The following is a 113,769-nucleotide window of genomic DNA, read 5'->3' on the forward strand; positions in this document are numbered from 1 at the left end:
AGCTGTCTTGCAGGGTGACGACCTTGAGGTCGCCACCGATGTTGCCGCTCACTTCCTTGGCCTTGAGCTGGGCGCCGGAGAGCGTGGTATCTCCCCCGCTCTTGAGGGTGAGGCGGTTGCTCGCTTCGATCAGGCTGTTGTCATAGGTCGTTTCGCTGCCGCTCGCCATGCCGCGGCTCTGGCTGGCAGAGATCTGGAAGCTGATGCCGTTTTGAGAGCCGAGCCCCACGGTGACGCCCAGGCCGTAGTTGGCACCGCTGTTGGTGTTGTCCAGCGTAGAGGTGTTGCTGGCCGCTTCGAGCAGGATGTTGCGGCTCGCCTCCAGGCTCACGTCCGTGCCCTGGATCTTCACGCCCTTGGCGTGCAGATCGCCATCACTGGCGGTGATGCTGATCTTGTCGCCCTGGATGTTGGTGCCCCGGGCGGTGCTGCTGTTGTTGATGCTGTCGCTCTTGCTGCTGCCCGAGGTGAGGTTCACGCTCACCCCGAAAGCAGAGCCGCTGCTGGAATCGGCCTTGCCATTATTGACGTCGGCCTCTGAGTACTTCCCTCCAGCGCCATCGACCTGGTCACTGTTCACCACGGCAGCCGAACCTAGCTTGCCATCCGCTGCGGATTGGCCGAGCTTGGCGATGTCATAGACGGACTTGAGCACCAGCGCGCCCTTGAGGCGATCGTTATCGGTCTTGCGGGCGGCCTGGGCATTATCGTAGGCGGCGGTGATGATGCTGCCAACGGAGCCGGCCAGTTGTGCGCCGAGCGTCATGCTGCTGCTCTGGGTGTGATAGCTGCTCTGGCTGGTGGTGTTGACCTCTTCCAGGCTGACGCTGCGGCCGGAGATATCGACATTGCCTTGCGCCTGGATGTTGGCGCCCTGGGTGAGCACTCGGCCGGCCTCGGCCGCGGACTGGCCATCGGTCGCGTTCTTGTCGAGCCCTGCGCGAATGCTCAGGTTGCCGGCATTGGCCGAGAGGATGCTGGTGACACCATTGGTGTCGTACTGGGTGCCGTTGTCCGCCGCGCGGTTGGTGCCGATGAAGGTCTGGCGAGGTGCCATGCCGGCATAGACGTTGAGCCCGAAACCGGAGCTTTGGGTGGCCGTCTGGGTGCGGGAGGTTTCAACGGCGGCGAGGATGTCGACATTGCGCCCGGCCTCGACGGCCAGATCACGGTCGGCCAGCACGTTGCTGGCGGTGATGGTGGCATCCCGCCCGGCACTCAGGCTGACATTGTCACCACTGACCGAGCTGCCGGTCTGACGTGTGGTGAGGTTACTGAAATTTTCGGAGAGTTTGCGGGTGTTGTAGTTGGCGCCGGTGGCGACGTCGTAGTCGACACCCCGCTTGCTGGAATGGCTCGTTTGCGCGCTGCTCTGGTTGTAGGCCTGGGCACCGAGGCTGAGATCGCGGCCGGCGTACAGCGTTGCATCGCCCTGGGCGGCGAGGTTGCTGGCGGTGATGTTGAGGTCACGCCCAGCGCTAAGCGCCAGTGCACCGCCGGCCTGGAAATCGCTCCCCAGGGCGGTGCTCTCCAGCGTCTGACTCTGGCGCGCGAGCGTGCTGGAACTAATGAGGCCTTTTGAAGTGCGCACGGTGGCGTCATCCACTGCGCGCGTGGCTTCGCCGGCCTGGATGCGAATGTCGTTACCGGCAACCACAGTCAGCGCCTCGCCTGCGCTGACCGTTGCAGCACGTGCGGCGAGATCATTGCCGGCCTGCAACTGCACACTGCCCGCACTCTGGATCACCGTGCCTTGCTCGGTGCGGCTGGATTCGTAGTGATGATTGCCGCCACTGCCCAGGCGCTCATCCCGGCTGGTGGTGAGCGTATCGAGGGTGAGGTTGCGGCCGGCCGCGATCAGGGTGCTGCCGCCAGTGCCCAGATTGCTGAGAGTGGCGGCGGTAAGCGCCACATCCTGGCGCCCGGAAATGATCAGCTGGCCGCCCTCCTGCCCTGCCACGCCGACCTGGATGCCCGAGAGACGATTGATGTAGGTGTTGCTGACTTCACCCGAGGCGCTGCTGCGCGAGGTGGAAGCTATCACCACATTGCGGCCGGCATCGAGCACAACCGACTGGGTGCCCGAGATCAAGCCACCGGTCTGCTGGATGTCATTGGCGGCGTGCAGCTCAAGCGTGTTGGCGCTCATGCGGCCGCCTGTCTGGCTGATGCTGTCTGCGGTGATCGCGAGGGATTTGCTGGCGGCCAGGGTGCCGTTGTTTGCCAGCGCGCCACTCAGCTTGATCTGCACATCCCGCGCCGCAATCAGCGCTCCGCTGCCGTCGATATCGCCACTCTGCGCACGGGCATAGACCTGCGGCACCAGCACCCGGGTGGTCGAACCATCCGGCAGCGTGACACTTTGCTCGACCAGCCAGACGATGTCACTGGTCAGGAGCGCCATCTGCTCGGCGCTGAGTGCAACACCGGGAATCAGCTGGTATTGCTTCGCAAAGGAGACGCCTTTGTCCATCAGCGCCTGGTACTGGGCTTCGTCACTGGCGTAGCCCTCGAGAAAGCGCTGCCCCGTAAGCTCGGAGATCTGTTCGCGGACCAGTTTCTGCTCGTAGAAGCCATCGCCCAGGCGTTTCTGGGTGAGTGCCGGATCCAGGCCCAGGGCACTGATCATGGCGTCGGAGCTGAGCCAGGTTTTGTAGCTGGCAAAGCGCGGATCTGTTTCGATCAGGTAATTGGCCTGCGCTGCAGGGATGAGCCTGAAGAGGCTGTTGTCCGGCAAACGGATATTGGGAGCGGTGGTGCGAATGACCGCTCCGTTACCTCCCGTGCTGACTTCATAGATCTGATGCGGCACGGTGCCGCGCCCCGGCGCCTGGGTGGCTCCGCCCACAACACCCGCCCCCTCTACGGTGGAAGCGTCGGCCCCCTGGGCCGAGCCAGAGCCATCACGCCCAAGGGCAAGATCGCCCGGTGCGGCAATGCTACCGGTGAGGGAAATCACTTCCCGCGCGGCAAGGCTGGTGCCGCTGCCGCCCTGGCTGCTGCCTACCTCAACGATCACCGCGCCGAGATCCATGTCTGCGCTGAGGTTTTCGTTGTAGGCGTACTGTGAGGCGCCACCATTGCGGTACTGAACAAATGTGCCGGAGCGGAGGGTGGTGCGCTGCCCGACGCCACCGTCGTTCGTGATCACATCGACGCTGCCGGTGAGCGCGCCTCCAGCCAGCAGCTTGCTCTGGGCATTGGTGATGCTGCCGGACGCCAGGGCAATCGAGCCTCCGGCACGAATCACGGCAGGATCGGTCGAGGTGACGCGGGTTTCGGTCACCGTTTCGGTATACATGCGCCGATCGAATTCGGTGCTCAGACGCTGGCCATTGGCATACAGGTTGTCGCGGCCATTGACGCTCCCGACATAGGCACCGTTATCCTTCGCGGTGTAGGTGGCACCACCCAAGAGAAAGAGATCAAAATAATCGCTGCTGACCTGGACCTGCTCGGTGGCGAAGTGGTCGTTCCTGTTGGTGATCTGCTGCACGGAGAGCGACATGTCGCCCAGCGCTTCGATCGTGGCGCTGTGGTTGTTGAGGTTGCCGGCCTGCCCTACCGCTTGCTGGCTGGCATTCAGATCGCCGCCGATGGCAAGATTGCCCGCGCTGAACAGCAGGGCATGATTTCCGTTGTCCAGGCTCCCGGCGCCGATCTGCAGGGACGAACGCGCAGCAATCACTGCGGCACGGGTCTGTCCGTCACCACCGGTTTCGGCGTCATTGCTCAGGCCTCCGGTTCTGATGGACACCTGATCGCCATAGATCCGGCCGCTGCCCAGATTGTTCAGTTGCACCTGCTCAAGCCAGGTCAGACCACCATCAATCAAGCCCCGATTGTTGAGCGTGCCCGCGCTGTAAAGGTGTGTGGTTGCGCCGTTGAATTCCCCGCTCTGGGTGTTGTCGATTGCGCCGGCGCGAACGCTCAGAGTCTGCCCGGCTTCCAGCAAGGATTGATTGCTGAGCAGGTTCTGCACCGAGATCGTGACGTTCCCCATGCCCTGGATGATGCCGGTATGGGTGTAATCGCCCTGCACCGAGAAGCTCAGGTCGCCATAGCTGGCGAGCGTGCCGCCGCCACTGTAACTGCCACTCTCCAGCGTCAGGCGCTGACTGGCGAGAATGTTGCCGCCAGTGTTGCTGATGGCGAGCGTTCTGCCCGCTTGCGCATCCGTGAGAGTGGCTTGCCCGGAGGACTGGATCACTCCGCCCGCATTCTGTAGCGTGCCGCTGCTGGTGAAGCTCAGTTGCTGCGCGGCCCGGATCGCGCCAGCGCTGTTATCGAGCGAGCCGGTGTTCAGGATGAGCGTTGATCCGGCAAGCCCCCGCTCCTGGGATTGAGTATTACGGTTAGTCAGGACTGTGGTGGTGATGTCCAGGGTGTTGTTCGAGCGCAATAGCCCGTCATCGTTGTTCAGGCTGCTGGCCCGGACGCTGATGTTGCCCAGCGCATTCACCTGCCCACCCGTGGTGTTGGTCAGTACGCCCGTTGAAAGGTCAATGTTGCGCTGGGCATTGATCGTGCCGCGGGTGTTGTCCAGCCCTGTCAGTGTCAGGCTCGCATCGAGATTGCCGCCGATGAAGCCGGAGCGATTATCCAGCGCCCCCACTTTCAAGCTCAAAGCTCCGCCAGAGAGGATGCCGTTTTGGGAGCCCGAATCGCGGTTGATCAGCTCGGCGCCCCGGGTATCAATATCAGTGTTGCCCGCCGCCTGGAGCGTGCCGCGCGTGTTATCAAGCCTGGCAGATACAAGACTGAGCGACGAGCCTGAGACAAGACGGCCGTCGACGTTATCGAACGAGGCGCCTTGGGTATCGAGTGCCACCTCGTGCGCGCTGATCACCCCGGCGTTGTTATTCACGCCGCCGCCCAGGAGTTGCAAGCGGCCGCTGGCTGAGAGGGTTCCGGAGGCATTGGAAAGCGCTGAGGAACGGGCGCTCAGCGCGCCCGTGGCACTGCTGATCTCACCAGACTGGTTGTCGAGCTGCGTCGCTTCGAGTGCGAGATCGGAGCTTGCGAGGATCTTTCCCGAACGGTTCTGCAGAAGATCCGCCTGAACCAGCTGAAGCTTGCCACTTGCGCTGAGCAGGCCGCTGTCATTCACCACCGAGCTGAACTGAAGCGACAGATCGCCTCCCAGCCTGATGGAGCCGCCAGCATTGTTCAGCGTACTGCCGGAGAGGCTGCTCTGCGCTGCATTGCTTGCGAGCGTGCCGCGGGTATTGATGAAACCCTGCGAAGCAGAAACCACCATGAGGCCAAGGCCCGTCTGGGTGATATGTCCATCCGTATTGTTGAGCCCCCCGCTGCTGTTCAATGCCAGCGCGCCCTGGGCGTTGATCCTGCCACGACGGTTATCGAGCCCGGCGACTTCGATATCGGCATCGCCATTGCCCGCGATTTCACCCTCGGTGTTATCCAGTGCGCCCGAGACATGCGTACTCAGGCCGCCGGAGCCCGCGTTGAGGATGCTGCCTCGCTGATTCTGGATCGAAGCGCTTTCCAGGGTAAGCGAGGTGCCCGCCAGCAACTTCCCGCTGTTGTTCAGCAGCGTCGCTTGCGTCTCCACACGCAGGGATTGATCAGACTGGATGCGTCCGCCTGAGTTATCCAGCGTGTGCACGGTGATTGCTGATGCACCACCTGCACTCAGCTCGCCAGATTCGGTATTGGTCAGTTTCAGTGCCTGGATTACCAGCTCGCCATTCGCCGAGACTTGCCCGCCAACGTTCGAGAAATCGCCTGGAGTGTGGAGGGTGAGTGGAGCACTCCCTGCCGAGAGAATGCTGCCCCGGTCATTATTGAGCACCCCGGCACTCGTCACCGTCAGAGAAGCTCCCGCATACAAGGTGCCGGAGGTATTGCTCAGCGCGCCCGTACGCAGATCAAACGCACCGGCCGTGGCGATGACCCCTCGGATGTTATTGAGCGCCCCGGCGAGGTTCAACGAGAAGGCATCATTTCCGTTCTGGATGAGTTGGCCGCCAGTGTTGTCGAGGCTTACTGCCGCCAGCGCGAGGCGCTGAGCCTGGAGATTCGCAGCACGCGTCGTCAGGCTGTCGCGAGCCGTGATACGAACGCTGCCTTGGCTGCTGAGCACAGCCGAGTCAAGATTGGCTGCGTCTGCCGTGAGCGAAAAATCCTTTGTCAGGATCGAGCTGCCCTGCAAGGACAGCACCCGCCCCTGCCAGGACTGTGAAGCCCCGGCAGCAATTTGCCCGGCCATCTGAACGGTGTCCGCGCTGACCACTAGCTCGCCGTTCGAGCCCAGACTCATCTCTGCAGCAAGGCCTGCTGCCAACGTTGCGGTGCTGCTCTGAGTGAAGCTGCCCGCATGCCCGGCCACGTCACTACGCGCCGTGATCGAAACATTGTTGGCCGCGCCTATCAGGCCAGCGTTGTCGTTGCTGCCGGCCAATTGCAGATCCGCGCTGTGGCCGGCGTAGAGGGTGCCGCTATTGCTCAGCCCTCCTGCAGCGACGAGTTCCATGCCCTCGCTCGCCTGAATTGACCCGGAATTGGTCAGACGCCCCTGGCTATCGACAAATACATTGCCAGCCGTTGCGCCGATTTTGCCAGCGTTACGAACCCCCAGACCGGCCTCTGTTCCGACCAGCCGGATCTTTCCCGCATACATCCCGCCCAGCTGGGAAACGTCGATCGAGAACGCAGGCGGCTGATCGGCGCTGGCGGCAAGCGGCGTCACCTCCAAGCTCTGGGCGCCCTCGCCTGCCGGCTCGGCACGCACCTCGTTGGCGCCCGTGACGACTTCAAGCTGCTTGGCCCAGATGCCGGCATTAACTTGAACAGCACGCGCCAGAACACGGGTGTAATCGGTTTGGGAGGCATCCATGCCGGCCCCCGTGAAGCTCACCGTGCCACGCTCAACCCGGAAGCTCTCGAGATTGCCGTTACTGAAAACCGGCGTGCCGGTTGTCAGGGTTGCCCGCTCCGCATTGATGAACCCGCAGCCGTCACAGCTGATCCCGGCCGGATTGGCAACGATGACCTGGGCTCGCGAGCCGGCGACCTCGATGAACCCATGCAGCAAACTGGGATTGCTGCTGTTGACCTCGTTGAGGATGACCCGGGCATTACCGCCGGCCAGCAGGGGGTTCCCCTGAATCCAGCCGCCAAGCTGGCTCTGCACATTGCCGGCCGAGTTGTTCAGCACAACGCCGTTGGCTTTGACATCGAACTGCTGGTAGGTGTTGCGTGAAACGCCGGCTGCACTGGGTGTCTGGATATTGACGACCGGTACGCCATTGGCGGCGTTCGCCACGCCCGGTTGCTGCTGCGCCGGTGCGGCCGCATCGGGGGTGATCTGAGCACTGGCGACCAGACTGGCCATTCCGAAACTCAGCAGCAGGGAGAGCTTCAGGATCGACAGGCTGCCGAAGAAAGTACGGCCTTTCACTTCATGTTGGCGCTCGCCCGAAGCAGAGCTGGATCGGCCTTGTGCCGTGGCGTTTTCTGGAACAACCATCCACTGTTCCCGGACGGTGTTGAAAATGATGCGATGGATGTTCTTGTTCATTTGCCACTCGACTCAAAACGAAAACGCCGCCACAAAAAATCGGGCGGCCAAAAAAATGCAGCGGGTTCAGTAAGACCAGGCGAGATTGAAACCAGCCGTCACACCTGCCGTCTTGAAATGGCTGGGCTTATCGACTGGCGCACCCACAAAAACGTCATACGACACGCCTTTCAAAGCGCCTCGCAAACCGATCGCCGTGCCCAACAAAGAGCGTCCGAGCTGATCTGCAGTAGGAAAGCCCATCACACGCCCATAGTCGAGCGCCCAGTAGCTCTCGCTCGCCAGCGCTCCCAGGCTCAGCGCGAACTCGTTGCGGGAAACGAAACCGCGCTCGCCCATCAGGGTCAGCTCTCCGTCAAACCCACGAACGGTGTAGCGATTGCCGATCGAAAGGCGGTCCTGCGAGGTCAAGGGGGTGCGGTTCCACTGCTGACGCCACGAGCCCATGTAGCGAAGCTTCTGCTCAGCCACAGAAAAAGGAATGTCCAGCTGTGCGTTGAAGCCCATCAGCTCCATGCGACTGGTGCCCTGTCCCAATGACTCTTCTGGCGCTTCAAGGGAGGCCATGGCCCCTGTCCCTCGACGATAGTCAAAAGTCATGTCGAGCGTGCTTTTACCGAGAAAGGCTCGGTGATTGAGCTCCGCCCCCCAGCCCGCAGTACGTCGTTTTTGGACCAGGATTTCCGTGTCATCAACAAAGCTTGATGCCGCCCTGCTCCAGCCGCGCATTGCAGCAGAGGTTTTACTGGTGGCATTCCGAAGCAGGATCCGCCCGAGCTTGATTTCTGCGTTCTGGCTCTTGCCGCTGTAGACATACGCTTGGCTTGCCCCCGCGACCGTCTGCGAATAGTTGCTGTCGCTGAAGTTGCTGCTCAGAGTCCAGAAACCAATCGGCAGCGAGTAGTGAACGCTGTAACCATCCGTGCTGCGTCCGTCCGAATTCAACGGCGCCAATGCGTGGTTATAGGAAACGTAGAAGAGATCGCTAAGGGTGAGCGGATTGTCCAGTGAAAGCGTGGCCGCGCCCTGGTTCTTGCCTGTTGCACGGCTACCTGCATCGTCTGCAGTGAGGCTGAGTCTGAACTTGCGCGCCTGCTTCCAGCTGACCAGCAGGTCGCTCTCTCCTGCAAGCGCCTGGCTGCCCGTGGCTGGGACTATCTGGATATCCGCATCCACGGTGGGCACGCGCTTGAAGTTTTCAAGCCCCTGCTCGATCGCGCGCAGTTGCAGCAGATCTCCCGATGCAAGCGGAATTGCATTCTCGGCAGAAACAGGAAGCTCAGTGCCATCAAAACGGATCTGACTCAGTCGGCCCGGCACAATCGTCAACACAAGTTCGCGACGCTTGAGATCCTGATCGCCAGCCAGAACACGCGTCGTGACGAATCCGCGTTTGACGATCGCATTCTGGATCCGGGACATCACGACATTGATGCCCTGCGCTCCAAGACAACGGCCTGTTGCTAGGTCTCCAGGCTCCGAGGCACTGCTCAACGCCCAGCCGAATCCCTCGGCTCCCTCACCTGACAAGCGGATTCGGTCGATCGGGAAACACGGCACTTCATCTGGTATTACCCCGCCTGCATCAAGCTTGGGCGGATTCAGACGAACATCCGGCCGTTGTTCCTGCTCCTCCCGAAGCGCACGCTCGCGCTCTTGTCGCAGCAACTGCTCTCGTGCATTCCGATCAACATCGACCGGAATCTGCGCGAAGCTTGCAACCGACATCAGGACAGCACATCCCCCCAAACCCCACTTCCATAACCCAGCACGCATCACAAGAGACTTCTTTTGGTTTTTTTTAACAACTTATGATGCTAAAGGTATTTTTTACAAGCTTCCATACGAAACGAAGCCAACAATGGGGTGTTTTTTGTGCAGCACCCAATGGGATGTCGGCCCCTTGTGTAGTGGGGCTTTGCGTGCAAACTAGGCACGTCAAGGAAGTCAGCCTGCCAAACGCGAACCTGGGTTATCCCTTACGCACATCGTAGTAGCAGGACAACACACCGAACAAACCGACAAACGGCATATAAAGCCGACGTTCGTAGATGCGCTGCGCATCACATGAAACGTTCTTGCGGATAGAGCAGCATCGAACTGACGGGCGTTTGGTTAGGATGGATGCCTTACTTGCTGTTCTTGTTGCCCACAGTCTGCAACTACGCCTCAGTCACCGCAGAATTGGATTGTACAAACCAATCTTTCCAAGCCCACGCTCTCTGGCAATCCCCCTCCCTCTCAACATCGAAACAGCAGCGCGAAAAAAGCCACGCCTTTTACATCCCTACACAAGTACTTTTTCACCCCTCCATCCAGGGCTGGCCAATTTCCCCTGGCCAAGGGCGGTCAAAGCGGTACGTAAGCATCTGCGTCCTCCAAGCCTCACCACACATTTCTGCGAGCATGGGGCTCCCCAGCGTCTCTTGTTAAGAGCTGGGCACTCAGGGTTAAGCCACTACAACAGCTTTACGTGCGTCGCCTTGCAAGGAGACCGCGCCGCCCTCGCGCAAGTCGAAATCATCCGGATTGATCTGGCCGCGATTGATGAGAGTGAGCACCAAGCGATCTGCGATGGCGCGAAATTCCTCCTGCAGATCTAGCGCTAGGGCGGCACGGCCGAGGCGTACAGCATGGAGGAAGCCTATCTGCGGATCTAGCCCGGCGGCTTCGATGGCCGAGCGGCAATCGTTCATCCACATGGCGTAGACGAAAGACAGCAGCGCGTTGAAACGGTCACGCGGTGGGCGGCGGGTGCGCCCACTCGTCAGCCAAGGTGCACCGGTCACTGACGGTGAATGCGGATGGCACGATTGCGCTGGAAAACCTGCCGGGTCTGACCCCGGAAGTCATCGAAGGCTTCTGATCCCCCTCAGCGCCGCTTCGCCCAATACCCTGGGCGGCGGCGTTGCGGGGCAACGGCCAGGATGGTGAGAGTTTCCGTGTTGAAGTGGTAGATCAGGGAGTACGGGAATTTCTGCAGCGGCAGTGTGCGCAAGCGCTTGGAGATTGGGGTGCCCACTTCGGGATAGCTGCGCAAGCGTTCGATGCCTGACTCAATCTCGGACATGAATGCGGCCGCAATTCTGGGAGAAGCATGCGTGCGGTAGTAATCCTGCGAATCCTTGAGCTCGGCCAGAGCGGCCGGTTCAATGATGATTTTCATGCGTTCAAACCGGCGCGGAGTTGAACGAGTGCATCTTCGATGGGGATGCCCTGTACCTCGCCGCGCTCCATGGCGTCGAGTCGGCGTTCGGCTTCCGCGATCCACTCGGTGAGGATTTCATCTTCTTCATCAAGGCTAGCAAGCAGCCGTTCGGCAAGATGCACCCGATCCGCTTGCGGTAATTGCATGAGGGTGGCTTCGATGGTTTCAAGACTGGAGGGGGTCATGGAAAACTCCTTGGCTGCTGCGCTTTACCTCGAATCATAGCAGGCACACTCATGCCAGAACTACCCGACCCCATAGTCCTTTCCGCCCTGCAACACTGGCGCTATTGCTCGCGCCAGTGCGCGCTGATCCACCTTGAGCAGGTCTTTTCGGAGAACGTATCTGAGGATCCTTGAAGAACTCAAGCACAGGGACGCGATCACCGCAGCACTCAGTTTTTATTCAGGGATTCGGGCGCACGAAGCGGCGACGCTTCGCCGGGGAAACGAAGAGCAACCTTCTTCTCACAGGAGGTGGTCCCCGGACAGGTTCGCGGGGCTTCCCTACTCATTTGAAACCTACATCGTCACAGGCAAAGGCGGGTTCCCTCAACTCCTTACGAGTTATCTCTACTATCGGCCGGCAGCCTATTTTGGGGAGAACATGTGTCGCAAGCATCTGCGCCCGATGCTTGTACGTACGAGGCGAGATAGTTTTCTCAGTCGCAGACTGCCACTCATCGCAGATAGCCTTAAAGGTGTTCCGCGATTTAGCCTCATCTTCTGCACAGATCCGTTGTATCTCGTTTTCCACATACTGAAGCGGCGGAGTAGAGCGCTCTACCAGCCAACGCGCAGCTCTATGCGCCTGTCGAGCGCTCTCAAGACTGACTTCAGGATATCCACCGATAGTCAGCGTCTGCTCTTTCTCTCCAAGTCGATAGCGATAGCGCCATGTCTTGGAACCTGAGGGGCTGATGAACAGATACATCCCTCCTCCGTCAACCAACTTGATTGGCTTTGCGGAGGCCTTTGCGTTGCGAACCTTCGCTGCGTTGAGCTGACGCGCAGTCGCATCGGCTGACAGAGACTGCGCCGATGCTAGGGACAAAAGGATGGAAAGCGTGTTGTCCATAGGAATGACTGGTGTGGGACACCGCCAAAGTACACCCTCAAGTATACCCTCAACAACCTTGGACGCCCTTAAACGTCGCTAGACGCCAAAAAACTTCATTTCCTATATTTTCAACAACTTACACATACAAAAAGAACTCCATAGGACGTCCTTAAACCTGCATGTTCATGATGTCCTGATAGGCGGAAACGAGTTTGTTCCGTACCTGCACCATTTGCTGGAAGGAAAGGTTGGCTTTCTGCAGATTCACCATCACATCCTGCAGATTTACTTCACTGTTGCCGGCCGAAAAATCCTGCGCCATCTGCTGGGCCGATTGCTGGGCCTGACTGACTTCGGCCATCGCGTTCTGCAGGGCAACGCTGAAGTCCGCACCACCGGCAGCCGTGCTGGCGGATGCCTTGCCGCCAGCAACTTCGCTGGCAGCCTGCATCTGGCCGATCATCTGTTCGATTGCACGAGTGTCCATGTGAAGCTCCGTTCAGTTGAGCTGTTTAAGCAGTTTTTGTGCCCAAATGTTTCGCTGGGTCAAACCAGCCAGCCTCATTGCTCTACCCAGCCTTCATCCCGGTATTGCTGAAGCTTGTAACGCAAGGTCCGTTCCGAAATCCCCAGCTTCTCGACCGCTTTCTTGCGTGAGCCGCCCACCGCCCGCAGCACATCGAGAATATGTTGTTTTTCAAGGTCTTTCATATTGGTCGGGGTCGCCTCGGAAGCGCCTGCCTGCGGCATTGCCGGGGTCTGAAAGTACGGTGCCAGCGCTGCTGCCGGCGACGACGGCAAACCACTGAAGCCTTGCGGAGCATCCAGTGGTGAAGCCTTACCCCAGTCCGGCAGACACAGTTTCACGTCGTCAGCCACGATGGTGTCACCGGAGGCAAGAATCAGGGCTCTTTGAACGGTGTTTTCGAGCTCGCGCACGTTACCGGGCCAGCGCCAGGCGGCAAGAATTTCCGCCGCACTGCCGGCAATTCTTGCCGTTTTGCCGATCCGTTCGCCATGACGGGTGATGAAATGGCGGGCCAGCGGCAGGATGTCGGCCGGGCGATCGCGCAGACTGGGGATCTCCAACGGGAAAACATTCAGGCGGTAGTAGAGATCCTCGCGGAAGCGCCCGGCCTGTACCTCGCGCAGCATGTCACGGTTGCTCGTGGACAACACCCTGATATCCAGCGCCACCGGTTTCTTGCCGCCCACACGCTCTACTTCTCGCTCCTGCAGCACACGCAGCATCTTGGCCTGCAGACCCATAGGCATTTCGGAAATTTCATCAAGCAGGATGGTGCCAGCCTGGGCCTGCTCGAACTTGCCGGCCTGCGAACTCTGGGCGCCTGTGAAACTGCCCTTCTCGTAGCCAAAGAGAGTGGCTTCAAGCAGATTTTCGGGAATCGCTGCGCAGTTGATCGCCACGAAAGGGCCGTTCTTGCGCCGCGAATGCTGGTGCAGGTAACGCGCAAAGACTTCCTTGCCGGTACCGGACTCGCCAGTGAGTAGTACCGAGGCGTCGGTTTCTGCCACGCGGGCTGCCATGGCCAGCACCATCCGGGTCCGCGGATCTTCAGCCACCATATCGTCCTGGCTCGGCGTGACGGTAGCGTAGCGGCGCACGTTCTCCAGCAGCACGCTGGATTCGAACGGCTTCATTAGGAATTCGCAAGCCCCACCGCGCATGGCCGAAACGGCCTTGTCCACATCGCCAAAAGCCGTCATCAGCAGCACCGGCAGTTGCGGATTCACGGCGCGGATGCGGGCCAGCAACTCAAGGCCATCCATCGGATCCATGCGCAAGTCCGAGATAACCAGATTGAAGCGCTCGCGCTCCAGTGCGCCCAGGGCTTCCGGTCCGCTGGCTGCCAGCACCACGCGGTGGCCAGCAGACTCCAGAATCAGGCTGATCGCATCGCGCAGACTGGGATCATCATCCACAACGAGGATGGAGAGGGTTTCAATCATGATGGCTGGGCTCCCGTGAGGGCGGATTCGCTGGATTCGGGGGGATTGGAGGGATTGGCAGGCTGGGCCAGCGGCAGGCGCAGGGTGAATTCACTGCCCGCGCCCAAAGTTGAGCGCAAAGCGATTTCACCGCCATGGGCTCGGGCCACACCCCGCGCGATGGCCAGCCCGAGGCCGGTGCCATCGGCACGGGTGGTGTAGAAAGGCTCGAAGAGGCGCTCCTGCAGATCCGGCGGGATGCCGCGGCCATTGTCTTCCACGCGGAACACCGCTCCGCTCTCTTCGACTTGTGCCGTAAAGCTCACCCTGCCGTCTGCCGTCACGGCTTGCAGGGCGTTTTCGAGCAGATTGATGAGCGCGCCGGAAATTTCCTTGCGGTTGCCAAAGAGCTGTTGCCGTCCGGCCCGGCAATCGGCCTCGAAGGCTATACCGCGGCGTGCGGCAACCGGTTCGATGGTGGCGGCAAGTTCGCCCACCAGCTCGCAGATGGTGAAGGATTCGCGGCCAAGCGCTTCGCCACGCGCGAAGATCAGCATGTCGTGAATCAGTTTTTCGAGATGGCGCAGGCGTTCCAGCGCACGATCAGCCACCTTGGCCCGCGCAGCAGAATCGAGCTCGGTGCTAGCCATATGACCGGTGTAGAGCAAAGCAGCGGCCAGCGGCGTGCGCAGCTGATGGGCCAAACTCGCCACCATCTCGCCCATTGCCGCGAGGCGTTCGCTGCGCGCGCTGTGCATGCGCATCTGCCAGGCTTCGGTCACATCGTGTAGCAGCACGATACGCCCGCCATGCATGTCCAGCGGGCTTTCCGAGAGTGCAATGCGCCGGACTTCGCTGCCATGATTGAGAAAGTATTCGCCGGGCGTATCGGTGGGCTCGAAACGGGCGGCCAGCATGCTCCAGTGGGTGCCGGCGAACACCTGGCCAAGCATGTTCAGAGCCGCACGGTTGACCTGCTCCACTTCCGCCTTGGCATCAAGCAGCACTACGCCGGCCGGCAGGGCAGCCATCAGCTGGGTGAGGCGCTCAGTCAGCGCACTCACTTGCCCCTGCAGACCGTTGTAAGCCTGGGTCAGCTCGCCAGAAGCACGTGCGAAGGCCTGAAAGGCTTCGGCAAGACTGGCAGCGTCCATCGGTGGCGTAGTCGGATTCATGAGCGGTGACGCACTTGGCGGGATGCTCGCCACTGTAGGCCTTGCACAGCCCCGCAGAGCCCCGGATTAACCGGCAAAAACTGCCGTTTATTACCCGCTGCCGCTTGCCGACCCCGGCGCAGAATGCGCTCGTGAAAAAGGCCACTGACAAGTGGTCAATAAGGCTGCTGCAAAGTAGCCGTAACGGAGCGCGATACATGGCCGAAGAAGCATTGCCAAACCCGCCGACTACGCCGCTGCAGGCGATCATGGACAATTTTGCCCGCCTCACGCCGCGCCAGAAAATGGCCGGTGCGGCGGCACTTGCGTTCGCGGTGGCACTGCTGGTGGGGGTCTGGCTGTGGAGCCAGGAGCCGCCCTACTCGGTGCTGTTCTCGGGCGTGGAAGAGAAGGATGGCGGCGCCATCATCACCGCGCTGCAGCAGCAGAACGTGCCCTATCGCGTCGAAAACGGCGGTGCCACGATCATGGTGCCGGGGGCCCGCGCCAACGAGCTGCGCCTCGCGCTCGCCGCCCAGGGTTTGCCACGCGGTGGCTCGGTCGGTTTCGAATTACTGGAAACCCAGAAGCTGGGACTCTCCCAATTTCACGAACAGGTTAACTATCAGCGCGCTCTAGAAGGTGAGCTCGCCCGCACCATCCAGTCAATCGGCGCAGTGGCCGGGGCACGCGTGCATCTGGCAATCCCCAAGCAAACAGCCTTTCTGCGCAACGAACAGAAGCCCACGGCCTCGATCGTGGTGAATTTGCGCCCCGGTCGCCGCCTGGATGCGGCGCAGGTGGCCGGGATCGTGCACCTGGTGTCCTCCAGCGTGCCGGAGCTGGCCGCCAATCAGGTCAGCGTGATCGACCAGAACGGCAACCTGCTGGCCCGCCAACGCAAACAGGATGGCGTAGCGCTCGACGACACCCAGCTCGAATACGTGCGCAACGTTGAAGAGAGCTACATCACGCGCATCCAGAAAATCCTCGATCCGGTACTGGGGGCGGGCAACTTCCGCGCTCAGGTGATGGCCGATGTGGATTTCGACGCCGCCGAGCAGACCTCTGAAACCTACAAGCCCAATCCCAGCCCCGATACGGCGGTACGCAGCCAGCAGACGGCCGAAAATATCTCCAATCAGCCGGGGCCAATCGGCGTGCCGGGCGCGCTCTCTAACCAGCCACCCGTGCCCGCCACCGCACCGATCACCACGCCGGCCGTGCCCGGCCAAGCCGCACAGTCCGGCCCGCAGGCGGTGCCGCTGAACACCAACAAGACCGCCACCATCAATTACGAAGTGGACAAGACCGTCGCCCACGTGCGACGTGCGGTCGGCCAGGTTCGTCGCCTGTCGGTGGCACTGGTGGTCAACAACAAGGCCGAGAAGGACGCCAAGGGCAATGTAAAGACAGCCCCGCTCAGCGAGGCAGAAGTCCGCAAGATCAATGATCTGGTGCGCGAAGCCGTTGGCTACGTCGAAAAACGGGGTGACACGATCAATGTCACCAACACCGCGTTCACTGATCCGGCACGGGAAGAGGTCGCCGCACTGCCGATCTACCAGGATCCGCAGGCCATCAACCTTGCCAAGGAACTGGCGCGCTGGCTGGTACTGCTGCTGGTGATCCTGCTGGTCTATAAAAAGGTCATCCAGCCGCTGATGCGCACCTTTGCGCCGCCCGAACCGGAGCCTGCGATTGGCGCCGAGGCGGAAGGCGCGATTGCAGCCTACAACGCCCAGGCGGAGGGTGGCGAAGAAGGCGCCCTAGGCACGGACGATGACATCCCGCCGGAAGTGCTGGAACTGGAACTCGCCAAGATGAGTTTCGAGAAGAAGCTGGCGCGTGCGCGCGAAGTGGCGGCCAAGGATCCGAAGATGGTCGCCCAGTTGATCAAGGAATGGATGGGAGGAGGCGCAAGTGGCGAAGGACGCTAACGACGGGCTGGAAAAGAGCGCCCTGCTGCTGCTCACCCTGGGGGGCGATGAGGCCGCGGAAATTCTCAAGCATCTGTCGCCGCGCGAGGTGCAGAAGCTCGGCGCCGGCATGGCCAAGATGACGCCGCAGCCGCGCGAACGCGTTGAGAAGCTGATCGAGGAATTGCAACTGCATGCAGCACGCGGCTCGCACATCGAGCCGGACGAGGAAGTGATCCGCGTCATGCTGACCAAGGCGCTTGGTGACGAACGCGCCGCCAATTTGATCTCGCGCGTGCTGCAAGGTTCGGACACTGCGGGCATCGAATCCCTCAAGTGGATGGATGCCGCCACCGCCGCCGATCTGATCAAGAACGAGCACTCGCAGATCATTGCCACCATCCTGGTGCACCTGGAGTACGACCACGCCGGTGAAATCCTGCGCCACTTCACCGAACGCCTGCGCAACGATGTGCTGTTGCGTATCGCCACTTTGGATGGCGTGCAGCCGGCTGCGCTCAAGGAACTCAACGAAGCGCTCACCCGCGTGCTCTCAGGCTCTGGCACCAGCCTCAAGAAAGCCTCTATGGGCGGCACCCGCCATGCGGCAGATATTCTCAACTTCGTGGGTGCAGCGGCTGAAACCGCGATTCTCGACAACGTGCGCGAATACGACCCGGATCTCGCCCAGCGCATCCTCGACGAGATGTTCGTATTCGAAAACCTGATGGATTGCGACGACCGCGGCATCCAGACCATCCTGCGCGAAGTGCAGGGCGACCAACTGGTCATCGCGCTCAAGGGCGCCAACCCCGAAATGCGCGAGAAGATTTTCAAGAACATGTCCAGCCGCGCGGCCGAAATGCTTCGCGAAGATCTGGAATCGCGCGGGCCGGTGCGCCTGTCGGAAGTGGAAACGGCGCAGAAGGAAATCCTCAAGACCGCCAGACGCCTGTCCGAAGAAGGCCAGATCATGCTCGGCGGCAAGGGAGGCGACGATGCCTTCGTCTGAGCCCTCAAGCAAATGGCTCCCACAGGGGGCGCGATAGATGGCCGAAGTCATCCCACGCAGCCAGGCTTCCAGCGCCTATCAGCGCCTGGCCTTCGATCAGTTCGACGCTCCGCCGCCCGCACCAGAGCAGCCCCCCGTCGTGGAAGCAGCCGCGCCCGGCGGCCCCTTGGAAATTGCTCCGGGAGTGCAGCTGCCCACGCTGGAAGACATCGAACGCATCGTGCAGGAAGCCCAGCGCGAGGGCTACGCCGCCGGTTATGAAGAAGGCAGTGCACGCGGGCGCATGGAGGCGGCCGAACTGCATCAACTGGTGCAGTCTTTCGACGAAGCACTGGGCCAGGTGGACCAGGAGGTCGCCGAAGAGCTCCAGGCGCTGGCCATCGAGATCGCCCGCCAGGTGGTGCGTGACAGCATTGCCGCCAAGCCCGAGAGCGTGCTCGAAGTGGTACGCGAAGCAATGCAGAACCTGCCCCAGCAAAGCGCCACGATCCGCGTCAATCCGGAAGACGTGCAACTGATGCGCCGCTACGTCGGCGAGCATTACGAAGACTTGGCCCACCGCGTCGCCGAGGACGATTCGGTCGCACGCGGCGGCTGCATCATCGAATCCTCCGGTGGCCAGATCGATGCCCAGTTGCAGACCCGCTGGCGCCGCATCGTCGAGAACTTCAGCCGCAATGCCGCAGCCTTGGACGAGGAGTAAGGCCGCATGAGCTCGCGCGAGCATTTCGCTCCGGTCTGGAAAGGCTTTCTCGGCGATTGCCGCAAGCTCACCCGCGCCACCCCGCCCTTCCAGGTCCTCGGGCGGCTCACCCGCATCAACGGCATGGTGATGGAAGCCGCTGGCCTCAAACTGCCCCTGGGTTCGGGCTGCCGCGTGATGGTTCCGGGTGGTGGCACGGTAGAGGCCGAGGTCGTCGGCTTCAACGGTGACAAGCTCTACATGATGCCCACCGACGACGTGATCGGCCTCGCGCCTGGCGCACCAGTCATGCCCAACGAGCCCGTGCAGCCCACGCCGACGGCCAGCGAGCGGGTAGAGCCGCGCCGCCGTGCCTCAGACCGCGCCAAACACCTGCCGGTGGGAGACGAGATGCTCGGCCGGGTGGTGGATGGCGCCGGCCGGCCACTCGATTCATTGGGCCCCTTGCTGACCACCCAGACCCGCTCGCTGCAAAGCCGCCCGATCAACCCGCTGGCGCGAGCCTCCATCACCAACAGCCTGGATGTCGGCATTCGCGCCATCAATGCACTCATGACCGTCGGCCGCGGCCAGCGCGTGGGGCTCTTCGCCGGCTCGGGCGTAGGCAAGTCGGTGCTGATCGGGATGATGGCGCGCTACACCTCGGCCGACGTAGTCGTGGTCGGCCTGATCGGCGAGCGCGGCCGCGAGGTAAAAGAGTTCATCGAGCAGAACCTCGGCGCCTACGGCCTGGCGCGTTCGGTGGTCGTAGCGGCCCCCGCCGACACCAGCCCGCTGATGCGCCTGCAGGGCGCCGCCTACGCCACCACCATTGCCGAGCACTTCCGCGATCAGGGTAAGCAAGTGCTGCTGATCATGGATTCACTCACCCGGTATGCCATGGCCCAGCGCGAAATTGCCCTGGCCATCGGCGAACCGCCGGTTACGCGTGGCTATCCACCCTCGGTCTTCGCACGCCTGCCAGCACTGGTGGAGCGTGCCGGCAACGGGCCGGATGGCGGCGGCTCGATCACTGCCTTCTACACCGTGTTGGCCGAAGGCGACGACCAGCAAGATCCGATCGCCGACTCGGCACGCGCGATTCTGGACGGCCACTTTGTGCTCTCGCGCAACCTCGCCGATCAGGGCCACTACCCGGCACTAGATATCGAGCAATCCATCTCACGCGCCATGCACGGCCTGATCCGGCCCAGCCACTTCGATCTCGTGCGGCGTTTCAAGCAGCTATTCTCAAGATACCAGCGCTCGCGCGACCTGATCGCGGTGGGCGCCTACCAGCCCGGCGGCGACCCGCTGCTCGACGAGGCCGTACGCATATATCCGGAACTCGAGCGCTTTCTGCAGCAGGCCATTGAAGAACGTGCCGATTACGAGCAGAGCCTTGAGCAACTGCACAGGCTCTTCGGTTTGACGATGTAAGGCTGTACCCATGACGCACAAAAGTCCGCTCAAGACCTTGCAGGATCTGGCCCACACCCGGGTTGACGAAGCCACCCGCCGGCTCGGCGAGCTGATTTCCAGCGAGCAGGCCTGTGAATCCAAGCTGGGCATGTTGCTGCAGTACCGCAGCGAGTACTACGCAAAGTTCGCCCAGATGTCGCGTAACGGCCTGGACCTCTCCGCCCTGCGCAATTTCAGCGCCTTCCTTGGAAAACTCGACGACGCCATCCGCGCTCAGCAGGCGATGGTCGACAACTCCCGCGATGCCACCGTTAAAGGTCAGGAAAAGTGGGCCTCCGAACACTCCCGCGCGAAAGCTTTCGACACCCTCAGCCAGCGCCAGCACCTGCAGGAAATGCAGCGCCAGAACAAGCAGGAACAACGCCTCAGCGACGAGCATGCGATCAAGCACTACCGCCGCCAACAGGATGAAGGCGGTAGCTGAAGAACCTCATGCCTGCCGCCGGGGTCCTTAATCGACACTTGGCACAGCCCTTGCAGAGATGAGCACACAGCACCGCACATCGAGGTAACAGGCCATGGCCGCCAACACCGTTTCCGCACTTGCCGCAATCGCCCCGGTCGCCCCACGCAATGGCGCCCCACAGGGCAGTTCGGCACAAACCGGGCAGCCGGACCAGCCGAGCTTCTCCCAGGTTCTCAAGTCACGCACCCAGGCCGCCGAGAAGGCCTCAAAGCCCACCGAAAGCAAACCCTCCAGCAAAGCAGAAGGCTTGCCGGACAAGGCTTCCACCCAGGCTTCGGGCAAGCCGGAGGAGACGGCCGAAGACAGCACCAGCCCCCTGCCCGGCGATGCAGCCAAGCTGGCGCTGCTGCTAGGAGACGCTCATGCAACGCAGGCCGAGTCCGACTCGGACGAGATCGGTACGGAGGACGAAACCCTGGCCACCGATCCGTCCCTGGCCCTGCTCAGCGATCAGCCTGCTGCGGCCATCCCCCTGCAGGATCCGGCAAGCGCAGCGGCAGCCCTTGCTGCGGCAGCGGCAAACCTTGCCGGCCAAGGCGCCGCCCAAAGCGGCCCGAATGGCTCGACGCTCGGCTCAGAAGAGAGCAGAAAAGGGCTCGCAGACACTACTGGTGTTACCGACACGCGGCGGGGTGCGGAAGGTAAGGACCTGCCCGCAGGCGCCGGCATCAGCGAACGAGCCACCGCAAATAACGTGGAGTTCAATCCTGCGGCAACAGCTGCCCGCGCTTCCGACCAGGGCAGCGACCGTAGCAACAGCTTCGCCAGCGAGCTGACGCTGGCTCAGAACCAGGCCACTCAAGCCAGCCAGTCAAGCCAGACCCATCCGGGCCTGCAACCAGCACGCTCGAACGAGGTAGTGCCGCGCCACGAAGTCAGCACCCCGGTCGCGACGCGCGGCTGGGCTGATGAAGTGGGCCAGAAGATCAGCTGGGTCGCCACCCAGGACAAGGGCCGCGCTGAGCTCGTGCTGAACCCGCCGCAGATGGGGCGTATCGAGGTTTCGATCAATCTCAATGGCGATCAGGCCAGCGCCAGCTTCGTGGCCGCTAGCCCGATCGCCCGCGAAGCCCTTCAGGACGCCCTGCCCCGCCTGCGCGAAGTGCTCGCCGATGCCGGTATCCAGCTCGGCCAGGCCAACGTGAATGCCGGCAACAGCGGCCAGCAGACTCAGGGCGACACACCCAGCCAGCGCAGCACTGGCGGAAGCTACGGCCAGCGCGATACCACCAGTCTGGAGCCGCTGGTGGCGGCCAGCCACGCGAGCTGGGCCCGCAGTGGTAGCGGAATGATCGACACCTTCGCCTGAGGGAATCATGAGTTTTCTGGCAATACCCTTCATAAAGGGCCGCCAACGTCCGTTATTCAAGGCTTGAGGGCCTGACACCAGGCAGCACAATCTCAGAACTGGACGAGGACAAGCAATCATGGCAACCAGCAAGGAAGCCCCGAAGAAAGACGATGCAACAGACGGTGAGGCTGCGCCCCCCAAGAAGAGCAAGAAACTGCTCATCCTGATCGTGGTGGCCGTACTGGTACTCGGGTTGATTGGTGGTGGCGCATTCATGTTGCTGGGCAAGAAAAAGGCGGCGGCTGACGGCGAGGAAGAAGCCGCCGCAGAGAGCTCTCATGCCGAACACCAGTGGCCCGCTTACGACCCCAAGAAGCCCCCGGTCTTCATGCCGCTGGAGCCCTTTACGGTGAATCTGCAGCCCGAGAACGGCGAGCAGTTCCTGCAGGTCGTTGCCTCTGTGCGAGTCATCGATGCGCATGTGGGTGATACGGTCAAATCCTTCATGCCGCAGATCCGCCACGAAATCCTCTCGCTGCTTTCGGGCAAGAAAGCCTCCGAAATTACCACTCCGGATGGACGCGAAGAGCTGGCACTGGAGATGAAGGACATCATGAACGAAGTGCTCGGCTGGGAGCCGCCGCCGAAAAAGAAGGGCAAAAAGAAGAAGGGGGCCGAGGAGGAAGAGGTCGGCCCGGTCGTATCCGTGTTCTTCACCCAGTTCATCGTGCAGTAAAGATCCCGCAGAAAGCATAGAGGCGCCAGATGGGCCAGGACTTTCTCTCTCAGGAAGAGGTAGACGCGCTACTCAAGGGCGTCACCGGTGAAGTCGACGAGCCGGAGCACGGCGGCGAAGACGGCGCTGGCATACGCTCGTACAACCTCGCCACCCAGGAGCGCATCGTGCGCGGGCGCATGCCCACGCTCGAGCTGATCCATGAACGCTACGCGCGCTACCTGCGCATCGGCATATTCAACTACATGCACCGCAACGCGGAAGTCTCGGTAGGGCCGATCCGGGTGCAGAAGTACAGCGAGTTCGTCCGCAACCTTGTCGTCCCCACCAATCTGAACCTGGTGATGGCCAAGCCGCTACGCGGCACCGGCCTGGTGGTTTTCGATCCGAACCTGGTGTTCCTCGTCGTCGACAACATGTTCGGCGGCGACGGCCGCTTTCACTCCCGGGTCGAAGGGCGTGATTTCACCGCCACAGAACAGCGCATCATCCAGGGATTACTGCGCGTCGTATTTGCCGAGTACGAACGCGCTTGGTCACCGGTATTCCAAATCCAGTTCGAATACATTCGCAGCGAAATGAATTCGCAGTTCGCCAACATCGCCACGCCCAGCGAAATCGTCGTTGCCACCACGTTCACGCTGGAGTTCGGCGGTGCTCAAGCCGACATGCACATCTGCTTCCCGTATTCAATGATCGAGCCGATCCGCGACATCCTCTACAGCTCGATGCAGTCCGATCACATCACCCAGGACAAGCGCTGGGTCAGCCTCATGTCCAAGCAGATCAATGGCGTGGATGTGAAGCTCGTCGCCGATCTGGGCACCACCAAGGTGAGCCTGCGCGATCTCGTCAATTTCAAGGTGGGCGATATCGTTCCGCTGGAGATCCCGGAAAACATCGAGGCCCACGTCGATGGCGTCAAGGTACTCGAATGCAAATACGGCGTGCAGGGTGGCCACTACGCCCTGCGGGTGGAGAAATTCATCCGCCCGGAAGACACCGAAATCAACCTGATCGCCACAAAGCTGGGCGTGCAAGGAGAAGACAGCCATGGCTGAAGAAGACAGCAACACCGCCGAAGAGCAGATCAGTGAAGACGACTGGGCTGCGGCCATGCAGGAGCAGGCCGATGTCGACGCCGTAGCCGCCTCCAAGGAGGCCGCAGCGCTGGCTCAGCCGGTCGCCTTTCAGAACTTCGATGGCGGCGCCAAGCCCGGCAGCATGAACGACTACGAGCTGATCCTGGACATTCCGGTGCAGCTTACCGTCGAACTCGGCCGTACCCGCATCTCGATCCGCAATCTCCTCCAACTGGCCCACGGCTCGGTGGTAGAGCTAGATGCGCTGGCCGGCGAGCCAATGGATGTGCTGGTCAATGGCACCCTCATCGCCCAAGGCGAAGTGGTAGTCGTGAATGACAAGTTCGGCATTCGTCTCACCGACATCATCACACCCTCAGAGCGCGTGCGAAAACTCCGCACCTGATGACCCGCAGTCAGCGCTCCCCATGAAAACGCCCCTATCCGGGGCGTTTTCATTGCTCCACCACACAGTCCAAAACACCACTAACTGCGCGGCGACACGAAGCGCTTCACAACTTCCTGCAGATCGGCCGGCAACACGACCATCTTGGCGTTGTCGGACGCAGCCAGCTTTTCGATAGCGCTGATGTACTTCTCGCCGAGGATAAACATCATCGGTGTGCTGTGCGTGCCAATAGCCTCGGTCACCCGGCGAATGGCCTCGGCCGAGGAGGTCGCCAGCGCCACCTGCGCATTGGCATCGCGCTTGGACGACTCGAGGCGCGCCTCAGCTTCCAGGATCGCGGCCTGCTTGCTCCCCTCGGCACGCGTCACCACCGCCTTGCGCTCACGCTCGGCGGCAGCCTGCAACTCCATCGCACGCTGCATGGACTCAGAGGGTTTGATGTCCTGAATCTCCACCGTCTTGATGCTGATCCCCCAGTCAAGGGCCTCATCCGCGATGCTCTCGCGCAGACGGGCCTTGATCTTGTCGCGGGAGGACAGCGCCTCATCCAGCTCCATCTCGCCGATGATAGAGCGCAGGGTCGTCATCACCAGATTGCGGATCGCTTCCGAAAAGTTCGACACTCCATACACAGCACGCACCGGATCGGTGACCTTGATGAAAGCAATCGCATTGGTAAGGATCACCGCATTGTCACGCGTGATCACCTCCTGCTCCTGCACATCGAGAATGATGTCCTTGGTAGTGACCTTGTAGGCCACCGCATCCAGATAAGGAATCAGGATGCTAAGGCCAGGCTTGATGGTGGTCAGATACTTGCCCAAGCGCTCGACGATCCATTCATCGCCTTGCGGCACGATGCGCACGCCCTTGGCGATCGTCACAATCACGAACACCAGCAGGGCTACAACAACAAACAAGCCTTCCATGCTCAGCTCCTACCCACGATGAAGTGGCCATCATAACGCGCTGCCACAATGACATCGCTACCCGCCCTTGAAGGGGGCGTCCCCCCATCAGGAATTCAAGCTCCTCCCTGCTACGCCGGTAATCCTCCTACAGATGGCCGCATCAACAAGGGCCACAGGAGAAACGCATGAAAATCACACACAGCGACTTTCAGACGGAAGGAACAGCACTCGCCTGGCAGCGCACCCGCCAGGAGAGCAGCTTCACATTCAAGCTCGAGAGCCTCTCTAGCCGCCCGCCTCAGACCCAGGCAGAGCTGTCGTCGCAAGGTCTGGCAGTGCAACAAGCCGAAGCGGCTTCCGAGGAGGGCGAGCCGTCCATGGACAGCCGCCTCAAACTGCTCATCGCGGTCATTGAAGCCATCACCGGACGCAAGATCGAACTCTTCGACCCGGGCAGCCTGGACGCCACAAGCAGCGATACCTCGAGCTCGCCAGGCACGCCAGCCCCCGCTGCAACATCAGCCACAGAACCACAGTGGTCTGTACGCATCGAAGCCCGTCAGGTCCATGAAGAGTTTGAATTCGCGGCCTTCAGCGCCAGCGGAGAAGTGAGCACGGCGGACGGCCGCCGCATCAACTTTTCGCTCGACCTCGCGATGCAGCGCTATGAGCGGCAGGAAAGCTCCCTGCTGATCGAAGCCGGCAACACGCCCAAAGCGACCGATCCGCTGGTCCTGAATCTGGCTACAGACCAGGTACGCCTGCAAGCTGGTGCCTGGTCCTTCGATCTCAATATGGATGGGGAAAAGGAAAAGCTGGCCGGGCTCGGTGCTGGGAGCGCCTGGCTCGCACTGGACCGCAACGGCAACGGGAAGATCGACGACGGCAGCGAGCTCTTCGGCCCAAGTTCAGGCAATGGCTTCAGCGAACTGGCCGAACTGGATGAGGATGGCAATGGCTGGATCGACGAAGCAGACTCAAGCTTCGCAGCCCTCAGCGTGTGGCGCCCCGATACCGGCTCACAAAGCCTGGCAAAAGCTGGCGTCGGCGCTATAGCACTGGAACACCGCCAAACGCCCTTCAGTATCAAGGATCAGGGAGAAACACTGGGAATGGTGCGCAGCAGCGGCATCTTCCTCACCGAAGCAGGTGAAGCGCGCGGGATCCAGCAAGTAGATCTGGTGGTCTGAGAGGGCAATTGGCCCTCGCGAGGCAGCTCAGCAAGCGCTGAACGACTCTCGAGGCAGCTACTGAACCGGATGCAGATCCACTGCGGGATCAGTCATCCACCAGTGTCAGCTCCATGCTGGAACTGGTGACATTAACAGCACGCAGGGCCGGAGCGCCCTGCTCTGCCAAGCGCGCATCGGCCCGTGCCATACGCTGCACAACAGTGGTCATGAGACGCTCACGGAAGTGCTCGAGACACTCTTCAGAGGTCAAGGCCAGTGCGGCCGGAGTGATTTCGAGATAGCGCACGAAATTCTTGCTCACCACGGAGCACACCTGGCGGTGGTTGATACTGTCCAGATACGCCGTTTCACCAAAGCAATCGCCCGGGCCAATAACGGACACCGCCTTGCCATTGATCGAAAGCTCCACCTCACCCTCGAGCAGGATGCCAAAGCGCTGATCCGTAGTGCCTTCGCGCACAATCTGGGTCATCGGCTCCGCCAGACGCCAAGCCGAAAACCGCACGATTTCCCAAATCTCTATGTCGTCAAACTCGGTAAAGAACGCCAGCCGACGAATCTGGGCGAAACGCGAGCCATCCGGAACGACATCGCTTTCATCGTAAATTTTGAACTGAATCCCGGAGAGATCTTTGGCGAACTCCGCACCATTCTTGTAGCGCGAGTACAGATCCTTCTCCAGTGACTTGCGGATCACCGTATCCATGGCTTCCGGCACATCCGGGTTCAGCGCGCTGGCCGAGGGAGGATCAGTATTGATGATCTTGTAGACCAGCTGTGCCGGGTTCTTGGCCCGGAATGGCAAGCGCCCGGTGAGCATGTGGAAGAGCACCACGCCCAGCGAGTAAAGGTCGGTCTTCTGATTGAGGGGGTAGTTCTTGATCTGCTCGGGTGACATGTAGGCCGGCGATCCCACCCCCATGATGAAGGTCGAATCCTCGGCACTCTTCTTGTTCACGTTCATCGCCAGACCGAAGTCGGTGATCTTCACGTTATCCGTGCTGTCGACCAGGATGTTTGCCGGCTTGATGTCGCGGTGCACGATGCCCTGGCGGTAGGCGTAATCGAGCGCCATGGCGACCTTGAAAATGATGCTGGTGGTGCGATGCACCGGCAGCATCTTTTCGTAGCTGCAGAAATCTTCCAGCGAACCGCCGGGAAAATACTCCATCACAACGTAGGCTTCATCCTTCTCGATCACCGCCTCGTAGATCTTGATGATGTTCGGATGATCCAGACGCCGCGCCACCGAGCCCTCGGCACGCAAGAGCTTGAGCAGGCGTCGGTTCCACTTGGCCTCATCCTTGGCCTTGTCGCGGAAGGAGATGTATTTGAGGGCCACGGGCTCCGGGTAATACGGATTTTCGGCGAGATAAACGACGGCCGTCGCCCCCCGCCCGATCTCGCGGATGATCTTGTATTTCCCGACGCGTTCCGGCATATCCGCCATGACTTACCCTGCCCCCTGCCGGTCACACTCCGGCCCAGATGGGAGTGTGACAAAGATCATAAAAAAAAAGAAGGAAAGCGCTTGAAAAACAGCGTCAATACCCCATCTGAGCCTCTGGATTCAATTCAGGAGCACGTTTGATGTCGCAAAATCAGGATAGTCTCGAGCAGGGACTGGAACCGGCAAGCAGCCCGCAAGACCCCCAAAACGCTGACGACGGTCAGGCCCAGGCAAACATTGACACCTTGCCGAGCATCGAAGAGCAGTTGCGCCAGACCGAATTGCTGGCTGCTGAACACCATGATGCCTGGCTGCGCGCCAAGGCCGAAACCGAAAACGTGCGCCGCCGTGCTCAGGAAGACATCAGCAAAGCCGCAAAGTTCGCCATCGAGAAGTTCGCCAATGAACTGCTGGTGGTGAAAGACAGCCTGGAGCAGACCCTTGCTGTCGAGGGTGCCAGTCTGGAGTCTATCCGCGAAGGTGCTGATCTGACCCTCAAGAACCTCGCCAAGGCCTTCGAGAAGAGCGGCCTGCAGGACATCAATCCGCTCGGCGAGAAGTTCGACCCGCACAAGCATCAGGCCATCTCCGCCGTCCCCTCGGATCAGCCGGCGAACACCGTCGTGCAAGTGTTCCAAAAGGGGTACGCACTGGAAGGCCGTGTGCTGCGCCCGGCGCTGGTCGCTGTCGCCCAATCGGCTTGAAATTCAGGGGCATGCCCCCACTTCAGTAACAGGAATGAATGCGAAGCGCGCACCCGCGCTTCCCGGAAAGACATCAAGGAGCTTTGAACATGGCAAAAATCATTGGTATTGACCTCGGCACCACCAACAGCTGCGTGGCCATCATGGAAGGCGGCCAGCCCAAGGTGATCGAAAACTCGGAAGGTGCGCGCACCACGCCGTCCATCGTGGCTTACATGGAAGAAGGCGAAGTTCTGTGCGGCGCACCCGCCAAGCGTCAGGCCGTGACCAACGCCAAGAACACGCTCTATGCCGTCAAGCGCCTGATCGGCCGCCGCTTCGAAGAGAAGGAAGTGCAGAAGGACATCCACATGATGCCCTACGCCATCGTCAAGGCAGACAACGGCGACGCCTGGGTGGAAGTGCGCGGCAAGAAGATGGCCCCGCCGCAAATCTCCGCTGACGTGCTGCGCAAGATGAAGAAGACCGCTGAAGACTACCTCGGCGAAGAAGTCACCGAAGCCGTGATCACCGTGCCGGCCTACTTCAACGACAGCCAGCGCCAAGCCACCAAGGATGCCGGCCGCATCGCCGGTCTGGATGTAAAGCGCATCATCAACGAGCCGACCGCTGCTGCGCTGGCTTTCGGTCTGGACAAGGTAGGCAAGAAAGACCAGAAGATCGCCGTGTTCGATTTGGGCGGCGGCACCTTCGATATCTCGATCATCGAAATCGCCGACGTGGATGGCGACAAGCAATTCGAAGTGCTCGCTACCAATGGCGACACCTTCCTTGGTGGCGAAGACTTCGACCAGCGCCTGATCGATTTCATCGTGGCCGAGTTCAAGACCATCAACGGCATCGACCTCTCGAAGGACGCTATCGCCCTGCAACGCATCAAGGCAGCTGCCGAGCGCGCCAAGATCGAGCTGTCGTCCAGCCAGCAGACCGAAATCAACGAGCCCTACATCACCATGGCCAACGGCGCGCCCGCCCACTTGACCATGAAAATCACCCGCGCCAAGTTCGAGTCGCTGGTCGAAGAGCTGGTGAACAACACCATCGAGCCTTGCCGCAAGGCGCTGAAGGACGCCGGCCTGTCCATCACTGACATCGACGACGTGATCCTCGTCGGCGGCCAAACCCGCATGCCCAAGGTGCAGGAAAAGGTCAAAGAGTTCTTCGGCAAGGAAGCCCGCAAGGACGTGAACCCGGACGAAGCCGTGGCCGTCGGCGCCGCAATTCAGGGTGGCGTGCTCAAGGGTGACGTGAAGGACGTGCTGCTGCTGGACGTCTCCCCGCTGTCCCTGGGTATCGAAACCCTGGGTGGCGTGATGACCGCCATGATCAAGCGCAACACCACCATTCCGACCAAGCACGCACAGGTCTTCTCGACCGCTGACGACAACCAGCCCGCCGTGACCATCAAGGTCTATCAAGGTGAGCGCGAAATGGCCGCCGGCAACAAGCTGCTCGGCGAATTCAATTTGGAAGGAATTGCGCCCGCCCCGCGCGGCATGCCGCAGATCGAAGTGACCTTCGACATCGACGCCAACGGCATCCTGCACGTGAAGGCCGCCGACAAGGCCACCGGTAAGGAAAACAAGATCACCATCAAGGCCAACTCCGGCCTGTCGGAAGACGAAATCCAGAAGATGGTGAACGATGCTGCTGCGCACGCTGAAGAAGACAAGCGTCAGCATGAGCTGGTGGAAGCCCGCAATCAGTGCGATGGCTTGATCCACACCACCAAGAAGGCGCTCAGCGAGCACGGCGACAAGGTTTCTGCTGAAGAGAAGGGCAAGATCGAAGCGGCTCTAAAGGAAGCGGAAGACGCCATCAAGAGCGACGACAAGGCCGAAATCGAAGCCAAGGCACAAGCCCTGGCAACGGTCAGCCAGAAGCTCGGCGAAGCTATGTACGCCCAGCAGCAAGCCGCTGAAGGCGCGGCCGCAGGCGGCGCTCAGGCTGAAGCCAAGCCGGCAGACGACAACGTAGTGGATGCGGAATTCACTGAAGTCAAAGACAAGAAGTAATTCCACTCACCGCAGAGGCGCCTGGAGCGCAAAGAGCCACGCCGCAGTGCAGACGCTCTTTGCGCTCTTGCCTTGAGGAAGACCCATGGCAAAAAGAGATTATTACGAAGTGCTGGGCGTTGCCCGCGACGCTTCGGACGACGACATCAAGAAGGCCTATCGCAAGCTGGCCATGAAACACCATCCAGACCGCAATCCGGATGACAAGGGCGCGGAAGAGAAATTCAAGGAGGCCAAAGAAGCCTACGAGATGCTCTCGGACAGCCAGAAACGCGGCGCTTACGATCGTTACGGCCATGCCGGCGTGGATCAGTCCGCCGGCCATGGCGGCTTCGGCGGCGGCGGGCAGGACTTCGGCGATGCCTTCGGTGGCATCTTCGACGAGATTTTCGGGGGTGGCCGCGGTGGCGGCGGCGGCGCACGCGTCTATCGCGGCGGTGACCTACGCTACAACCTTGAGGTATCGCTCGAAGAAGCTGCACGCGGTGTCGAAAAGACGATCCGCATTCCGGTTCAGGAAGAATGTGGCACCTGCAAGGGCTCCGGCGCTAAGCCCGGCACCCAGCCCAAGACCTGCGGCACCTGTGGCGGCGCAGGCCAGGTCCGCATGCAGCAAGGCTTCTTCTCGATCCAGCAGACCTGTCCGAAGTGTCACGGCTCCGGCCGCGTCATCACCGATCCGTGTGGTGACTGCCACGGCGCGGGTCGCGTGAAGAAACAGAAGACCCTGGAAGTGAAGATCCCGGCCGGCATCGACTCCGGCATGCGTCTGCGCCACGCCGGCTTCGGCGAACCCGGCGTAAATGGGGGGCCTCCGGGCGATCTGTTCGTCGAGATCCATATCAAGCAGCACGCAGTCTTCGAGCGTGACGGGGATGATCTGCATTGCGAGATGCCGATCAGCTTCGTGACCGCTGCGATTGGTGGCGAAATAGAAATCCCGACCCTCGATGGCGCTGCCGCGATCAAGATCCCGGCCGAGACCCAGACCGGAAAAGTCTTTCGCCTGCGCGGCAAGGGCATCAAGAATGTGCGCAGCGGCTACCATGGCGACTTGCACTGCCATGTGGTGATCGAGACGCCGGTCAAACTCAACGAACGTCAAAAAGAACTGCTGCGCGAGTTCGAGTCCATCTGCAAAGATGGCGGAGACAGCCACAATCCGCGTGCCAAATCCTGGATGGACAAGGTCAAGGACTTCTTTGCCGACTGAAGAAGGCTGCAAACTCAGAAAGAACCCGCTCCGGCGGGTTTTTTCTTGTGCAGCGCCGTATCATTACAAGGCTTCGTTTCATTGGCGCACAAATGCCTGCCCTGCCCCCACGCCTCCACCAGTTCTGCCGCACCCTGCTGCAGATCGGCCTGCTGATCCTGATCTGGCTCGCCGCCGTCGAACTCTCAAGCAACTGGCTGCACGGCCTGCCACCTACCGTTACCGGCATCGCACTGGCCCTGGTCCTGCTCGGACTGGGCCTCTTGCGTCGCGAATGGTTGGCAGACGGTGCAGGCTGGCTGCTGCGGGAAATGCTGCTGTTTTTCATCCCGGTGGTAATCGCCGTGCTGCAATACGGCGAAGTGCTACAGGGGCGCTTCGTTGCGATCGGTCTGGTCATCGTCGGCAGCACAGCCTGCGTCATGCTCTCCACGGCATTGGCCGTCGATCTCGTTTGGAAGCTTGAAGCGCGCTGGCGCAAACATGGAGAAGACGCATGACGCTACTGCATGGTCTCTTCTGGCTCGCACTAACCGTTCTGCTATACACCGCAGCGCGCGGCCTGCATCGCCGCATAGCCCACCCGCTGCTCTCACCACTGATTGTGGTACCAGCCATCCTGATCGCCATCCTGCTCCTGGCCCGCGTGCCTTACGCCGCATACAACGCACAGAGCCACTGGCTCTCTGCCATGCTGGGGCCGGCGACAGTCGCCTTTGCAATCCCGATCTTCGAATACCGGTCAGTCATTCGTCGCCACTGGCTTCCCCTGATCGTTGGCGTAGTGGTCGGCATGACGGTCGCGGTACTGAGCACCGCCTGGTTCAGCCATCTGATGGGCCTACCGGATCTTCTGGCCCGCAGCCTCGCTGTGCGCTCGATCAGCACCCCGTTCGCGCTGGCCGCTGCCCCCCAGCTAGGAGGTCAGGCAGAACTCGCGGCAGTATTTGTGGTGATCACCGGGCTGGTCGGCATGGTGCTGGGCGAATGGTTGTTGAGCTGGCTACCGGTACGCTCGGCGCTGGCCAAGGGCGCGCTGTTCGGCGCCGGCGCCCACGCTGTTGGCACAGTCACAGCCCACAAACGAGATACAGAGGAAGGCGTGATTTCGAGCCTGACCATGATCATTGCCGGCATCCTGATGGTATTGCTGGCGCCCTGGCTGGCAACGCTGCTTTAAGCAGAAACAACAAAGGCTCCACGAAGGAGCCTTTGTTGTTAAAGAAGCGAAGGATCAGGCCTGCGGTGCGAGCACTTCCAGCCCACCCATGTACGGCTTGAGCGCCTCCGGAATCACAACCGAGCCATCGGCCTGCTGATAGTTTTCCAGAACAGCCACCAGCGTACGCCCCACTGCCAGGCCGGAACCGTTCAAGGTGTGCACCAGCTCGTTTTTGCCGGTTTCAGCCTTGTAGCGAGCTTGCATGCGGCGGGCCTGGAAGGCTTCGCAGTTGGACACCGAAGAAATCTCGCGATAAGTGCCTTGCGCCGGCAACCACACTTCAAGATCGTAAGTACGCGCAGCCGAGAAGCCCATATCACCGGTACACAAAGCCACCACCCGATACGGCAGCTTCAGCTTCTGCAGCACCGCCTCAGCATTGCCCACCATTTCCTCCAGCGCCGCTGCGCTCTCTTCCGGACGGGTGATGCGAACCATCTCGACCTTGTCGAACTGGTGCTGGCGGATCATGCCCTTGGTGTCACGACCATAGCTGCCAGCCTCCGAACGGAAGCACGGCGTATGCGCGGTGAGCTTGAGTGGCAGATCTTCAGCCTTGAGGATTGTGTCCTTGACGATATTGGTCAGCGAAATTTCGGAAGTCGAGATCAGGTACTGGGTCTGACCATCTTCACCACCACGCTCCACCCGGAACATGTCATCGGCAAACTTGGGCAGCTGACCGGTGCCGAACAGCACGTCCGGATTCACGATGTACGGCGTGTAGCACTCGGTGTAGCCGTGTTCGCCAGTCTGGGTATCCAGCATCAGCTGAGCAATCGCACGGTGTAGGCGCGCCATGCCGCCCTTGAGGAAGGAAAAACGCGCGCCTGAAAGCTTGGCGCCAGTGTCGAAGTCCAGCCCCAGCGGCTCGCCGAGGTCAGCGTGGTCCTTGACCTCGAAATCAAAAGCGCGCGGGCTGCCCCAACGGCGCACCTCTACGTTGCCCGACTCATCCTTGCCGACCGGCACGTCTTCATTCGGCAGGTTCGGGATGCGCGCAAGAAAATCGTTCAGGCGGGTCTGCAAAGCACCCAGCTGCTCTTCGCAGGCTTTCAGCTCATCACCCAGACCACCCACTTCCGCCATCACAGCCGAAGCATCTTCGCCCTTGCCCTTCAACATGCCGATTTGCTTGGAAAGGCTGTTGCGCCTTGACTGCAATTCCTGAGTACGGGTCTGCAGAGTCTTGCGATCGTCTTCCATGGATTGGAAGACGGCTACGTCGAGCACGAAATTGCGCTTGGCCAGGCGCAGGGCAACGGCGTCGAGCTGGGTGCGGAGAAGCTGGATATCAAGCATGGTGATCTGGATGGCGGATTTCTTAGAAGCGCGCAGTTTACACGAGGCACCCGTTCAGCCCTTTGTGCAGCGCAAAGTTTTGTCGCATACCCGCCCGTATTGCGCCCTTCCAGCAAGGCTTTCGGGCTGACATTAGAAAATGCAATTGCACACAGGGAGCCGCATAGCCAATTGCAACTGGCGATCAAATCACTGTGCTCTAGCTTGGAGTGTGTAGTGAAGTCAAAAAGCCACGCTTTGCGAGGCGAACAAGCTGCAGAGGAGCCCGAGATGTTAACGATGCAAGACTGCCTAGACTACTGTGACCTGACCGATGAAGAAGTTGAACTGTTTGCCGAACACGAACACATCCCGCAGGAAATCGCCGGCCCGATGGCCTGCAGTCTGGTGCAGACCGACGAAGGCGTGGAGATGATCTGCAGTTGCCTTTCAGACCTTGTATCGGACGCCATGACGCAAGGTGCTATCGACAAAGCCGAACACGTGCTTCACGTGTATGCCGAATTCCGTTCGGCACATCCGGTCTAGCGATCTTCACCGTCTCGCGCCGCGCGATCCAGGCCCTTAAGGTAGGCGAGCTTCTGGGCGATCTTGCCCTCCAGGCCGCGATCGGTTGGCTCATACCAGCTGATCGCCGGCATCCCCTCTGGCAGATAATCCTCACCCGCAGCATAAGCGCCAGGTTCATCGTGTGCGTATCGGTATTCCTTGCCGTAGCCCAACTCCTTCATGAGCTTGGTCGGCGCATTACGCAAATGAATCGGTACCGAACGGCTAACGTCCTGTTTCACGAAACGGCGTGCCTCGTTGTAGGCCATGTAGGCCGCATTCGATTTGGCGGCCACCGCCAGATACAGCACTGCCTGAGCCAGTGCCAGTTCGCCCTCGGGTGAGCCGAGGCGCTCGTAAGTCTGGCAGGCCTCAAGCGACATCGTCAGCGCACGTGGATCGGCCAAACCGATATCCTCTACAGCCATACGCACGATGCGCCGCCCCAGATACAGCGGATCCGCACCACCATCAAGCATGCGCACGAACCAGTAGAGTGCTGCATCAGGGTTCGAGCCACGCACCGATTTGTGCAGCGCAGAAATCTGGTCGTAAAAAGCTTCGCCGCCCTTGTCGAAGCGGCGCAGATTCTGGGCCAGCGTCGACTCGGCGAACTCCCCGGTGATCTCCTTCACCCCGGCAGCACTGGATGCAGTTTCCAGGGTTTCCAGCACGTTCAGAAAACGCCGTGCATCCCCATCGGCCCAGCCGATCAGGCGATCGCGCGCTTCGTCGGTAAATCGGAGTGTTGGCAGGGCTTCACGGCTGGCGCGGGCAAAAAGCTGCTGCATTTCCTCTGGTTTGAGGCTATCCAGCACATACACGGCGGCGCGTGAAAGCAGCGCCGAATTGACTTCAAACGACGGGTTTTCAGTGGTCGCGCCAATGAAAGTCAGCAAACCGGATTCAACGTAAGGCAGGAACGCGTCCTGCTGACTCTTGTTGAAGCGGTGCACTTCATCCACGAACAGGATGGTGCGGCGGCCGGTGGTGCCCTGCAGCATTTCGGCCTGAGCCACCGCCTCGCGAATATCCTTGACGCCCGCGAATACCGCTGACAAGGCCATGAACTCGGCATCGAAATGTCGTGCCATCAGGCGTGCCAGCGTCGTCTTGCCCACCCCCGGCGGCCCCCACAGGATCATCGAGTGTGGCTTGCCGGACTCCACCGCCAACCTCAAGGGTTTGCCCGGCCCGAGTAAATGGATCTGGCCAACCACATCGTCAAGCGTTTGCGGCCGAAGACGTTCAGCAAGTGGAACCTTGTCAGGCGATGGCGGGCTTGAGAAAAGATCGGCCATTCAGTCTGGCCTACTCGCCTACCACATCCGCCCCCTTGGGCGGCGTGAAGCGAAAAGCATCGGCCGGCAGCACCGGATTGCGTTCAAAAGCGGAAAACTGCAGCACGGTGAGCTGGCCGAAGTTGTCACGCACTTCCATGGCCTGCGGCAGATTGCCTTTCATGCCGATACGCACCCGTTCGAAGCCGGCTTCGTTGCTGCGCGGCGTGGCTTCCACCCACTCCAGTCCGTCAGCAGCACCATCCTCGCGCAGGGAGAAGTTTTTCTGGAAATCATTGCTTCCGGCCAGCAAGGCTGCCGGAGTGGCGCCGAGCGCCTGGCTCATCGGCTTGATCACGACCTGATTGAGCTCTTTGTCGTAACTCCACAGCTTGCTGCCGTCAGCAACGATCAGCTGGTTGTAAGGCTTGGTGTACTCCCAGCGGAACTTGCCGGGGCGCAGGAAGCTCATCGTGCCGGAGGCGTTCTGCCCGGCTCGGCCAGTTTTTGAGATGACTTTCTGGGTGAAGCTGGCACGCGCCGTCTTGCTACCGTCCAGAAACTGCTGCAACTGCTCGATAGCGGCGGCAAAAGCAAGTGTCGGCGCTGCCAGACACAGCAGCGAAAGAAGCATTTTTTTCATACAGGAAATTCCGGGAAAGAGTTATTGCTCGCGGGCAGGTGCCAACACTTCGCGATTACCCGTGGCATTGGCCGACGACACCAAGCCAGCCTGCTCCATCTGTTCGATGAGGCGTGCCGCGCGGTTGTAGCCAATGCGCAGATGGCGTTGCACCAGCGAAATCGACGGGCGACGGGTCTGCAGCACCACCGCCACGGCCTTGTCGTAAAGCTCATCGGCTTCGCCACCGCCGTTGCCGGATTCGCCGAAGATGTCAGAGCTGAGCTCGCCGCCCTCTTCCGTGGCGCCCGACAGCATGCCTTCGATGTAATTGGGCTGGCCAGTGCTCTTGAGATACTCGACCACCTTGTGGACTTCCTTGTCGTCCACGAAAGCGCCGTGCACCCGCGTCGGAAAACCGGTACCCGGGGCAAGATAGAGCATATCTCCCATGCCCAGCAGGGACTCAGCCCCCATCTGATCGAGGATGGTGCGCGAATCAATCTTGCTGGAGACCTGGAAGGCCATGCGCGTCGGGATATTGGCCTTGATCAGGCCAGTAATCACATCCACTGATGGGCGCTGGGTGGCGAGCACAAGGTGAATACCCGCCGCACGCGCTTTCTGCGCCAGACGCGCAATCAGTTCCTCGATCTTCTTGCCAACCACCATCATCAAGTCAGCCAGCTCGTCGATCACCACCACAATCAACGGCATGTGTTCCAGTGGCTCGGGATTTTCGGGAGTCAGCGAGAAAGGATTCTTGATCGGTGAGCCGGCCTTCACCCCATCAGCGATCTGCTTGTTGAAGCCAGCCAGGTTACGCACGCCCATAGCGGACATCAGTTTGTAGCGGCGCTCCATCTCGCCCACACACCAGTTGAGCGCATGCGCGGCGTGCTTCATGTCGGTCACAACCGGCGCCAGCAGATGCGGAATGCCTTCGTAAACAGACAGTTCGAGCATTTTCGGATCCACCAGGATCAGGCGCACCTTGTCCGCTTCGGCCTTGTAGAGCAGCGACAGGATCATCGCGTTGATGCCCACCGACTTGCCCGAACCGGTCGTGCCCGCCACCAGCAGGTGCGGCATCTTCGCGAGATCCGCCACCACCGGGTTGCCGCCGATATCCTTGCCCAGCGCCACCGTCAGCGGCGAATGCATGTCGTGATAGACCTTGGAGCCGATGATTTCCGAGAGACGCACGGTCTGGCGCTTCACGTTCGGAATTTCGAGGCCCATGCAGGCTTTGCCTGGGATTGTTTCGACCACCCGGATGCTCATCACCGACAGGGCGCGCGCCAGATCCTTGACCAGATTCATGATCTGGGCACCCTTCACACCGATGGCTGGCTCGATTTCGTAGCGCGTGATCACCGGGCCGGGATAAGCCGCCAGCACCTTCACCTCGACACCGAAGTCCGCGAGCTTCCGTTCAATCAGGCGTGAAGTGTATTCAAGGGTTTCGACAGACGGCGGCTCTACGTCGTTGCTCGGCGCATCCAGCAGGGTCAAACCGGGCAGACCGGCGCCCGCAGGCGTTTCGCCAAACAGGCCAACCTGGCGCTCCTTGTCCGCTTTCGGGGCCTCAACGATCTTGAGCGGCTCGGCCTTCATGACCGGTTCGATATGGATCGCCACCGGCGGCGCATCCTCACGCTTCTTGCGCTCGCGCTTGACCTTTTCTTCGCGTTTGACGGCAATTTCCTTGCCTGCCTGACGATCACGCCAGGAATGCAGCTTGCGCAGGATGAAGGCCCACGAGAGCTCCAAGCCCAGCCCGAGCTTCTCCACTGCTTCGACCAGCGAGAAACCGCCAAACAGGCTCAAGCCACCCGCCCACGCTGCCAGCATGAGCAGCGTGCCGCCAGTAAAACCGAGGTAGCGCACTACCAGTCGGCCAAATTCGGTACCGATCACGCCACCGGGCTGGCCCGGCAACAGGGCATGGCTAGTATGAAAGCGCACCGCTTCGATGCCGCAACTGGTCAGCAGCAGGATCACAAAACCTGCCAGTACGATGAACAGCGAGCGGCGGTCGGATTCAAGCTCGTTGCGGAAACGACGCCCGCCGAGGAATAGGCCCCAGAACATCAGCACCACCAGCAACCAGGCCGAGCTACCGAAGAGTTGCAGCAGCATATCGGCAAACCAGGCCCCGAAACGCCCACCAGGATTGGCAATCTGGCCAACCTCAACGGCATGGGACCAGCTCGGGTCGGCCTTGCTGTAGCCCGCGAGGATCATCGTCAGATAAGCGCCCGCAGCCCCCAGCAGCAACCAGCCGGCCTCGCGCAACAGGAGGCCGATTTTTTCTGGCAGGGGCTGACTTGCGGGACGCGAAGAGGCTCTGAACAACATGAGGTTGCCGGGGGCAGACAGGATGCGGCCGATTATACCGCGCGGGCTGGCTGCTCTCGCGGCCGCCCGCATCAGGCGTCGGCCACCTGTTCGATGATCACCAGACCATCCGGCGTTTCTTCGAGCAAGCCGCGTGCTTGCAGATCCTTCATCACGCGCGAAACCATCTCACGCGAAGCGCCAATCATGCGGGCAATGTCCTGCTTGGAAATTTTCTTGCGCACGACGCTGCGACCGTCGACCGTCTCGGCCATATCCAGCAAAAGACGGGCCACGCGCCCATACACATCCATCAAGGCAAGACTTTCGATCTTACGATCAGCTGCACGCAGCCGACGCGCCATGTTGCACATGACGCGCAGACAAACCTCGAAGTTGTGCGCCATGATCTGGCGGAAATCGGCTTGCGGGATCACGATCAGATCAGAAGCCGCTACTGCGGTCACCGTAGCAGAACGGGGCTCCTCATCCAGCACCCCCATTTCGCCAAAAACATCACCCTGACCGATGATCGTCAGGATCACCTCACGGCCATCTTCATCGCTGACAAGTACTTTGAGACTGCCATTCAGTACGAAATAGACGTTATCGGTCAGCTCTCCGGCCTGAACCACCGTAGTACCACGGGCCACCCGGCGCAGGGTGGCGCAGCGGGCTACTTCTTCGAGACGCTCGGCGTCCAGTCCCTGAAAGATCGGCACCGTTCGCAGCGCAGTTGCAGAAATCGTGTGCTTGATTGCCATTAACCCTCCGTGCCGGCCGCAGCCTATGCGCGGGAAATTCTGATTGAAATGCCAACTTGTGCCACGAGTATATGTGACAAGCTTCACGCTTGGAAACATCCCGCATTCACAATCACCGATAGCAGACAAGTAGTACCCGCCAATGCCTCCGATTGGCAGGGACAATCAGGGAGGCAGCCAAGGGCTCGGCTATAATCCGGCACAAGAAATTTTCCTGAAGGAGCCCATCATGAGTGGAACGACCCAGCATCATCCCCTGATCATCCTTGGCTCCGGCCCTGCCGGCTATACCGCGGCCGTTTACGCTGCGCGTGCCAATCTCAAGCCGGTGCTGATCACCGGCATGGCCCAGGGCGGCCAGCTGATGACGACGACCGAAGTCGATAACTGGCCGGCTGACGCCGACGGTGTGCAAGGCCCCGATCTGATGGCCCGCTTCGAAAAACACGCACGCCGCTTCAACACTGAGATCATTTTTGATCACATCCACACGACGAAGCTGACCGAGCGCCCCTTCACGCTGGTGGGGGACGCCGGCACTTACACCTGTGACGCGCTAATCATCGCCACCGGCGCTACGGCTAAGTACCTGGGCCTGCCCTCGGAAGAGAAGTTCTCCGGTCGCGGCGTGTCGGCTTGCGCAACCTGTGACGGTTTTTTCTACAAGAATCAGGAAGTCGCCGTGATCGGCGGCGGCAACACCGCTGTGGAAGAGGCCCTGTATCTGGCCAACATCGCCAGTAAGGTGACGCTGGTGCATCGCCGCGACAAGTTCCGCGCTGAAGCCATCATGGTCGACAAGCTCATGGAGCGTGTTCAAGAAGGCAAGATCGTACTGGAGCTGGATTCAACGCTGGACGAAGTCATCGGCGACGCCAAGGGCGTGAACGGCATGCGCATCAAGAACCTCAAGACCGGTGCCGCCAAGGACATCGCGCTGCAAGGTGTGTTCATTGCCATCGGGCACGCACCAAACACCGATATCTTCAAGGGCCAACTGGACATGAACGAAGCTGGCTACCTGACAGTGCAGACTGGCCAGCACGGCAACGCCACCCAGACCACCATCAAGGGCGTGTTTGCTGCTGGAGATGTGGCCGACCACAACTACCGTCAGGCTATCACCTCGGCAGCCACTGGCTGCATGGCCGCACTGGATGCAGAGCGCTACCTCGGCGGGCTCTAAACTGCATGAGCAAGACCCGCCTGCCTGCGTTAGCTGAACTCAAGCGCAAGCTCAAAGAACAACCCGCCCCACGGCGGGTTGTTGCCGTTAACGCGCCAGATGAAGCCAGCCTGCTGCGCGAGGCCTTGTCCGGTGTAAAGGCCTTGCCGCCCGGTAACCATGCCGAGATCGAGCGCCCCAAGCCAGCGCCCATTCCGCGCACGCGCAGTGCCGAAGAGCTGGCGCCAACTACCGTCGTACAGACGAATCAGGACGAGTGGATTCCCGCTGCCTGGCTGGCCGAAGATGCCAAACCGCTGGCGGGCGAAACCAGCGATCTGGCTGCTGCTCTGCGCGGGGTAAAACCCATCCAGAACACACGCGTGGAGATCGAAGCGCCCAAACCCAAGCCGCTACCGCTCCAACTGGAACGCGATGAGGCGGCAGCACTGGCCGAATCCATCTACGCACCCACCTCGCTGGATCTGCACCTGGAAGGCGGCGACGAGTTGTTTTATCTCGCCAACGGCGTGCCGCGCGCGATCATCCGCGACCTGCGCCGAGGCCGCTGGGTGGTTCACGATCAGGTCGACCTGCATGGCTGCAACCGCGATGAAGCACGCGATCTGCTGGCTGCCTGCATGGGGCGCTGGAAGAAGGAAGGCATCCGCTGCGTGCGCGTGGTGCACGGCAAGGGGCGCGGCTCCCCCGGCCGCGAACCGGTTCTGAAGAAACTCGTGGCGGGCTGGCTAATGAACTACGCAGACGTGATGGCTTACTGCCAGGCACGCCTGCCGGATGGCGGCGCCGGCGCCCTGATCGTGCTGCTCAAGGCTTCGCGGACAAGTTCATTGCTGTAGGAGCTGCAGCTCAACCATAGGATCGACTTCAGTCGCACAGCAGACCTGTTTGGCCGACTGAAGTCGGCCAAACGACTCAATCCTCGAGCTCTTCCTCAGCCGCATCCGGCTTGGCCCGGTCATCTGGCAGCGCCAACGCTTTGAGACGCTGATGCTCGGCGATCATCGCCAACCGGGTTTCCGGCGTTTCCAGCGTGATACGCCCGAGACGCCCGTCGCGGTAATCCTGTAGCAGGGTCAGCGCGGCTTTTTCCAGATCCAGCCCACCGCCCTTGATGCGAAAACCACGCCGCTTGCCGATGGCTTCCACCACCGCCACGCCATCCATGCCCTTCACGTCAAAACCATAGCGCTCGACAAGGTTCTGTGAATAGCGCGCCAGCAGCACGTCCGCCAGGAACCCCGCCACCTCCTCATCGATCACCGCATTGCGGCCAATCGCGTGGCTGGCAGCAAGCATGTAGCCGTCGCTGTCGAACTCAATCTTGGGCCACATCATGCCGGGCGTATCAACCAGGGTGTGACGGATATCGATATCGGCACGTACCTGATTCTTGGTCACCGCCGGCTCGTCGCCCACGGCCGAAAGCTTGCGCCCGAGCAGCGCATTCATCAGGGTGGATTTGCCGACGTTCGGAATCCCCATGATCATCATGCGCAGCGGCTTTACGTTGTCGTTGCGGTGTGGTGCCAGCGGCCGGCACAGGCCGGGCACACGCGCCACGTCGGAGGCCTTCTTGCAGGACAAAGCGACCGCCTTGACGCCCGCTTGCTGGTTGAAATACTCCAGCCAGGCCGCCGTCACAACAGGGTCCGCCAGATCGGCCTTATTCAGGATCTTCAGGCAGGGGCGCTGACGATGCTGGCGCAACTGCGTGATCATGGGGTTGCAACTGGCCTGCGGCAGGCGTGCGTCGAGCACCTCGATGATCACATCGATGTTCTCCATGGCGTCGGCCGCCTTCTTACGCGCCGAGGTCATGTGTCCGGGAAACCACTGGATAGCCATATGCCGCTTATTTGATGCAAAGGGTGGAATTGTCCCACGCCTGCCCTTAGGCTGTCGCGTAGAAACAGGAAGCCACCTTTTTTGCTGCCCTCCATGCAAACCTCATTTTTCGAACTCTGGCGCCAGTTCTGGGCGCATGACAAGACCAGCGACAGCGTAAAGGTGGCGCTCGCCCTGGGCGGCGTGGTCTGGCTATGCCTGGCACTCGACCGGCCGGAATGGCTGATCGGCCCCATCCTCGGAGTGATCGCCGCCGCCTTGGCCGAAACCGAAGATCGCCCGCTGGGCCGCCTGCTGGCGGTACTCGTCACCCTCTCCTGCTTTGCCGCCACAGCCTTTTCGGTTCGCCTGCTGTTTGCCTGGCCCTGGCTTTTCGTATGCGGGTTGCTGCTCTCTACATTCGGCTTTGTGATGCTGGGCGCGATCAGCGAACGCTACGCGCGGGTCGCCAGCGCTTCACTGATTCTGGGCATTTACGCCATGCTCAGCGCCAGCCGGCCCGGACAGGAGCTGGCGCCGATCTGGCATGAGCCGCTGCAACTGCTTGCCGGCGCAGCCTGGTACGAAGGGATTTCTCTGGTATGGGTGCTGGCTTTCGCGGCGCGCCCAGCCCGCCAGATCCTCGCCTCAGTCTATCTAGGGCTGGCCAGTTACCTGGCCTTGAAAGCCAAACTGCTGGAGCCGATTCCCGGCCGTCACCCGGACGCCCTGCGCCTGGCACTGGCCGAACACAACAGCCTGCTGGTGCAGCGCATGAACCGGGCCCGTCAGGTGCTACTGGGCTGGATGAAGGATGGCCAGCCGCGTCCGCGCAGTGCGCGCTTTCTGAAATGGTATTTCCTGGCGCAAGACATCCACGAGCGCGCCAGTTCCTCTCACCAGAGCTACACCGAGCTTTCCCGGGTATTTGCACGCAGCGACATCCTCTTCCGCTGTGCCCACCTGATGAGCCTGCAGGGCGAGGCCTGCGCCAAGCTGGCCCGCGCCATCGCGCTGGACAAGTACTTCAACTACGGCCGCGACAGCCTGCCAGCCCTCGATGAGCTCGGCGCCGCCCTGCGCCATGTACAAGCCAGCACCGAGACCGACTGGCGCCGCAACGCCGATCCGGTGGCCGATCTCACCCGAAATCTGACCACCATCGACCGCCAGCTCTCCAACGCCGGCAATCCCGACGCTTTGCTGCAGACGGACGACACCACCCTGCGCGACAGCAATCCGGCCAGCCTGCGCGAAGCGCTACAGCGCATCCGCATGCAGTTCACCCCGAAGTCCGGCCGTTTCCGCCATGGCTTGCGCCTGAGCCTGGCGCTGGCCGCCGGTTACGGCCTGCTGCATCTCTTGAACCTGCCGCAGGGTTACTGGGTGATGCTGACGACCGTATTCGTGCTGCAACCCACTTACAGCGACACCTGGAAGCGCCTCGGCCAGCGTGTGAGCGGCACCATGCTGGGGCTGGTCGGCGGCTGGGCCTTTCTGCACATTTTCCCGCAGGACGAGGCCCAGCTCGGGCTGGCCGTCGTCTCCGGCGTGGCCTTCTTCTTCTGGCGTGCAGACCGCTACATGCTGGCCACCGCCAGCATCACGGTACTGGTGCTACTGTGCTTTAACCAGCTCGGCAGCAGCTATGCGCTGATCTGGCCGCGCCTGCTCGACACCGTGCTCGGCGCGCTACTGGCCGGTGGTGCAGTCGCCCTGATCCTGCCGGACTGGCAAGGCCGGCGCCTGCATCTGGCGATGAGCAAGACCCTCGCACGCTCCAGTACTTATCTGAATGAAGTCCTCGCCCAGTACAACAGCGGCAAGGACGATCACCTCGGCTACCGCATCGCCCGGCGCGATGCCCACAACGCCGACGCCGAACTCTCGCTGACCCTCTCAGCGATGCTCGGCGAGCCCGACCAGCACCGCCTCACGCCGGAGCAGGCTTTCCATTTCCTCACCTCCAGCCACACCCTGCTCGCTTACATATCGGCGCTTGGGGCTCACCGCGAGAAGATCAGCCAATGGCAGCACGGCCAACTGGTGGCCGAAGCGGGTCGTCAGGCTTGCGATTGCTTAGCGCGCCTGGCGACAGCCTTTGAGCAACGCCAGGTCGTGACGGCAGAAGCGCTGCCACTCCCGTCCCTGACGGAACTGGACGAAATCCCGTCAGACACCCCGCCACAGGAGCGTCGCATCATCCGCCAGCTGGCTCTGGTCAGCCATCTGCTGCCGGAACTGGCCGCCGTGTCGGCAAACATGTGGGGAGAGAGCGGCGCGAGCAGGTAAAATGGCGCTCTCCGTTTTGCCCTCCTGAATAGTCATCAGGCCCCTGCCATGCTCCGTCTGCACGAAATCAGGCTGCCCCTCGATCACACTGAGGCCGCCCTGCCCGCCGCCATCCTTGAGCGTCTGGATATCCCCGCCAGCGATCTCCTCTCCTTCAAGGTCTACAAACGCAGCCCGGATGCGCGCAAGAAGAGCGCCATCCTGCTGAGCTACTCGGTGGACGTCGAGCTTGCCGACGAAGCAGCAATCCTCACGCGTTTCGCGGGCAAATCCCACATCGGGCCGACGCCCGACATGGCCTACAAGTTCGTCGGGCAGGCACCCGCGAATCTCGGCGAACGCCCGGTGATCATCGGTTTCGGCCCCTGCGGCATCCTCGCCGCGCTGGTCCTCGCGCAAATGGGTTTTCGCCCCATCGTGCTGGAGCGTGGCAAGGCGGTGCGCGAGCGCACGCAAGACACCTGGGGCCTGTGGCGCAAGCAGAAGCTGAATCCTGAATCGAATGTGCAGTTCGGCGAAGGCGGCGCCGGCACCTTCTCGGATGGCAAGCTCTACAGCCAGATCAAGGACCCACGTTTCCTCACCCGCAAGGTGCTGGATGAATTCGTGAAAGCCGGTGCACCCGAAGAAATTCAGTGGATCAACCGCCCGCATATCGGCACCTTCCGCCTCGTCGGTATGGTCGAGAAGATGCGCGCCGAGATCATCGCGCTGGGCGGCGAGATCCGTTTCGAAGCCAAGGTGGAAGACATCGCCGTCGAAAATGGACAGGTCACAGGCGTGACCGTGAATGGCAAGTTCATCCCCTCGCGTCATGTGGTGCTGGCTGTCGGCCACAGCGCCCGTGACACCTTCCAGATGGTGCATCAGCGTGGCATCTACGTTGAAGCCAAGCCCTTCGCCATCGGTTTTCGTATCGAACATCCGCAGAGCCTGATCGACGAATGCCGCTTCGGCAGTTTTGCCGGTCACGAACTGCTTGGCGCGGCAGACTACAAACTGGTGCATCACGCCAAGAACGGCCGCGCCGTGTATTCCTTCTGCATGTGCCCGGGCGGCACGGTTGTGGCCGCCACTTCCGAAGAAGGCCGCGTAGTCACCAACGGCATGAGCCAATACTCACGCAACGAGCGCAATGCCAATGCCGGCCTCGTCGTGAATGTGAATCCGGAAGACTTTGGTGCCACACCTGAGAACCCGCTGGCCGGCATGGACTTCCAGCGCCACTGGGAATCGCGCGCCTTCGAGCTGGGCGGGCGCAACTACTTCGCGCCAGCGCAATTGGTCGGTGATTTTCTGGCCCGCCGCCCATCCACACAACTTGGCAGCGTCGAGCCCTCCTACAAACCCGGGGTTATGCCGACTGATCTTGCCACCGCCCTGCCGGACTACGTGATCGAAGCCATGCGCGAAGCCATCCCGGCCATGGCCCGCCAGATCCGTGGCTACGACCTGCCCGATGCTGTGCTCACCGGCGTGGAAACGCGCACCTCCTCGCCAATCCGCATCAAGCGCGGAGCGGATTATCAGAGCATCAATACGCGCGGACTCTATCCGGGCGGCGAAGGTGCCGGCTACGCTGGCGGCATCATGTCGGCCGCCGTGGATGGCATCGAGCTGGCCGAAGCTGTGGCGCTGGATATTCTGGCGCAGCAGGCATGAACGCCAACCTGACATGGCAAGAAGCGGACAGCGAACGCACGGCGCGCTGGCAATCCGAAGCCGCAGCCACGCTTCCCACCGAACTGCGCCTGATTGACGACACCCTGCCCGCCGCCGAAGCCTGGCGCCTCGTGCAGGCCGGTATTAGCCTGTTGTGGCGTGGCGACTGGCAGAACGCCCGCCACTTGCTGCAAGCCATGAGCCGCCGTGCGGACAAGCAGCAAAGCCGCCCCGGCAAAGCCCCCGCCACCGCGCTCGAAGCCTTCCGCCAGCACCGTGCTGCGCAAGCGGCGCGTGCTCAAGCCTTGGCGCGCCTCTTGATCGAAGTCGACGCCACTCACGCTATTCAGGCCCGCCGTGCGCAAGATGTGGCACAAGCCTGCCTGGAAGCCTACGGCCCGGTCGACACCAGCTACGTGGTATCGCTGCGCGAATTGCTGGGCGTGGTCAGCGCGCACGAATGGCGCAAGAAGGGTGTGCAGGTGCCAGAACTGGGGGAGAACATCCACGCTCACTACGGCGTGTTCTCTCCGCTGCGCGGCGAGTATCTGGATCTGATCGCCAAAGCACCCCTGCCGGGCAAAAGCACCGCCTTCGATATCGGCACCGGCTCTGGTGTGATCGCCGCCCTGCTCGCCAAACGCGGTGTAGCCCAGATCATCGCTACCGACATGGCGCCGCGCGCGCTGGCCTGCGCGGCCGACAATCTGCAGCGCCTCGGCCTCACGAATCAGGTGGAGCTGCTGCAGGCCGACCTGTTCCCACCCGGCCAGGCCAAGCTGATCGTATGCAACCCGCCCTGGCTGCCGGAAACGCCGACCTCGCCGGTTGAAGCTGCCGTGTACGACCCCGATAGCCGCATGCTGCGCGGTTTTCTCGCCGGCCTGCCCGCGCATCTCGCACCCGGCGGCGAAGCCTGGCTGATCATTTCGGACATTGCCGAGTTGCTCGGCCTGCGGACTCGCGACGAACTGCTCGGCTGGATACAGGACGCCGGCCTGCGCGTGGTCAATCGCCTCGACACCCGCCCGCAGCACCCCAAGGCGATGGACGCGAACGACCCGTTGCATGCAGCCCGCTCACGTGAAGTCACCTCTCTCTGGCGTCTCGCCAATGCATCATGAATTCGCCTGAAATTCTCGATCCCGCGCTCCACACCCTGCGCCACACCTTCGGCTACCCGGCTTTCCGCGGCGAGCAGGCGGCCATCGTCGGGCATGTGCAAGGCGGTGGCGACGCACTGGTGTTGATGCCCACCGGCGGCGGCAAGTCGCTGTGCTACCAGATTCCCTCGCTGCTGCGTGAGGGCTGCGGCATCGTCGTCTCGCCCCTGATCGCCCTGATGCAAGATCAGGTTCAGGCCTTGTGCCAGCTGGGTGTGCGCGCCGCCTTCCTGAACTCCACGCTGGAAGCTTCCGAGGCCAGCGCCATCGAGCGTCAGCTGCTGGCCGGCGAACTGGATCTGCTCTACGTTGCCCCTGAACGCCTGCTCAATCCGCGCTGCCAGGGACTCATCGAGTCCTCGCGCATCGCCTTGTTTGCGATTGACGAGGCGCACTGCGTCTCGCAATGGGGCCACGACTTCCGCCCCGAGTATCGCCAGCTCACCATCCTGCACGAGCGCTTCCCAGACATCCCGCGCATTGCGCTGACCGCCACGGCAGACGCGGCCACCCGCGCCGAGATCATCGAACGCCTGGCGCTGGAAGAAGCGCGCGTCTTCGTCTCCAGCTTCGACCGCCCCAACATCCGCTACACCGTGGTGGAGAAGGACAATCCGCGCAAACAGCTGCTGAAATTCATCCGCACCCACCACGAGGGGGATGCCGGCATCGTGTATTGCCTGTCGCGCAAGAAGGTCGAGGAAACAGCCGCCTGGCTGCGCACCGAGGGCATCTCTGCCCTGCCCTATCACGCCGGCCTAGACGCGGCCGTGCGTGCCGATCACCAGACCCGCTTCGTGCGCGGCGATGGCATCGTGATGTGCGCCACCGTGGCCTTCGGCATGGGTATCGACAAGCCGGATGTGCGCTTCGTGGCCCACCTCGACCTGCCCAAGTCACTCGAAGCCTACTATCAGGAAACCGGCCGTGCGGGCCGTGATGGCCTGCCGTCGAACGCCTGGATGGCCTACGGCCTGCAGGACATGGTGCTGCAGCGCGAAATGATCGAGCAGTCGCAAGCGCCGGATGAAGTCAAACGCGTCGAGCGGAGAAAACTCGAAGCGCTACTGGGCTACTCGGAAGCCCCGGCCTGCCGCCGCGAAGTGCTGCTGCGTTACTTCGGCGAAGAATCCACGCCCTGCGGCAACTGCGACATGTGCATCACGCCGCCGGAGACCTTTGATGCCTCGTTGCCGGCGCAGCAAGCCCTGTCCACCATCTACCGCAGCGGCCAGCGCTACGGGGCGGCGCACATCATCGACATCCTGATGGGCAAGTCCGTCGCCAAGATCACCGAGCGTGGTCACGACAAGCTCAGCACCTTCGGCATCGGCAAGGCACTGCCCGAAGCGCAGTGGAACTCGCTGCTGCGCCAGTTTGTCGCTCAGGGTCTGCTCGGCGTGAATGAGTTCGGCGGCCTGATGCTGCTGGACGCCTGCCGGCCCGTGTTGCGCGGCGAAGCAAGCTTCATGGCCAAACGCGTGCGTGCCGCTGCCCCCAAGGCCGCCACCAGCGTACGCCGCGAGATGGAGTTCGAATCGGACGAAGCACGCACCCTGTGGGCCGCATTGAGACAGTGCCGACGCGATCTGGCCGAAGAGCAGAACGTACCGGCCTACATGATCTTCGGCGATGCCACACTCAAGCAGATGCTCGACAAGCGCCCGATGAGCCTCGACGAAATGTACGAGCTTTCGGGCGTGGGCGACCGCAAGCTGGATGCCTACGGCATGCAGTTTCTGGAAGTGGTTCAGAACCACCAGCGCAAGCACGCTTGAAGGGGGCTGTAAAAGCGGCTTCTGGCCGAAAGCTCGATGTAGCCAGGATGCAGCGCAGCGAAATCCGGGAGCCCGTCCCGGATTCCATTTCATTCCATCCAGGCTACGCAAACTTGGCCAGCAAGCGATCCAGCTGATTGGCAAAGGCCTGCCGATCGGCCTGGCTGAAGGCGGCCGGGCCGCCAGTCTGCACGCCACTGCTGCGCAGGCTTTCCATGAAATCGCGCATCGACAGGCTCTCGCGAATATTGGCGGCGGTGTATAGCTCGCCACGCGGGTTGATGGCACTCGCGCCACGCTCGATCACCTGCGCCGCCAGCGGGATATCCGCCGTCACCACCAGATCGCCCGGCAGCACCTGGGCGGCGATGTAGTTGTCGGCCACATCAAAGCCTGAAGGCACCTGCACGGCACGGATATGCAGTGAGGGCGGCGTGCGCAACATCTGGTTGGCGACCAGAATGGTTTCGAGCTGTTTGCGGGTGGCGGCGCGGAAGATGATTTCCTTGATCACCACCGGGCAGGCATCGGCATCCACCCACAGGCGCGGCCGGGTCTTGCCGGTTTCGCTTATGCCCGCACTCATGGCAAATCCCAGATCGTCTTGAGCGAATCACGCAAGCCCATCAGCAGTGGATCCCCCTCGCGCTCGGAGGGGTAGATGAACTGCAAAGGCGCGCGGCTGACGACTTCACCGCCACGCCACAATACAAACGCACCATCCGCCGCAAAGCGCCTGGCAGTGCGCTCGGCCAGCAATGCGAGGCCCAGCCCGTTCTTGATGAGTTCGGCGAGCGTCGCCTCATCATCGAATTCCCCCACCACCCTTGGATGGATGTTGTGCTGACGCCAGAGTTCGGCGGTCATGGTGGCGATCGTCGAGCGCGGCGACACGCCCAACCAGGGCGTATTGTTCATTTGCTGCCAGTCAGCATGAGCCAGGGCATCGGCCAACTCAGAGGGAATCGCCACGCAGAAGCCCAGTTCGGCCAGGGTGATCGCAGACATGCCGGAAAAACTGTCCCGGCCCAGAAAGAATCCGCAATCAAGGTTATTGCGGCGGATCTCGCCCAGCAGATCGCGCGACAGCCCAAGGCGCGTATGCACTTCCAGCAAAGGATGGCGCCGCTGTACATCTCGTAGCCACTGGCCAAGACGCAGGCGCGCCGGCACGATCAGGGTACCGATTCGGACCCTTCCGCGCAGCTCGCCTTCCATGCTTTTCGCGTGGTCAATCAGGGCGCGCGCATCGCTCAACACACGCTCGGCATCGACCAGCAAGCGGCTGCCGGCATCGGTGAGCTGCACGCCGCTGGCTACCCGATCGAACAGACTTACCCCAAGCTCTTCCTCCAGGGCCTTGATCTGTGCGGTAACGGCTGGCTGCGAGAGATGCAGCAGTTCGGCAGCCTGGGTCAGATGCCCCTGACGGGCAACGACCTGGAAGCTGCGCAGCTGATAAAGTTCCATGACATTCCGATAATGGTTAACACCTAGCCGGGACTTTTGCCCGAATGGTCGGAGCACCCTGAAAACCCTTGCTCTGCAAGCTTTTCAGATTGTGCATCGCTGTGAATGATATCGCCTATCAGGAATAGTCATTAGCCACAAAGACCATGACTTGAATAGAGTCTGCGCAACCCGACTGTTAGCCGGGCCCATCATCGGAGGAGAGACATGACTTCACCCACGATCGAACGGATACAAAATAATCCGAAGTTCATTGCCATGGTTCACACCAAACGTGTGTTCTCGTGGTCCCTGTCCATCATCATGCTGGCCATCTACTGCGCCTTCATCCTGATCATCGGTTTCAAAAAGGAGCTCTTCGGCACGCCGCTCGGCCCGGACACTGTCATCACCTGGGGCATCCCGGTCGGCGTCGGCGTGATCCTGTCGGCCTTCGTACTGACCGGCATCTACGTGCGCCGAGCCAATACCGAGTTTGACCAGCTGACCCGCGAAGTGGTCGAGGAGGCACAGCAATGAAGCGTCTTTCCATTTTCCTCATGAGCCTGCTGGCAAGCCTGCCAGTGTGGGCTGCAGATGCCATTGGTGGCGCGGTTGAGCAGCGCTCCCTGAACATACACGCCATCGTGATGTTCTTCATCTTCGTTGGCGCCACGCTCTACATCACATACTGGGCCGCCAAGCGCACCCGCTCAGCGAAAGATTTCTATGCTGCCGGCGGTGGCATCACCGGCTTTCAGAACGGGCTGGCCATTGCGGGCGACTACATGTCCGCCGCATCCTTCCTTGGCATCTCGGCGCTGGTGTACGGCTCCGGCTATGACGGCCTGATCTACTCGATCGGCTTTCTGGTGGGCTGGCCACTGATCACCTTTCTGGTGGCCGAGCGCCTGCGCAACCTGGGCAAATACACCTTTGCCGACGTAGCCTCCTATCGCCTGCAGCAAGGCCCTGTGCGCTCCTTCTCGGCAGTGGGCACCCTGGTTACGGTGGCGCTCTACCTGATCGCCCAGATGGTCGGTGCCGGCAAGCTGATCCAGCTGCTCTTCGGCATGGATTACGCCTCGGCCGTGGTCATGGTCGGCATCCTGATGGTGCTCTACGTGATGTTCGGCGGCATGCTGGCCACCACCTGGGTGCAGATCATCAAGGCGGTGTTGCTGCTCTCCGGCGCCACCTTCATGGCCTTCATGGTGCTCAAGCTCTCAGGCTTCAGCCTTGAAACCATGTTCAAGACAGCGATCGACGCGCATCCCAAGCACACGGCCATCATGTCGCCGGGCGGGCTGGTCTCCAACCCGATCGATGCCATCTCGCTGGGCATCGGCCTCATGTTCGGCACCGCCGGCCTGCCACACATCCTGATGCGCTTCTTCACCGTGGCAGACGCCAAGGAAGCCCGCAAATCCGTGTTCTTTGCCACCGGCTTCATCGGCTACTTCTACATCCTGACCTTCATCATCGGCTTCGGCGCCATCATGCTGGTGCTGAACCAGCCGCAATACACCGACGCCAAGGGCCTGATCGGTGGCAACAACATGGCGGCCATCCATCTGGCCAACGCGGTGGGCGGTGACTTGTTCCTGGGCTTCATCTCGGCCGTGGCTTTCGCCACCATCCTCGCGGTGGTATCGGGTCTGACGCTCTCCGGCGCCTCGGCGGTATCGCACGATCTGTATGCCAGCGTGTGGCGCCATGGTCGCAGCACTGAAGCACAGGAAATCCGCGTCTCCAAGATGGCCACCGTCGCATTGGGCATCGTCGCGATCTTCCTGGGCATTGCCTTCGAGAAACAGAACATCGCCTACATGGTCGGTCTGGCTTTCTCGATTGCCGCTTCGGCCAACTTCCCGGTACTGTTCCTGTCCATGTTCTGGAAAGGCCTGACCACCCGCGGAGCAGTGCTTGGCGGCCTGATCGGCCTGATCTCGGCCGTCGCGCTGATCGTGCTGGGGCCGACGGTGTGGGTGGATGTGCTGAAAAACAAGGAAGCCATCTTTGCCTACAAGAACCCCGCCCTGTTCTCGATGACCGCAGCCTTCTTCTTCACCTGGCTGTTCTCGGTGATGGACAACAGCGAATCGGCCAACAAGGAACGCGCAGCCTTCCTGCCCCAGTTCATCCGTTCAATGACCGGCGTGGGTGCCGAAGGCGCGACCAGCAAGCACTGATTTCCTCCCGCAGCAACTTGCCCCGGGCCTCGGCCCGGGGTTTTTCATTGTGCCGGACAACATCCGAAGGCGAACCTGAGTGACCACCCCATTCGACTTCAACCACGCTCCGTTTGACTGCCTCAGCCCCGCTGAGCGCCAGCGCCTCGCCGAGTGTGTCGATGTCGCCTATTTCCCGAAAAATGCCTGTCTGCACGAAGCCAACAGCCTAGTCGACACACTCTATGTGGTAATCAAGGGCCTGATTTCCGAACACGGCGAGGGTGAGATCCTCGGCTACTACGGTCCGCAGGACATCTTCGATGCCCGCGCCATGCTCAGCGGCCGCGCCCAGCACCGCTTGCTGGCGGTGGAAGACACCTTGGTGTTCTGCTTGCCACGCGAGCAGGTGCTCGATCTCACTCAGCGCAACCCGGTTTTTGGAGCCTTCTTCTACCAGGACGTGGCGGCACGCTTCGCAGTATTGGCCAATCGCCCGCTACAGGGACAACTACAGTCCATGCTGATGAGCAAGGTGGACGCAGCCTACCTCTCCAAAGCCCTGTGGGTAGAGGCTCAAGAGCCGGTGCTGGCCGCAGCCAAACTAATGCAGAAGCACCACGCCACCTGCGTACTGGTTCAGGGCGAAAAAGAGGCGGGCATCTTCACACGCTCGGATCTGCGTGATTTCGTGATCAGCGAAGCCCCTGCTGCCAGTACCCCGGTCGGCCCGCTGGCGCGCAGCCCGCTGCTCACCATCGAAGCTGAGGCCTATCTGTATCACGCTCAGTTGCTGATGGCTACGCACACCATCCAGCGCCTGGTCGTCACCCGCAAGGGCGAGATCATCGGCATCCTTGAGCAGGTCGAGTTGCTTTCCTTCCTCTCCAACCAGTCCCACATCGTGCTGGCCCAGATCGAGCGCGCCGAATCCATCGTCGAGCTGATGGCGGCTAATCGCGGCATGGAAGAGCTGGTTGCGCTGCTTCATCGCAACGGCGTGAAAGTCAGCCAGATCGCCGATCTTCTGAGCGAGTTGCGCCGCCACCTGCTCGGCCGTGTATTCACGCTGCTGGCGCCGCCTGAAATGCTGGCACACACCTGTCTGCTGGTACTGGGCTCGGAAGGGCGCGGCGAGCAGATACTCAAGACCGATCAGGACAACGCACTGCTCATCGAGGACGGCTTCGAGCACCCCGATCTTGCCGCCATCTGCGAGCGCTTCACCCAGACCCTGCTGGCCTTCGGCTACCCACCTTGCCCTGGCGGCATCATGCTGAACCAGCCGGACTGGTGCTGCGGGGTCAGCGAGATGCGCAGCCGCCTGCTCGGCTGGATTCGCAGCGCCAGCGCCGAGAACGTGATGCGTCTGGCCATCTGGGCCGATGCCCGTCCGATCGCCGGCAAGGCCAGCCTGCTGGGGCCGGTACGCCTACAGGCGCTGCCGGAGCTTGACGCCCCTTTCCTCGCCCGCTTCGCCCTGCCGGTGTTGCAGTTCAACGTACCGCTGTCCCTCTTCTCACGCCTAGTACTCGATGCTGGCAGTGAACGCGACCGTCTGGACATCAAGAAGGGCGGCATTTTTCCTCTGGTGCACGGCCTGCGCAGCCTCGCCCTCGAAGCCAGCATCGAAGCATCCAACAGCCATCTGCGCATCGATGCCTTGCTGGCCTGCGGTCAGTTGCCCACCGAGCTGGCGCAGGATCTGCGCGAAACGCTCAGCTTTCTGCATGGACTACGCTTGCAGCACGGTCTCAACTCCATCGCCCAGGGCCGCGCGCCGGACAATCTGATCGAGCCCGCAGCGCTCTCCACCCTGGAACGCGATCTGCTCAAGGACGCGCTGGGGGTAGTCAAGCGTTTCCGCCAGCTTATCGAGCATCACTTCCAGTTGGCCCGCCTCGGATGAACCTGCTCAATCGCCTCAGCCGCTGGCGCGCCCGCCGCGCTCTGCGCGATCCGGCTTACGCCTTCCTCTTCACCAGGCCGCCAGCCAATGAATGGATCAGCATCGACTGCGAGACCAGCAGCCTCGATCCGCAGCAGGCCGAGATCCTGAGCATTGCCGCGGTGCCGGTGCGTGCCAACCGCATCTACCGCTCTGAAGCGCTGCGTCTGATGCTCAAACCGGAGGGCAGCATCGCGCCAGGCAGCATTCCGATCCACCAGTTGCGCGCGCAGGATCTGGCAGATGGCCTCAGCGTGGACCAGGCATTACCCCTACTACTCGAATTCATCGGTGCCCGCCCCCTGCTGGGGTATTACCTTGAATTCGATCTGGCCGTGCTCAACCGTCAGATCCAGCCGCGCCTGGGCATCCACTTGCCCAACCCGGCCATCGAAGTCTCCGGCCTTTATTACGACCGCAAGGTCACCGCTTACCGCCCTGAAGTGGACCTGCGTCTCTCCAGCATCCTGCAGGATCTGGATCTGCCGGATCTGCCACGCCACGATCCACTCAACGATGCGGTGCTCGCTGCGATGATTTTTCTCAAGCTCAGCCGCATGACTCCAGATCAAGATTCAGAATTCTGATCAAGCTCATCAGAAAATCCAATTCAGGATGGATATCTGCAGTATTCCAGTCAACCAGTTGACTGCAAGATAACCCGGCAGCGCCTCGACCAGCCCGCCCGTGCCGGCGTAAAGTAACCACCCGCGCAGCACAGTCCGCCTCCATGCTTACCGAAGTCCTTTCCCCCGCCCAGCTAGTCGGCTATGTGGCTTTCATCCTCGGCGTTGCATCCTTCCTGCAGAAGAGTGATCGCCACTTCAAGCTCTACATGTTCGGTGAGTGCATCGCCTACGTGATCCACTTCTGGCTGCTCGGCAATCCCACCGCCATGGCCAGCTCAAGCATCTCGGCGATCCGTTCAGCGCTCTCGCTCTACACCCGTTCGATCTGGGTAGCGATCACAGTGGTAATCGTGAATCTGGCACTGGGCATCACCCTGGTCCAGCACTGGTGGAATTGGTTTCCGCTGATCGCATCCTGCGTCGGCACACTTGCCCTGTTCCTGCTTCACGGCGTGCGCATGCGCGTAGTGATGCTGCTGGGCACGCTGCTATGGGTGGCCAACAACATCATCTCCGGTTCGATTGGCGGCACTGCGCTGGAAATAGTGATCCTGGCGGTGAACAGCCACACGATCTGGCGCATGCGACGCGATGCACGCCTTGCGCAGGCCTCCGAAGCGCACGCACACAAGGAAATCACGCCATGAGCAGCGCGTGGGGCTGCCCGCACGACGTGAACGGCGTCTGTCAGCGCGTTCAGGGCGCCGTCTGTTCGCCAGGCATGCGCGGCTGCGAACTCGAAGGCAAGGTACGCTTCGCCAATCCGGAGCTGAATGCCCCACGCAAGCCACAACGCGCCGAGCTCGGCCCTGCTCCCGATGCCCCCATCTCTCCCGCCAAAGGCCGTCGGCGCCTGCCTTTCTGAGTTTCCCGTATCTGCAAGGCGTTCATAGCGACGATTCGTTCTGGCAAGCGGCGCGAGCCGGCGTATGCTGCTCATCCCTCCTCCGAAGCCGTGAGTGCAAGTCACTCCTGCCATGATCGAAGCCCTCCTGCTCACAACCACCCGCATCGTCACCTACTACGGCGCGCAATCCCTGACCAACGCCAGCGGCTTCTTCTTCGCTCGCGGCGAACGCCTGTTCCTGGTCACCAGCCGCCATGTGATGTTCGACGAACCCAGCAAGCACAACCCGGATCGGCTGGTCATCGAGCTGCATACCGATCCGCACAACATGGCCAGTTCCACAGGTTTCTCGATTCCGCTCTATCGTCACGGGAAGAGTCTGTGGCGCCAGGGCAGCGACGGCTCCGGTGAAATCGATGTCGCCATTATCGAAATCGAACGCACCGCCTTGCCTGCGGGCAGCGTCATTGCCACCTTCGGGCCAGAGAGTCTGGTCACGCCAGTAGACCAGATCGAAGCCGGTGAATCGATTCTGATCCTGGGTTTTCCGCTGGGCTTTCACGACGACTTCCATCACCTGCCGGTCGTGCGCCAGGCGGGCATCGCCTCTTCTTTCGGCATGCGCTTTCAGGGCGAGGGCTACTTTCTCACTGATGCCCGCACCCATCGCGGCGGCAGCGGCGCACCGGTCGTCAAACGCCGGGCCGCAACGCTTTGCACGCAGGGGCAGCTGCCGTGGGTCCTGCTGGGCATCCATTCGGCCCGCCTCGATGTGGGCGGCCGTGATCTGAAGCTGGATGAAGCGCTGGGTCTTAACTGCGCCTGGTACGCCGATATCCTGCTGACCCTCACTGCCGACTGAACCACGCCCCAGCCCTCCGGCGCCCGCGCAAGAAAAAGGGCTGTGGCGTCTGAAGCCACAGCCCCTCAGGTCTGCTGCAGAAACGGCTCAGGCCGAGTGCCTGAGTTGTTCCAGAATGGCGGGGTTTTCCAGGGTCGACACATCCTGGGTAATTTCCTCACCCTTGGCGAGAGCCCTGAGCAGGCGCCGCATGATCTTGCCGGAGCGAGTCTTGGGCAGGTTGTCACCGAAACGGATGTCTTTCGGCTTGGCGATCGGCCCGATTTCCTTGGCCACCCAGTCCTGCAGAGCCTTGGTCATGGCCTTCGCCGCATCGCCACTGGGCCGCGCCTGCTTGAGCACCACGAAAGCACAGATGGCTTCGCCAGTGAGCTCATCCGGCCGCCCGACCACAGCAGCTTCGGCCACCAGCGGGTTGGCCACCAGCGCCGACTCGATTTCCATGGTGCCCATGCGGTGGCCGGACACATTCAGCACATCGTCGATGCGGCCCATGATGGTGAAATTGCCGGTCTTGGCGTCGCGCATCGCACCGTCGCCGGCCAGATACAGGCGCCCGCCCAGGTCATCCGGGTAGTAGCTCTTCTTGAAACGCTCCGGATCGCCGTAAATGTTGCGGATCATCGACGGCCAGGGTTTCTTGACGACCAAGAAGCCGCCCTTGCCCCACTCCACGTCATGCCCGGTCTCATCCACGATGGCAGCCTGGATACCCGGGAACGGCAGGGTGCAGGAGCCCGGCACCAGCGGCGTGACACCCGGCAGCGGCGTGATCATGTGGCCGCCGGTTTCTGTCTGCCAGAAGGTGTCCATGATCGGGCAACGCGAACCGCCGATCTGTTCGTAGTACCACATCCAGGCTTCCGGATTGATCGGCTCGCCGACCGAGCCCAAGAGGCGCAGCGAATCGAGCTTGTAATTGCGCGGCGCGACCTTCGGATCGACTTCGGAGGCCTTGATCAGCGCCCGGATCGCCGTCGGCGCGGTATAGAAAACGCTGACCTTGTGTGCCTCGATGGTCTGCCAGAAGCGCCCGGCATCCGGATAAGTCGGCACGCCTTCGAACACGATCTGCGTCGCACCGCAGGCCAGCGGGCCGTACGCAATATAGGTGTGGCCTGTCACCCAGCCAATATCGGCGGTACACCAGAAGGTATCCTGCGGCTGGATGTCGAAAGTCCACTTCATGGTCAGAATGGCATGCAGCAGATAGCCGCCACTGGAGTGCTGCACGCCTTTCGGCTTGCCGGTGGAGCCGGAGGTGTAGAGCAGGAACAGCGGATGCTCGGCGCCCACCCACTCCGGCTCGCATTCAGCGGGCTGTTTGGCAATCAGTTCGTCCAGATAGATGTCACGCCCCTCCTGCATGGCAATCGCGGCGCCGGTACGGCGATACACAACCATGGTATGGATGCTCTCGCAGCCCCCCATGCCCAGCGCCTCATCCACCACGCTCTTGAGGCCCAGACTCTTGCCGCCACGGCACTGTTCGTCAGCCGTGATCACTGCCACCGCGCCGGCATCCGAGATACGCTCCTGCAGGCTCTTGGCCGAGAAGCCGCCGAACACCACCGAGTGGGTCGCCCCGATGCGCGCGCAGGCCTGCATGGCGGCCACCCCTTCGACCGACATCGGCATGTAGATCACCACCCGGTCACCCTTGCCAATGCCGCGTGCCTTGAGGCCATTTGCAAACTTACAGACCAGGGCATGCAGCTCACGATAGGTGACCTTGCTGGCCTTGCCGTCATCTGCTTCAAAGATGATCGCCACCTTGTCGGCATTGCCGTTCTCGAGGTTACGGTCCAGGCAGTTGTAGGAGACGTTCAGCGTGCCATCCGCAAACCAGTGATAGAACGGCGCTTCAGACTCATCCAGGCTCTGCGTGAAGGGCTTTTTCCAGCTGACGTGCTCGCGCGCCAGACGCGCCCAGTAGCCGCTGTAATCGGCTTCGGCTTCCTTGCACAAAGCCTCGTAGGCGGCCATGCCGGAGATCGTGGCGCGCGCCACTGTCTCGGCAGAAGGCGGAAAAACCCGGGTTTCCTGCATGACTGAATTGATTGTGCTCATTTTTGTCTCTCTCCTGCGGTGGGAGCCAACATGCTATGACCATGTCAAGCAATTGATAATTATCAAAAGCCCTGATGCCCGAAGGTATCCAGTAGGGGCTTTCACGTACGCCGTTCCAGCCACATCCGGAGCCCTTTCTCACCCTCCACCAGCAACAGGAGCATCAAGCCAAGCAGCAGGATGTAGCCCCAACTGGCCACCGGCAGGGCAGCCGTGCCAAACAGCAGCTGCAACATGGGCAGATAGGTGAAAGCCAGTTGCAGGCTCATCACGACCGCAATTGCGAGCCACGCCGGACGATTGCGCAACAGACTGCCCAGCACGCAATGCTCCAGATCGCCACAATTGAGAAGATAGGCCGCCTCACCCACCACGATCATGTTCACGGCCGCCGTGCGTGCCTGGGCAATACTCGCCCCTGAGGCGAGTTCAAGCTGGAACACCAGCAGGCTTGCACCGGCCATCAGAAGGGAGACCAGCAGGAGGCGCCAAAGCAGGAAGCCCGAGATCAGGGACTCGGCCGGATCACGTGGCGGGCGCTGCATGCAGGCCGCAGCGGCGGGCAGAAAGGCCAGTGAGATCGACAGGGTGATCTCGGTGAACATGTTCACCCACAGAATCTGCACCGGCGTGATCGGCATTTGCCAGCCCAGCAGCATCGCCAGCACGATGCCACCGACCTCGCCGCCGTTGGTAGGCAGGATGTAGAGGATAGCCTTGCGGATGTTTTCATAGACCGTGCGGCCCTCCTCCACGGCATGACCGATCGAAGCGAAGTTGTCATCGGTAAGCACCATGCCCGCTGCTTCGCGCGCCACCTCGGTGCCCTTCTGCCCCATCGCCACCCCCACGCTGGCACGCTTGAGGGCCGGCGCATCATTCACGCCATCTCCCGTCATCGCCACCACAGCACCGCCCGCCTGCAAAGCTTCGACCAGGCGCAGCTTGTGCGCGGGGCTGGCACGCGCGAAGACATCCACCTCATGCACCATCGCCCGGAGATCGGCATCGCTCATGGCCTCGATCTGGCTGCCGGTGAGCGTGCGCCCCGCGTCACCGCCAATTCCGAGCTGGCTGGCAATGGCCCGCGCCGTGATGGCGTGATCCCCGGTAATCATCTTCACGCGAATGCCTGCGCCATGGCAGCGTGCCAGCGAGGCACGCACCTCCTCGCGCGGCGGATCGATAATGCCCACCAACCCGAGCAGCACGAACTGACCTCCGAGCGCGTCGAGGCTCAGCTCGGCCTGCCCGGCATCCGGCACCCGCCGCGCGAGAGCCAGCACCCTCAAGCCCTCGGCAGCAAGGGCTGTTTCTTGCGCCAGCCAGTAAGCCTGGTCAAGCGGCATATCACCAGAATCGCCCCGCTGGCGGTCACAGCGCGCCAGCACGGCCTCCGGCGCGCCCTTAAGGTAAATGGCGGCATCATGCAGAGTAGCCATGTAACGATGCTCGGCTGCAAACGGAATCACATCGTGACGCGGCGCCCGTGCGGCCTCCTCAGCACGTTCCAGCCCGAGCTTGAGCGCCAGAGTACACAGTGCGCCTTCAGTCGGATCGCCCTGTAGCTGCCAGCCATCCGCGCCCTGACGAACCTGCGCGTCATTACATAGCAAGCCCGCCAGTGCCAATTCCCCCAGCACGACATAGTCACGTGGCTCGATACGCCGACCACCCACATGGATGCCTCCCTCCGGGCCATAACCGGTGCCGCCCAGTTCAAACACCTGCTCGCCGGTCGCCACGCGCAGCACCGTCATCTCGTTGCGGGTCAGGGTGCCGGTTTTGTCGGTACAGATCACACTGACCGAACCGAGCGTTTCCACTGCAGGCAAGCGCCTCACAATGGCATTACGCTTGGCCATACGCTGCACGCCAATGGCCAGAGTGATCGTCACGATGGCCGGCAGGCCCTCCGGGATCGCCGCCACTGCAATCCCCACAGCCACCATGAACATCTCGCTCCACGCATAGCCCGCGCCCCACACCCCCAGCGCAAACACCATCACCGCCAGCACGCCGATTGCCAGGGTAAGTTGCCGGCTAAAACTCGCCATACGCGTCAGCAAAGGCGTATCGATACGTTCCACGGCTGCCAGCATGGCGCTGATTTGGCCGATCTCGCTTGCCGCGCCCGTCGCCACAACCACCCCACGCCCTTGGCCGTGCACCACCAGCGTACCGGAAAAGGCCATGCATAGCCGGTCACCGGGCACAGCCTCTCGGCCAACCGGTGCCACGCTCTTCTCTACCGGCACCGCCTCCCCTGTCAGCGCAGCCTCCTCGACGCGTAAGGCTTTGACCTCAAAAAGGCGCAGATCCGCCGGCACTTTGTCGCCTTCCGCTAGCAGCACGATATCTCCCGGCACCAGTCGGGCAGCGTCCATGGGGAGTTGCTGGCCGCCTCTCAGCACGCTCGCCGTAGGAGTCAGCATCTTGCCGATTGCGGCCAATGCCGCTTCGGCTCGCCCCTCCTGAACAAAGCCGATCAGGGCATTGACGATCGTCACGCCGATAATCACAGCGGCATCCAGCACATGTCCCAACAACAAAGTGAGCACGCCGGCAGCCAGTAGAACCAGCACCAGAAGGTTATTGAACTGATCCAGAAAACGCAGCCAGGCCGGCCGCACCCGAGCCACAGGCAGAAGATTGGGGCCATAACGCTGCAAACGGAGCTCGGCTTCGCTAGCCGACAAGCCCGCCTCATCGGTATTCAGGACGGCCAGCACCTCGCTTGCCGCTCGGGCATGCCACGCTTCAGCGCGCGGCGCTTGCTGTGTCATCCTGCCTCCCAGACCAAAAACCCTGCTTTCTTTATAGGCTTTTACATTTGTTTGCGTTTTTGGCCCGGCCACTCAAAAAGCTTCCCGAAGCCTGTCCCAGCCCGGTAATCTGCGCGCCCGATAAGGACAAACCCCTAACACTTTTGATCCAGACGAAATGTTTTGACCAGCTTCGCTGGCAAGATGCGCCGTCTTTCATTCCCTGATTACTCCGGAGCCTCCCTCATGGCCGACGCCAAGCTTCACGACACCACCGCCAATCCCGCCCCGCTGGGCCTGCTCGGCTTCGGCATGACGACTGTGCTGCTGAACCTGCACAACGCCGGTCTCTTCGAGATGAACTCAATGATCCTCGCCATGGGTATCTTCTACGGCGGTATCGCCCAGGTCATTGCCGGCCTGATGGAATGGAAGAAGGGCAACACCTTCGGTACCGTGGCCTTCACCTCCTATGGCTTCTTCTGGCTGACCCTGGTCGGTCTGGTCACCTTCCCGAAGACCGGCCTGATGGACGCCACCTCCACCGGCGGTCTGGTGGCCTTCCTCGTGATGTGGGGCATCTTTACCGCGGTCCTGTTCGTCGGCACCCTGAAGCTCTCGCGCATCACCCAGCTGGTGTTCGGCTCGCTGGTTGTGCTCTTCGCTCTGCTCGCCATCGGTGACGCCACCGGCAACGAAGCCATCAAGCATCTGGCCGGCTGGGAAGGCATCCTTTGCGGCGCCTTCGCGATCTACGACGCGGCCGCCCAGATCATTAATGAAATCTACGGCCGCGACGTGCTGCCGATGGGCAAGCCCAAGGCCAAGGCCGTAGCGCTGAAGAAAGCGGCCTGAGCGACTCTGCTCCCGAAAGAAGGCGCCCCTGTCCCGTGCAGCGGCGCCTTTTTTACGCCTGCAACGCACGTCTGTAACATTTGTTTTCACCCTTCTGCGGAAGATCCCGCATTGCGGCATCCGGCGCCTGCAGCTAGCGTCAAGGCATCTACAGCCGGAGATGTGCCATGCCCGCCACCGCCATTTACTGCAAGACCCGCAAGGGCATTGAAGAAATCGCCCACCGCAGCCACCACCTGCCCGCGCGTCTGCGCAGCACCCTGATCCTCATTGATGGCCACACCCCCTGGATTGAGCTGCAGCAGCGCCTGATGCTGGGCAATGAAGCACACGCCGCCATCGAAACCCTCGTCAATGAGGGCTACATCGCCGTACTGACGAACGAACCCGTCACCGAGATGGAGATGTAGCACTCCCGAAAGGGTTATCCCGGGCGTCAGGCGCCCTGTCCATGCGGCATACTCAAGTCACTGCCCGGCCATCGCCGGAGCCTGCACGCAGGAAGCCCCGTGGACGAAAAACACTACCTCTCGCCGCTGTTCGAGCCGCGCAGTGTGGCCATCATCGGCGCCACCGAGCGCGACAACGCACTCGGTGCGATTCTCGTGCGCAACATGCTAGGGGCGGGCTTCAAGGGCGCCCTGCATGCGGTCAACCCGAAATACGACAGCGTTCAGGGCGTGCCCTGCTTCGCGCATATCGGCGACGTACCGGGCAAGGTGGACCTAGCCGTCATCGCGACTCCGGCCGGCAGCGTACCGGGACTAATCGATGAATGCGGGCGTGCCGGCGTCAAGGTCGCCGCGGTACTCTCCGCGGGCTTCGGCGAGAGCGGTACGCTGGGCGCTCAGCTGGAGGAAGACACGGTACACATCGCCCGTCAGTACGGCATGCGCGTACTCGGGCCGAACAGCCTCGGCGTCGCCCGCCCTCTGCTGGGGCTCAACGCCACCTTCGCCGGCAGCCAGCCGATTGCCGGCTCGATCGGCTTCGTTTCTCAATCCGGCGCCCTGTGCGCGGCAGTGCTCGATTACGCCCGGCCGAACCAGGTTGGCTTCTCGAATGTAATTTCACTAGGGGTTTCGGCCGAACTGGATTTCGGCGAGATCCTCGATTATCTGGTGTGGGATTTCCGCACCGAAGCAATCCTTGTCTACATCGAAGGCATTCGCGACGCGCGCCGCTTTCTCAGCGCGATCCGCGCCGCCGCCCGGGCCAAGCCGGTGATGGTGCTCAAAGTGGGTCGCCATCCGGTTGGCTCACGCGCAGCACAGGCCCACACCGGCGCGGTCACGGGTGACGATGCCGTATTCGACGCCGCCCTGCGCCGCTCCGGGGTGATCCGCCTGAACACCCTGACCCAGCTTTTTTCCGGCCTCAAAGGGCTCTTCGTGCACTTCCGGCCGCGCGGCAACCGCCTCGCCATCATTACCAATGGTGGTGGCCCGGGCGTAATGGCCGCCGACCGCGCCGGTGACCTCGGCATCGAACTGGCGCGCCTGGCACCCGATACCATCGCCCATCTGGAAGAGCTGCTACCTTCGCATTCGCGCGTCGACAACCCGATCGACCTAATCGGTGACTCCAGCCCCGAGCGCTATGCCAGCGCACTCCAGACCTTGCTGCAGGATGAGCATGTCGACGGTGTGCTGTGCCTGCTCTCACCACTCGCCATGAGTCAGCCCAGTGAAGTGGCGCGCCGCGTGGTGGAACTCGCCAAGGGCTCGGACAAGCCTATCCTCACTTGCTGGCTTGGAGATGATGCCTGCCTTGAAGCCCGCGAGATCTTTCGTCAGGCACGCATCCCTTCGCTGCGCACACCGGAAAGTGCGGTCGACCTGTTCTCCCACATCAGTTCCTACTACCGCAACCAGCAATTGCTGACCCAGGTGCCGGCCCCCCTCGAATACGAAAAAGCCCCGCTACGCGAACTCGCCCGCAGCATGATCGAGAGCGCACTCAAGGCTCACCGCACCGTACTGCGCCGCCACGAAGCCATCGCCTTGCTGGCCGCCTTCCACATCCCCGTTACCGAGTTACGCGTGGTGCACAGCCCCGCCGAAGGCATCGAAGCGGCCATGCATTTCGGCTTCCCGGTGGATATCAAACCGGATGCAGCGCTCGCGGGCACCCGCCTGCAGCACCTGGCCGGACGCCATAACCTAGCCAGTACCGTCGCCCTGCATTTGGCCTACGAAGAACTCACCAGCCAACTCAAGCAACAACTCCCCGCAGAACTCGCCGCCGGCATGTGCATTGAGCCAAGCTGGCAGAGCCCTTACACCCGCGAACTGATGCTGCGCGTGTGGCGCGATCCGGTCTTCGGGCCCGTCATCGGGATTGGCGAGCGCAGCCTGGATCCGAACTACTGGCCGGACCGTGCGGTTGGCCTGCCGCCGCTGAACGCCTTCCTCGTGCGCGATCTCCTGCACAGTACCCACGCCGAACGCATGCTCGGCGCACTCGACGGCATGCCTGCAGCCGATCTCGATGCGCTCGAACACACCCTGCTGAGAGTCTCCGACATCATCTGCGAAATGCCCTGGATCCGTTCGCTGGAAATCAACCCGCTGTGCGTGGACGATCGTGGCCTGCAGGTTGCCGACGCGCGCATAGAGATCGGCGAGCTCCCGCGCAGCGCCGGCCGTTACGACCACATGGCGATTCACCCCTACCCGAGCAATCTGATCTATCCATGGCAGCTCAAGGACGGCGCACTAATCACCATCCGCCCGATCAAACCGGAAGACGCGGAGATGAACCAGGCCTTCGTGCGCAAGCTCTCGCCAGAGACCAAATATTTCCGCTTCATGAGCGCCCTGCGCGAGCTTTCACCCTCGCTGCTCGCCAAGCTCACCCAGATCGATTACGACCGCGAACTGGCCTTCATCGCCACCCACATCACAGAGGGCAGCGAAATCCAGATCGGCGTATGCCGCTACACCACCAACCCGGATGGCTTCAGCTGCGAATTCGCCATCGTGGTGGACGACACCTACCAGCACAGCGGCCTGGGCCGCAAGCTCATGGAGGTGCTCGTCACCACAGCCTGGCAGCGTGGCCTGCAAACCATGAAGGGCGAATTCCTTGCCAACAATGAACGCATGCTGCGCTTTGTGGAACGCATCGGTTTCGTGCTGCGCAACGACCCTGAAGACAAAACCATCAAGCACGGCACGCTGGACCTTGCCAAAGCCAATCAGGCCGCCTGACAATCACCCCAGTTTTATGGACTAAAGCCTCATGCCTGCCAGCGCCATTCACGTCATCACCCTCGCCGAAGCCCTGCCCGAGCATTTCCCGGAAGTTGCCCGCACCCTCTCGGGAATGGCGGATCTGTGCCGTCAGGAAGAAGGCTGCCTGCGCTTTGACGTATATGCCGACAGCAAGCGTCCGTTTGCCCTCAACACCATCGAAACCTGGGAGAGCCGCGATGCGCACCAGCGCCATCTGGACTCAGCCCATGTCGCGCGTGGCGTCCTGAGCCTGCTTGGCAAGATGCGCGGCCTACCCGACATCCGCGTGCTACGCGCCATCAGCGAGCTGGACGAGTGAGCGCTGCCGACTGGCAGGATGGCCGCGCCCGCTGCGCCTGGCTTGGCACCTGGGCTGGCGCAGCCGATCCGCTCTATCGTGACTACCACGATCAGGAATGGGGCATCCCCTGCCGCGACGAGCGCCATCTCTTCGAAATGCTCTGCCTCGAAGGCGCCCAGGCAGGCCTCGCCTGGATCACCATCCTCAAAAAACGCGAGGGCTACCGCCACGCCTTTCACGGCTTCGACATCGCTCGGATTGCTGCCATGACCGAGGCCGACATCGAAGCCCTGATGCAGGACGCCCGCATCGTCCGCAACCGTGCCAAGATCACCGCCACCATCGGCAATGCGCGCGCCTGGCTGGCGCTGCGCGAGCGCGAAGGCGATGTCGTAGCCTGGCTGTGGCGCTTTGTCGGTAATCAGCCGCGCGTCAATCACTGGTCAGGCATGAGCGAAATTCCAGCGCGCACGCCTGAATCCGATGCTTTGTCAAAAGCGCTGCTCAAAGCTGGTTTCAAATTCGTTGGCAGCACCATCTGCTACGCCTTCATGCAGGCCACCGGCATGGTCAATGACCACACCACGACCTGCTTCTGCCATCCCGACCAGGCTCTTCCTGGCTGACCTGTTTCCCTTACGAAAGACCTGCCCATGCCCGCACCTCTTGCCCAGGACATCGATTACCACGGCCTGCCCGCCATCCACCTGCGCGCGCCCGATGGCGCCGAAGCCATCATCCTGCTGCACGGTGCACATCTCGTATCGTGGAAACCGGCCGGCGGCGAAGAGCGCCTGTACATGTCGGAAAAAGCCCTCTTCGAAGACGGCAAGCCGGTACGCGGTGGCGTGCCAATCTGTTTTCCGCAGTTCGGCAAAACCGGCCCCCTGCCCCAGCACGGCTTCGTGCGTGATCGCTCCTGGGAAAAGGTTTCCGCCCGCGCCGGCGACGACTTCGCCATGGCCGTGCTGCGCCTCACAGATTCGGAAGCTACCCGCGCTCTGTGGCCGCACGCCTTCAAGATCGAATTCAGCGTGGCAATCACGGCCAGCCGGCTCGACATGGAGCTTGAAGTCGAAAATACCGGCGAGGCACCGCTACGCTTTACCACCGCGCTGCACACCTACATCCGCGTGAAAGAAGCCGAAGAGGCTCACCTCGAAGGGCTGCGCGGCCAGCAATACCGTGATCTGCTGACCGGCCAGATGCATTCTGACAGCGGCACCTTCGTGGCCATTGATCGCGAAACCACGCGCCAATACCTCGCCACCGAAAATCCGCTGCTGCTGCGCGACGATCGCCGCGCACTCGGCATCAATGCCGAAAACATGCCCGACACCGTCGTGTGGAACCCCTGGGAAGCCACCTGCGCCACAATCGCAGACCTGCCACCCAGCGCTTTCCGGCGCTTCCTGTGCGTGGAAGCCGGTGCCATCGAAAGCCCGGTCGAACTGCCCGCTGGAGAAGGCTGGTGGGGTCGCCAGAGCCTCGTCGCGATGTAATCGCCCCCTCCTGCAAACGCGGGCTGGCATCCGGCATGGAGCAAGCCCGCGAGTCTGACAGGCGGAATCCGTTCTGGGTATACCCCTAATTTGTCGGATTCCTTCCATGAATCGACTTGACGGCTTAATTCCCGAGGGCTTTGATAGGGTATTTTCACCCTATAAATCAATGAATTGCGAGCTCATAATTATTGTTGCAGCGCACCTTCATAATCCTTTATGCCGGAATCCGAACATTCGATTCGGCTTATGACAGAACACCCACTAGCATTACGGTCAAAGAAGTCAAACAGAACAAAAAGCCCATTCCCGACAGCAAAGAATTGCGGCGAGCGAATCCTCTGAGAGCGGATACGTACGCCAAGCCCTGAAAAGGGCCTCAACAGTTTCAATTCAACTCGGAGGCATCATGTCTGAACGCGACACTATCAATCTCGACTCAGCAGTAGCGCACGCCTGGCGCGGTTTCAAGGGCGGCGAATGGCAAAAACAAATCGAAGTCCGCGACTTCATCCAGAAGAACGTCAGATCCTATGAAGGTGATGACAGCTTCCTGGCCGGCGCCACCCCGCGTACCACCGCGATCTGGGCCAAACTTTCCGAACTCTTCGTGCAGGAACGTGAAAAGGGCGTGCTGGATGTCTCCCAGATCCCGTCCTCGATCACCGCTCACGACGCTGGCTACATCGACAAAGACAACGAAGTCATCGTTGGTCTGCAAACCGAAGCCCCGCTCAAGCGCGCCATTTTCCCGAATGGCGGCTGGCGCATGGTTGAGAACAGCCTGAAGGCCTACAACTTCCCGGTCGACCCGAAAGTTGCCGAGATCTTCACCAAGTACCGCAAGACCCACAACGAAGGCGTGTTCGATGCCTACCCGGCTGACGTGCTGAAGGCCCGTCGCTCGCACATCGTGACCGGTCTGCCTGACGCTTATGGCCGTGGCCGCATCATCGGCGACTATCGCCGCGTGGCCCTGTATGGTGTGGACAAGCTGATCGAAGCCAAGAAGGCCGAAAAGCGTTCCATCGACGGCGCCCACTCCACCGACGCGATCATCCGCGACCGTGAAGAACTCTCCGAACAACTCAAGGCCCTGACCGAACTGAAGGTGATGGCTGCCAAGTACGGTTTCGATCTATCCAAGCCCGCCGCAACCGCCAAGGAAGCCGTTCAGTGGCTGTACTTCGGTTACCTCGCTGCGGTGAAGGAACAGAACGGTGCCGCCATGTCGCTGGGCCGCACCTCCACCTTCCTGGACGCTTACTTCGAGCGTGATCTGGCCGAAGGCACCCTGACCGAATCCCAGTCGCAGGAAATCATCGACGACTTCGTCATCAAGCTGCGTATCGTCCGCTTCCTGCGCACCCCGGAATACGACGCTCTGTTCTCCGGCGACCCGACCTGGGTGACCGAGTCCCTTGGCGGCGTCTCCGAAGATGGCCGTCCGCTGGTCACCAAGACCTCCTTCCGCTACCTGAACACGCTCTACACCCTGGGCCCGGCACCGGAACCCAACATGACCGTGTTCTGGACGCCGAAGCTGCCGGAAGGCTTCAAGAAGTTCTGTGCCAAGGTTTCGATCGACACCTCCTCGATCCAGTACGAATCGGACGAGCTGATGCGTCCGGCCTGGGGTGACGACACCGCCATCGCCTGCTGTGTGTCCGCCATGCGCGTGGGCAAGCAGATGCAACTCTTCGGCGCTCGTGTGAACCTCGCCAAGTGCATGCTCTACGCCATCAACGGTGGCCGTGATGAAATGACCGGTGATCAGGTCATGCCGGCTTTCGAACCGGTCAAGGGCGATGTGCTGGACTTCGACGCCGTGATGAAGAACTACGACATCGCGATGGAATGGCTGGCCAAAACCTATGTGAATGCGATGAACTGCATCCACTACATGCACGACAAGTACGCCTACGAGCGTATCGAGATGGCGCTGCATGATTACAACCCGCTGCGCACCATGGCGTTCGGTATCGCCGGCCTGTCCGTAGTAGCTGACTCGCTGTCGGCCATCAAGAACGCCAAGGTCAAGGTGGTGCGTGATGAAACCGGTCTGGTGACCGACTACATCACCGAAGGCGACTTCCCGAAGTTCGGCAACAACGACGACGCCGTCGACCAGTACGCAACCTGGCTGGCCGAGACCTTCATGAACAAGCTGCGCAAGCACAGCACCTACCGTGATGCGCTGCACACCCAATCGGTCCTGACCATCACCTCCAACGTGGTGTATGGCAAGAGCACGGGCAACACGCCGGACGGCCGCCGTCTGGGCGAACCGTTCGCACCGGGCGCCAACCCGATGCACGGCCGCGACAAGCTGGGCTTCGTAGCCTCGGCCATGTCGGTTGCCAAGATTCCGTACGAACACTGTCAGGACGGCATCTCGATGACCTCCTCGATCGTGCCGAGCGGTCTGGGCTCCACCCGTGCCGATCAGGTTGCCAACCTGGCCCGTTCGCTGGATGGCTTCTTCGGCGTCACCGGTTTCCACGTCAATATCAACGTGCTCAACCGCGACATGCTGGTCGACGCCATGGAGCATCCGGAACAGTATCCGCAGCTGACCATCCGGGTTTCGGGTTACGCGGTGAACTTCATCAAGCTCACCAAGGAACAGCAGCTCGATGTGATCAACCGTACTTTCCACGGCGAAGTTTGATCTGCACATGACAGCGGGGTTTGATCGAACTCCGTAGGCGGAGTATCAAACTTCCGTCACAATCAAGTCTCGGCACTGCGGAAGCGGTGTCGGGACTTTTTTTTCCGGACTCCCGACTGATGAGTACTGAACACAAGATTGAACGCCCGCTCAAAGGCAGCCGTTTCGAGTTGCGCGCCCTCGACAGCAACATGGACGACGCCGATGCCGAGCGCCTTGCCCAGGAGGGGCGCTGGGGCTTCCTGCATTCAGAAGAAACCGGTTCGGCCGTGGACGGCCCTGGCATGCGCGTAGTGTTCTGGACCACTGGCTGCGAATTTCGATGCACCTACTGCCACAACCCGGACACCTGGAAACTGAAGCACGGCCAGGTCGTCTGCGCGGATGACATTCTCGACGAGTTGAAGAAGTACAAGGACTACCTGCGCTTCTCGGGCGGCGGCCTCACCATCTCCGGCGGCGAGCCCCTGGTCCAAGCGCCCTTCGTGATGAACATCATCCGCGGTGCTCGCGAGATGGGCATCCACACCTGTCTCGATACCAACGGCTACCTCGGTGATCGCCTCAGCGATGCCGACCTTTCCCAGATTGATCTGTTCCTGCTGGACCTCAAGAGCTGGGATCCGGAGACCCACCTCAAGGTCACCGCCAAGCAAGTCGAACCGGTGCTGAATTTTGCCCGCCGCCTCGCCGCACGCGGCCGCCCGATGTGGGTGCGCTTCGTCCTCGTGCCGGGCCACACCGATGCTCCGGACAACATCAAGGGCGTGGCCGCATTTGCCGCATCACTGGGCAATGTGGAGCGCGTGGACGTGCTGCCCTTCCATCAGTTGGGCCGCTTCAAGTGGGAACAGCTCGGCATGAAGTACGAGCTGACCGACACGCCGACGCCCAAGCCCGAAGAGACCGAAGCCGTCAAGGCCGTCTTCCGCGCCTACGGACTCAACTGTCCGAGCTGACCGATTTTTCTTTCTGCTTCATCTGCAATGTCTCACACCGCTCAACAACTTCTCGATCTTGCTGCGCCTCATGCAGCCCGCTCGGTTCGCCTTGCCCGCCAGTATCTTGGCAAAGCCGCCAGCATTGATACCCAGGCCCTGCGCTGGCGTCGCATCTCCACCACGCTCGCCGCCATCGCACCGATCCTGCTGCTGGCAGTGATCGCTGGCTCGCTGATCCAGACCAACTCGGCCCTGGTTGAAACCCTCTGGGAATTCACCGCTGGAGCCATGCTGCTGGCTGGGGTCGGCATTGCCATCGCCGATTCACGTGGTTTTTTCCTGCGCAGTATCAACGCTGACACCCCCCTTCTGCTTGAAGAGGTTCATCAAGTCGAAGAGGCTTCAGAACTTGCGCGCGCCTGGCACGCCGTGGTCACGCAGGAGCAACGCCCGCTACGCCAATTTGATCTGGAAATCATGTGGGCGCTTTCTGCCCATGAGCGAGGCGACCAGGCACAGGACGCAGCCGCGCATCACTGAGACGCGGCTCCGGCTGGCGCTATCTCAGCTCCTGCGCATCAAGGTGGATTTGCCGAACAGGCTTTCGATCAGATCCACCGCCAGATCCGCCGTCTTGTTGCGCACATCCAGCGCCGGGTTCAGCTCCACCACGTCCAGTGAAGCGAGCCGCCCGGTATCTGCGATCATTTCCATGCACAACTGAGCTTCGCGGTAAGTCGGCCCGCCCGGCACCAAAGTCCCCACACCCGGCGCAATCTCCGGGTCAAGGAAGTCCACATCGAAACTCACATGCAGATGGGTGTTGTCGTCCAAGCCCAGCAGCGCCTGCTCCATGGTGTGGCGCATGCCGTTCTCGTCAATGAAGCGCATGTCGAACACATCCAGCCCCATCTCGTGCACGAAGCGCTTCTCCCCCTGATCCACCGAACGGATACCGATCTGGTAGATATTCCAGGGCTCGATGGCCGGCACCTGATCCGACATCGAAACCAGTTCAGCCGGGCCGTGGCCGCACAGGCAGGCCACCGGCATGCCGTGCAGATTGCCGCTCGGCGTGATGGTGGAGGTGTTGAAATCAGCATGCGCATCCAGCCACAGCACCCGCAGCTTCTTGCCCACAGCCCGGCAGTGGCGCGCCACGGCGCTAATCGAGCCGACCGCCAGCGAATGGTCACCGCCCAGCAGGATAGGCAATTGCCCAGCCTGCAGCGCAGCCAGCATCGCGTCGTGTACTGCACGATTCCACTCGATCACCTCAGCCAGATGCCGGTAGCCCGCCACCGGCGGTAACCAAGGATTGGTCGGCCCGGCTAGATTGCCGTGATCTTCAACGCTCAATCCATGGCTTTCCAGGATCGGCTTGATGTCCGCCACACGCAGGGCTTCTGGCCCCATCGAGGCACCACGGGCTCCCGCACCGATATCGGTCGGCGCACCGATCAGGACTATGCTCTGCGTCATTTGCGCAAGCCCTCCAGCAAACGGAAACAGTGCGCACCGATCCAGGCTCCCGCCAGCAAGCCCATGCCCATGCCCCCCACCACGAAAGCTGCCTTGAAACCGCTGGCCAGCGTCGTCGATACCAGTGTCACCGGCGCATTCGCACCGGCAAATGAAATATCCATCGCTCCACCGATGGTCTGGAACATCAGCACCCCTGGCATCATCGGCACAGCACCGGCAAAGGCCACAGCCGCAAACGGAATACGCATCGACGAGACCCAGCGGATCGCCATGAAGCCGATGGCGAGACAGGCAAACAGGGTCGCAATCTCGATCTGCATGCCCTGCTTCAGGCACAGGAAGCGCACCCCATGCCCCACCATGCCGCACAGGATGGAAGTCCACAAGACGCGCCAGGGTGCATTGTAGAAAGCACCGAAGCCGCACGCGGCCACACCGGCAAGCAGCACGTCCTGCCACAACGGAATGGGCGCCAGCACGATGCCTTTATAGATTGGCACGGTGGTCATCCCCAGGGTGATCCAGCCGCCGAGGAAAATGCCCATCGCCGCAGCCACCAGAATGCCAGCCGCCAGGCCCAGGCGCGGAATGCCGGTCTGCATATTGTTCTCGATCATGTCGTAGAGACCATTGATCAGATGCGGCCCCGGCACCAGCATCAGCGCCGGCACGATCAGGCAGATGCCGGGGGTTTCGGTCCAGCCGAGCTGGATCACCAGCCCTCCCATCAAGGAGCCGATCAGCGCCGCCACGAACGGCAACGCGAAGAGCACCGGATGGTGTTTATGCATTTCCTGACGCACCAGCATGCCCACCGCAGAAGACAGTGCAATCACCGCCATCCCGCCCCAGTCCGCCGACAGCAACCAGGCCAGCGCACCGGCGGCAAGGCCGAACATCACGGACAGTGTCCAGCGATCATGCCGCCCGGCGGTCTTCTCCACCTCATCAAGAATGCGGATCGCTTCGGGCAGACTCAGCTTGCCGGCACACACTTTATCGATGGTGAGATTCACCTGGGCACTCACCGCTACGTTGATGCGGAACTCCGGTGCCTGAGCATGTACGGTTACCCCATCAGGCGCAAACACCGTTACCGTGCGGTAGCCAATATGCACTTGCAGCGGCAGCCACAGGGCCATGCCGATTTCCTCGATACGCTCACGCAGGGAGGCAGTGCGCATGTTGTATTGCAGCAGCAGACGCGCCACACGCTGGATGAAGCGCAGTTCGTCCGATTCCAGGCCAGGTTTGGCCGCTGCTTCAGAAGCGGGGGTAATGAAAGAGTCGCTCATTGTTTTCGATGTTTTTGGGGGTACTTCACGCAGAAAGAAGCTGGCGGATGGAAATGGGGCGGCCAACGCGGCCCGATGCTAAAATCCGCACTCCTTCAAGCAATCTCCGGGCCGCAAGCCTGATTCCAGATGCGCCACCCAGCCAGTCGCGGCCCGATGCTACCCGTGTTTTATATCAATCGGCACGCGGAGCCACGCTCTTGAAGACCTGGATCAAACGCATACTGGGTCTGACCATTAGCCTCGCCTTGCTGGCCTGGGTGCTGGCGGGTGCGCGCTGGCAGGATCTGGGCACCGCCCTGGCGCAGATCAGGGGGCTGGATATTGCTTTGGCCGTTGCCGCTTTCGCAGCCAGCTATCTATTACGCGCAGCCCGCGTGCATGACGAGTTTGCGGAAGAAACCGGCGCACGTTTCGCAGCAATTCTGCGCCTCACACTCCTGCATAACGCCTCCATCAACATCCTGCCCTTCCGCAGTGGAGAGGCCACCTTCCCGATCCTGCTTTCCCGCTGGTTCGGCGTACCGACCACCCGCGCCGTCGTCGCGCTGCTGTGGCTACGCATCCAGGACGCCTTCGTGGTCCTGGCACTGGCCGCCTTCATCTGGCCAGACCTGCACCCGGCGCTACGCGCCCTGTGGATCGCCGCCGTGGTCTTCGCCGCTTGGCTGATCCCGGCCTGGGCTGCACGCCACCCCGAAATCGAAGCCAAGGCCGGGAAGCTCGCCAGCACCGTGCATCGAGTACGCACAGCACTGGCCGAGTCCACCCGCCATCACGGCCGCGGCTGGCTGTGGACCCTGGCCAACTGGTCCGTAAAGCTGGCCGCGCAAGCCTGGCTGCTCGCCGCGCTGGTACAGACCGGCCTGCTCACCGGGCTGGCCGGCGCGCTGGGCGTGGAGCTCGCCGCCATCTTGCCGATCCAAGGCGTGGCAGGCTTCGGCACCTACGAAGCCGGTGGCGCAGCCCTGCTCGCCCCGCACGGCATTCCCTTCGCCGCCGGCCTGAATGCCGCGCTGGTTCTGCACCTTTTCGTGATCGCCTGCTCGCTGGCAGCCGGCGCCTTGGCCCTGGCCTTCCTGCCCGCTTCAACAGCAGCCGCCGATCCTCAAACCGATTCAAAACCCGAGACCTCCGCACCATGAGCGAAATCCAGATTCCGGCCCACACCCTGTCCATCGTGATCCCGATGTACAACGAGGCCGACAACGTCGAGCCGATGATCACCCGCGTGCATGAAGGCCTCGCCGGCTATGCTCATCCCTGGGAGCTGATCCTGGTGGATGACGGCAGCTCGGACGCCACGCCCGCCGAACTGCGCCGAGTCGGCGCCAAGTTCGGCCCGCATGTACGCACCGTCGAGCTGATGCGCAATTTCCGCCAGACCGCCGCCATGCAGGCCGGCATCGACGCCGCGCGCGGCTCGGTGATTGTGACCCTCGATGGCGACCTGCAGAACGATCCGGCGGATATCCCGCGCATGGTCGGCCGCCTCCTGAACGAAGATCTGGACATGGTTGCCGGCTGGCGCAAGAACCGCAAGGACGGCCTCTTCCTGCGCAAGATCCCCTCGCGCATCGCCAATCGCCTGATCGCCCGCATCACCGGCGTGACGCTGAACGACTACGGCTGCAGCCTCAAGGCCTTCCGCGCCGAGGTGCTCAAGCATGTGCGCCTCTACGGCGAGATGCACCGTTTCATCCCGGCCTGGCTGGCCACCGTCACCACGCCGCGCCGCATCGCCGAGGAAGTCGTCAATCACCACGCCCGCATCCACGGCGAATCCAAGTACGGCATCTCGCGCACCTTCCGCGTGATCCTCGACCTGATCTCGGTCTACTTCTTCATGCGTTTCCGCGCCCGCCCCGGTCACTTCTTCGGCGGCGCCGGCCTGATCCTCGGCGGCATCGGCAGCCTGATCCTTGCCTACATGGCCTTCCTCAAGTTCGTCGGCCATGAAAACATCGGCACCCGCCCGCTGCTGATGGTCGGCTTCTTCTCGATCATCATGGCCGTGCAGTTCATCCTCTCCGGCATCCTCGGTGAAACGCTCGCGCGCATCTACTTCGAGTCCGGCGCCGGCAAGCTCTATCAGGTGCGCAACCCGGACAATCTGACGGCCGACGAAGCCTGGCACAAGGGCTGAACCACGCGATGCAAGTTTCCGGCAATACCCCTTCGGGCTCGGCACGCTGGCTTCTGTTCCTGCTGCCCGCCGTCCTGTTCCTGATGAACCTGGGCGGCGCGCCGCTCTTCGACGTGGACGAAGGCGCCTTCTCGGAAGCCACGCGCGAGATGTTCGTGCGTCACGATTTCCTGTCGACCTGGCTCAATGGCGCGCCACGCTTTGACAAGCCGATCCTGATCTACTGGTGTCAGGCCGTCTTCGTATGGCTGTTCGGCCCGAACGAGTGGAGCTTCCGCCTGCCCTCAGCGCTGGCTGCTTCGGCCTGGTGCTATGCGGTGGGCCTCTTTGCCTGGCAGCGCTTTGGCCGTGCCGCCGGCGTGCTGGCCTGCGGCATCGCCGCGACCAGCCTGGGCGTGCATGTGATCGGCCGTGCCGCCACGGCGGATGCGCTGCTGAACATGCTGCTTGCGCTGGCCTTGCTGGATGGCTGGCGTCACCTCGAATCCGGCCAGCGCACACCGCTCTTGCGCAGCTATCTGTGGATCGGCCTCGGCGTACTCACCAAAGGCCCGATCGCCCTGCTCGTGCCGGGCGCCACCACGTTGATCTACTGCCTCACCGCCGGGCGCTTCCGCGACTGGCTGCGCAGCGTGTTCAATCCGGCCGGCTGGGCAATTCTGCTCGCCGTGACGGTGCCCTGGTATGCCGCCGCGCTCGCCATCCATGGTCAGGATTTCATCAACGGCTTCATCCTCAAGCACAACGTGGAGCGCTTCTCCGGCTCGATGGAAGGGCACTCCGGCAGCCTGTTCTATTACGTGCTAATGATCCCGGTACTGCTGCTGCCTTGGCTCAGCTGGCTGATTGCGTCGGTGCGCCGCATTCCGGGCGACTGGAAAGAGCCGTTGCCACGCTTCCTGTGGATCTGGTTCATCTTCGTCACCGCTTTCTTCTCGCTCTCCGGCACCAAGCTGCCGCACTACGCGCTGTACGGCTGCACGCCGCTCTTCGTGCTGCTGGCCCTGCATCGCGAGCGCGTAAAGTCGGTCTTCCTCGGCGCCCTGCCCTTGTTGCTGCTGATGCTGTTCTTCATTGCCATGCCGAGCCTGCTCGCACTGAGCGCCAATGCCGGCTGGGTCAAGGATAGCTATTACCTCGCACAGGTCTCACGCATCGCCGAGGCGATCCCGGCGGCCTACTACCCGCTCGCCGCACTGGCTCTGCTCGGCAGTGCCGCGGTCTTGCGCCTGCCCTTCGACCCGGCCCGCCACGTACTGGTGATCGCTTGCCTCAACACCCTGCTGCTGGCACTGGCCATCGCGCCCTTCATGGGCGACGTGCTGCAGGGGCCGGTAAAGCGGGCCGGCTTCGTCGCGCGCCAGTACAACGAACCGACCGTGCTGTGGAATTTCCATGCGCCAAGCTTCTCGGTCTACAGCCAGCGCGTAACACCTACGGTACAGGCCCAACCGGGCCAGATTGCACTGACCCGCACGGACCGCCTGCCGGCCGACGCAAAGGTCGAGGAGTTGTATCGCGAAGGCGGCGTAGTGCTGGTGCGGGTGAAGTAATGGAAGACTGGACCCGCATCCGCTTCGCCAGCGAGGAAGCTCGCCCCAGCACACGTCTGGCCCAGGCATGGTTGCTGTTGCTCCTGCTGGCGCTGCTGACCGCCTACCGCTTGTGGATCATCCCGCGCCTGGGCGTGACGCTCTACATCGACGAAGCGCAGTACTGGACCTGGGCCCAACATCTGGACTGGGGCTATTTCTCCAAGCCACCGTTGGTGGCCTGGCTGATCGCGGCCAGCACCGCCGTGTTCGGCGATGGCCTGCTGGCGGTGAAACTGCCCTCGCTACTGCTCTATCCAGCCACTGCTTGGCTGATGTTCCGCCTCGGTGAAAAGCTCTTCGACGCACGCATCGGCTTCCGTACCGGTCTCGCCTTTGCACTGATCCCGATCGTCTCGGCGCTGGGGCTGGCCGTATCCACCGATGCGCCGCTGCTGTTCTGCTGGGCAGCCGCCATGCTGTGCCTGCTGCATGCCATCGAGCGCGACCGCCTGCGCGACTGGCTACTGCTGGGCGCCATAGTCGGCATCGGGATCATGGCCAAATACACCATGGCAGCCTTTGCTGCCTCCGCCACGCTGTATCTGCTGGGCGACGCCAAGCGCCGCCGCGTGTTCGCTCATCCCGGCCTGTGGGCCGCGATCGTACTGGCCAGCCTGATCGTACTGCCAAACATCGTGTGGAACTGGGCCAATGATTTCCCCACCCTGCGCCACACGGCCGACATCACCCACGTCAGCGCAAATGACAAGAGTGGCAACCTGGGGGAGTTCCTGCTCGCCCAGATCGGCTCGCTGGGCCCTGGCTTCGCCTTCGCCTTCATCGGTGGCCTGCTGCTGGCCCTGCGCAAGTGGCGCGATCCACGTTATCAGTTCGTGCTGGCTTTCTCGCTGCCGCTGCTGGGCCTCGTATTCCTGCAGGCACTACGCTCCGAAGCGAATGGCAACTGGGCGGCTCCGGCCCTGCTGACGGCACTTCTGCTCAGCGTGAAGTGGCTCGCGCGCCTCAAGAACCGCTGGTGGGTAGGGGCTATGGCGCTCAACATCATCCTGATGCTGGGCGCTTATCACCTGAGCGATTACTTCGCCCTGCGTGGCCAACCGCAGCCCGCAAAGCTCGATCCGATCAAGCGTGCGAAGGGCTGGGACACGCTGGCACTTGAAGTCCGCCCGCTGCTCGCCGCGCATCCGGGTGCACTGCTGCTGGCTGAAGACCGCACAATGATGGCGCACCTGCTTTATGAGTTGCGCGACCTGAAGCCCGAGCATGCTGCCTGGGCGCCACTGCCGCATCCGGCAGATCACTACCAGCTCAGCGTGCCGCTACGCGACGAGCCGAGCAGCCGCCCGATGCTGCTGGTCACGCGCAACGACAACTCTTCGGTGGCCAGCCGCTTTGCGCGCAGCGAACAGATTGCGCGCATCGTGGTGGAAGTAGAGCCAGGACTCAAACGCGAAGCCAGCGTGCTGCTGCTCGAAGGCTTTCGCGGCTACAAATAGCAGCCGGATAACGGACAAAGAAAAAGGGCCTCACGGCCCTTTTTCTTTGTCCAGACGCTGCTGCCTCACTGACGCACGTAGGTGATTTCCTTCGTGCCGCCCTCGCAAGCGCCTACTACCTTGGCCTCGCCACCCTTGCCCTTTTCCACGATCTCCAGCGTGAAGCTCTTCACGCCGTGGCTCTGAATCCTGGCTTCGATCTCGCCTTTGAGTTCTGCACAATCTTTCGCCGCAAAAGCCGGCAGCGCCAGCATAGTCAGCAGTACGGCAGCCATGACCTGTTTCATGCATTTCCCCTTATTGATATGCACCTTGTGCACGCCGGCTCGAGTCTAAACAGCGACCTGCTCCAACGCAGCCGTACCAAGGGGTATGCCAGATACGCTCAGAACACGCCGGGCAGGATATCCACCGGAATCTTTGTCTGGATATTCACCAGCACCAGATCGATACCGATCACCAGCCATTCATGGCCGGGGTGCGCCGGCAGGCGCGCCAGCATCTGCGGATTGACCTGTTTCTTGGCAATCCCGGGCGGTAAGGGTTTGCCCTTGGCGAGCCGGTTGTGCATGCCCGGGGGCAGCGACTGATAGGTACCCGGTCGGATGCCGACATCGCGGGCGATATCACGTGCTCCGCCCACCGAGATGCCAGCCGAGATGCTGATGGAGACAGCATCACCACCGCCATCCTTGGATTTGCCCGCCTTGGCTGGTTTTCCGCTCTGGCTGTAAGCATCATCCTGCGCATGAGGATTGCCATGACCTTCCTTTTTGGCCGCAGCCGGCAAAGCCACTATCATCATTGAAGTCAGCACAAGGGCCAGCACGGTTTTCATTGCCCTTCTCCTTCACAATAAATTTCAGTTTCACGCCCAAGCACCATGCAGATCCGCAACCTTCACAGCACACCCGCCATCGAAAAGCCCATCCATGACGGCAAGGGCAAGGCGTTCAGCCGCAAGCTCTTCGGGGCAGAGGATCTGGCCTCGGGCCTTCGCTACATCGCATTTACTGAATTGCCGCCCGGCAGTTCCATCGGCGAACACGATCACCATGATGCACGCGAGGAAGTGTATGCAATCCAGTACGGTGAAGGCCTCTTGCGCATCGATGGTGAAACGCGCCGCGTGAAGGCTGGAGACGTAATCCTGACCAAAATCGGCCAGAGCCACGGATTGGAAAACGACAGCCAGGAAACCCTCGGCGTATTCGTGTTCTGGGCCCTGTAGGCCTGCCTCAGACGATGTATCCCTGCAAGCGCGACTCGATCAGACGGGGGTTATCACCGTGGGCAATGCCGATCAGGCCATCGATGATCATCTCGCGCACAGCCACCAGATCGGCCACCGTGGCCTGCAACTTCTTGGCGACCGGCAGGAAAATCAGATTGGCCGAACCCACGCCGTAGATCGTAGCCACAAAAGCCACGGCAATCCCTGCGCCGAGCTTTGAGGGGTCGGAGAGGTTCTCCATCACGTGGATCAGACCCATCACCGCACCGAGGATGCCAATGGTGGGAGCATAGCCACCAGCGGCTTCCCAGATCTTGGTGGCGCGTTTCAGATCCGCTTCCCAGGCAAAAACATCCACTTCCAGCACTGCGCGGATGCGCTCAGGCTCGACGCCATCGACCAGCAACTGCAGGCCTTTGCGCACGAAGGGATCAGGGTGCGGATCAATGCGCGATTCGAGCGCCAGCAGGCCTTCCTTGCGCGCCACCCCACTCCAGGCCACGACCTGGGCGATGATGTCCGGTAAATGCGGCAGCGGGGGCCTGAAAACCCATGTGACCATCTGCAGGCCAGTGCGGAAGGTTTTCCAAGGGCTTTGCAGCATCACGGCACCGAGAGTGCCGCCGATCACGATCAGGAAGGCTGTTGGCTGCACCAGTGAGCCGATATGCCCGCCCTCGAAGATCTGGCCCAGAACGATGGCCAGCACGCCCAGCAGGAGACCGGCAATACTGACCAGATCCATGCTCGCTCAGTCTCCCGCTCAGGCCGCAGCGGCGCGGCGCTGACGCCCACGCCCAGTCTCACGTCCGCCCGAGATGCGCGAACGCAGACGGGCGATGGCCTGGCTGTGAAGCTGACACACACGGGATTCAGAAACGCCCAGCACCTCGCCGATTTCACGCAGGTTCATGTCTTCCTCGTAGTAGAGGCCCATGACCATCTTTTCGCGATCAGGCAGATCCTCGATAGCCTGGATGAGAATCTTGCGCATGTTGGCGTCCTCAAGCAGGTTGAGGGGGTCAGCCCCTTCACCGACGATATGGCGCTCGAGGAAATCATCCTCATCGTCATCGCCGAAGTCCTCGAAATAGACCAGCTGGTAGCCACGCGCTTCCTGCAGCATCTTCTGATACTCGGGCAGCTGCATGTCGAGCAGTGCAGCGAGTTCGCCCTCGGTGGGCTGGCGGCCATGCTGCTGCTCCAGGGTATGCACCGCACCTTCGATGCGCCGCATCTCGCGGCGCAGGCTGCGTGGCAACCAGTCGTTTTCACGCAGGCCATCAAGCATGGCGCCACGGATGCGCTGCACGGCATAAGTCTCAAATTGCGCGCCGAGCCCTTCCTCATAGCGCGTAATGGCATCCAGCAAGCCCATCATGCCGTTCTGGATGATGTCTTCCACCTGCACGCTGGCCGGCAGTTTGGCCATCAGATGGTAGGCAATCCGCTTGACCAGCGGCGCATAGCGCGTAATGAGCTGGTTCTTGTCCAGTGTTCCAGCTGCGTTGTACATGGCGACCTCTTTCCTTCGGTTCGATCCAGGCTCTGTGCCGCTCCCGGAGATTGCGGCGCCTGAAAGCTCTTTGTCACCATTGTGCAGACTTCTGCACGCCGTGACGGCTGGAAAAGCCCAGTGTGTTCCGCCTTATTCCATCTTCGCCGGCGCGGTTTCTACGAATCACACGCGCCCCGGCCCCCTGCCATGCAAGCGGGTGGCACCGCTTGTAGTCTGGACCAGCCGCTCAATGAAAGCATCGGCACTTTCCCCAGTCTCTCGGGCACGCTCGCGCAAAGCCTCACCGAGACTCGAAACTGGCTGCAAAGGCAGCTCCAGCCTGTTCAGCGCCGTCTCGCAGAAGCTCATAAGAAGCCCTTGCTCACGAGGCCCCGGGGGCTGCGTGAAACACACCGACACATGTCGCTCGCCACCTGCCTGACACAGGCGCTTGAGACTGGCATAGGCAGTGGTGATGGACATCGGCTGGGCATCCAGCAGCAAAAGCAGGCGCGGCGCAGCAAAAGCCAGCGCCGAGAGGCTGCGTAACTCAGCCGGCTGGGCCACGATCACCCATTCATCGTGCCCGGCACGCAGACCACGCAACTGTTCGATAGCCCGCTGATTGAAGATGCGCTCGCTCCCCAACTGCTCGACCAATGCCGCCACCTGCGCGATCTCCAGCCCGGGCTGGGCTTCAACCAGGCAGCTGGAAGCCGGCATCAAGCCCTCCACCGCCATGCGCAGATCGAAGCGCGGATTACGCCCCAGGCAGTCGCCCATGTTGCCGGCGGCCAAGCGCTCTTCGAGCACCAGCAGACGTAAGCCGCTCTCAGCCCTCACCCGCAACTGCGCAGCCAGCCAGCGGCTGGCGCCACCACCACAGGGCAGCACCGCCAGCACCTCGGGCGGCGCCGCATGCAGCAGGCGGCGCAGGCCGTCGGCCTGATCGACCTGGCGACTCACCCTGGCAGCACGCTGCATGATGTCATTCATCGAAAGCTTCCTCCTGCGTTGGCTCGCTGCTGGCTGCTGCTTTCCGGCGTGGCCGCCATCAGCATGCAGGCGTCGAGCGACTCGAGCTTGTAAGGCGAATCTGCCTTCAACTCACGCAAGGCGCGGTGCACCAGATAACCCCGGTTGGGCAGATGCAGATCCTCGGGCACCCGCTGACCATTGGCCACGTAATACACCTGCAGTTCGCGGCGCATCGCCACATCCAGCACCGGCGCCAGCGAAGCGGCCTCATCAACCTTGCTCAGGATGCATCCCGCAAGATCCGGGCCATCGTAGGCGGCCACCACGTCATCCAGTGTGTCACCCCGTGAAGTGGCATTCAGCACCAGCAGGCGTCGCACGACACCGGCTGAGGTCAGCATGGAAGCCTGCTCGACGACCATCTTGTCGCGCTGGCTCATGCCCATCGTGTCGATCAGCACCATGTGCTTGTTGCGCAGATCCTGCAGGGTCTGGCGCAGGTCGGCCGCATCGCGCACCACGTGCACGGCCACGCCGAGGATGCGGCCATAGATGCGCAGCTGCTCATGCGCGCCGATCCGGTAGCCATCAGTGGTGATCAGAGCCAGCTTGTCGGCGCCGTGGCGCACCACGCAGCGTGCGGCGAGCTTGGCGGCGGTGGTGGTCTTGCCCACCCCAGTGGGGCCGACCAGGGCGTAAACGCCACCGCGCTCGATCAAGTCGGCATCGCTATCGACCAGCTTGAGACGGCGCGCAAGGCGGTTGCGGATTTCGTTGCGAACCTCGCTCGCGCCGAGCTCGCCATTGACCCCCTCGGTCAGGTTGCGGGCCAGCTTGGCCGAAAAACCGGATTCGAGCAGTTCGCTCATCATCTGGGTGCGTGCCGGCGCCTGACGCGACAGCTCACTCCAGGCAAAGCCCGCCAACTGGCGCTCCAGCATGCCTTTGATCGAGCCAAGCTCCTCGGCCATGCGGGCGTTGGAAGCCTCCAGCGCATCGATATGAGCATCACGCTCGATCTGCCCGATCGGTGCGGCCAGACGGGAGTTGGCAGGCCTGGCGGCAGGCTGGGAACGGGGCTCTTCGCGGGCCGGGGCCACAGCGGCCGGCTCGCTCCAGGGCTCACCATTGGGCTGCACACGCGGCGGCGTGAAGGGACGCACATCAAGCTGACGCCCGACCGGCTCATCGGCACGCCGGGCGCCAAGATCCGCTTCAAAGCTCGCTTGCGGGCGGCTGCGCGGCGGCAGGCTCTGGGCGGCGTTCTCACGCGAGAGACGGGCAATATGCTGACCGAGGGTGACCGTGAAATCGTCCTCTTCTTCGGCTTCAACACGCTGCGTCGCTGCTCTGGCGGGCGATCGCACTGCCGGCGCAGCCACCGGGCGCGAAACCGGAGCCGAGGGCTGTGGAGCACGAGCCTGCTGCACGGTGGCGGAGAGTTCCCCCATCTGCTCGGCCGGCAGGGCAACAATTTCCACCCCGCCCTCCACCGCACGATTGGACAACACCACGGCATCCGGCCCCAGATCCGCCTTCAGTGCCGCCAGCGCCTCACGCGCCGTTTTCCCCACATACCGTTTGACCTTCACCATGACGCCACCTCCGCTTGCCAGACCCATCCGGGAAACGCATGAACGCGGTTTCCACGGCTGGATTATTCGCCCTGTGGGAGGCCGGCAAGAAAGGGAACAAAACGGTAAAAACGCGGCAATTCGGCGGGGTGAATCGGCAATTTCTGCCAGGGCGCAAAGCCTTGTAGGAAGCGGTCTTACACGACTTCCGGACGGACGCCCGGAGGCCGGAAATCAGTCGCGCAGGATCTTGCGCAGATTACGCATATTGCTGCGCGTCCAACCAAGATGGCGGTAGAACTCCAGCGCCGGGGCATTGTCTTCGTCAGCCAGCAGTTGCAGCCGGCTCATACCACGCCGGCGCGCCCAGGCTTCGGCCCCATCGAGCAGGCGGCGGCCGATGCCGGCACCGCGCCAGCCTTCGCGTACCACCAGATCCTCGACCAATCCGGCCGGCCCGCCCTCGGCAGTAGAGATCAGGCTCTGCACCGAACAAAAGCCGACGACCTGGCTTTCATCGGCAATACTCTCCTCGGCCACCCATAGAAGAATGTCCTCACGCGGCAGCATCAGCTTGAGGGCAACCAGCTGGCGGCTGGCATCGGCGGCGAAATCCTTCTCGATGGCAAACAGCTGCGCCAGCAGGGCGGCGAGCTCAGGCAAGTCTGAAAGTTGGGCGGGGCGGAACTTGAGGCTCATGAAGCGGGGGATGTTGAACTGCAAGGCGCGGAGGATAAGCCAGAGCAGCGCAGAAGCAGCGTAACTATTTGGCAACAATGGGTGAGTTTCCGCCGATCCGCGATGAGCGTCACTGCCTTGTCACTCCTCTGTATCCAGTTCAAAGCCTGGCCGGCGCGGCACCGTCAGCGGATCACACACGATCGGGCGATAAATTTCGACCCGGTCACCGGCACGCAGCGGTGCATCCAGCTTCACCGCTTTACCGAACACGCCCACGCGCTGGCGGGCAAGATCAATCTGCGGATACTTCTGCAGAACGCCCGACACATCAATGGCTTCCTGTACCTTCGCGCCCTCCGGCAACTCGATATGCTGCCAGGACTGGACACCCGGCTCATGGTAGGCAACGGCTACTTTCATGACTCTCTCCTTTTGGCGTGAAAGTCGCAGCGCGACTTCTTGAAGCATCCCGCATCCGTTCAGGAGGCAGGCTCAGGACCAAGAAGCTGTTTCCGCTCTTACTGCGAGGCCGTGATCAGGGCTCATGCGCGGCTCGGAACCCTCATTTATCAACATAAACTCCGGCTCCTGCACGCTGCTTTTCACCCTGCTGACAGCCTCTCTACGGATCGTGAACAGCTTCTAAGAAACACACTCAGGCGCAATGTGCTGCGGGCGCCGGGCATGCGGGTTTGGCCACGCGCTGGTCGATCAGGCGCTTCACAGCCAGCAGCCCCCCGAGCACCAGGAAGCCGCCCGGTGGCAGGATCATCATCAGCACGCCACCGTAGTCCGGGATTACCTTCACTTCGAGGAAGGAAAAAGCCGGCCCGAGCAGCAGACTGGCCTGGGCGAAAAGCGTGCCGCTGCCAATCAGCTCGCGCACAAGGCCCATCACCGTCAGCGCCAGAGTGAAGCCAAGTCCCATCGCCAGACCATCGACGGCCGAGGCGACCACGCCATTCTTGAAGGCGAAAGCTTCGGCGCGGCCGAGAATCGCGCAGTTCACCACAATCAGTGCGATGAACAGGCCCAGCACCTTGTAAAGCTCATGCAGCCAGGCGTTCAGCGACATATCGACCAAGGTCACCAGGGTCGCAATCACCACCACGAAGACCGGGATGCGTACCTGATCCGACACAAAATCGCGGATCGCCGAAATCAGCATGTTGGAGATCACCAGCACCGCTGTGGTGGCCAGGCCCATGCCCAGCCCGTTGGTGCCGGAAGTGGTCACCGCCATGGTCGGGCACATCGCGAGAAGTTGGGCGAAGACCACGTTCTGGTCCCACAGCCCGTCACGAAACAGCTTCGAGAAACTCTGTGTCTGACCACTCATTTGGCTTCTCCCGAAATTTCCGCGCGGTGCGCGGCGTAGAACTGCAGACCTTCCTTGACCGCCTTCACCACCGCACGCGGAGTAATGGTGGCGCCCGCAAACTGATCAAACTCGCCACCATCCTTCTTCACGGCCCAGCGTGTGAGAGACAGGTTTTCGAGCGACTTCTTTTCAAAAGCATGAATCCAGTCGCTCTTGGCGACCTCGATCTTGTCACCCAAGCCCGGTGTTTCGGCATGCTTCAACACCCGCACGCCCATCACCGTACCGGCCGCATCCACACCAACCAGCACCTTGATTTCGCCAGCGTAGCCACGTGCGCTGTAGTCGAACACCGCCGCCGAAAAAGCCCCCGCCTTGCGACCGCGATAGACCGTACGGCTCACGCCCTGATCCGCCACACTCAGCGTATCGGCGAGCAAGTCGTTATCGGCCAGCCCTTCTGGCAGCACCTGCAGCAGCGAAACCTTGAGGTCGTCACGCGCAGCCTGCTCGATGGCAGGCAGCGTCACGAGGTTGGCTCCAATCAGTGCGGCACTCGTCATCAAGGAAAAGAAGCCCAGCAAGGCGCCGTGATAGGGAATCCGCTCGCGGAGGTTTTCCAGGGTGAGCAGCATGCTCATTTCTCCTTGTTCAGCTTGATGGGGTTGCCACGCCAGTCGCGGCCGTAGATGCGCGGCTGACACAGACGGTCGATCGCCGGCGCCAGGGCGTTCATCAGCAGCACAGCAAAGGCCACACCTTCCGGATAGCCGCCATAACTGCGGATCACCCAGGTGAGAAAGCCACAGCCAGCACCGAAAACCAGTTGCCCCGCACGCGACGAAGGCGAAGTCACGTAATCGGTGGCAATGAAGAAAGCCCCGAGCACCGCCGCGCCGGAGAGCAAGTGAGCGCCGGCATCAAGATAGCGCGCCGGATTCACGGCATGGCCGATCAACGCCGGAATCGCGATGCCCAGCAACATGGCCAGCGGGATATGCCAGCTGATGATGCGCATCGCCAGCAAGGCGAGGCCGCCAGCCGCGAGCAGCACGATGCCGGTCTCGCCCATGCTGCCGGGGCGCTGCCCGGAGAAGCTCACCGGCAATCCCTGGGCGAAGGTCTGCAGCAGCGTGACACCGCGCGAGAGCTCCGTCTTGGCCTGGCCCAGCAAGGTGGCGCTGGTATAAGCATCGGGGATGCTGCCACCGAAAGTGATCGACAAACTTTCGACCAAACCTGGCGAAGCACTTTGACCACTCGGGCCGACCCAGGCCGTCATCACCACCGGGAAGGACACCAGCAGCGCCACCCGCGCCACCATGGCCGGGTTGAACAGGTTGCAGCCGAGGCCCCCAAACACCTGCTTGCCGACCACCGTCGCGAACAGGCCGCCGACCACGCCGATCCACCAGGGCGCCCAAGGTGGCAGGGACATCGCCAACAGCCAACCGGTAAGCAGCGCGGAGCCATCGAGCAGCGCGGGGCGCACCAGCTTCTTCATCAGCACAAGGCACGCCGCTTCGCCGGCCAGGGCCGAGGCTACGGTGAGCAGCCACAGACTGATTGCGGGCCAGCCAAAGTACCAGAAGCCACACAGCGTGGCCGGCGCCAGCGCCAGCATGACCTTCAGCATCACGGAGCTGACACTGGAAAGTTCCTTGGCATGCGGCGAGGCGGCAACGGATGGCAGGGCGGTGGAAATCGGACTATTCATGGACTTCTCCTTGTGTCATTCCGCTGCAGCAGCGGCTTGCGCAGCTTGCTGGGCAGCACGCTCGGCCTTGCGTCGGGCAGCCGCTTCGGCACGCTCGCGCGCCTCGCGTTCGAGGCGTGCAGTGCGGGCCTGGGCCAGGCCCTTGGTGAACTCGTTGCGCTTTTTCTGCTGGGCACGTTTCCATAGCTCGCCCTTGGCGTGATAGAAGGCATGCACCAGAGGAAGATGCGATGGGCATACGTAGGCGCAGCAGCCGCACGCGAGGCAATCGTCGAGCTTCTGTGCATCGGCCCCGTCGTAATCCCCGGCCTTCACCCGGGCCGCAATTTCCAGCGGCAAAAGCCCCATCGGGCAGGCCGATACACAGCTGCCGCAACGAATGCAGGGCGAAGGCTCCGGCTTGGCGATCTCGGCAGCGCTGAGGGCAAGAATGCCGCCACAGCCCTTCACGGTCGGCACCCGAGCATGCGGCAGAGCGGCCCCCATCATGGGTCCGCCCATCACCAGGCGGGCCGGCGTTTCTTTCAGGCCAACGAAAGCCAGCAAGTCCTCAACCATCACACCGATCGGCGCGAGCACATTGCCCGGATCCATCACCGCGCCACCGTTGACGGTGACGATGCGCCGATACAAGGACTCGCCGTGGCGCAAGGCCCGGTGGATCGCCGCACAGGTGCTGACGTTATTGACCAGCACACCCACCGTGGCGGTACGCGCGCCGGCCGGCACCTGCTTGCCGGTGAGCACTTCCACCAGTTGGCGGTCCGACCCCATCGGGTAGCGCGCTGGCACCGGGCAGATGCGGATGGCATCGAATGGCTTGGCGGCAGCGCGCATCGCGGCAATCGCTTCGGGCTTGTTGTCTTCAATCCCAACCAGCGCGCTGGCCGCTCCGGTGGCATGCATCAAAATGCGAATGCCATCAACAACCTCCTCAGCCCGCGCCCGCATCACGCAATCGTCACTCGAAAGATAGGGCTCGCACTCGCCGCCGTTGATGATCAGGGTCTCGACCGCATGCTTGCGCCCGAGCTGGGCCTTGGGCGCCGACGGGAAGGTGGCACCGCCGAGGCCGACAATACCGGCCGCTGCGATCTGGCGTGTCACTTCGTCCGGCGCCAGGCTCAGCGGATCGGGCATCTCGCTCGTTGCGACGGCCAGATCCTCGCCATCGCAAGCGATGCTGATGGCGTCAAACGACAGGCCGGAAGGATGCGGCGCAGTCACCGCACCAATCGCCGTCACGACACCGGAGGTGGGCGCATGCACCGGGGCCGATACGTTGCCTTGGGCGGAAGCAAGCAGCTGGCCGCGCAGCACCTTGTCTCCCACCGCGACAACCGGCTTGGCCGGCGCCCCCACGTGTTGCAGCAAGGGCACGCACAGCGTGGCAGGAATCGGCATCACGCGCAGCGGCACATCAGCGGCCGGTCGCTTGTGATCGTCATGCGGATGCACCCCCCAGCGCACGCCGGTGATCTTGTCGAGAAAGCCCATGTTTCGGTCTCCGTTCAGGCAAAGGCGGGCTTAGCCCAATTCCAATCTTTCAACTGTTGCGGCAACGGCCGCAGCACGATCGCGCCAGTCGGGCATAGATCCATGCAACCGCCGCAGCCCGTGCAAGCCTCGTCGAGCACGCCATGTATCTGCTTGGCCGCCCCCACGATGGCATCGGTTGCGCAGCCCTTCAGGCACTTGCCGCAACCGATGCAGATCTCTTCAGCCACTATCGCCACCTGCGGGCCTGGGTCCTCCAGCCCGTCGAGACTCAAGGCGATGCCCAGCTTGGCAGCAATGGCCTGAGCCAGCGCCACCCCGCCGCCGGGACAGACCGTGGCCGGCGCCTCACCGCGCACCAGCGCTTCGGCGGCTGCGGTGCAACCGGCGAGACCACACTGGCCGCAGTTGGTGCCGGGCATCATTTCGGCCAGCTCCACCGCCACGCTATCGGCTTCCACCGCAAACACCTTGGCGGCGTAGCCCAGCAACAGGCCCAGAAAGAGTCCGAGAAAAGTCAGGCTCAGGATTCCGATCATGTCTGTCTCCTCAGGCGAAATTCAGACCGGCAAAGCCCATGAAAGCCATGGCCAGCAATCCGGCGAGTACGAAGGTGATCGGCACGCCATCAAAGGTGTCAGGCACGCGCACCAACGCCAGGCGCTCGCGCAGGCCGGCAAACATCACCATCACCAGCACAAAGCCCAGTGAGGAGCCGAAGGCATACACCAGCGTCTTCACGAAGCTATTGCCCTCCTGCACGTTGAGCAGGGCCACGCCGAGCACCGCACAATTGGTAGTAATCAGCGGCAGGTAGATGCCTAGCGCGCGATACAGCGCCGGCATGCTCTTCTTGATCACCGCTTCGATGAACTGCACGGTGGCGGCAATCACCACGATGAAGGTCAGGATGCGCAGGTACTGCAGGCCGAAGGGCGAGAGCAGGAAGTGATCAAGCACCCAGGCCGCGGCGGAGGCCACGGTAATCACGAAGGTAGTCGCCATGCCCATGCCAAGCGCGCTGTCGAGACTCTTCGATACGCCCATGAAGGGACATAGGCCGAGAAACTTCATCATCACCACGTTGTTCACCAGCGCGGTCGTTACCAGCAGGATCAGGTATTCGCTCATGGAGCTGTTTCTCCCGGAATCAATGTCAGGCTGGCAAACACACGCTTGCATCCAGCCCCTGGTCGCTGTGGTGCATGAGCTGTGCCAGGCCGGTGCGCGGAGCACCGCAACGGTGCCCGTCCCCCTTCTGGCAGGGGCTTTCAGGTCTCTCTACAGGTGCTCAGAACCGATGTCGGACTCTGTCGGGGATACGACAAGGCGACAAACGGATGCAACAAAGCCTCTACGCAAACACCCGACTTGAGCAGGCTCAAGGAATGCGCAGCAGCCCATCGTGCAGGGCATGAAATCTGCATCAAGAGGCATGAACGCAACGCAAAGGCCCGCCATGCCCCGCTCCAGGAAAACGCCCACCCCCTCCCCTGCCGCCGGCATCCCGGCGGATCTGTTGCAGGCCGCTGTCGAGCAGGCGGACATCGCCATCTCGATCACCGATCCGCATGCCACGATCCAGTATGTCAACCCGGCATTCACCCGGCACACAGGCTTCGAGCTGGAGGACGCGGTGGGCGAGCCTCAGTCCATTCTCGCCAGCCACACCACGCCGCGCCCGGTGTATGCCGCGCTGTGGGAGCAGATCGCCAGCCGTCAACCCTGGCGCGGCCGCCTCGTGAATCGCCGCAAGGATGGCAGCCAGTACATCGCCGATCTGACGATCTCGCCGCTGCTTGATGACAACGGCAACATCGTGCATTTCCTCGGCCTGCATCGCGACATCACCGAGATGCATCGCCTCGAGTGCGCGGTACGCAACCAGAAAGCCCTGATCGAATCCGTGGTGGACACCGCGCCAATGGTGCTGGCACTACTCAACATGGAAGACCGGGTTCTGCTCGACAACCACGCCTACAAGGCCCTCACCGCCGATCTGGGCATGACCGAAGCGGCCAGCGTGCTGCTCGAGGCCGTGCGCCACGAGATCGGCAGCGGCTTTGGCCCCTTCAAGCCAGGCGCCATGGCCTTCACGGACCAGCAGGTGCGCCTCGATCATCCGCAGTGGCGCAACCCACGCTGGTACAACTGCTCGGGTACCTGGCTCACCGCCACCCCTGACAGTGCCGATGCCTTCTTCGATCCCAAACCCCTGCCCTGCCTGCTGCTGGTCGCAACCGATGTGAGCCGCCAGGTGATGGAACAGGAGAAGGCCCGCGTAGCAGCCCTGCACGCGCTGATGGCCGATGAAGAACGCGAGCAAAGTCTGCGCGAGAGCATGACGGCGGCGGTTTACCAGATGGAGGGGCCGCTGAACGTGCTCGAATCGGTGGTGAACCTGATGGGCCGGCGCGGGTGTGATCCCACCCAGGCAGCCCTGGTGGAAGCCCTGAAGGCCGGCCAGAGCGCCCTTGAAGCCTTGCGCAGCGCGGCGCCGGCGCCTACCAGTGCGGCCCTCAGCCGGGTCAATCTGAACGAAGCGGTGCGCGATGTACTGGATCTTTCGGCACAGAAATTCCTCGCCGCCGGCGTCAGCGTGAGCTGGGCACCACAGCTCGTGCTCCCCAGCCTGCAGGGCTCGCCAGCGCGCCTGCGCAGCCTGCTCAAGGCGCTCATCGACAATGCCATCGAAGCCATGAACAGCAAGGGCTGGCAGCTGCGCGAACTCTCCATCGCCTCCCATGCGGATGCCGAATGCATCGAGATCACGGTTGCCGACAGTGGCCCCGGCCTCGCGCCCGAGTTGTGCCTGAAAGCCTTCGAGCCTTTCTGGAGCACCAAGAAGGCTCATGGCAAGCACCTCGGCACTGGGCTCTCGTCGGCGCAGCAGGTCGCCGTCGATCACGGCGGCGGTATCGAACTGGGCAGCGGGCCGCAGGGCGGTTGCGTCGCCAAACTGGTCTTACCGATCAAAAGAGGTAGCGGGTACTGAGGACTGAGTGGAGCCGGCTCAAACCGGCCACAACACTGCAGGCGCGGAACGCTCTCGCACCTGCCGACTGAACAAGCAGCTGAAGGTAACGATATGGCCATGGACGCCGAAGGCGCACTGAAACATACGCTGATGGAAACGCTCTACAAGGTGAGCGTGATCCTGTCCCGCTCGCTCGATGTAAAGCTGGCACCGCAGGAGGTGCTGCGCGCACTTGAAGAGAATGCCGGCCTCACCCGCGGCATGATCAGCGTGCTCGATGCCAGCTCCGGCGAGCTGGTCGTGAATGCCGTGCAAGGCATTGAGGAGCAGGAGTTCGAGCCGGTGCGCTACCAGAGCGGCGAAGGCGTGCTGGGCCTGATCCTCGAAGAAGGCAAGACCGTGGCCCTGCCGCAGGTATCGGCCAATCCGCGCTTCCTGAACCGGCTCGGCATCTACGAGCGGCGCCTGCCTTTCATCGCAGCGCCCATCCACGTCGGTGGCGCCTTGCAGGGTGTACTCGCCCTGCAGCCCAACCGGCTGGATGACGGACTGCTCGCGGTGCGCGCGCGCTTCGTGGAGATGGTGGCCAACCTGATCGGCCAGAGCGTGAAGCTCTCGCTGGATGTAGCCGAGGAAAAGAAATCCATTGCAGAGGAGCGCGACACCCTGCGCCGCACCGTGCGCGCCCAGCACGGGTTCGACAACATCGTGGGTCACTCCTCCGGCATGCGCAAGATCTTCGAGCAGATCCGCATGGTGTCCAAGTGGAATACCACCGTGCTGATCCGCGGCGAGACCGGCACCGGCAAGGAACTGATCGCCAATGCCATCCACTACAACTCGCCGCGCGCACGCGGCCCCTATGTGCGCCTGAACTGTGCCTCACTACCCGAGAACCTGCTCGAATCCGAACTCTTCGGCCACGAAAAAGGCGCGTTCACCGGCGCCATCGCCTCGCGCAAGGGGCGCTTCGAAATGGCCGATGGCGGCAGCATCTTCCTCGATGAGATCGGCGAAATCTCGCCCGCCTTCCAGGCCAAGCTGCTGAGAGTGTTGCAGGAAGGCGAACTGGAGCGCGTGGGCGGCGGCCGCACCGTGAAAGTGGATGTGCGCGTGATCGCCGCCACGCACCGCGATCTCGAAGATGCGGTGGATGCCGGCAAGTTCCGCGAGGATCTGTACTTCCGTCTCAACGTGATGCCGATCCGCCTGCCTGCCCTGCGCGAGCGCCTCGAAGACGTTCCCGCCATCGCCCGCTTTCTGGTGGGACGCATCGGTCAGGCCCAGGGGCGTCCGCTGGAACTCTCCGACGCCGCACTCGCCCGCCTCACCCAGTATTCATGGCCGGGCAATGTGCGCGAAATGGAAAACTGTCTTGAGCGCGCGGCCGTGATGTCGGAGAGCGGCCACATCGACGGCGATCTGATCCGCATCGACCGCCAGCGCGAGAGCCTGCTCAGCAGTGCGGTCAGCACTGCCCCGCGCATCGATTTCGACGACCCCAATGTGGACGAGCGCAGCAAAGTCATCGCCGCACTCGAACAGGCCGGCTGGGTGCAGGCCAAGGCTGCGCGCCTGCTCAACATGACGCCGCGTCAGATCGCTTACCGCATCCTGACCCTGGGCATCGAGGTCAAGCAATTCTAAGCAGCTGTTCACGATCTGTAGCGAGAGGCCGTCAGCAGGGGCAAGGCAAGGTTGAGCAGAGCCTGCTCTGCGCTGCCGCAGCCGGTTTTCTGTGCACAGCAAAGCGTGGGGCAGCGCAGCACAGGATGTTGATCAACGAGGATTCCGAGCTGCGCATGCGCCCTCTCAGTTATCAATCAGCGGCCTCGCAGTCAGATCGGGAACAGCTTCTAAAACAGCCACCACACCTGGCCGCGGGCATTGCATGGCGTCTACGAAACCATGAAAACGCCTGTACTGCCCCTCGCCAGGGGGCTGCAGTTATATCGCTACCCGGCTGCCCATCTCCACCACTCGTGCGGTGGGCAGCTTGAAGAAGTTGGCCGCGCTGGAAGCATTGCGAAACAGGAACTCGAACAGGCGCTCACGCCACAGCGCCATGCCGTGCACTTCCGATGAGGGCAAGATCGTGTCACGGTTCAGGAAATAAGAAACCTGCTGCGGCTCGAGTGGCAAACCCTGCTCGGCACAACGCGTGAGCGCCTCGGGCAGATCCGGCTCCTCCATGAACCCGAAACGCACCAGCACACGCGAGAAAGTGTTGCCAAGGCGCTGCACTTCGACACGATCCTCGATCGGCACCCGCGGCACCGACTCGATGATCACGCTCACGAACACGGTGCGCTCATGCAGCACCAGGTTGTGCTTGAGGTTATGCAGCAGCGCGCCGGGCATCTGCTCCGAGCGTGGATTGAGGAACACTGCGGTGTGCGGCACACGGTGGATCGGCTCCGCATCCAGCATGCGGGAAAAGGTTTCGAGCGGCACCGAATCACCCTTCTGCACGTCAGCCAGCAATTGCCGGCCGCGCCGCCAGGTGAACAGCAGCAGGCTCACGCCGGCTCCGAAGACCAGCGGGAACCAGCCTCCATCGAGAATCTTCATGCCATTTGAGGCCAGGAAGACCAGTTCAAGCGCCACCAGCGGAGCGAACACCAGCAGCACAAGCAGCGGCGGCCAGCGCCAGTCGCGCAAAGCCACCGTGATGGCCAGTGCCGAAGTCACCAGCATGGTCAGGGTCACCGCGATGCCATAGGCCGCCGCGAGATTGCCCGAGGAGCGAAAGCCCAGCACGGTAGCCAGCACCAGCAGCAGCAAAGCCCAATTCACGAAAGGCAGATAGATCTGCCCGATCTGGGCGCCGGAGGTGTGCTTTACCGCCATGCGCGGAGCGAGGCCCAGCTGGATCAGCTGCAGGGTGACCGAATACGCCCCGGTGATCAGGGCCTGCGAGGCAATCACGGTCGCCAGCATGGCCAGCCCCACCATCGGATACAGCGCCCAGCCGGGCACCGATAGATAGAAAGGGTTGGCCGCAGCGGCCGGATCGTTGATCAACAACGCCCCCTGCCCCATGTAGTTCAGCACCAGTGCCGGCATCACCAGGCACAGCCAGCCATAGCGGATGGGCTTGGCGCCGAAGTGCCCCATGTCGGCATAGAGTGCTTCACCACCGGTCATGGTCAGGAACACGGCACCCATCGCGAAGAAGGCCAGCTTCGGGCTATGCATCGCGAAGTTCAAGGCGTAGTGCGGCGACAGCGAAGCCAGCACTTCAGGATGGGCCAGCACATTGTGCAGGCCGATCGCCCCGAGACTCAGGAACCACAGCACAACGATCGGGCCGAAGAAGGTGCCGACCCTGGCGGTGCCATGGTGCTGCACGAGGAACAACACGATCAGGATCAGCAGAGTCAGCGGCACGACGAAGGGTTTGAGCACCGGCGTCGCCACCTCCAGCCCCTCCACCGCCGAGAGCACCGAGATCGCCGGCGTGATGATGCCATCTCCATAAAACAGGGCGGCCCCGAAGATCCCCAGCGACACCGCAATGGTCTTCTTGCGCGGCGTGTCCGCCGCTTTGGAGAGCACCCGCGCCATCAGCGCCACGACACCCCCTTCACCATGGTTGTCGGCACGCAGCACGATCAGCACGTACTTGCAGGTCACGATCACCAGCAGGCTCCACACGATCAGTGAGAGCACGCCATACACGTTCTCCAGCGTCACCGGCAGTGAGTGCGCTCCGCCGGGCAGAAAAGCTTCCTTCAAGGCATACAGGGGACTGGTGCCGATATCGCCGTAGACCACGCCCAGCGCGGCCAGCATCAGCTTGGGCATTGATTGCGCCGAAGCGCCATGGGAACTGCTCATGAAGAGAACTCCACGGAAAAAATCAGGGGAAACAGGATCAGAGAACGAAGCGGTAACCCGTACCGGTCTCAGTCAGAAAGTGGCGTGGCCGGGCCGGGTCGGCCTCCAGCTTGTGGCGCAGATGGCCCAGATAGATACGCAGGTAGTGAGCGCTGTCGACAAAGCTCGGCCCCCATACCTCGCGCAAGAGCTGGCGATGGGTCAGCACCTTGCCCTGTCCGGCGATCAGCGCGCACAGCAGGCGGTATTCAATCGGCGTGAGATGCACCATCACGCCCGCGCGCGTCACCTGACGCAGCACAAAATCCACCTCGATCTCGCCGAAGGCCAGACGCGGCGCCTCGCTGCGCCCGGCGCGGCGCAGCAGGGCACGCACCCGGGCCAGCAACTCACCGCGCGAAAAGGGCTTGATCAAGTAATCATCGGCCCCGGCATCCAGCGCCTCGATCTTGTCGCGCTCCTGGCTGCGCGCGGAGAGCACCAGCACCGGCATCGCACTCCAGGCCCGCAGCTCGCCGATGAAGGTCTTGCCATCGCCATCCGGCAGGCCCAGATCGAGCACCACGATCTGCGGCATTGCGCTCGCCAGCGCTTCGCGCGCGGCGGCCATCGAACCTGCTGCCACACAGCGCAGCGGCAAGCTGGCAAGCGCATCGCAGAGCAGGCTGCGAATCTGCGGCTCATCCTCCAGCACCAGGGCCAGCGGAGTTTCAAGCATCCGGAAGCTCCACTTCTTCCGCCAGCGGCGGCGGCTCACTGCGCGGCAGGGTGAAGGCGAAACCAGCCCCTCCCACCTCACGATTGGCCGCCGTCAGGCGTCCGCCATGGGCCTCGACGATGACCCGACAGATCGACAGCCCCAGCCCCAGGCCGGCCACATGCGCCACGCCCTCGCCGCGCACGAAGGGCTCAAACAGGCGTGCCACCTGCCCCGCCGGCAGGCCAGGGCCTTCATCTTCCACGCTGACCCGCACGGCATCGGCCTGCAACTCGGCGGCCATCCGGAGGGTGCTGCCCGCGGGACTGAACTTCGCTGCGTTCTCCAGCAGATTGCACAGCACGCGCTCGATCAATACGGCATCGAACTCCAGCAGCGGCAGTTGCGGCGGAAGCGCGATTTCGAGCTTATGCGTGCTCAGGCGATCACCGAGATGCGCAGTGGCTGCGCCGATGATTTCCTCCAGCGATTGCCAGTCGCGCCGCATCACCATGCCGCCGGACTGCAGGCGCGCCATATCGAGCAGATTGTTGACCAGCTCGCTCATGCGCATGGCTTGCTCGCGCAAAGCCAGCGCCAGCGCACGGGCAGGCGCGCCCTCGGCCTCGCACAGCGCATCAGCCTGCCCCACCATGATCGTGAGCGGCGTGCGTACATCGTGCGAAAGCGCCGCAAGGATGGTGCTGCGCAGGCGCTCGCGCTCCATGTCGAGGGTGGCGGCCTGAGCCACTTTCACGTAGTGCAGGCGCTCCAGCGCAATCGCCACCAGCACGGCCACCGCCTCCAGCATCTGGCGCTGCGGGCGCGCCAGACGCGTCTGCGGCAGGGACACCAACAGCACGCCACGCCGGCGCATCGGCGCATCCAGCGGCAGCAGCACGAGGCGCCGTGCGGCATCGAAGAGGTCGGCCTGCTCATGCAGCTGACCATCCCGCAGCACGGTTTCCACCATCGCCCGCAGTACGTCAGGCGAGTTCGCTCCGGCATTCAGACACACCAGGCGTTCATCGCTGCGCAACCACCACAACTCGGCACGGGCCTGCAGCTCACGCGCCATGAAGGCCGCCACCAGTAGCGGCACCTGGGCCTGATCGATGCAGCCGGCCAGCTCACGCGCCAGCGCGTACTGACGCTGCGCGCTACGCTCACCGGCCTCCGCCAACACCGCCTGCTCGCGCAGACGGGCCGTGAGGTGCGCCAGCAACAGGCCCACCAGTAACATCACGGCAAAGGTCAGCAGATATTGCACATCCCCGACGGCGAGCGACAGGCGCGGCGGGATATGGAAGAAATCGAAGGCCAGCACACCGCTGATCGCACACCAGGCCGCCGGCCCCTGCGAAAAACGCAAGGCAATGCCGACAACCAGCAAGAGGTAGAGCATGACCAGATTGGTCGGCTCGATGGCCTGGCTCAACGGCAAGGTGATGGCCGTCAGCAGAATCACCCCGAGGCTGGCTACGGCATAGCCAGCAAGCGGATGGACAAACGAGGCGCGGAAGCGGGTAAAACCAGACATGTCCGCAGCTTAGCGCCGCAGGTGTAAAAAAGATGAAAAAACCACTCAGCCACACCGCCCCCGGCCCGAGACGGGGTCAGCCCGGCAAAGTCTGCGCAGTGAGCAACGGGCCCACCCCGGAAACTGCAGCGCCAAACGGGCGGCGTTCGTCACTCATCAGCGCGCCGTGCTCCAAGTGAAGGATGCGCGCCATTCTGCGCAGCGAGCGCGTGCGATGAATAGTCGCTGTGCTTTGACACCAGCCGGATGGTCAATTCACACAACTCGGCCAGAACGGTCATTCGGCGCACGACGTGTGGACGACAGCTCCTGGCCGACAACGGTCAGAAGCCTCGGGGTAGTCAAGATAGCCACTTCACGATGCGTTTAGCATGAGAAAGTATGCGACTTGTGATCTGCGTCACATTGCCATGGCAACAGCATGCTTTACGGTGTTGCAGTAGTGCCTTGCTGGGTGTCTGATGGCTGCTTCCGGCCACAAGCGGACGATCAGGCTTGCAACTTCAAAGCAGACGCTCGAAGCTCCGGAGCTGAAATCTGTAAAGTGAGGTTTTTGTCGATTCTGTTAATGCTGTTCATCTTTACAGCGGAATCATCGAGAGCTGCTCTGGAAGCCAATCTTCGCTGGTCGGTCGTGCCATGTTAGGGAGCACGCGCCGATGTTAGGCGGCAAAACTGATCCCTATAACACGTTAGCAGCACCTCTTAATCTCAAAAGGCCCTATGCAATGATCACAAACCAAGAAGAGAAGGCGGTTGAGTTAGTTCGGAAAATTCGCGTAGATCGAGACCCAGTAGATATCTCTGTCAAACACAAGATGGAAGGGTTTGATGGCACGCTCTATTTTGTGCACTGGAAAAGCAACAAGGAAGGAAAGGAATACGACACAATTTCTTTCTTCGGGCAAGGCGATCCAGATGGCGTATTCCTTTGGCAAGGAGAAGACGCGATCAAGTATTTCTCGAAATGCAAATTGCCAACAACCACCGAGAAAGTTGCACGCTTCGCTTTCAGGGCCGACGGCGTAACTGCAATCATTGCTTTTCTAATCGTCGTGACGATTTGTTTTTTGGCCGTCACAGGCAAGGCGGACACGCCCGCTGTTTTAGCAAATGCGCTTACCTCAGTACTGGCCTTCTTCTTTGGTAGCAAAGTAAACAAAAAGGAGTGAGGCAACTGGCTGCTAACCATTCCGTCGAGAGGGACCGCCCACAAGCTGCGCTTGTGGGTTCCCTTCGCGGCTTCGCCGCTACGGCGGCCCCTCACGTCAAACGTTAGGGCTAAGCAAAATAGAGGAGGTCTGTCGGTGCGGCATTTATATGTCGGAGTTCTAATTAGCGCAGCGTTTATTACATCGTTTTATTCGCTAGTGGGCGCGGGGCTCTGCCTATTGCTGGCCTACTGCATCTGTACGGCAGACGGTTCCCCCCGCTCAAGCGGTGCAGATGGACCAAGTGATTTCGGTTCGTCCGATAGCGCCGATTGTGGCGGCGATGGCGGAGGAAGTTGCGATTAATCACTTACTCCCAAAAGAGCCAGGTAGCCAGGTAGCCAGGTAGGGTGCGCAAATTCTTTTTCTTGCGCACGCGGATCAAGGCCTCACTCACACCCTGCGTAACTTAAACGCTGGAGGGTGCGCAAGCCTTCGGCTTTCACACCCTACAAATTGAAGCTCTGCTTACACAGACGCTTCACGGCATTTGGCACAGTCCTCCCAGGGCAGGCATTCGCACACACGCGGCCGCTCCACGTACTGGCTGCCCACATGCAGTTTGCCGCTGGTTTCCATCTGGGATTTTGCCGGCGCACGATTTTGCGGAGCGGTGGCACTCGCTGCATCGCGCGGGCTGGGCGACCACTTCGCGAAGGGCGCCATGTCTTCCTTGTCGATCACGTACCAGAGTTTGTTGGCCGCGTCCCAGCGGGCGCCCAGTTTCTTGGCAGCATCCTTTTCCGCAAAGGGAACCTTCAGGTCGAATCTCATGTGGGGGTCTGGCTCAAAGACAGCGGGCACGCATCATACGTGACAAGCCTGTCAGACCGGATGGTCTGCCGCGCGGGAAACCGCGCTCGGGGTCGCTGTGCCCTTCCCCACAAACAACTCTGTCACCAAGCCGACACAAAGCCTCCACGAAGCCAACAAGCCATTGATCCGTAAAGGCTTCCGGCCATGGGCACGGCATTTGCTGAACTCTTCGCAAACAGCACATCGGGAGTCCAGCATGTCCGCCCCCAGCCTTTCCCAGATTCTCGGCACTCCGCTCAGCGCGCCGCCCGCCCATTCCGGTTGCAGCGCCGGCAGTTGTGGCAGCAAGCCCTCCCGGGTGGCCGGCCTCACGGCCGACATCCAGAAGAAGGTACAGGATCATCCCTGCTACTCCGAGGAAGCCCATCATCACTTCGCCCGCATGCATGTGGCGGTGGCGCCCGCCTGCAACATCCAGTGCAACTACTGCAATCGCAAGTACGACTGCAGCAATGAATCGCGCCCGGGCGTGGTGTCCGAAGTGCTGAGCCCTGCTCAGGCGATCAAGAAAACTCTGGCTGTCGCCGCGGCGATCCCGCAGATGAGCGTGCTGGGCATTGCCGGGCCGGGCGACGCCCTGGCCAATCCGGCCAGAACCTTTGAAGTGTTCCGCGCGTTGCAGCAGCGCGCACCGGACATCAAGCTCTGCCTTTCCACCAACGGCCTGATGCTGCCGCAGTATGTGGAGCAGATCGCTGCCGCCAATGTGGATCACGTCACCATCACGATCAACTGCATTGATCCGGACGTGGGCGCACAGATCTATCCGTGGATTTTCTGGGAGCATCGCCGCGTCAGCGGCCGCGAGGCCGCCGAGATCCTCATCGCCCAGCAGCAGAAGGGCCTCGAGATGCTGGTGGCGCGCGGCATCCTGGTAAAGGTCAATTCGGTGATGATCCCCGGCATCAACGATGAGCATCTGAAGGAAGTCTCGCGTGTGGTGCGTGCCAAGGGTGCTTTCCTGCACAACGTGATGCCGCTGATCTCGGAGGCCGAGCACGGCACCCACTTTGGTCTCAGCGGCCAGCGCGGCCCGACCCCGGCCGAGCTGCAGGCCCTGCAGGATGCCTGCGCAGGCGACATGAACATGATGCGCCACTGCCGCCAGTGCCGCGCCGATGCGGTAGGCATGCTCGGCGAGGATCGCGGCGCTGAATTCACGCTCGACAAGATCGAGGCCATGGAGATCGATGAAGTGGCCGCAATGGCGCGCCGCGTGGCCCTGCGCGCTTCGATCAATGCCGAGCTGGAAGCGAAACGAGCCGCCCGCCATGCTGCGCCGGTGGTGCAGATCAAGGCGCCGAGCCGCGGACGCCCGGTGCAGATGGCGGTTGCCAGCAGCGGGCAGGATCTGGTCAATCAGCACTTCGGCCATGCGCGCGAATTCCTGATCTACGAGGCCAGCAGTGCCGGCGTGCGCTTTCTCGGCTCACGCCGCGCCGCGCAATACTGCGGCGGCGAGAGCGAGTGCGGCGAGGCCGAAAACACCTTGGCCCGCACCATCGCCACCCTGGCGGACTGCGAAGTGGTGCTGTGCTCGCGCATCGGCTTCGAGCCCTGGAGCAAGCTGGAAGCAGCAGGCATCCAGCCCAATGGCGAGCACGCCATGGAAGGGATCGAGGCTGCGGTGCTGAGTGTCTGGCAGGAGATGCTGGTTGCGGGCAAGCTCGAGCGGGCTCCGTTTGCGGAACAGATGCGGGCATGAAACCTGCAATGAATGGCTTGAGCCAAGCCGGCAAGAGGTCCATGCATGGCACTCGAAATCGTTGAAGGTTGCGTCAATTGCTGGGCTTGCCTGCCCGTGTGCCCGAATGAGGCCATCCTTGAGGCCAGTCCGCACTTCCTGATCGATGGCGCTTTATGCACCGAATGTGTGGAGGCGTATGCCACACCGCAGTGCGCGGCAATCTGTCCGGTTGAAGGCGTGATCCTCGACGAGCTGGGGGTCGCACTGAATCCGCCCGGCTCGCTCACGGCTTGCATCGCTGCGCTGGCAGCACCCGAAATACGGAAAGGAGCATGAGATGGCCACCGTTCACTTCTGGGAGAAACCGGGCTGCCGCACCAATGCCCGGCAAAAGGTCGCGCTGCTGGCCGCCGGCCATGAGCTCATCGTTCACGACCTGCTGCGCGAACCCTGGAGCGCCCAGCGCCTGCTGGATTTCTTCATCGATCTGCCGGTACGCGACTGGTTCAACCACAACGCCCCACGCGTGAAATCCGGCGAAGTGATCCCGGGCATGTTCGATACCAGCTCGGCCCTGCGCGCAATGATCGCCGAGCCCCTGCTGATCCGCCGCCCGCTGCTTCAGATTGGCACGACCTGCGTCGCCGGTTTCGATACCGAGCGCCTCGATGCCCTGATCGGCCTGGGCGTAAAGGCTGTAGGCGAATCCTGCAGCGCCGTTGAAGCAACCTGCGGCGGCTGAGCCACGCCGCCATGCTCGCCACCCTGCCCCTGTTCCAGTCCATCGCGCTGAGCCTGCGTGGCATCAGCAGCCATCCGGAGCGCCTGCGCCTGCGCAGCCACGCCCGTGGCGCCATGCTGGGCCTGGCGCTGGGTGATGCGCTGGGCGCCACGGTGGAGTTCATGACGCCACGCGAGATCCGCAGCCAGTACGGGCGCCACGATCGTATTCGCGGCGGCGGCTGGCTGCGCCTCGCACCGGGCCAGGTCACGGATGACACCACCATGGCCTTCGCCCTCGCTGAAGCCTGGCTCACCCATCATCACGCTCCGTCTGCCGAGGACTACGCCCGCGCCTTCGATGCCTGGATGCGCGCCAAACCGGTGGACATCGGCCACACCGTGCGCCGCGGCATCGCCCGCTTCCGCAACACCGGTCTGGCCTGCACGCCGTATTCGGAGGACGCCGGCAACGGTGCCACGATGCGCTGCGCCCCCACGGCCATCGCGCTGCTCGGCGCGCCGGCCGATACGGTCGGCCGTGCCACCCTGGCCCAGGCACGCGTCACCCATCACAACATCCTTACCGACGCTGCCACCCTGGCGGTGGTCAACATGGTGCAGGCCGGCATCGTCGGCAAGGCTGGCGGCGGTGGCCTGCGCGCCGTGATGGCCCAGGCCAATCTGCTGGTACGCGAATTCCCGCTCTTCCAGTTCCGCACCCACCCCGCCGAGAACCCCAGCGGCTACATCGTGGACAGCATGCGCGTGGTGCTGCGCGGAATCGCCTTCAACGACAACTTCGAGTCCGCCTTGGTGCACGTGGTCAATTGCGGCGGCGATGCCGACACCACGGGCGCGATAGCGGGCATGGTGATGGGCGCACTGGTGGGCGAGGCCGGCCTGCCGGAGCGCTGGCTGCGCGAGCTGGAGAGTTCAACGCTGCGCCGCTGCAACGACTATGCCGATGCGCTGATCGAGCGTTCACCTGCCTGGCAGGCATGCTGAGCAGCACTTCAGGCGCATTCGGCCCCGCAAAACCACACATGCAACAACGTTGCATGTAAATCAGCTTCCCCGTATCCTGCCGGCCATGCTGCGTCGCCCGCTCCGGCCCCTCCTGTCCCTGCTACTCGCCTGCGCCCTCCTGCTCTCGCTGCAGGGCAGCCTGCTGCATGCACTGGGGCACGCCGAAGAAGCACTCAGCACGGTGCAGCACCTGCCTCAAGGGGGGAAACACCCGGCTGGCGAACAAGCCTGCACCCTCTGCCTGGCCTTCGCCGTTTTCGACGCGGCTGCGCCCAGCCAGGCAAGCTTCGGGCTCCTCCAGCCCGTTACCCACATCAGCTTCATCACTCCCGCTCAGCACCTCGCGCACAGCACGCTGCCGCACTATCGCTCGCGCGCACCACCCGCCTTCCTCGCCTGATCCGCTTTGCCAGCCGAGCCAGCCCTTGCACGGCTCGGCCTCCCGCGCCCGATACCGGGCGCCACAGCGTATTTCACGAGGATTCCCCATGTTCCGCCGCAACTCGATTGCCCTGGCCGTGCTCGCCCTGAGCGCCGCCCCCGCCTATTCCGCCACGCCCGCCAACGCCACCGATCTGAACCAGATCCGCCAGGAGATCGACGCCCTGCGCCAGGGCTACGAAGCGCGCATCCGCGAGCTTGAAGCCCGCCTCCAGAAGGTTCAGGGCACCGCCGAGCAAGCCAACCAGAGTGCCCAAGCCAGCGCCGAAAAAGTCGCCGCCGCAGCCGCCACGCCGCCCGCAACACCCGCCTCCGCCAATGCCTTCAACCCGGAAATCTCGCTGATCCTCTCCGGCACCTACGCCAATCTCTCGCGCGATCCGGCCAACTGGCAGATGAGCAACTTCGTGCCTTCCGGTGACGAGACCGGTCCGGGCAAGAAAGGCTTCAGCCTGGGCGAGACCGAACTGGGTTTGCGCTCCAACATCGACCCCTACTTCTACGGCCAGGCCACCCTGGCGCTCTCGGCAGACAATGAAGTCGGCGTGGAGGAAGCCTTCGTGCAGACCCGCGCGCTGCCCGCCGGCACCCAACTCAAGGCCGGCCGCTTCTTCTCCGGCATCGGCTACCTGAACGGCCAGCATGCCCACACCTGGGATTTCGTTGATGCGCCGCTGGCCTACCAGGCCTTCCTCGGCGGCCAGTATGGCCAGGACGGTCTGCAGTTCCGCTGGCTGGCCCCCTCCAGCACTTACCTCGAGTTCGGCGGCGAACTCGGCGCAGGCGAAAACTTCCCCGGCGCTGAGCGCAAGCAGAACGGCGCCGGCAGCACCAGTCTCTTCGCCAAGCTGGGCGGCGATGTGGGCGACAGCCACAGCTGGCAGCTCGGCGCGGGCTGGCTGCGGGCTGCCCCGCGCGAGCGCAGCTATGACAGCAGCGATCTCACCGGCACCGAAGTCAGCAACAGCTTCTCCGGCCGCAGCCAGCTATGGGTACTGGACGGCGTCTGGAAGTGGGCGCCGGCCGGCAACGCCGAGCGCATGAACCTGAAGCTGCAGGGCGAATACTTCCGTCGCCGCGAAACGGGCGAGCTCGCTTACGACACAGCCAACCAGAATCTCAGCGATGCCTACCGCTCGGCACAATCGGGTTGGTATGCGCAAAGCGTATTCCAGTTCATGCCGCGCTGGCGTGTGGGCCTGCGTTACGACCAGCTCGATTCGGGCACAGTCGATTACGCCAGCAACAATGCCTTCCTCGCCAACAGCGATTACAAACCCAAGCGCACCAGCACCATGCTGGACTGGTCCCCCACCGAGTTCTCGCGCATCCGCTTTCAGTACGCGCTGGATAAATCCCGCGAAGGCGTGAAGGACGATCAGTTCTTCCTCCAGTACCAGATGAGCCTCGGCGCCCACGGCGCCCACAGTTATTAAGGAGGCCCACATGAAACGACTCAAGCTTCTCGCCCTCGCAGCCGGCCTGCTGGCCGCCAACTTGGCCCATGCCAGCCTCAAGGTGGTGGCCTGCGAACCTGAATGGGGCGCACTGGTCCAGGAATTGGCCGGCCCCCGCGCCAGCCTCTACACCGCCACCACCGCACTGCAGGACGTACACCACATCCAGGCCCGCCCGAGCCTGATCGCCGCCGTGCGCACGGCCGACCTGCTGGTATGCACCGGAGCCGAGCTGGAAACCGGCTGGCTGCCGGTGTTGCAGCGCCAGTCCGGCAATGCCGCGGTACAGGTGGGCCAGCCCGGCTACTTCGAGGCCGCCAGTACGGTGCGCATGCTGGAGGTGCCGACAAAGGCCGACCGCGCCGATGGCGATGTGCATGCTGCCGGCAATCCGCACATCCAGACCGATCCGCGCAATATCGCCCGCGTGGCCACAGCGCTGAGCCAGCGCCTGAGCCAGCTGGACCCGGCCGGCAGCCCGGACTATGCCCGTCGCCTGGCGGACTTCAGTACCCGCTGGCAAGCCGCGATCCAGCGCTGGGAAGCCGCTGCAGCACCGCTGCGCGGCCTGCCCATCGTCGTCCAGCACAAGGCCTTCCCCTACCTGCAGGACTGGCTGGGCCTGCGTGAAGTGGCCACCCTGGAGCCCAAGCCGGGCATCGAGCCGGGCAGCGGCCATCTCGCCACCCTGATCGAGCGCCAGCAGCAGAACCCGGCCCGCATGGTGCTGCGCGCGGCCTATAACGATGGCCGGGCCGCCGAGTGGTTTGCCAGCCGCGCGAAAATTCCGGTCGTGGTGCTGCCTTTCACGGTGGGCGGCAATGAGCGCGCCAAGGATCTCTTCAGCCTCTTCGACGAGACTCTCGCGCAGCTCCTGAAAGCTGCGCGATGAACAGCGCCGGGCTCGAACTCAGCATCCTCGGCCCGGCCTTCGTGGCCGGGCTGCTGGTGCTGGCCACCCATGTGCCGCTCGGCCAGCGGGTGCTGGCGCGCGGCATCGTGTTCATTGATCTGGCCATCGCGCAGATTGCCGGGCTCGGCGTGATCATCGCCGGCAGCCTGGGCTTGGCCGACTCGACGCTCGCGGTGCAGTTTGCCGCCCTCGTAGCGGCCGGCCTCGGCGCCCTGCTGCTGACCTGGAGCGAAGCGCGCTGGCCCGAGATCCAGGAAGCCCTGATTGGCGTGCTCTTCGTGCTCGCCTCCTGTATCGCGCTGCTACTGCTGGCTGGTAACCCGCAAGGTGGTGAGCATCTGAAGGACATGCTGGTCGGCCAGATCCTGTGGGTCAGTACCCCCCAGCTGGTCATCACCGGCGCACTGAGCTTTGCCGTGCTGTGCGCCTGGTTTGCCAGTGGCGAGCACCTCGGGCGCGTCGGCTTCTACCTGCTCTTCGCCCTGGCCGTAACGGCCTCGGTACAACTGGTCGGCGTTTATCTCGTATTCGCCAGCCTGATCATCCCGGCACTGGCCACCCGCCACTGGGGCCAACGTGCCCTCGCCGTGGCCTGGGGCATGGGCGCACTGGCCTATGGGCTGGGCCTGACCCTCTCGGCCCTGTTCGATCTGCCCAGCGGGCCACTGATCGTCATGGCCATGGCTGCGCTGGCAATCCCGGTGGCAATCCTGGCGCCCGCCAGCAAGCCCGGGCAGACCTGAAAACCAGCATTGCAGACCGGGGCGCCTGCCCATTGAGGCAGGCGCCGGTGGGCCGAGGCAGGAGGGGTGGCGGAAGTTGACCTGAATCAATCCAACTATAGGTAGTGCGTAATATCGTCAGCACCACTATATGTAGTCCATCGGCCAATCCTCCTGGCCTCTCCACCTCTTACTTTCCTGGATATCTCCATGCTGCGAGTTCTCAAGCGGGACGGCACCTCTGCGCCTTTCGACATCATGAAGATTGCCGTGGCCTGCCAGAAGGCCGCCATGGCAGCCGAGTTGCCCAACCCGAATGCGGTGGCACTGACGGTGGCTTCCGCGGTGGAAGCCCAGTGCCGCGAGCACCCGGCCGGCTCGCTCGATATCCCGACCATCCAGCAGTATGTGGAAGACGCGTTGATGCAATCGCATCCGGAAGTTGCGCGCCTCTACATCGAATACCGCCATGATCGCGACAGCATCCGCGTGCGCGGCTCCCAGCTGCATGCGCAACTGATGGGTCTGGTGGACAAAACCGACCAGGATGCGGTGACCGAGAATGCCAACAAGGATGCCAACGTCTTCCCGGTGATGCGCGATCTGATGGCCGGCATCGTCTCCAAGCAATTCGCCGGCAATTTTCTCGCCAAGGATGTGATGCAGGCCCACAACAGCGGCGACCTGCATTACCACGACCTCGACTACTCCCCCTTCCTGCCCTTCACCAACTGCTGCCTGGTGGATCTGCAAGGCATGCTGGCCAACGGTTTTCACCTTGGCAATGCCGGCATCGAGAGCCCCAAGTCGGTCGGCGTAGCCTGCGCGGTCACCGCCCAGATCATTGCCCAGGTCGCCAGCCATCAGTACGGCGGCACGACCATTCCGAACATTGACGAGACCCTCGCACCCTACGTTCAGAAGAGCTACGAGAAGAATCTGGAAGTGGCGCGCCAGTACGCCATCGCCGAGCCGGAACGCTATGCCCGCGAGCGCACCGAGAAGGAAACCTACGACGGCATCCAGGCCTGCGAGTACGAAATCAACACCCTGTTTTCCTCCAACGGCCAGCAGCCCTTCGTGACCTTCTCCTTCGGCATGGGCCGCGGCTGGCAGGAGCGCGCCGTGCAACGCGCCATCCTGCAGGTACGCATCAAGGGCATGGGCAAGGAAGGCATCACGCCGGTCTTCCCCAAACTGGTGTTCTTCATCGAGGAAGGGCTCAACCTCAAGCCGCAAGATCCTAACTACGACATCAAGCAGCTCGCCCTCGAGTGCGCCTCCAAGCGCATGTACCCGGACATCATTTCCGCCAGGCTCAATCGCGAGCTTACCGGCTCCAGCGTGCCGGTTTCGCCGATGGGCTGCCGCAGCTTTCTGTCCGTGTGGCGCAACGAGAACGGGCAAGAGGTTCTGGCCGGTCGCAACAACCTCGGCGTGGTCAGCATCAATCTGCCGCGCATCGCCATCGAAGCTCAGCAGAACCAGACGCGCTTCTTCGAGATTCTCGACGAACGCCTGGCCCTGGCGCACAAGGCCTTGATGACGCGCATCGATCGCCTCGAAGGCGTAAAGGCCAACATCGCGCCGATCCTCTACACCGAAGGCGCTTTCGGCATGCGCCTGAAGCCGGATGAGGAAATCCTGCCGATGTTCAAGAATGGCCGTGCCTCGATCTCGCTGGGCTACATCGGCTTGCATGAAGTGGCGCTGCTGATGTCGGGCGGCGAACACCCCTTCGACAATGAGGCCCTGCAAGCCTTCCTGCGCCGGGTGGTGGCCTATCTGGGTGACACCGTGCAACGCTGGAAAGCCGAGTCAGGCTGGGGCTTTTCGCTCTATTCAACGCCCAGCGAATCCCTCTGCCACCGCTTCTGCAAGCTGGATGTGGCGCGCTACGGCGAGCTGCCTGGCGTGACCGACAAGGGCTATTACACCAACTCCTTCCACCTCGACGTGGCACGCAAAGTTTCGCCCTTCGAGAAGATCCAGTACGAAAAGGGCTTCGCCGACTCCGCCTCGGGCGGCCACATCACCTATGTGGAGTTGCCCAACATGCGCCACAACCTGAAGGCCCTGGAGCGCATCTGGGATCACGCCGTGGAAAGCGTGCCCTACTTCGGCACCAATACCCCGGTGGACTCCTGCGGCAAGTGCGGCTTCATGGGCGAAGCACTGGCCACCGCCGAAGGCTTCACCTGCCCCGAATGCGGCAACCACGATGGCGCCAGTCTCTCGGTTACGCGCCGCGTCTGCGGCTACCTCGGCAGCCCGAACGCACGCCCCTTCAATGCCGGCAAGCAGAAAGAGGTGATGCGCCGCGTCAAGCATCTGGCCACCCAGACACCGGAAGCCATGCCGGTTCAAGCCGCGCAGAGCGAAGCCCTGATGGCATGAATTACGAGCGCTATTACGCCTGTGACGTGGTCAATGGTGAAGGCCTGCGCCTGACCCTGTTCGTCACCGGCTGCGCGCATGCCTGCCCCGGCTGCTACAACCGCAGCACCTGGAACCGGCTCGCCGGCCAGCCCTTCACGGCTGAAGTCCGCGAGCGGATTCTGGAGTTGTGCGCCGATCACGATGGCCTGAGCCTCTCCGGCGGCGACCCGCTGCTGCCGGCCAACCGCGAAGCCATCGCTGCGCTGTGCCGCGCCTTCAAGCAGCGCTATCCACACAAGGACATCTGGCTGTGGACCGGCTACCTGTATGAAGACATACAGCATCTGGCACTGCTGCAGGATGTCGATGTGCTGATCGACGGACCCTATCTGCAGGACCAGCCCACCACCCTGCCCTGGCGCGGCTCGGCCAATCAGCGCCTGATCCGGCTGGCCGAACTGCGTCGGGCCGAAGCCGGCAATCGCCAGTTGCAGAGCGCCTGAGCATTACATGCGCCTGACTTCATAGACACCGCCCACCACCAGCGCTTCGCCCTCCCCCTGCAGCTTGCCCGGCATCACCTGCGCACAGCAGATGATCTTGGTCAGCGGAACCTCACTGGCAATCACGTGATCGCCGAATTCGCCGGCCCGTTCAAAGTCGGTGGAAAAGGAGTTCACGTTATTGAGCAGCAGGATGGATTCGCGCTTTCCTCCCGAAACCCGCTCGCCCAGAATTTCGTGCGCTTCCCAGCGATTCACGCCGCGATAGAGACGAAAGTGCTGCGTTTCCGGATAGCGGCGGGCCAGCTCGATCTGGGTAAAAGTGTAGACCAGATCAAGCTGGGATTCGAGGGCATTGGTGTTGTAGAGCCCGGTGGCACGCTGCTCCAGATAGAGGCGGTAGGGTTCGCTGGAGAAATCACGGATCGGGGCGCGGTGATGGCGCGGCAGCAGGCCGAAGCGTGATTCCACCCAGGCTTTCAGCACCGCGCCTTCAACACTGTCGGAGTTGAAATGCCAGCCGCGGATGAGTTTCAGGTAATTGAGCTTGCCGCGGTTCTTCGCCATGCCCGGCGCGAAGCCGGCGTCCTCCAGCGATTCCAGCCGGAAGCACATCGTCATGTAGTCGTGAAAAAGCTGCACGCGCTCTTCCGCCGTCTCACGTGTATTGAGCATGCGGAAGAAGTCGCGGTGCAGCTCATGTACTCCGTCGAGCATGAGCGGCGCAGGCGTGTGCTGATAGGTCAGGCTGCCCAGAATCACCGCCGGCAGGTTGCAACGATTGATCGGCAAGCGGGCCCAGCTCGGCAAAGTGGGATTGTCGTGAGCAGCCCCCTCGTTTGCGCCTCCAGCCTTGTCGCCATCCCTACACAGCGCCGGGGCTTTGTCGCAAGCCGCACTGCCTGAGGAATCATTCATTTCGGGCTTTCTCCTTGCCACACAAGGCATTGGGTGGGTTTTCGGGCTTCTGGCACGAGCGTTGCGACTTGTAGTGCGAGCCGTCAGGCCAGTGTCGCAGGAAATCACGCAACACATATGCCTGACCCCCGACTCACTGTTCCACAAGGAGAAGCACCATGGCAAAACTGCGTCAATGCGCAATTTACGGCAAGGGTGGTATCGGAAAATCCACCACTACCCAGAACCTCGTGGCCGCACTGGCCGAGGCGGGCAAGAAGGTCATGATCGTTGGTTGCGATCCGAAGGCCGACTCGACCCGTCTGATCCTGCACGCAAAAATGCAGAACACCGTCATGCAGCTGGCCGCTGACGCCGGTTCCGTGGAAGACCTGGAACTGGAAGACGTGCTGCAAGTGGGTTTCAAGGGCGTGAAATGCGCCGAATCCGGTGGCCCGGAGCCGGGCGTGGGTTGCGCCGGCCGCGGCGTGATTACCGCCATCAACTTCCTTGAAGAAGAAGGCGCTTACGAGGAAGACCTGGACTTCGTGTTCTACGACGTGCTGGGTGACGTGGTGTGTGGCGGTTTCGCCATGCCGATCCGTGAAGGCAAGGCACAGGAAATCTACATCGTCGTGTCCGGCGAAATGATGGCCATGTATGCCGCCAACAACATCTCCAAGGGCATCGTGAAGTATGCCAACTCGGGTGGTGTGCGCCTCGCAGGCCTGATCTGCAACAGCCGCAATACCGACCGCGAAGATGAACTGATTGAAGCCCTGGCCGCCAAGATCGGCACCCAGATGATCCACTTCGTGCCGCGTCACAACGTGGTGCAGCACGCCGAGATCCGCCGCATGACGGTGATCGAGTATGACCCGACCCACGGCCAGGCCGACCAGTACCGCGAACTGGCCCGCAAGATCGTGGAAAACAAGAAGTTCATCATCCCGAATCCGCTCGAAATGGAAGAGCTGGAAGAGCTGCTGATGGAGTTCGGGATCATGGAAGTGGAAGACGAAAAGATCGTCGGCAAGACCGCCGCCGAACTGGCTGCCTGACCACAAGCAAAGCATCAAACAAGACGTCATTCCGGCCTGTGCCGGGGTGACGCCAGAGTGAATATTCAACGCTTGTGCCCCGTGGCGCGCTATAGCCCGGTGCAAAGGAGAATCAAATGTCTGAGCTCACCCGCGAGCAAGCCCAGGCCCTCATTGAAGAGGTGCTGGAGGTTTATCCCGAGAAGGCCAAGAAGGACCGTGCCAAGCACCTGATGGTGAATGACAAGTCCATCGAGCAATCCAAGAAGTGCATCACCTCCAACCGCAAGTCGCTGCCGGGCGTGATGACCCAGCGCGGCTGCGCCTACGCAGGCTCCAAAGGCGTGGTGTGGGGTCCGATCAAGGACATCATCGACATTTCGCACGGCCCCGTTGGCTGTGGCGCTTACTCGCGTGGTGGCCGACGCAACTACTTCTCCGGCACCTCAGGTGTGGATTCCTTCTGCGACATCAACTTCACCTCTGACTTCCAGGAAAAGGACATCGTGTTCGGCGGCGACAAGAAGCTCGCCAAGCTGATCGATGAACTGGAAGGCCTGTTCCCGCTCTCCAAGGGCATCTCGGTGCAATCCGAATGTCCGGTCGGCCTGATCGGTGACGATATCGAAGCCGTCTCCAAGAAGAAGGCGGTCGAAATCGGCAAGACCATCATCCCGGTGCGCTGCGAAGGCTTCCGCGGCGTGTCGCA

General features: G+C 62.1%; 100 protein-coding genes (1 of these 100 only partly in view). 58 read left to right on the forward strand and 42 right to left on the reverse strand.

Going from position 1 to position 113,769, the window contains the following annotated elements:
- The 9 genes from Q3Y64_RS16785 to Q3Y64_RS16825 form a co-directional block, all read right to left on the reverse strand.
- Window positions 1-7,543: hemagglutinin repeat-containing protein (locus tag Q3Y64_RS16785; RefSeq protein WP_303563588.1), on the reverse strand; the 7,543-nt coding region annotated here is incomplete at its 3' end.
- 66 nt (window positions 7,544-7,609) lie between these two features.
- Window positions 7,610-9,271, reverse strand: coding sequence for a ShlB/FhaC/HecB family hemolysin secretion/activation protein (locus Q3Y64_RS16790; protein ID WP_303563590.1), 1,662 nt, complete (start codon window positions 9,269-9,271; stop codon window positions 7,610-7,612).
- A 722-nt stretch (window positions 9,272-9,993) separates the two neighbouring features.
- Window positions 9,994-10,332: a CRISPR-associated endonuclease Cas1 gene (gene cas1 / locus Q3Y64_RS16795; protein WP_303563592.1), complete on the reverse strand. Its 339-nt coding sequence runs from the start codon at window positions 10,330-10,332 to the stop codon at window positions 9,994-9,996.
- A gap of 83 nt (window positions 10,333-10,415) precedes the next feature.
- Window positions 10,416-10,709, reverse strand: a complete 294-nt coding sequence (locus tag Q3Y64_RS16800) for a type II toxin-antitoxin system RelE/ParE family toxin (protein WP_303563594.1) — start codon at window positions 10,707-10,709, stop codon at window positions 10,416-10,418.
- Window positions 10,706-10,936: an addiction module protein gene (locus tag Q3Y64_RS16805; protein ID WP_303563597.1), complete on the reverse strand. Its 231-nt coding sequence runs from the start codon at window positions 10,934-10,936 to the stop codon at window positions 10,706-10,708. The genes Q3Y64_RS16800 and Q3Y64_RS16805 overlap by 4 nt, the downstream gene beginning before the upstream one ends.
- A gap of 325 nt (window positions 10,937-11,261) precedes the next feature.
- Entirely contained in the window at window positions 11,262-11,828 is a 567-nt protein-coding gene (locus Q3Y64_RS16810; protein ID WP_303563599.1) for a DUF4102 domain-containing protein, read from the reverse strand.
- Window positions 11,829-11,979: 151 nt separating this feature from the next.
- Window positions 11,980-12,297, reverse strand: a complete 318-nt coding sequence (gene fliE, locus Q3Y64_RS16815; protein WP_101942860.1) for a flagellar hook-basal body complex protein FliE — start codon at window positions 12,295-12,297, stop codon at window positions 11,980-11,982.
- A gap of 74 nt (window positions 12,298-12,371) precedes the next feature.
- Entirely contained in the window at window positions 12,372-13,781 is a 1,410-nt protein-coding gene (locus Q3Y64_RS16820) for a sigma-54 dependent transcriptional regulator (protein ID WP_303563600.1), read from the reverse strand.
- Complete coding sequence (locus Q3Y64_RS16825) at window positions 13,778-14,935, reverse strand: PAS domain-containing sensor histidine kinase (RefSeq protein ID WP_101942862.1); 1,158 nt, start codon at window positions 14,933-14,935, stop codon at window positions 13,778-13,780. Before Q3Y64_RS16825 ends, Q3Y64_RS16820 begins: the two co-directional genes overlap by 4 nt.
- Window positions 14,936-15,132: 197 nt before the next feature.
- Here Q3Y64_RS16825 and fliF point away from each other — a divergent pair, with 197 nt between their 5' ends.
- The 9 genes from fliF (at window position 15,133) to fliN (ending at window position 23,990) form a co-directional block, all read left to right on the forward strand.
- Window positions 15,133-16,854 (forward strand): flagellar basal-body MS-ring/collar protein FliF, encoded by a 1,722-nt coding sequence (fliF, locus tag Q3Y64_RS16830; protein ID WP_303563603.1) that lies wholly within the window; start codon window positions 15,133-15,135, stop codon window positions 16,852-16,854.
- Complete coding sequence (gene fliG / locus Q3Y64_RS16835; RefSeq protein ID WP_101942864.1) at window positions 16,838-17,845, forward strand: flagellar motor switch protein FliG; 1,008 nt, start codon at window positions 16,838-16,840, stop codon at window positions 17,843-17,845. Before fliF ends, fliG begins: the two co-directional genes overlap by 17 nt.
- Before the next feature lie 37 nt (window positions 17,846-17,882).
- Window positions 17,883-18,548, forward strand: coding sequence for a FliH/SctL family protein (locus Q3Y64_RS16840; protein WP_303563605.1), 666 nt, complete (start codon window positions 17,883-17,885; stop codon window positions 18,546-18,548).
- A 6-nt stretch (window positions 18,549-18,554) separates the two neighbouring features.
- Window positions 18,555-19,967 (forward strand): flagellar protein export ATPase FliI, encoded by a 1,413-nt coding sequence (fliI, locus tag Q3Y64_RS16845; protein ID WP_101942867.1) that lies wholly within the window; start codon window positions 18,555-18,557, stop codon window positions 19,965-19,967.
- 10 nt (window positions 19,968-19,977) lie between these two features.
- A complete protein-coding gene (gene fliJ, locus Q3Y64_RS16850) occupies window positions 19,978-20,433 on the forward strand; it encodes a flagellar export protein FliJ (RefSeq protein WP_101942869.1) in 456 nt (151 codons plus the stop codon).
- Window positions 20,434-20,527: 94 nt separating this feature from the next.
- Window positions 20,528-21,784, forward strand: coding sequence for a flagellar hook-length control protein FliK (locus tag Q3Y64_RS16855; protein ID WP_303563608.1), 1,257 nt, complete (start codon window positions 20,528-20,530; stop codon window positions 21,782-21,784).
- Window positions 21,785-21,902: 118 nt separating this feature from the next.
- Window positions 21,903-22,502, forward strand: coding sequence for a flagellar basal body-associated protein FliL (gene fliL / locus Q3Y64_RS16860; RefSeq protein WP_101942872.1), 600 nt, complete (start codon window positions 21,903-21,905; stop codon window positions 22,500-22,502).
- A gap of 29 nt (window positions 22,503-22,531) precedes the next feature.
- The gene (gene fliM, locus Q3Y64_RS16865) at window positions 22,532-23,563 is read left to right on the forward strand and encodes a flagellar motor switch protein FliM (protein WP_101942874.1); all 1,032 of its coding nucleotides are present in this window, start codon (window positions 22,532-22,534) and stop codon (window positions 23,561-23,563) included.
- Complete coding sequence (gene fliN, locus Q3Y64_RS16870; protein ID WP_101942875.1) at window positions 23,556-23,990, forward strand: flagellar motor switch protein FliN; 435 nt, start codon at window positions 23,556-23,558, stop codon at window positions 23,988-23,990. Before fliM ends, fliN begins: the two co-directional genes overlap by 8 nt.
- Before the next feature lie 80 nt (window positions 23,991-24,070).
- On the opposite strand, the gene Q3Y64_RS16875 is transcribed toward fliN, so the two are convergent.
- On the reverse strand, window positions 24,071-24,922 hold the full coding sequence (locus Q3Y64_RS16875) for an SPFH domain-containing protein (protein WP_101942876.1): 852 nt from the start codon (window positions 24,920-24,922) through the stop codon (window positions 24,071-24,073).
- A 167-nt stretch (window positions 24,923-25,089) separates the two neighbouring features.
- Between Q3Y64_RS16875 and Q3Y64_RS16880 the strand changes: the two genes are divergently transcribed.
- On the forward strand, window positions 25,090-26,094 hold the full coding sequence (locus tag Q3Y64_RS16880; RefSeq protein ID WP_303563613.1) for a hypothetical protein: 1,005 nt from the start codon (window positions 25,090-25,092) through the stop codon (window positions 26,092-26,094).
- Between the two features lie 88 nt (window positions 26,095-26,182).
- Here the strand turns inward: Q3Y64_RS16880 and Q3Y64_RS16885 are convergent, their stop codons facing one another.
- On the reverse strand, window positions 26,183-27,547 hold the full coding sequence (locus tag Q3Y64_RS16885) for a serine/threonine-protein kinase (RefSeq protein WP_303563614.1): 1,365 nt from the start codon (window positions 27,545-27,547) through the stop codon (window positions 26,183-26,185).
- Between the two features lie 140 nt (window positions 27,548-27,687).
- On the opposite strand from Q3Y64_RS16885, the gene grpE reads away from it, so the two are divergent.
- The 5 genes from grpE to Q3Y64_RS16910 all read left to right on the forward strand — a co-directional run bounded on the left by grpE (window position 27,688) and on the right by Q3Y64_RS16910 (window position 32,659).
- Window positions 27,688-28,251: a nucleotide exchange factor GrpE gene (gene grpE / locus Q3Y64_RS16890; protein WP_101942882.1), complete on the forward strand. Its 564-nt coding sequence runs from the start codon at window positions 27,688-27,690 to the stop codon at window positions 28,249-28,251.
- An 89-nt stretch (window positions 28,252-28,340) separates the two neighbouring features.
- Window positions 28,341-30,266, forward strand: a complete 1,926-nt coding sequence (gene dnaK / locus Q3Y64_RS16895; protein WP_101942884.1) for a molecular chaperone DnaK — start codon at window positions 28,341-28,343, stop codon at window positions 30,264-30,266.
- 85 nt (window positions 30,267-30,351) lie between these two features.
- A complete protein-coding gene (dnaJ, locus tag Q3Y64_RS16900) occupies window positions 30,352-31,479 on the forward strand; it encodes a molecular chaperone DnaJ (RefSeq protein WP_303563617.1) in 1,128 nt (375 codons plus the stop codon).
- Window positions 31,480-31,571: 92 nt separating this feature from the next.
- On the forward strand, window positions 31,572-31,979 hold the full coding sequence (locus Q3Y64_RS16905; protein ID WP_303563619.1) for a CidA/LrgA family protein: 408 nt from the start codon (window positions 31,572-31,574) through the stop codon (window positions 31,977-31,979).
- Window positions 31,976-32,659 carry an LrgB family protein gene (locus tag Q3Y64_RS16910; RefSeq protein ID WP_101942888.1) on the forward strand — a complete coding sequence of 228 codons (684 nt, stop codon included), beginning with the start codon at window positions 31,976-31,978 and terminating at the stop codon, window positions 32,657-32,659. Before Q3Y64_RS16905 ends, Q3Y64_RS16910 begins: the two co-directional genes overlap by 4 nt.
- A gap of 54 nt (window positions 32,660-32,713) precedes the next feature.
- Here Q3Y64_RS16910 and serS read toward each other — a convergent pair whose 3' ends face one another.
- Window positions 32,714-34,003 carry a serine--tRNA ligase gene (serS, locus tag Q3Y64_RS16915; RefSeq protein WP_303563622.1) on the reverse strand — a complete coding sequence of 430 codons (1,290 nt, stop codon included), beginning with the start codon at window positions 34,001-34,003 and terminating at the stop codon, window positions 32,714-32,716.
- A 279-nt stretch (window positions 34,004-34,282) separates the two neighbouring features.
- Here serS and Q3Y64_RS16920 point away from each other — a divergent pair, with 279 nt between their 5' ends.
- Window positions 34,283-34,531, forward strand: coding sequence for a hypothetical protein (locus Q3Y64_RS16920; protein ID WP_303563625.1), 249 nt, complete (start codon window positions 34,283-34,285; stop codon window positions 34,529-34,531).
- On the opposite strand, the gene Q3Y64_RS16925 is transcribed toward Q3Y64_RS16920, so the two are convergent.
- The 4 genes from Q3Y64_RS16925 to Q3Y64_RS16940 form a co-directional block, all read right to left on the reverse strand.
- Window positions 34,528-35,853, reverse strand: coding sequence for a replication-associated recombination protein A (locus Q3Y64_RS16925; RefSeq protein WP_303563627.1), 1,326 nt, complete (start codon window positions 35,851-35,853; stop codon window positions 34,528-34,530). The genes Q3Y64_RS16920 and Q3Y64_RS16925 overlap by 4 nt on opposite strands.
- 10 nt (window positions 35,854-35,863) lie before the next feature.
- Window positions 35,864-36,475: an outer membrane lipoprotein chaperone LolA gene (gene lolA, locus Q3Y64_RS16930; protein ID WP_101942894.1), complete on the reverse strand. Its 612-nt coding sequence runs from the start codon at window positions 36,473-36,475 to the stop codon at window positions 35,864-35,866.
- Between the two features lie 21 nt (window positions 36,476-36,496).
- Complete coding sequence (locus tag Q3Y64_RS16935) at window positions 36,497-38,815, reverse strand: DNA translocase FtsK (protein WP_101942895.1); 2,319 nt, start codon at window positions 38,813-38,815, stop codon at window positions 36,497-36,499.
- Between the two features lie 71 nt (window positions 38,816-38,886).
- Window positions 38,887-39,558 (reverse strand): Crp/Fnr family transcriptional regulator, encoded by a 672-nt coding sequence (locus Q3Y64_RS16940; protein ID WP_101942896.1) that lies wholly within the window; start codon window positions 39,556-39,558, stop codon window positions 38,887-38,889.
- A 229-nt stretch (window positions 39,559-39,787) separates the two neighbouring features.
- Between Q3Y64_RS16940 and trxB the strand changes: the two genes are divergently transcribed.
- Both trxB and Q3Y64_RS16950 read left to right on the forward strand, forming a co-directional pair.
- Complete coding sequence (gene trxB / locus Q3Y64_RS16945) at window positions 39,788-40,744, forward strand: thioredoxin-disulfide reductase (protein ID WP_101943190.1); 957 nt, start codon at window positions 39,788-39,790, stop codon at window positions 40,742-40,744.
- 5 nt (window positions 40,745-40,749) lie between these two features.
- Complete coding sequence (locus Q3Y64_RS16950) at window positions 40,750-41,583, forward strand: Smr/MutS family protein (RefSeq protein WP_303563632.1); 834 nt, start codon at window positions 40,750-40,752, stop codon at window positions 41,581-41,583.
- 76 nt (window positions 41,584-41,659) lie between these two features.
- On the opposite strand, the gene ylqF is transcribed toward Q3Y64_RS16950, so the two are convergent.
- Window positions 41,660-42,592 (reverse strand): ribosome biogenesis GTPase YlqF, encoded by a 933-nt coding sequence (gene ylqF, locus Q3Y64_RS16955; RefSeq protein WP_101942898.1) that lies wholly within the window; start codon window positions 42,590-42,592, stop codon window positions 41,660-41,662.
- Between the two features lie 93 nt (window positions 42,593-42,685).
- Here ylqF and yccS point away from each other — a divergent pair, with 93 nt between their 5' ends.
- Genes yccS through recQ form a run of 4 tightly spaced genes read left to right on the forward strand, consistent with a single transcriptional unit; the run spans window position 42,686 to window position 49,466 of the window.
- Entirely contained in the window at window positions 42,686-44,863 is a 2,178-nt protein-coding gene (gene yccS, locus Q3Y64_RS16960) for a YccS family putative transporter (protein WP_303563635.1), read from the forward strand.
- A gap of 48 nt (window positions 44,864-44,911) precedes the next feature.
- A complete protein-coding gene (locus Q3Y64_RS16965) occupies window positions 44,912-46,525 on the forward strand; it encodes an NAD(P)/FAD-dependent oxidoreductase (protein WP_303563637.1) in 1,614 nt (537 codons plus the stop codon).
- Entirely contained in the window at window positions 46,522-47,649 is a 1,128-nt protein-coding gene (locus Q3Y64_RS16970; protein WP_303563641.1) for a class I SAM-dependent methyltransferase, read from the forward strand. The genes Q3Y64_RS16965 and Q3Y64_RS16970 overlap by 4 nt, the downstream gene beginning before the upstream one ends.
- Complete coding sequence (gene recQ, locus Q3Y64_RS16975) at window positions 47,646-49,466, forward strand: DNA helicase RecQ (RefSeq protein WP_303563644.1); 1,821 nt, start codon at window positions 47,646-47,648, stop codon at window positions 49,464-49,466. The genes Q3Y64_RS16970 and recQ overlap by 4 nt, the downstream gene beginning before the upstream one ends.
- 103 nt (window positions 49,467-49,569) lie before the next feature.
- Here the strand turns inward: recQ and Q3Y64_RS16980 are convergent, their stop codons facing one another.
- Window positions 49,570-50,052, reverse strand: coding sequence for a YaiI/YqxD family protein (locus Q3Y64_RS16980; protein ID WP_101942906.1), 483 nt, complete (start codon window positions 50,050-50,052; stop codon window positions 49,570-49,572).
- The gene (locus Q3Y64_RS16985; protein WP_303563647.1) at window positions 50,049-50,936 is read right to left on the reverse strand and encodes a LysR family transcriptional regulator; all 888 of its coding nucleotides are present in this window, start codon (window positions 50,934-50,936) and stop codon (window positions 50,049-50,051) included. The genes Q3Y64_RS16980 and Q3Y64_RS16985 overlap by 4 nt, the downstream gene beginning before the upstream one ends.
- A 207-nt stretch (window positions 50,937-51,143) precedes the next feature.
- Here Q3Y64_RS16985 and Q3Y64_RS16990 point away from each other — a divergent pair, with 207 nt between their 5' ends.
- The 7 genes from Q3Y64_RS16990 to Q3Y64_RS17020 all read left to right on the forward strand — a co-directional run bounded on the left by Q3Y64_RS16990 (window position 51,144) and on the right by Q3Y64_RS17020 (window position 57,372).
- Complete coding sequence (locus Q3Y64_RS16990; protein ID WP_101942910.1) at window positions 51,144-51,455, forward strand: DUF485 domain-containing protein; 312 nt, start codon at window positions 51,144-51,146, stop codon at window positions 51,453-51,455.
- Window positions 51,452-53,107, forward strand: coding sequence for a cation acetate symporter (locus Q3Y64_RS16995; protein ID WP_368506664.1), 1,656 nt, complete (start codon window positions 51,452-51,454; stop codon window positions 53,105-53,107). Before Q3Y64_RS16990 ends, Q3Y64_RS16995 begins: the two co-directional genes overlap by 4 nt.
- Before the next feature lie 79 nt (window positions 53,108-53,186).
- On the forward strand, window positions 53,187-54,995 hold the full coding sequence (locus tag Q3Y64_RS17000; RefSeq protein ID WP_101942913.1) for a putative nucleotidyltransferase substrate binding domain-containing protein: 1,809 nt from the start codon (window positions 53,187-53,189) through the stop codon (window positions 54,993-54,995).
- Window positions 54,992-55,621, forward strand: coding sequence for a 3'-5' exonuclease (locus Q3Y64_RS17005; RefSeq protein WP_303563650.1), 630 nt, complete (start codon window positions 54,992-54,994; stop codon window positions 55,619-55,621). The genes Q3Y64_RS17000 and Q3Y64_RS17005 overlap by 4 nt, the downstream gene beginning before the upstream one ends.
- A gap of 143 nt (window positions 55,622-55,764) precedes the next feature.
- Window positions 55,765-56,310 (forward strand): YgjV family protein, encoded by a 546-nt coding sequence (locus tag Q3Y64_RS17010; protein ID WP_101942916.1) that lies wholly within the window; start codon window positions 55,765-55,767, stop codon window positions 56,308-56,310.
- On the forward strand, window positions 56,307-56,528 hold the full coding sequence (locus Q3Y64_RS17015; RefSeq protein WP_303563652.1) for a hypothetical protein: 222 nt from the start codon (window positions 56,307-56,309) through the stop codon (window positions 56,526-56,528). The genes Q3Y64_RS17010 and Q3Y64_RS17015 overlap by 4 nt, the downstream gene beginning before the upstream one ends.
- Before the next feature lie 94 nt (window positions 56,529-56,622).
- A complete protein-coding gene (locus tag Q3Y64_RS17020) occupies window positions 56,623-57,372 on the forward strand; it encodes a trypsin-like peptidase domain-containing protein (RefSeq protein WP_303563654.1) in 750 nt (249 codons plus the stop codon).
- Window positions 57,373-57,459: 87 nt separating this feature from the next.
- On the opposite strand, the gene acs is transcribed toward Q3Y64_RS17020, so the two are convergent.
- Complete coding sequence (gene acs, locus Q3Y64_RS17025; RefSeq protein ID WP_303563656.1) at window positions 57,460-59,442, reverse strand: acetate--CoA ligase; 1,983 nt, start codon at window positions 59,440-59,442, stop codon at window positions 57,460-57,462.
- A gap of 101 nt (window positions 59,443-59,543) precedes the next feature.
- The gene (locus tag Q3Y64_RS17030; protein ID WP_303563658.1) at window positions 59,544-62,228 is read right to left on the reverse strand and encodes an HAD-IC family P-type ATPase; all 2,685 of its coding nucleotides are present in this window, start codon (window positions 62,226-62,228) and stop codon (window positions 59,544-59,546) included.
- A gap of 225 nt (window positions 62,229-62,453) precedes the next feature.
- Between Q3Y64_RS17030 and Q3Y64_RS17035 the strand changes: the two genes are divergently transcribed.
- The 9 genes from Q3Y64_RS17035 (at window position 62,454) to Q3Y64_RS17075 (ending at window position 72,253) form a co-directional block, all read left to right on the forward strand.
- On the forward strand, window positions 62,454-63,062 hold the full coding sequence (locus tag Q3Y64_RS17035; protein WP_101942923.1) for a GPR1/FUN34/YaaH family transporter: 609 nt from the start codon (window positions 62,454-62,456) through the stop codon (window positions 63,060-63,062).
- A gap of 167 nt (window positions 63,063-63,229) precedes the next feature.
- Window positions 63,230-63,472, forward strand: coding sequence for a hypothetical protein (locus Q3Y64_RS17040; protein ID WP_303563661.1), 243 nt, complete (start codon window positions 63,230-63,232; stop codon window positions 63,470-63,472).
- A 99-nt stretch (window positions 63,473-63,571) separates the two neighbouring features.
- The gene (locus Q3Y64_RS17045; RefSeq protein WP_303563663.1) at window positions 63,572-66,274 is read left to right on the forward strand and encodes a bifunctional acetyl coenzyme A synthetase (ADP forming), alpha domain/GNAT family N-acetyltransferase; all 2,703 of its coding nucleotides are present in this window, start codon (window positions 63,572-63,574) and stop codon (window positions 66,272-66,274) included.
- Between the two features lie 31 nt (window positions 66,275-66,305).
- Window positions 66,306-66,617: a putative quinol monooxygenase gene (locus tag Q3Y64_RS17050; protein ID WP_101942928.1), complete on the forward strand. Its 312-nt coding sequence runs from the start codon at window positions 66,306-66,308 to the stop codon at window positions 66,615-66,617.
- Entirely contained in the window at window positions 66,614-67,225 is a 612-nt protein-coding gene (locus Q3Y64_RS17055) for a DNA-3-methyladenine glycosylase I (RefSeq protein ID WP_303563667.1), read from the forward strand. The genes Q3Y64_RS17050 and Q3Y64_RS17055 overlap by 4 nt, the downstream gene beginning before the upstream one ends.
- 27 nt (window positions 67,226-67,252) lie before the next feature.
- A complete protein-coding gene (locus tag Q3Y64_RS17060; RefSeq protein WP_101942932.1) occupies window positions 67,253-68,101 on the forward strand; it encodes a D-hexose-6-phosphate mutarotase in 849 nt (282 codons plus the stop codon).
- A 409-nt stretch (window positions 68,102-68,510) separates the two neighbouring features.
- Window positions 68,511-70,772, forward strand: a complete 2,262-nt coding sequence (pflB, locus tag Q3Y64_RS17065; RefSeq protein WP_303563670.1) for a formate C-acetyltransferase — start codon at window positions 68,511-68,513, stop codon at window positions 70,770-70,772.
- A 119-nt stretch (window positions 70,773-70,891) separates the two neighbouring features.
- Window positions 70,892-71,731 carry a pyruvate formate-lyase-activating protein gene (pflA, locus tag Q3Y64_RS17070; protein ID WP_173894000.1) on the forward strand — a complete coding sequence of 280 codons (840 nt, stop codon included), beginning with the start codon at window positions 70,892-70,894 and terminating at the stop codon, window positions 71,729-71,731.
- Between the two features lie 27 nt (window positions 71,732-71,758).
- Window positions 71,759-72,253, forward strand: a complete 495-nt coding sequence (locus Q3Y64_RS17075; protein WP_303563671.1) for a hypothetical protein — start codon at window positions 71,759-71,761, stop codon at window positions 72,251-72,253.
- A gap of 24 nt (window positions 72,254-72,277) precedes the next feature.
- Here Q3Y64_RS17075 and rocF read toward each other — a convergent pair whose 3' ends face one another.
- Both rocF and Q3Y64_RS17085 read right to left on the reverse strand, forming a co-directional pair.
- Entirely contained in the window at window positions 72,278-73,195 is a 918-nt protein-coding gene (rocF, locus tag Q3Y64_RS17080; protein WP_101942937.1) for an arginase, read from the reverse strand.
- Window positions 73,192-74,493: a threonine/serine exporter ThrE family protein gene (locus Q3Y64_RS17085; protein ID WP_303563674.1), complete on the reverse strand. Its 1,302-nt coding sequence runs from the start codon at window positions 74,491-74,493 to the stop codon at window positions 73,192-73,194. Before Q3Y64_RS17085 ends, rocF begins: the two co-directional genes overlap by 4 nt.
- Window positions 74,494-74,693: 200 nt before the next feature.
- On the opposite strand from Q3Y64_RS17085, the gene Q3Y64_RS17090 reads away from it, so the two are divergent.
- From Q3Y64_RS17090 to Q3Y64_RS17105, 4 genes are read left to right on the forward strand one after another with little or no spacing between them, the layout of a single operon-like run.
- On the forward strand, window positions 74,694-75,638 hold the full coding sequence (locus tag Q3Y64_RS17090; protein WP_303563677.1) for a lysylphosphatidylglycerol synthase transmembrane domain-containing protein: 945 nt from the start codon (window positions 74,694-74,696) through the stop codon (window positions 75,636-75,638).
- On the forward strand, window positions 75,635-76,639 hold the full coding sequence (locus Q3Y64_RS17095; protein WP_303563680.1) for a glycosyltransferase family 2 protein: 1,005 nt from the start codon (window positions 75,635-75,637) through the stop codon (window positions 76,637-76,639). Before Q3Y64_RS17090 ends, Q3Y64_RS17095 begins: the two co-directional genes overlap by 4 nt.
- Window positions 76,640-76,647: 8 nt before the next feature.
- Window positions 76,648-78,192 carry a glycosyltransferase family 39 protein gene (locus Q3Y64_RS17100; protein WP_303563683.1) on the forward strand — a complete coding sequence of 515 codons (1,545 nt, stop codon included), beginning with the start codon at window positions 76,648-76,650 and terminating at the stop codon, window positions 78,190-78,192.
- On the forward strand, window positions 78,192-79,691 hold the full coding sequence (locus tag Q3Y64_RS17105) for a glycosyltransferase family 39 protein (protein WP_303563686.1): 1,500 nt from the start codon (window positions 78,192-78,194) through the stop codon (window positions 79,689-79,691). The genes Q3Y64_RS17100 and Q3Y64_RS17105 overlap by 1 nt, the downstream gene beginning before the upstream one ends.
- Window positions 79,692-79,756: 65 nt before the next feature.
- Here the strand turns inward: Q3Y64_RS17105 and Q3Y64_RS17110 are convergent, their stop codons facing one another.
- Window positions 79,757-79,978, reverse strand: a complete 222-nt coding sequence (locus tag Q3Y64_RS17110; protein WP_101942946.1) for a DUF1161 domain-containing protein — start codon at window positions 79,976-79,978, stop codon at window positions 79,757-79,759.
- A 98-nt stretch (window positions 79,979-80,076) separates the two neighbouring features.
- Window positions 80,077-80,529, reverse strand: a complete 453-nt coding sequence (locus Q3Y64_RS17115) for an anti-virulence regulator CigR family protein (RefSeq protein ID WP_303563688.1) — start codon at window positions 80,527-80,529, stop codon at window positions 80,077-80,079.
- A 45-nt stretch (window positions 80,530-80,574) separates the two neighbouring features.
- Here Q3Y64_RS17115 and Q3Y64_RS17120 point away from each other — a divergent pair, with 45 nt between their 5' ends.
- Window positions 80,575-80,922, forward strand: a complete 348-nt coding sequence (locus Q3Y64_RS17120) for a cupin domain-containing protein (protein WP_303563690.1) — start codon at window positions 80,575-80,577, stop codon at window positions 80,920-80,922.
- Between the two features lie 7 nt (window positions 80,923-80,929).
- Here Q3Y64_RS17120 and Q3Y64_RS17125 read toward each other — a convergent pair whose 3' ends face one another.
- From Q3Y64_RS17125 to rsxA, 12 genes are all read right to left on the reverse strand, one after another.
- A complete protein-coding gene (locus tag Q3Y64_RS17125) occupies window positions 80,930-81,670 on the reverse strand; it encodes a flagellar motor protein (RefSeq protein WP_303563692.1) in 741 nt (246 codons plus the stop codon).
- An 18-nt stretch (window positions 81,671-81,688) separates the two neighbouring features.
- Entirely contained in the window at window positions 81,689-82,441 is a 753-nt protein-coding gene (locus Q3Y64_RS17130; RefSeq protein WP_101942953.1) for an RNA polymerase sigma factor FliA, read from the reverse strand.
- A gap of 165 nt (window positions 82,442-82,606) precedes the next feature.
- Window positions 82,607-83,419, reverse strand: coding sequence for a hypothetical protein (locus tag Q3Y64_RS17135; protein ID WP_303563697.1), 813 nt, complete (start codon window positions 83,417-83,419; stop codon window positions 82,607-82,609).
- Window positions 83,416-84,996: a flagellar biosynthesis protein FlhF gene (gene flhF / locus Q3Y64_RS17140; protein WP_303563699.1), complete on the reverse strand. Its 1,581-nt coding sequence runs from the start codon at window positions 84,994-84,996 to the stop codon at window positions 83,416-83,418. The genes Q3Y64_RS17135 and flhF overlap by 4 nt, the downstream gene beginning before the upstream one ends.
- A gap of 213 nt (window positions 84,997-85,209) precedes the next feature.
- Window positions 85,210-85,674 (reverse strand): GNAT family N-acetyltransferase, encoded by a 465-nt coding sequence (locus Q3Y64_RS17145; RefSeq protein ID WP_101943195.1) that lies wholly within the window; start codon window positions 85,672-85,674, stop codon window positions 85,210-85,212.
- 120 nt (window positions 85,675-85,794) lie between these two features.
- Window positions 85,795-86,076, reverse strand: coding sequence for an RnfH family protein (locus Q3Y64_RS17150; RefSeq protein WP_101942955.1), 282 nt, complete (start codon window positions 86,074-86,076; stop codon window positions 85,795-85,797).
- A gap of 235 nt (window positions 86,077-86,311) precedes the next feature.
- Complete coding sequence (locus Q3Y64_RS17155; RefSeq protein ID WP_101942957.1) at window positions 86,312-86,995, reverse strand: electron transport complex subunit E; 684 nt, start codon at window positions 86,993-86,995, stop codon at window positions 86,312-86,314.
- Window positions 86,992-87,612, reverse strand: a complete 621-nt coding sequence (rsxG, locus tag Q3Y64_RS17160; RefSeq protein WP_303563703.1) for an electron transport complex subunit RsxG — start codon at window positions 87,610-87,612, stop codon at window positions 86,992-86,994. The genes Q3Y64_RS17155 and rsxG overlap by 4 nt, the downstream gene beginning before the upstream one ends.
- A gap of 2 nt (window positions 87,613-87,614) precedes the next feature.
- Complete coding sequence (locus tag Q3Y64_RS17165; RefSeq protein ID WP_101942961.1) at window positions 87,615-88,694, reverse strand: RnfABCDGE type electron transport complex subunit D; 1,080 nt, start codon at window positions 88,692-88,694, stop codon at window positions 87,615-87,617.
- Between the two features lie 15 nt (window positions 88,695-88,709).
- A complete protein-coding gene (gene rsxC, locus Q3Y64_RS17170; protein WP_303563707.1) occupies window positions 88,710-90,191 on the reverse strand; it encodes an electron transport complex subunit RsxC in 1,482 nt (493 codons plus the stop codon).
- 14 nt (window positions 90,192-90,205) lie between these two features.
- Window positions 90,206-90,730 carry an RnfABCDGE type electron transport complex subunit B gene (locus Q3Y64_RS17175; RefSeq protein ID WP_101942963.1) on the reverse strand — a complete coding sequence of 175 codons (525 nt, stop codon included), beginning with the start codon at window positions 90,728-90,730 and terminating at the stop codon, window positions 90,206-90,208.
- 10 nt (window positions 90,731-90,740) lie between these two features.
- The gene (gene rsxA / locus Q3Y64_RS17180) at window positions 90,741-91,322 is read right to left on the reverse strand and encodes an electron transport complex subunit RsxA (protein WP_101942965.1); all 582 of its coding nucleotides are present in this window, start codon (window positions 91,320-91,322) and stop codon (window positions 90,741-90,743) included.
- Window positions 91,323-91,650: 328 nt separating this feature from the next.
- On the opposite strand from rsxA, the gene nifL reads away from it, so the two are divergent.
- Window positions 91,651-93,186 (forward strand): nitrogen fixation negative regulator NifL, encoded by a 1,536-nt coding sequence (gene nifL, locus Q3Y64_RS17185; protein WP_303563710.1) that lies wholly within the window; start codon window positions 91,651-91,653, stop codon window positions 93,184-93,186.
- A gap of 99 nt (window positions 93,187-93,285) precedes the next feature.
- Window positions 93,286-94,815 (forward strand): nif-specific transcriptional activator NifA, encoded by a 1,530-nt coding sequence (gene nifA / locus Q3Y64_RS17190; protein ID WP_303563712.1) that lies wholly within the window; start codon window positions 93,286-93,288, stop codon window positions 94,813-94,815.
- 300 nt (window positions 94,816-95,115) lie between these two features.
- On the opposite strand, the gene Q3Y64_RS17195 is transcribed toward nifA, so the two are convergent.
- From Q3Y64_RS17195 to Q3Y64_RS17205, 3 genes are read right to left on the reverse strand one after another with little or no spacing between them, the layout of a single operon-like run.
- On the reverse strand, window positions 95,116-97,008 hold the full coding sequence (locus tag Q3Y64_RS17195; RefSeq protein ID WP_303563715.1) for a potassium transporter Kup: 1,893 nt from the start codon (window positions 97,006-97,008) through the stop codon (window positions 95,116-95,118).
- Between the two features lie 37 nt (window positions 97,009-97,045).
- On the reverse strand, window positions 97,046-97,726 hold the full coding sequence (locus Q3Y64_RS17200; protein WP_101942968.1) for a response regulator: 681 nt from the start codon (window positions 97,724-97,726) through the stop codon (window positions 97,046-97,048).
- A complete protein-coding gene (locus Q3Y64_RS17205) occupies window positions 97,719-99,245 on the reverse strand; it encodes a DUF4118 domain-containing protein (RefSeq protein WP_303563718.1) in 1,527 nt (508 codons plus the stop codon). The genes Q3Y64_RS17200 and Q3Y64_RS17205 overlap by 8 nt, the downstream gene beginning before the upstream one ends.
- A gap of 659 nt (window positions 99,246-99,904) precedes the next feature.
- Here Q3Y64_RS17205 and Q3Y64_RS17210 point away from each other — a divergent pair.
- A complete protein-coding gene (locus tag Q3Y64_RS17210; protein WP_303563720.1) occupies window positions 99,905-100,417 on the forward strand; it encodes a hypothetical protein in 513 nt (170 codons plus the stop codon).
- A 507-nt stretch (window positions 100,418-100,924) separates the two neighbouring features.
- On the opposite strand, the gene Q3Y64_RS17215 is transcribed toward Q3Y64_RS17210, so the two are convergent.
- Window positions 100,925-101,230: a DUF5710 domain-containing protein gene (locus Q3Y64_RS17215; RefSeq protein ID WP_303563723.1), complete on the reverse strand. Its 306-nt coding sequence runs from the start codon at window positions 101,228-101,230 to the stop codon at window positions 100,925-100,927.
- A 238-nt stretch (window positions 101,231-101,468) separates the two neighbouring features.
- Between Q3Y64_RS17215 and nifB the strand changes: the two genes are divergently transcribed.
- The 10 genes from nifB (at window position 101,469) to nrdG (ending at window position 111,123) form a co-directional block, all read left to right on the forward strand.
- Window positions 101,469-102,977 carry a nitrogenase cofactor biosynthesis protein NifB gene (gene nifB / locus Q3Y64_RS17220; RefSeq protein WP_303563725.1) on the forward strand — a complete coding sequence of 503 codons (1,509 nt, stop codon included), beginning with the start codon at window positions 101,469-101,471 and terminating at the stop codon, window positions 102,975-102,977.
- A gap of 45 nt (window positions 102,978-103,022) precedes the next feature.
- Window positions 103,023-103,295, forward strand: coding sequence for a 4Fe-4S dicluster domain-containing protein (locus Q3Y64_RS17225; protein ID WP_101942980.1), 273 nt, complete (start codon window positions 103,023-103,025; stop codon window positions 103,293-103,295).
- 1 nt (window position 103,296) lies between these two features.
- Entirely contained in the window at window positions 103,297-103,701 is a 405-nt protein-coding gene (locus Q3Y64_RS17230) for an ArsC/Spx/MgsR family protein (protein ID WP_101942982.1), read from the forward strand.
- Between the two features lie 11 nt (window positions 103,702-103,712).
- Window positions 103,713-104,687, forward strand: coding sequence for an ADP-ribosylglycohydrolase family protein (locus Q3Y64_RS17235; protein ID WP_303563728.1), 975 nt, complete (start codon window positions 103,713-103,715; stop codon window positions 104,685-104,687).
- Between the two features lie 85 nt (window positions 104,688-104,772).
- Window positions 104,773-105,108 carry a hypothetical protein gene (locus tag Q3Y64_RS17240; protein ID WP_303563730.1) on the forward strand — a complete coding sequence of 112 codons (336 nt, stop codon included), beginning with the start codon at window positions 104,773-104,775 and terminating at the stop codon, window positions 105,106-105,108.
- 88 nt (window positions 105,109-105,196) lie between these two features.
- A complete protein-coding gene (locus Q3Y64_RS17245) occupies window positions 105,197-106,585 on the forward strand; it encodes a TonB-dependent receptor (protein ID WP_303563732.1) in 1,389 nt (462 codons plus the stop codon).
- Between the two features lie 10 nt (window positions 106,586-106,595).
- Window positions 106,596-107,498 (forward strand): metal ABC transporter solute-binding protein, Zn/Mn family, encoded by a 903-nt coding sequence (locus Q3Y64_RS17250; protein ID WP_303563736.1) that lies wholly within the window; start codon window positions 106,596-106,598, stop codon window positions 107,496-107,498.
- Window positions 107,495-108,262 carry a metal ABC transporter permease gene (locus Q3Y64_RS17255; protein WP_101942989.1) on the forward strand — a complete coding sequence of 256 codons (768 nt, stop codon included), beginning with the start codon at window positions 107,495-107,497 and terminating at the stop codon, window positions 108,260-108,262. Before Q3Y64_RS17250 ends, Q3Y64_RS17255 begins: the two co-directional genes overlap by 4 nt.
- Before the next feature lie 189 nt (window positions 108,263-108,451).
- Complete coding sequence (gene nrdD / locus Q3Y64_RS17260; RefSeq protein ID WP_303563739.1) at window positions 108,452-110,638, forward strand: anaerobic ribonucleoside-triphosphate reductase; 2,187 nt, start codon at window positions 108,452-108,454, stop codon at window positions 110,636-110,638.
- A complete protein-coding gene (gene nrdG, locus Q3Y64_RS17265; protein WP_303563740.1) occupies window positions 110,635-111,123 on the forward strand; it encodes an anaerobic ribonucleoside-triphosphate reductase activating protein in 489 nt (162 codons plus the stop codon). The genes nrdD and nrdG overlap by 4 nt, the downstream gene beginning before the upstream one ends.
- A gap of 3 nt (window positions 111,124-111,126) precedes the next feature.
- On the opposite strand, the gene Q3Y64_RS17270 is transcribed toward nrdG, so the two are convergent.
- Window positions 111,127-112,041: an NAD(+)--dinitrogen-reductase ADP-D-ribosyltransferase gene (locus Q3Y64_RS17270; RefSeq protein ID WP_303563741.1), complete on the reverse strand. Its 915-nt coding sequence runs from the start codon at window positions 112,039-112,041 to the stop codon at window positions 111,127-111,129.
- A 158-nt stretch (window positions 112,042-112,199) separates the two neighbouring features.
- Here Q3Y64_RS17270 and nifH point away from each other — a divergent pair, with 158 nt between their 5' ends.
- Both nifH and nifD read left to right on the forward strand, forming a co-directional pair.
- The gene (nifH, locus tag Q3Y64_RS17275; RefSeq protein WP_101942994.1) at window positions 112,200-113,081 is read left to right on the forward strand and encodes a nitrogenase iron protein; all 882 of its coding nucleotides are present in this window, start codon (window positions 112,200-112,202) and stop codon (window positions 113,079-113,081) included.
- Window positions 113,082-113,197: 116 nt separating this feature from the next.
- Window positions 113,198-113,769 carry the start of a nitrogenase molybdenum-iron protein alpha chain gene (nifD, locus tag Q3Y64_RS17280; RefSeq protein ID WP_170021173.1) on the forward strand. Its footprint extends 901 nt past the window's final position, so only the first 572 of its 1,473 coding nucleotides appear in the window; the start codon lies at window positions 113,198-113,200; its stop codon lies beyond the right edge, outside the window.

The organism is Uliginosibacterium sp. 31-12 (assembly GCF_030548425.1).
Taxonomy (GTDB): Bacteria; Pseudomonadota; Gammaproteobacteria; order Burkholderiales; family Rhodocyclaceae; genus Uliginosibacterium; species Uliginosibacterium aquaticum.

What these genes read in the sequence shown, in the direction of transcription:
- Q3Y64_RS16790 (WP_303563590.1), bottom strand. Translation starts at nt 9,271, where the DNA reads ATGTCGGTTGCAAGCTTCGCGCAGATTCCGGTCGATGTTGATCGGAAT.
- Q3Y64_RS16800 (WP_303563594.1), bottom strand. Translation starts at nt 10,709, where the DNA reads ATGAAAATCATCATTGAACCGGCCGCTCTGGCCGAGCTCAAGGATTCG.
- Q3Y64_RS16805 (WP_303563597.1), bottom strand. Translation starts at nt 10,936, where the DNA reads ATGACCCCCTCCAGTCTTGAAACCATCGAAGCCACCCTCATGCAATTA.
- Q3Y64_RS16810 (WP_303563599.1), bottom strand. Translation starts at nt 11,828, where the DNA reads ATGGACAACACGCTTTCCATCCTTTTGTCCCTAGCATCGGCGCAGTCT.
- fliE (WP_101942860.1), bottom strand. Translation starts at nt 12,297, where the DNA reads ATGGACACTCGTGCAATCGAACAGATGATCGGCCAGATGCAGGCTGCC.
- Q3Y64_RS16820 (WP_303563600.1), bottom strand. Translation starts at nt 13,781, where the DNA reads ATGATTGAAACCCTCTCCATCCTCGTTGTGGATGATGATCCCAGTCTG.
- Q3Y64_RS16825 (WP_101942862.1), bottom strand. Translation starts at nt 14,935, where the DNA reads ATGAATCCGACTACGCCACCGATGGACGCTGCCAGTCTTGCCGAAGCC.
- fliF (WP_303563603.1), top strand. Translation starts at nt 15,133, where the DNA reads ATGGCCGAAGAAGCATTGCCAAACCCGCCGACTACGCCGCTGCAGGCG.
- Q3Y64_RS16840 (WP_303563605.1), top strand. Translation starts at nt 17,883, where the DNA reads ATGGCCGAAGTCATCCCACGCAGCCAGGCTTCCAGCGCCTATCAGCGC.
- fliI (WP_101942867.1), top strand. Translation starts at nt 18,555, where the DNA reads ATGAGCTCGCGCGAGCATTTCGCTCCGGTCTGGAAAGGCTTTCTCGGC.
- fliJ (WP_101942869.1), top strand. Translation starts at nt 19,978, where the DNA reads ATGACGCACAAAAGTCCGCTCAAGACCTTGCAGGATCTGGCCCACACC.
- Q3Y64_RS16855 (WP_303563608.1), top strand. Translation starts at nt 20,528, where the DNA reads ATGGCCGCCAACACCGTTTCCGCACTTGCCGCAATCGCCCCGGTCGCC.
- fliL (WP_101942872.1), top strand. Translation starts at nt 21,903, where the DNA reads ATGGCAACCAGCAAGGAAGCCCCGAAGAAAGACGATGCAACAGACGGT.
- fliM (WP_101942874.1), top strand. Translation starts at nt 22,532, where the DNA reads ATGGGCCAGGACTTTCTCTCTCAGGAAGAGGTAGACGCGCTACTCAAG.
- fliN (WP_101942875.1), top strand. Translation starts at nt 23,556, where the DNA reads ATGGCTGAAGAAGACAGCAACACCGCCGAAGAGCAGATCAGTGAAGAC.
- Q3Y64_RS16875 (WP_101942876.1), bottom strand. Translation starts at nt 24,922, where the DNA reads ATGGAAGGCTTGTTTGTTGTTGTAGCCCTGCTGGTGTTCGTGATTGTG.
- Q3Y64_RS16880 (WP_303563613.1), top strand. Translation starts at nt 25,090, where the DNA reads ATGAAAATCACACACAGCGACTTTCAGACGGAAGGAACAGCACTCGCC.
- Q3Y64_RS16885 (WP_303563614.1), bottom strand. Translation starts at nt 27,547, where the DNA reads ATGGCGGATATGCCGGAACGCGTCGGGAAATACAAGATCATCCGCGAG.
- grpE (WP_101942882.1), top strand. Translation starts at nt 27,688, where the DNA reads ATGTCGCAAAATCAGGATAGTCTCGAGCAGGGACTGGAACCGGCAAGC.
- dnaK (WP_101942884.1), top strand. Translation starts at nt 28,341, where the DNA reads ATGGCAAAAATCATTGGTATTGACCTCGGCACCACCAACAGCTGCGTG.
- dnaJ (WP_303563617.1), top strand. Translation starts at nt 30,352, where the DNA reads ATGGCAAAAAGAGATTATTACGAAGTGCTGGGCGTTGCCCGCGACGCT.
- Q3Y64_RS16905 (WP_303563619.1), top strand. Translation starts at nt 31,572, where the DNA reads ATGCCTGCCCTGCCCCCACGCCTCCACCAGTTCTGCCGCACCCTGCTG.
- Q3Y64_RS16910 (WP_101942888.1), top strand. Translation starts at nt 31,976, where the DNA reads ATGACGCTACTGCATGGTCTCTTCTGGCTCGCACTAACCGTTCTGCTA.
- serS (WP_303563622.1), bottom strand. Translation starts at nt 34,003, where the DNA reads ATGCTTGATATCCAGCTTCTCCGCACCCAGCTCGACGCCGTTGCCCTG.
- Q3Y64_RS16920 (WP_303563625.1), top strand. Translation starts at nt 34,283, where the DNA reads ATGCAAGACTGCCTAGACTACTGTGACCTGACCGATGAAGAAGTTGAA.
- Q3Y64_RS16925 (WP_303563627.1), bottom strand. Translation starts at nt 35,853, where the DNA reads ATGGCCGATCTTTTCTCAAGCCCGCCATCGCCTGACAAGGTTCCACTT.
- lolA (WP_101942894.1), bottom strand. Translation starts at nt 36,475, where the DNA reads ATGAAAAAAATGCTTCTTTCGCTGCTGTGTCTGGCAGCGCCGACACTT.
- Q3Y64_RS16935 (WP_101942895.1), bottom strand. Translation starts at nt 38,815, where the DNA reads ATGTTGTTCAGAGCCTCTTCGCGTCCCGCAAGTCAGCCCCTGCCAGAA.
- Q3Y64_RS16940 (WP_101942896.1), bottom strand. Translation starts at nt 39,558, where the DNA reads ATGGCAATCAAGCACACGATTTCTGCAACTGCGCTGCGAACGGTGCCG.
- trxB (WP_101943190.1), top strand. Translation starts at nt 39,788, where the DNA reads ATGAGTGGAACGACCCAGCATCATCCCCTGATCATCCTTGGCTCCGGC.
- Q3Y64_RS16950 (WP_303563632.1), top strand. Translation starts at nt 40,750, where the DNA reads ATGAGCAAGACCCGCCTGCCTGCGTTAGCTGAACTCAAGCGCAAGCTC.
- ylqF (WP_101942898.1), bottom strand. Translation starts at nt 42,592, where the DNA reads ATGGCTATCCAGTGGTTTCCCGGACACATGACCTCGGCGCGTAAGAAG.
- yccS (WP_303563635.1), top strand. Translation starts at nt 42,686, where the DNA reads ATGCAAACCTCATTTTTCGAACTCTGGCGCCAGTTCTGGGCGCATGAC.
- Q3Y64_RS16965 (WP_303563637.1), top strand. Translation starts at nt 44,912, where the DNA reads ATGCTCCGTCTGCACGAAATCAGGCTGCCCCTCGATCACACTGAGGCC.
- Q3Y64_RS16970 (WP_303563641.1), top strand. Translation starts at nt 46,522, where the DNA reads ATGAACGCCAACCTGACATGGCAAGAAGCGGACAGCGAACGCACGGCG.
- recQ (WP_303563644.1), top strand. Translation starts at nt 47,646, where the DNA reads ATGAATTCGCCTGAAATTCTCGATCCCGCGCTCCACACCCTGCGCCAC.
- Q3Y64_RS16980 (WP_101942906.1), bottom strand. Translation starts at nt 50,052, where the DNA reads ATGAGTGCGGGCATAAGCGAAACCGGCAAGACCCGGCCGCGCCTGTGG.
- Q3Y64_RS16985 (WP_303563647.1), bottom strand. Translation starts at nt 50,936, where the DNA reads ATGGAACTTTATCAGCTGCGCAGCTTCCAGGTCGTTGCCCGTCAGGGG.
- Q3Y64_RS16990 (WP_101942910.1), top strand. Translation starts at nt 51,144, where the DNA reads ATGACTTCACCCACGATCGAACGGATACAAAATAATCCGAAGTTCATT.
- Q3Y64_RS16995 (WP_368506664.1), top strand. Translation starts at nt 51,452, where the DNA reads ATGAAGCGTCTTTCCATTTTCCTCATGAGCCTGCTGGCAAGCCTGCCA.
- Q3Y64_RS17005 (WP_303563650.1), top strand. Translation starts at nt 54,992, where the DNA reads ATGAACCTGCTCAATCGCCTCAGCCGCTGGCGCGCCCGCCGCGCTCTG.
- Q3Y64_RS17010 (WP_101942916.1), top strand. Translation starts at nt 55,765, where the DNA reads ATGCTTACCGAAGTCCTTTCCCCCGCCCAGCTAGTCGGCTATGTGGCT.
- Q3Y64_RS17015 (WP_303563652.1), top strand. Translation starts at nt 56,307, where the DNA reads ATGAGCAGCGCGTGGGGCTGCCCGCACGACGTGAACGGCGTCTGTCAG.
- acs (WP_303563656.1), bottom strand. Translation starts at nt 59,442, where the DNA reads ATGAGCACAATCAATTCAGTCATGCAGGAAACCCGGGTTTTTCCGCCT.
- Q3Y64_RS17030 (WP_303563658.1), bottom strand. Translation starts at nt 62,228, where the DNA reads ATGACACAGCAAGCGCCGCGCGCTGAAGCGTGGCATGCCCGAGCGGCA.
- Q3Y64_RS17035 (WP_101942923.1), top strand. Translation starts at nt 62,454, where the DNA reads ATGGCCGACGCCAAGCTTCACGACACCACCGCCAATCCCGCCCCGCTG.
- Q3Y64_RS17040 (WP_303563661.1), top strand. Translation starts at nt 63,230, where the DNA reads ATGCCCGCCACCGCCATTTACTGCAAGACCCGCAAGGGCATTGAAGAA.
- Q3Y64_RS17050 (WP_101942928.1), top strand. Translation starts at nt 66,306, where the DNA reads ATGCCTGCCAGCGCCATTCACGTCATCACCCTCGCCGAAGCCCTGCCC.
- Q3Y64_RS17060 (WP_101942932.1), top strand. Translation starts at nt 67,253, where the DNA reads ATGCCCGCACCTCTTGCCCAGGACATCGATTACCACGGCCTGCCCGCC.
- pflB (WP_303563670.1), top strand. Translation starts at nt 68,511, where the DNA reads ATGTCTGAACGCGACACTATCAATCTCGACTCAGCAGTAGCGCACGCC.
- pflA (WP_173894000.1), top strand. Translation starts at nt 70,892, where the DNA reads ATGAGTACTGAACACAAGATTGAACGCCCGCTCAAAGGCAGCCGTTTC.
- Q3Y64_RS17075 (WP_303563671.1), top strand. Translation starts at nt 71,759, where the DNA reads ATGTCTCACACCGCTCAACAACTTCTCGATCTTGCTGCGCCTCATGCA.
- rocF (WP_101942937.1), bottom strand. Translation starts at nt 73,195, where the DNA reads ATGACGCAGAGCATAGTCCTGATCGGTGCGCCGACCGATATCGGTGCG.
- Q3Y64_RS17085 (WP_303563674.1), bottom strand. Translation starts at nt 74,493, where the DNA reads ATGAGCGACTCTTTCATTACCCCCGCTTCTGAAGCAGCGGCCAAACCT.
- Q3Y64_RS17095 (WP_303563680.1), top strand. Translation starts at nt 75,635, where the DNA reads ATGAGCGAAATCCAGATTCCGGCCCACACCCTGTCCATCGTGATCCCG.
- Q3Y64_RS17100 (WP_303563683.1), top strand. Translation starts at nt 76,648, where the DNA reads ATGCAAGTTTCCGGCAATACCCCTTCGGGCTCGGCACGCTGGCTTCTG.
- Q3Y64_RS17105 (WP_303563686.1), top strand. Translation starts at nt 78,192, where the DNA reads ATGGAAGACTGGACCCGCATCCGCTTCGCCAGCGAGGAAGCTCGCCCC.
- Q3Y64_RS17110 (WP_101942946.1), bottom strand. Translation starts at nt 79,978, where the DNA reads ATGAAACAGGTCATGGCTGCCGTACTGCTGACTATGCTGGCGCTGCCG.
- Q3Y64_RS17115 (WP_303563688.1), bottom strand. Translation starts at nt 80,529, where the DNA reads ATGAAAACCGTGCTGGCCCTTGTGCTGACTTCAATGATGATAGTGGCT.
- Q3Y64_RS17120 (WP_303563690.1), top strand. Translation starts at nt 80,575, where the DNA reads ATGCAGATCCGCAACCTTCACAGCACACCCGCCATCGAAAAGCCCATC.
- Q3Y64_RS17125 (WP_303563692.1), bottom strand. Translation starts at nt 81,670, where the DNA reads ATGGATCTGGTCAGTATTGCCGGTCTCCTGCTGGGCGTGCTGGCCATC.
- Q3Y64_RS17130 (WP_101942953.1), bottom strand. Translation starts at nt 82,441, where the DNA reads ATGTACAACGCAGCTGGAACACTGGACAAGAACCAGCTCATTACGCGC.
- Q3Y64_RS17135 (WP_303563697.1), bottom strand. Translation starts at nt 83,419, where the DNA reads ATGAATGACATCATGCAGCGTGCTGCCAGGGTGAGTCGCCAGGTCGAT.
- flhF (WP_303563699.1), bottom strand. Translation starts at nt 84,996, where the DNA reads ATGGTGAAGGTCAAACGGTATGTGGGGAAAACGGCGCGTGAGGCGCTG.
- Q3Y64_RS17145 (WP_101943195.1), bottom strand. Translation starts at nt 85,674, where the DNA reads ATGAGCCTCAAGTTCCGCCCCGCCCAACTTTCAGACTTGCCTGAGCTC.
- Q3Y64_RS17150 (WP_101942955.1), bottom strand. Translation starts at nt 86,076, where the DNA reads ATGAAAGTAGCCGTTGCCTACCATGAGCCGGGTGTCCAGTCCTGGCAG.
- Q3Y64_RS17155 (WP_101942957.1), bottom strand. Translation starts at nt 86,995, where the DNA reads ATGAGTGGTCAGACACAGAGTTTCTCGAAGCTGTTTCGTGACGGGCTG.
- rsxG (WP_303563703.1), bottom strand. Translation starts at nt 87,612, where the DNA reads ATGCTGCTCACCCTGGAAAACCTCCGCGAGCGGATTCCCTATCACGGC.
- Q3Y64_RS17165 (WP_101942961.1), bottom strand. Translation starts at nt 88,694, where the DNA reads ATGAATAGTCCGATTTCCACCGCCCTGCCATCCGTTGCCGCCTCGCCG.
- rsxC (WP_303563707.1), bottom strand. Translation starts at nt 90,191, where the DNA reads ATGGGCTTTCTCGACAAGATCACCGGCGTGCGCTGGGGGGTGCATCCG.
- Q3Y64_RS17175 (WP_101942963.1), bottom strand. Translation starts at nt 90,730, where the DNA reads ATGATCGGAATCCTGAGCCTGACTTTTCTCGGACTCTTTCTGGGCCTG.
- rsxA (WP_101942965.1), bottom strand. Translation starts at nt 91,322, where the DNA reads ATGAGCGAATACCTGATCCTGCTGGTAACGACCGCGCTGGTGAACAAC.
- nifL (WP_303563710.1), top strand. Translation starts at nt 91,651, where the DNA reads ATGCCCCGCTCCAGGAAAACGCCCACCCCCTCCCCTGCCGCCGGCATC.
- nifA (WP_303563712.1), top strand. Translation starts at nt 93,286, where the DNA reads ATGGACGCCGAAGGCGCACTGAAACATACGCTGATGGAAACGCTCTAC.
- Q3Y64_RS17195 (WP_303563715.1), bottom strand. Translation starts at nt 97,008, where the DNA reads ATGAGCAGTTCCCATGGCGCTTCGGCGCAATCAATGCCCAAGCTGATG.
- Q3Y64_RS17200 (WP_101942968.1), bottom strand. Translation starts at nt 97,726, where the DNA reads ATGCTTGAAACTCCGCTGGCCCTGGTGCTGGAGGATGAGCCGCAGATT.
- Q3Y64_RS17205 (WP_303563718.1), bottom strand. Translation starts at nt 99,245, where the DNA reads ATGTCTGGTTTTACCCGCTTCCGCGCCTCGTTTGTCCATCCGCTTGCT.
- Q3Y64_RS17210 (WP_303563720.1), top strand. Translation starts at nt 99,905, where the DNA reads ATGTTAGGCGGCAAAACTGATCCCTATAACACGTTAGCAGCACCTCTT.
- Q3Y64_RS17215 (WP_303563723.1), bottom strand. Translation starts at nt 101,230, where the DNA reads ATGAGATTCGACCTGAAGGTTCCCTTTGCGGAAAAGGATGCTGCCAAG.
- nifB (WP_303563725.1), top strand. Translation starts at nt 101,469, where the DNA reads ATGTCCGCCCCCAGCCTTTCCCAGATTCTCGGCACTCCGCTCAGCGCG.
- Q3Y64_RS17225 (WP_101942980.1), top strand. Translation starts at nt 103,023, where the DNA reads ATGGCACTCGAAATCGTTGAAGGTTGCGTCAATTGCTGGGCTTGCCTG.
- Q3Y64_RS17230 (WP_101942982.1), top strand. Translation starts at nt 103,297, where the DNA reads ATGGCCACCGTTCACTTCTGGGAGAAACCGGGCTGCCGCACCAATGCC.
- Q3Y64_RS17235 (WP_303563728.1), top strand. Translation starts at nt 103,713, where the DNA reads ATGCTCGCCACCCTGCCCCTGTTCCAGTCCATCGCGCTGAGCCTGCGT.
- Q3Y64_RS17240 (WP_303563730.1), top strand. Translation starts at nt 104,773, where the DNA reads ATGCTGCGTCGCCCGCTCCGGCCCCTCCTGTCCCTGCTACTCGCCTGC.
- Q3Y64_RS17245 (WP_303563732.1), top strand. Translation starts at nt 105,197, where the DNA reads ATGTTCCGCCGCAACTCGATTGCCCTGGCCGTGCTCGCCCTGAGCGCC.
- Q3Y64_RS17250 (WP_303563736.1), top strand. Translation starts at nt 106,596, where the DNA reads ATGAAACGACTCAAGCTTCTCGCCCTCGCAGCCGGCCTGCTGGCCGCC.
- Q3Y64_RS17255 (WP_101942989.1), top strand. Translation starts at nt 107,495, where the DNA reads ATGAACAGCGCCGGGCTCGAACTCAGCATCCTCGGCCCGGCCTTCGTG.
- nrdD (WP_303563739.1), top strand. Translation starts at nt 108,452, where the DNA reads ATGCTGCGAGTTCTCAAGCGGGACGGCACCTCTGCGCCTTTCGACATC.
- nrdG (WP_303563740.1), top strand. Translation starts at nt 110,635, where the DNA reads ATGAATTACGAGCGCTATTACGCCTGTGACGTGGTCAATGGTGAAGGC.
- Q3Y64_RS17270 (WP_303563741.1), bottom strand. Translation starts at nt 112,041, where the DNA reads ATGAATGATTCCTCAGGCAGTGCGGCTTGCGACAAAGCCCCGGCGCTG.
- nifH (WP_101942994.1), top strand. Translation starts at nt 112,200, where the DNA reads ATGGCAAAACTGCGTCAATGCGCAATTTACGGCAAGGGTGGTATCGGA.